Source organism: Arthrobacter zhaoxinii, assembly GCF_025244925.1.
Classification (GTDB): domain Bacteria; phylum Actinomycetota; class Actinomycetes; order Actinomycetales; family Micrococcaceae; genus Arthrobacter_B; species Arthrobacter_B zhaoxinii.
Genome location: NZ_CP104275.1, coordinates 855,924 through 969,194 on the forward strand (window position 1 = coordinate 855,924; position 113,271 = coordinate 969,194).

General features: G+C 66.6%; 108 protein-coding genes, 1 tRNA gene and 1 pseudogene (2 of these 110 running past the window's edge). 67 read left to right on the forward strand and 43 right to left on the reverse strand.

What is annotated here, in order from left to right:
- Window positions 1-126, forward strand: the final stretch of a protein-coding gene (locus N2K95_RS04015) for a DUF6318 family protein (RefSeq protein ID WP_260653031.1). Its footprint begins 420 nt before the window's first position; 126 of the gene's 546 nt are visible here — the last part of the coding sequence; its start codon lies off the left edge, out of view; the stop codon is at window positions 124-126.
- Here the strand turns inward: N2K95_RS04015 and N2K95_RS04020 are convergent.
- From N2K95_RS04020 to N2K95_RS04030, 3 genes are all read right to left on the reverse strand, one after another.
- Entirely contained in the window at window positions 123-917 is a 795-nt protein-coding gene (locus tag N2K95_RS04020) for an MSMEG_6728 family protein (protein ID WP_260653032.1), read from the reverse strand. The two genes, N2K95_RS04015 and N2K95_RS04020, sit on opposite strands and share 4 nt — an antisense overlap.
- A 12-nt stretch (window positions 918-929) precedes the next feature.
- Window positions 930-1,487 (reverse strand): GNAT family N-acetyltransferase, encoded by a 558-nt coding sequence (locus N2K95_RS04025; protein WP_260653033.1) that lies wholly within the window; start codon window positions 1,485-1,487, stop codon window positions 930-932.
- Window positions 1,488-1,555: 68 nt separating this feature from the next.
- Window positions 1,556-2,191 carry a DUF1684 domain-containing protein gene (locus tag N2K95_RS04030; RefSeq protein WP_260653034.1) on the reverse strand — a complete coding sequence of 212 codons (636 nt, stop codon included), beginning with the start codon at window positions 2,189-2,191 and terminating at the stop codon, window positions 1,556-1,558.
- Between the two features lie 22 nt (window positions 2,192-2,213).
- Here N2K95_RS04030 and N2K95_RS04035 point away from each other — a divergent pair, with 22 nt between their 5' ends.
- Window positions 2,214-2,960, forward strand: a complete 747-nt coding sequence (locus tag N2K95_RS04035; RefSeq protein ID WP_260653035.1) for a sulfite exporter TauE/SafE family protein — start codon at window positions 2,214-2,216, stop codon at window positions 2,958-2,960.
- A gap of 71 nt (window positions 2,961-3,031) precedes the next feature.
- A complete protein-coding gene (locus N2K95_RS04040) occupies window positions 3,032-4,324 on the forward strand; it encodes a cell division protein PerM (protein ID WP_260653036.1) in 1,293 nt (430 codons plus the stop codon).
- Here the strand turns inward: N2K95_RS04040 and N2K95_RS04045 are convergent.
- Complete coding sequence (locus tag N2K95_RS04045; protein WP_260653037.1) at window positions 4,321-4,752, reverse strand: hypothetical protein; 432 nt, start codon at window positions 4,750-4,752, stop codon at window positions 4,321-4,323. The two genes, N2K95_RS04040 and N2K95_RS04045, sit on opposite strands and share 4 nt — an antisense overlap.
- Window positions 4,753-4,792: 40 nt before the next feature.
- On the opposite strand from N2K95_RS04045, the gene purN reads away from it, so the two are divergent.
- Window positions 4,793-5,371 (forward strand): phosphoribosylglycinamide formyltransferase, encoded by a 579-nt coding sequence (gene purN, locus N2K95_RS04050; protein WP_260653038.1) that lies wholly within the window; start codon window positions 4,793-4,795, stop codon window positions 5,369-5,371.
- Between the two features lie 6 nt (window positions 5,372-5,377).
- Here purN and N2K95_RS04055 read toward each other — a convergent pair whose 3' ends face one another.
- Window positions 5,378-6,730, reverse strand: a complete 1,353-nt coding sequence (locus N2K95_RS04055; RefSeq protein WP_260653039.1) for an MFS transporter — start codon at window positions 6,728-6,730, stop codon at window positions 5,378-5,380.
- Window positions 6,731-7,451: 721 nt separating this feature from the next.
- Between N2K95_RS04055 and N2K95_RS04060 the strand changes: the two genes are divergently transcribed.
- From N2K95_RS04060 to N2K95_RS04075, 4 genes are all read left to right on the forward strand, one after another.
- On the forward strand, window positions 7,452-7,799 hold the full coding sequence (locus N2K95_RS04060; RefSeq protein WP_260653040.1) for an endonuclease domain-containing protein: 348 nt from the start codon (window positions 7,452-7,454) through the stop codon (window positions 7,797-7,799).
- Window positions 7,800-8,053: 254 nt separating this feature from the next.
- A complete protein-coding gene (purH, locus tag N2K95_RS04065) occupies window positions 8,054-9,679 on the forward strand; it encodes a bifunctional phosphoribosylaminoimidazolecarboxamide formyltransferase/IMP cyclohydrolase (protein ID WP_260653041.1) in 1,626 nt (541 codons plus the stop codon).
- A 216-nt stretch (window positions 9,680-9,895) separates the two neighbouring features.
- Window positions 9,896-11,077, forward strand: a complete 1,182-nt coding sequence (locus N2K95_RS04070) for an NADP-dependent isocitrate dehydrogenase (protein ID WP_229952801.1) — start codon at window positions 9,896-9,898, stop codon at window positions 11,075-11,077.
- Window positions 11,078-11,204: 127 nt separating this feature from the next.
- Complete coding sequence (locus N2K95_RS04075) at window positions 11,205-12,167, forward strand: bile acid:sodium symporter family protein (protein WP_260653042.1); 963 nt, start codon at window positions 11,205-11,207, stop codon at window positions 12,165-12,167.
- Window positions 12,168-12,434: 267 nt separating this feature from the next.
- Here the strand turns inward: N2K95_RS04075 and N2K95_RS04080 are convergent.
- The 3 genes and pseudogenes from N2K95_RS04080 to N2K95_RS04090 all read right to left on the reverse strand — a co-directional run.
- A pseudogene (locus N2K95_RS04080) lies at window positions 12,435-12,863 on the reverse strand (Hsp20/alpha crystallin family protein); the annotation flags it as partial.
- A gap of 184 nt (window positions 12,864-13,047) precedes the next feature.
- Window positions 13,048-14,520, reverse strand: coding sequence for a glutamate--cysteine ligase (locus N2K95_RS04085; RefSeq protein ID WP_260653043.1), 1,473 nt, complete (start codon window positions 14,518-14,520; stop codon window positions 13,048-13,050).
- A 6-nt stretch (window positions 14,521-14,526) separates the two neighbouring features.
- Window positions 14,527-15,066, reverse strand: coding sequence for an ABC transporter permease family protein (locus tag N2K95_RS04090; RefSeq protein ID WP_255793184.1), 540 nt, complete (start codon window positions 15,064-15,066; stop codon window positions 14,527-14,529).
- A 229-nt stretch (window positions 15,067-15,295) separates the two neighbouring features.
- Between N2K95_RS04090 and N2K95_RS04095 the strand changes: the two genes are divergently transcribed.
- From N2K95_RS04095 to N2K95_RS04110, 4 genes are read left to right on the forward strand one after another with little or no spacing between them, the layout of a single operon-like run.
- On the forward strand, window positions 15,296-16,078 hold the full coding sequence (locus N2K95_RS04095) for a hypothetical protein (RefSeq protein ID WP_260653044.1): 783 nt from the start codon (window positions 15,296-15,298) through the stop codon (window positions 16,076-16,078).
- The gene (locus tag N2K95_RS04100; protein WP_255793186.1) at window positions 16,078-16,503 is read left to right on the forward strand and encodes a phage holin family protein; all 426 of its coding nucleotides are present in this window, start codon (window positions 16,078-16,080) and stop codon (window positions 16,501-16,503) included. Before N2K95_RS04095 ends, N2K95_RS04100 begins: the two co-directional genes overlap by 1 nt.
- On the forward strand, window positions 16,500-17,129 hold the full coding sequence (locus N2K95_RS04105) for a DUF3618 domain-containing protein (protein WP_260653045.1): 630 nt from the start codon (window positions 16,500-16,502) through the stop codon (window positions 17,127-17,129). Before N2K95_RS04100 ends, N2K95_RS04105 begins: the two co-directional genes overlap by 4 nt.
- A 44-nt stretch (window positions 17,130-17,173) precedes the next feature.
- Window positions 17,174-17,383 carry a hypothetical protein gene (locus N2K95_RS04110; RefSeq protein WP_255793188.1) on the forward strand — a complete coding sequence of 70 codons (210 nt, stop codon included), beginning with the start codon at window positions 17,174-17,176 and terminating at the stop codon, window positions 17,381-17,383.
- Between the two features lie 96 nt (window positions 17,384-17,479).
- Here the strand turns inward: N2K95_RS04110 and N2K95_RS04115 are convergent, their stop codons facing one another.
- The 3 genes from N2K95_RS04115 to purU form a co-directional block, all read right to left on the reverse strand.
- Complete coding sequence (locus N2K95_RS04115) at window positions 17,480-18,568, reverse strand: Gfo/Idh/MocA family protein (RefSeq protein WP_260653046.1); 1,089 nt, start codon at window positions 18,566-18,568, stop codon at window positions 17,480-17,482.
- A 117-nt stretch (window positions 18,569-18,685) separates the two neighbouring features.
- Window positions 18,686-19,213 carry a gamma carbonic anhydrase family protein gene (locus N2K95_RS04120; protein WP_260653047.1) on the reverse strand — a complete coding sequence of 176 codons (528 nt, stop codon included), beginning with the start codon at window positions 19,211-19,213 and terminating at the stop codon, window positions 18,686-18,688.
- Window positions 19,214-19,244: 31 nt separating this feature from the next.
- Entirely contained in the window at window positions 19,245-20,120 is an 876-nt protein-coding gene (gene purU, locus N2K95_RS04125) for a formyltetrahydrofolate deformylase (RefSeq protein WP_260653048.1), read from the reverse strand.
- Window positions 20,121-20,172: 52 nt separating this feature from the next.
- Between purU and N2K95_RS04130 the strand changes: the two genes are divergently transcribed.
- Window positions 20,173-20,709 (forward strand): GNAT family N-acetyltransferase, encoded by a 537-nt coding sequence (locus N2K95_RS04130; protein ID WP_260653049.1) that lies wholly within the window; start codon window positions 20,173-20,175, stop codon window positions 20,707-20,709.
- On the opposite strand, the gene N2K95_RS04135 is transcribed toward N2K95_RS04130, so the two are convergent.
- Window positions 20,678-21,754: an NAD(P)/FAD-dependent oxidoreductase gene (locus N2K95_RS04135; RefSeq protein WP_260653050.1), complete on the reverse strand. Its 1,077-nt coding sequence runs from the start codon at window positions 21,752-21,754 to the stop codon at window positions 20,678-20,680. The two genes, N2K95_RS04130 and N2K95_RS04135, sit on opposite strands and share 32 nt — an antisense overlap.
- Window positions 21,755-22,022: 268 nt before the next feature.
- Here N2K95_RS04135 and glyA point away from each other — a divergent pair, with 268 nt between their 5' ends.
- The 5 genes from glyA (at window position 22,023) to N2K95_RS04160 (ending at window position 27,092) form a co-directional block, all read left to right on the forward strand.
- Window positions 22,023-23,333: a serine hydroxymethyltransferase gene (gene glyA / locus N2K95_RS04140; protein WP_313771178.1), complete on the forward strand. Its 1,311-nt coding sequence runs from the start codon at window positions 22,023-22,025 to the stop codon at window positions 23,331-23,333.
- A 20-nt stretch (window positions 23,334-23,353) separates the two neighbouring features.
- Window positions 23,354-24,328: a bifunctional methylenetetrahydrofolate dehydrogenase/methenyltetrahydrofolate cyclohydrolase gene (locus N2K95_RS04145; RefSeq protein ID WP_260653051.1), complete on the forward strand. Its 975-nt coding sequence runs from the start codon at window positions 23,354-23,356 to the stop codon at window positions 24,326-24,328.
- Between the two features lie 79 nt (window positions 24,329-24,407).
- Entirely contained in the window at window positions 24,408-25,373 is a 966-nt protein-coding gene (locus tag N2K95_RS04150) for an ABC transporter ATP-binding protein (RefSeq protein WP_260653052.1), read from the forward strand.
- Entirely contained in the window at window positions 25,366-26,262 is an 897-nt protein-coding gene (locus tag N2K95_RS04155) for an ABC transporter permease (protein ID WP_260653053.1), read from the forward strand. The genes N2K95_RS04150 and N2K95_RS04155 overlap by 8 nt, the downstream gene beginning before the upstream one ends.
- A complete protein-coding gene (locus N2K95_RS04160) occupies window positions 26,259-27,092 on the forward strand; it encodes an ABC transporter permease (RefSeq protein WP_260653054.1) in 834 nt (277 codons plus the stop codon). The genes N2K95_RS04155 and N2K95_RS04160 overlap by 4 nt, the downstream gene beginning before the upstream one ends.
- An 8-nt stretch (window positions 27,093-27,100) precedes the next feature.
- Here N2K95_RS04160 and N2K95_RS04165 read toward each other — a convergent pair whose 3' ends face one another.
- Window positions 27,101-27,622 (reverse strand): O-acetyl-ADP-ribose deacetylase, encoded by a 522-nt coding sequence (locus N2K95_RS04165; RefSeq protein ID WP_260653055.1) that lies wholly within the window; start codon window positions 27,620-27,622, stop codon window positions 27,101-27,103.
- A 112-nt stretch (window positions 27,623-27,734) separates the two neighbouring features.
- Between N2K95_RS04165 and N2K95_RS04170 the strand changes: the two genes are divergently transcribed.
- The 4 genes from N2K95_RS04170 (at window position 27,735) to N2K95_RS04185 (ending at window position 30,824) form a co-directional block, all read left to right on the forward strand.
- Window positions 27,735-28,238 (forward strand): hypothetical protein, encoded by a 504-nt coding sequence (locus N2K95_RS04170; protein ID WP_260653056.1) that lies wholly within the window; start codon window positions 27,735-27,737, stop codon window positions 28,236-28,238.
- A 114-nt stretch (window positions 28,239-28,352) separates the two neighbouring features.
- The gene (locus N2K95_RS04175) at window positions 28,353-29,180 is read left to right on the forward strand and encodes an exodeoxyribonuclease III (protein WP_260653057.1); all 828 of its coding nucleotides are present in this window, start codon (window positions 28,353-28,355) and stop codon (window positions 29,178-29,180) included.
- An 11-nt stretch (window positions 29,181-29,191) separates the two neighbouring features.
- Window positions 29,192-30,223, forward strand: coding sequence for a tryptophan--tRNA ligase (trpS, locus tag N2K95_RS04180; RefSeq protein WP_260653058.1), 1,032 nt, complete (start codon window positions 29,192-29,194; stop codon window positions 30,221-30,223).
- Window positions 30,224-30,227: 4 nt separating this feature from the next.
- Window positions 30,228-30,824, forward strand: coding sequence for a 2'-5' RNA ligase family protein (locus N2K95_RS04185; protein ID WP_260653059.1), 597 nt, complete (start codon window positions 30,228-30,230; stop codon window positions 30,822-30,824).
- On the opposite strand, the gene N2K95_RS04190 is transcribed toward N2K95_RS04185, so the two are convergent.
- The 5 genes from N2K95_RS04190 to sdhC all read right to left on the reverse strand — a co-directional run bounded on the left by N2K95_RS04190 (window position 30,821) and on the right by sdhC (window position 35,146).
- Window positions 30,821-31,597: an alpha/beta hydrolase family protein gene (locus N2K95_RS04190; RefSeq protein ID WP_260653060.1), complete on the reverse strand. Its 777-nt coding sequence runs from the start codon at window positions 31,595-31,597 to the stop codon at window positions 30,821-30,823. The two genes, N2K95_RS04185 and N2K95_RS04190, sit on opposite strands and share 4 nt — an antisense overlap.
- Before the next feature lie 80 nt (window positions 31,598-31,677).
- The gene (locus N2K95_RS04195; RefSeq protein WP_227914227.1) at window positions 31,678-32,454 is read right to left on the reverse strand and encodes a succinate dehydrogenase iron-sulfur subunit; all 777 of its coding nucleotides are present in this window, start codon (window positions 32,452-32,454) and stop codon (window positions 31,678-31,680) included.
- Entirely contained in the window at window positions 32,454-34,220 is a 1,767-nt protein-coding gene (gene sdhA, locus N2K95_RS04200; RefSeq protein WP_260653061.1) for a succinate dehydrogenase flavoprotein subunit, read from the reverse strand. Before sdhA ends, N2K95_RS04195 begins: the two co-directional genes overlap by 1 nt.
- Before the next feature lie 62 nt (window positions 34,221-34,282).
- On the reverse strand, window positions 34,283-34,762 hold the full coding sequence (locus tag N2K95_RS04205) for a succinate dehydrogenase hydrophobic membrane anchor subunit (RefSeq protein ID WP_260653062.1): 480 nt from the start codon (window positions 34,760-34,762) through the stop codon (window positions 34,283-34,285).
- A 6-nt stretch (window positions 34,763-34,768) separates the two neighbouring features.
- Window positions 34,769-35,146 (reverse strand): succinate dehydrogenase, cytochrome b556 subunit, encoded by a 378-nt coding sequence (gene sdhC, locus N2K95_RS04210; protein WP_146363726.1) that lies wholly within the window; start codon window positions 35,144-35,146, stop codon window positions 34,769-34,771.
- A gap of 225 nt (window positions 35,147-35,371) precedes the next feature.
- Here sdhC and N2K95_RS04215 point away from each other — a divergent pair, with 225 nt between their 5' ends.
- The 18 genes from N2K95_RS04215 to N2K95_RS04300 all read left to right on the forward strand — a co-directional run bounded on the left by N2K95_RS04215 (window position 35,372) and on the right by N2K95_RS04300 (window position 55,191).
- Window positions 35,372-36,511 carry a mannose-1-phosphate guanylyltransferase gene (locus tag N2K95_RS04215; RefSeq protein WP_260653063.1) on the forward strand — a complete coding sequence of 380 codons (1,140 nt, stop codon included), beginning with the start codon at window positions 35,372-35,374 and terminating at the stop codon, window positions 36,509-36,511.
- Between the two features lie 85 nt (window positions 36,512-36,596).
- Entirely contained in the window at window positions 36,597-37,802 is a 1,206-nt protein-coding gene (locus tag N2K95_RS04220; RefSeq protein ID WP_260653064.1) for an amidohydrolase, read from the forward strand.
- Between the two features lie 275 nt (window positions 37,803-38,077).
- Window positions 38,078-39,160: a BMP family lipoprotein gene (locus tag N2K95_RS04225; protein WP_407079957.1), complete on the forward strand. Its 1,083-nt coding sequence runs from the start codon at window positions 38,078-38,080 to the stop codon at window positions 39,158-39,160.
- Window positions 39,161-39,330: 170 nt separating this feature from the next.
- Window positions 39,331-40,875, forward strand: a complete 1,545-nt coding sequence (locus N2K95_RS04230) for an ABC transporter ATP-binding protein (protein WP_260653065.1) — start codon at window positions 39,331-39,333, stop codon at window positions 40,873-40,875.
- Complete coding sequence (locus tag N2K95_RS04235) at window positions 40,872-42,239, forward strand: ABC transporter permease (protein ID WP_407080114.1); 1,368 nt, start codon at window positions 40,872-40,874, stop codon at window positions 42,237-42,239. The genes N2K95_RS04230 and N2K95_RS04235 overlap by 4 nt, the downstream gene beginning before the upstream one ends.
- Window positions 42,236-43,522, forward strand: coding sequence for an ABC transporter permease (locus N2K95_RS04240; protein WP_260653066.1), 1,287 nt, complete (start codon window positions 42,236-42,238; stop codon window positions 43,520-43,522). Before N2K95_RS04235 ends, N2K95_RS04240 begins: the two co-directional genes overlap by 4 nt.
- A 90-nt stretch (window positions 43,523-43,612) precedes the next feature.
- A complete protein-coding gene (locus tag N2K95_RS04245) occupies window positions 43,613-44,029 on the forward strand; it encodes a cytidine deaminase (RefSeq protein WP_407079959.1) in 417 nt (138 codons plus the stop codon).
- On the forward strand, window positions 44,030-45,319 hold the full coding sequence (locus N2K95_RS04250; RefSeq protein ID WP_260653067.1) for a thymidine phosphorylase: 1,290 nt from the start codon (window positions 44,030-44,032) through the stop codon (window positions 45,317-45,319).
- A gap of 131 nt (window positions 45,320-45,450) precedes the next feature.
- Window positions 45,451-46,119, forward strand: a complete 669-nt coding sequence (locus N2K95_RS04255; protein WP_260653718.1) for a DedA family protein — start codon at window positions 45,451-45,453, stop codon at window positions 46,117-46,119.
- Window positions 46,120-46,138: 19 nt separating this feature from the next.
- A complete protein-coding gene (locus N2K95_RS04260) occupies window positions 46,139-47,278 on the forward strand; it encodes an adenosine deaminase (protein ID WP_260653068.1) in 1,140 nt (379 codons plus the stop codon).
- The gene (locus N2K95_RS04265; protein ID WP_260653069.1) at window positions 47,271-47,960 is read left to right on the forward strand and encodes a MazG nucleotide pyrophosphohydrolase domain-containing protein; all 690 of its coding nucleotides are present in this window, start codon (window positions 47,271-47,273) and stop codon (window positions 47,958-47,960) included. The genes N2K95_RS04260 and N2K95_RS04265 overlap by 8 nt, the downstream gene beginning before the upstream one ends.
- Before the next feature lie 173 nt (window positions 47,961-48,133).
- Window positions 48,134-49,420, forward strand: a complete 1,287-nt coding sequence (gene eno, locus N2K95_RS04270) for a phosphopyruvate hydratase (RefSeq protein WP_260653070.1) — start codon at window positions 48,134-48,136, stop codon at window positions 49,418-49,420.
- 602 nt (window positions 49,421-50,022) lie between these two features.
- Window positions 50,023-50,439 carry an FtsB family cell division protein gene (locus tag N2K95_RS04275; RefSeq protein WP_260653071.1) on the forward strand — a complete coding sequence of 139 codons (417 nt, stop codon included), beginning with the start codon at window positions 50,023-50,025 and terminating at the stop codon, window positions 50,437-50,439.
- A gap of 64 nt (window positions 50,440-50,503) precedes the next feature.
- The gene (locus N2K95_RS04280; RefSeq protein WP_260653072.1) at window positions 50,504-51,169 is read left to right on the forward strand and encodes a DUF501 domain-containing protein; all 666 of its coding nucleotides are present in this window, start codon (window positions 50,504-50,506) and stop codon (window positions 51,167-51,169) included.
- A gap of 29 nt (window positions 51,170-51,198) precedes the next feature.
- Window positions 51,199-52,143 carry a Ppx/GppA phosphatase family protein gene (locus tag N2K95_RS04285; RefSeq protein ID WP_260653719.1) on the forward strand — a complete coding sequence of 315 codons (945 nt, stop codon included), beginning with the start codon at window positions 51,199-51,201 and terminating at the stop codon, window positions 52,141-52,143.
- Window positions 52,140-53,549, forward strand: coding sequence for a S8 family serine peptidase (locus tag N2K95_RS04290; RefSeq protein ID WP_407080115.1), 1,410 nt, complete (start codon window positions 52,140-52,142; stop codon window positions 53,547-53,549). Before N2K95_RS04285 ends, N2K95_RS04290 begins: the two co-directional genes overlap by 4 nt.
- Before the next feature lie 70 nt (window positions 53,550-53,619).
- Window positions 53,620-55,005, forward strand: a complete 1,386-nt coding sequence (locus tag N2K95_RS04295; RefSeq protein WP_260653073.1) for an NAD(P)/FAD-dependent oxidoreductase — start codon at window positions 53,620-53,622, stop codon at window positions 55,003-55,005.
- Between the two features lie 112 nt (window positions 55,006-55,117).
- Window positions 55,118-55,191: transfer RNA gene (locus N2K95_RS04300), tRNA-Leu, on the forward strand.
- Between the two features lie 37 nt (window positions 55,192-55,228).
- Here N2K95_RS04300 and N2K95_RS04305 read toward each other — a convergent pair.
- Window positions 55,229-55,786 (reverse strand): hypothetical protein, encoded by a 558-nt coding sequence (locus N2K95_RS04305; protein WP_260653074.1) that lies wholly within the window; start codon window positions 55,784-55,786, stop codon window positions 55,229-55,231.
- Between the two features lie 211 nt (window positions 55,787-55,997).
- Here N2K95_RS04305 and N2K95_RS04310 point away from each other — a divergent pair, with 211 nt between their 5' ends.
- Window positions 55,998-57,392, forward strand: coding sequence for an ABC transporter substrate-binding protein (locus N2K95_RS04310; RefSeq protein ID WP_260653075.1), 1,395 nt, complete (start codon window positions 55,998-56,000; stop codon window positions 57,390-57,392).
- A gap of 141 nt (window positions 57,393-57,533) precedes the next feature.
- Here N2K95_RS04310 and N2K95_RS04315 read toward each other — a convergent pair whose 3' ends face one another.
- The 4 genes from N2K95_RS04315 to N2K95_RS04330 all read right to left on the reverse strand — a co-directional run bounded on the left by N2K95_RS04315 (window position 57,534) and on the right by N2K95_RS04330 (window position 61,640).
- Window positions 57,534-58,280 carry an ABC transporter ATP-binding protein gene (locus N2K95_RS04315; RefSeq protein WP_255793218.1) on the reverse strand — a complete coding sequence of 249 codons (747 nt, stop codon included), beginning with the start codon at window positions 58,278-58,280 and terminating at the stop codon, window positions 57,534-57,536.
- The gene (locus N2K95_RS04320) at window positions 58,277-59,224 is read right to left on the reverse strand and encodes an ABC transporter ATP-binding protein (protein ID WP_260653721.1); all 948 of its coding nucleotides are present in this window, start codon (window positions 59,222-59,224) and stop codon (window positions 58,277-58,279) included. Before N2K95_RS04320 ends, N2K95_RS04315 begins: the two co-directional genes overlap by 4 nt.
- A 119-nt stretch (window positions 59,225-59,343) precedes the next feature.
- Window positions 59,344-60,324: a branched-chain amino acid ABC transporter permease gene (locus N2K95_RS04325; RefSeq protein WP_260653076.1), complete on the reverse strand. Its 981-nt coding sequence runs from the start codon at window positions 60,322-60,324 to the stop codon at window positions 59,344-59,346.
- 14 nt (window positions 60,325-60,338) lie between these two features.
- A complete protein-coding gene (locus N2K95_RS04330) occupies window positions 60,339-61,640 on the reverse strand; it encodes a branched-chain amino acid ABC transporter permease (RefSeq protein ID WP_255793541.1) in 1,302 nt (433 codons plus the stop codon).
- A 345-nt stretch (window positions 61,641-61,985) separates the two neighbouring features.
- Here N2K95_RS04330 and N2K95_RS04335 point away from each other — a divergent pair, with 345 nt between their 5' ends.
- From N2K95_RS04335 to N2K95_RS04360, 6 genes are all read left to right on the forward strand, one after another.
- Window positions 61,986-62,828 carry a Bax inhibitor-1/YccA family protein gene (locus tag N2K95_RS04335; RefSeq protein WP_260653077.1) on the forward strand — a complete coding sequence of 281 codons (843 nt, stop codon included), beginning with the start codon at window positions 61,986-61,988 and terminating at the stop codon, window positions 62,826-62,828.
- Between the two features lie 206 nt (window positions 62,829-63,034).
- Window positions 63,035-63,751: a GAF and ANTAR domain-containing protein gene (locus N2K95_RS04340; protein ID WP_260653078.1), complete on the forward strand. Its 717-nt coding sequence runs from the start codon at window positions 63,035-63,037 to the stop codon at window positions 63,749-63,751.
- Window positions 63,752-63,782: 31 nt separating this feature from the next.
- Entirely contained in the window at window positions 63,783-64,742 is a 960-nt protein-coding gene (locus tag N2K95_RS04345) for an aldose 1-epimerase family protein (protein ID WP_260653079.1), read from the forward strand.
- Between the two features lie 60 nt (window positions 64,743-64,802).
- Complete coding sequence (locus N2K95_RS04350; RefSeq protein ID WP_260653080.1) at window positions 64,803-66,041, forward strand: AI-2E family transporter; 1,239 nt, start codon at window positions 64,803-64,805, stop codon at window positions 66,039-66,041.
- On the forward strand, window positions 66,038-67,279 hold the full coding sequence (gene ilvA, locus N2K95_RS04355) for a threonine ammonia-lyase (RefSeq protein ID WP_260653081.1): 1,242 nt from the start codon (window positions 66,038-66,040) through the stop codon (window positions 67,277-67,279). Before N2K95_RS04350 ends, ilvA begins: the two co-directional genes overlap by 4 nt.
- Window positions 67,280-67,283: 4 nt before the next feature.
- Window positions 67,284-67,859, forward strand: coding sequence for a rhomboid family intramembrane serine protease (locus N2K95_RS04360; RefSeq protein ID WP_260653082.1), 576 nt, complete (start codon window positions 67,284-67,286; stop codon window positions 67,857-67,859).
- A gap of 32 nt (window positions 67,860-67,891) precedes the next feature.
- Here N2K95_RS04360 and greA read toward each other — a convergent pair whose 3' ends face one another.
- Window positions 67,892-68,383, reverse strand: coding sequence for a transcription elongation factor GreA (greA, locus tag N2K95_RS04365; RefSeq protein ID WP_255793226.1), 492 nt, complete (start codon window positions 68,381-68,383; stop codon window positions 67,892-67,894).
- Window positions 68,384-68,608: 225 nt separating this feature from the next.
- Window positions 68,609-69,067 (reverse strand): DUF4307 domain-containing protein, encoded by a 459-nt coding sequence (locus N2K95_RS04370; protein ID WP_260653083.1) that lies wholly within the window; start codon window positions 69,065-69,067, stop codon window positions 68,609-68,611.
- A gap of 56 nt (window positions 69,068-69,123) precedes the next feature.
- On the opposite strand from N2K95_RS04370, the gene mca reads away from it, so the two are divergent.
- From mca to N2K95_RS04385, 3 genes are read left to right on the forward strand one after another with little or no spacing between them, the layout of a single operon-like run.
- A complete protein-coding gene (gene mca, locus N2K95_RS04375; RefSeq protein ID WP_260653084.1) occupies window positions 69,124-70,041 on the forward strand; it encodes a mycothiol conjugate amidase Mca in 918 nt (305 codons plus the stop codon).
- A gap of 50 nt (window positions 70,042-70,091) precedes the next feature.
- Window positions 70,092-70,430: a hypothetical protein gene (locus N2K95_RS04380; protein WP_260653085.1), complete on the forward strand. Its 339-nt coding sequence runs from the start codon at window positions 70,092-70,094 to the stop codon at window positions 70,428-70,430.
- Between the two features lie 10 nt (window positions 70,431-70,440).
- The gene (locus N2K95_RS04385; RefSeq protein WP_260653086.1) at window positions 70,441-72,558 is read left to right on the forward strand and encodes a thioredoxin domain-containing protein; all 2,118 of its coding nucleotides are present in this window, start codon (window positions 70,441-70,443) and stop codon (window positions 72,556-72,558) included.
- Here N2K95_RS04385 and trhA read toward each other — a convergent pair.
- On the reverse strand, window positions 72,555-73,304 hold the full coding sequence (gene trhA / locus N2K95_RS04390) for a PAQR family membrane homeostasis protein TrhA (protein WP_260653087.1): 750 nt from the start codon (window positions 73,302-73,304) through the stop codon (window positions 72,555-72,557). The two genes, N2K95_RS04385 and trhA, sit on opposite strands and share 4 nt — an antisense overlap.
- Window positions 73,305-73,492: 188 nt before the next feature.
- On the opposite strand from trhA, the gene N2K95_RS04395 reads away from it, so the two are divergent.
- From N2K95_RS04395 to N2K95_RS04410, 4 genes are all read left to right on the forward strand, one after another.
- Window positions 73,493-74,254, forward strand: a complete 762-nt coding sequence (locus tag N2K95_RS04395; RefSeq protein WP_255793232.1) for an isoprenyl transferase — start codon at window positions 73,493-73,495, stop codon at window positions 74,252-74,254.
- 172 nt (window positions 74,255-74,426) lie between these two features.
- On the forward strand, window positions 74,427-75,731 hold the full coding sequence (locus tag N2K95_RS04400; protein WP_255793542.1) for a PhoH family protein: 1,305 nt from the start codon (window positions 74,427-74,429) through the stop codon (window positions 75,729-75,731).
- A 61-nt stretch (window positions 75,732-75,792) separates the two neighbouring features.
- Complete coding sequence (locus tag N2K95_RS04405) at window positions 75,793-76,317, forward strand: prepilin peptidase (protein WP_260653088.1); 525 nt, start codon at window positions 75,793-75,795, stop codon at window positions 76,315-76,317.
- Window positions 76,318-76,321: 4 nt separating this feature from the next.
- Window positions 76,322-76,792, forward strand: a complete 471-nt coding sequence (locus N2K95_RS04410; RefSeq protein ID WP_260653089.1) for an NUDIX hydrolase — start codon at window positions 76,322-76,324, stop codon at window positions 76,790-76,792.
- Window positions 76,793-76,867: 75 nt separating this feature from the next.
- On the opposite strand, the gene N2K95_RS04415 is transcribed toward N2K95_RS04410, so the two are convergent.
- From N2K95_RS04415 to N2K95_RS04435, 5 genes are all read right to left on the reverse strand, one after another.
- Window positions 76,868-78,583 (reverse strand): MDR family MFS transporter, encoded by a 1,716-nt coding sequence (locus N2K95_RS04415; protein WP_260653090.1) that lies wholly within the window; start codon window positions 78,581-78,583, stop codon window positions 76,868-76,870.
- Window positions 78,580-79,305, reverse strand: coding sequence for a TetR/AcrR family transcriptional regulator (locus N2K95_RS04420; RefSeq protein WP_260653091.1), 726 nt, complete (start codon window positions 79,303-79,305; stop codon window positions 78,580-78,582). The genes N2K95_RS04415 and N2K95_RS04420 overlap by 4 nt, the downstream gene beginning before the upstream one ends.
- A 127-nt stretch (window positions 79,306-79,432) precedes the next feature.
- Window positions 79,433-80,854, reverse strand: coding sequence for a class II fumarate hydratase (locus N2K95_RS04425; protein WP_260653092.1), 1,422 nt, complete (start codon window positions 80,852-80,854; stop codon window positions 79,433-79,435).
- 41 nt (window positions 80,855-80,895) lie between these two features.
- Complete coding sequence (locus N2K95_RS04430) at window positions 80,896-81,537, reverse strand: carbonic anhydrase (protein WP_255793543.1); 642 nt, start codon at window positions 81,535-81,537, stop codon at window positions 80,896-80,898.
- 66 nt (window positions 81,538-81,603) lie between these two features.
- Window positions 81,604-82,197: a DUF4245 domain-containing protein gene (locus N2K95_RS04435; protein ID WP_260653093.1), complete on the reverse strand. Its 594-nt coding sequence runs from the start codon at window positions 82,195-82,197 to the stop codon at window positions 81,604-81,606.
- A 150-nt stretch (window positions 82,198-82,347) separates the two neighbouring features.
- Between N2K95_RS04435 and glpX the strand changes: the two genes are divergently transcribed.
- Complete coding sequence (gene glpX, locus N2K95_RS04440; RefSeq protein ID WP_260653094.1) at window positions 82,348-83,388, forward strand: class II fructose-bisphosphatase; 1,041 nt, start codon at window positions 82,348-82,350, stop codon at window positions 83,386-83,388.
- Window positions 83,389-83,521: 133 nt separating this feature from the next.
- The gene (locus N2K95_RS04445; RefSeq protein ID WP_260653096.1) at window positions 83,522-84,550 is read left to right on the forward strand and encodes a lipid II:glycine glycyltransferase FemX; all 1,029 of its coding nucleotides are present in this window, start codon (window positions 83,522-83,524) and stop codon (window positions 84,548-84,550) included.
- Between the two features lie 29 nt (window positions 84,551-84,579).
- On the opposite strand, the gene manA is transcribed toward N2K95_RS04445, so the two are convergent.
- From manA to N2K95_RS04465, 4 genes are read right to left on the reverse strand one after another with little or no spacing between them, the layout of a single operon-like run.
- A complete protein-coding gene (manA, locus tag N2K95_RS04450; protein ID WP_260653097.1) occupies window positions 84,580-85,902 on the reverse strand; it encodes a mannose-6-phosphate isomerase, class I in 1,323 nt (440 codons plus the stop codon).
- Between the two features lie 48 nt (window positions 85,903-85,950).
- Complete coding sequence (locus tag N2K95_RS04455) at window positions 85,951-87,585, reverse strand: LCP family protein (RefSeq protein ID WP_260653098.1); 1,635 nt, start codon at window positions 87,583-87,585, stop codon at window positions 85,951-85,953.
- Window positions 87,586-87,590: 5 nt separating this feature from the next.
- Window positions 87,591-88,121 carry a 5-(carboxyamino)imidazole ribonucleotide mutase gene (gene purE, locus N2K95_RS04460; protein WP_255793243.1) on the reverse strand — a complete coding sequence of 177 codons (531 nt, stop codon included), beginning with the start codon at window positions 88,119-88,121 and terminating at the stop codon, window positions 87,591-87,593.
- A gap of 3 nt (window positions 88,122-88,124) precedes the next feature.
- Window positions 88,125-89,291: a 5-(carboxyamino)imidazole ribonucleotide synthase gene (locus N2K95_RS04465; protein WP_260653099.1), complete on the reverse strand. Its 1,167-nt coding sequence runs from the start codon at window positions 89,289-89,291 to the stop codon at window positions 88,125-88,127.
- 193 nt (window positions 89,292-89,484) lie between these two features.
- Here N2K95_RS04465 and N2K95_RS04470 point away from each other — a divergent pair, with 193 nt between their 5' ends.
- Complete coding sequence (locus N2K95_RS04470) at window positions 89,485-90,033, forward strand: GtrA family protein (RefSeq protein ID WP_260653100.1); 549 nt, start codon at window positions 89,485-89,487, stop codon at window positions 90,031-90,033.
- On the opposite strand, the gene N2K95_RS04475 is transcribed toward N2K95_RS04470, so the two are convergent.
- Complete coding sequence (locus N2K95_RS04475; RefSeq protein WP_260653101.1) at window positions 90,014-90,748, reverse strand: TIGR03089 family protein; 735 nt, start codon at window positions 90,746-90,748, stop codon at window positions 90,014-90,016. The two genes, N2K95_RS04470 and N2K95_RS04475, sit on opposite strands and share 20 nt — an antisense overlap.
- Window positions 90,749-91,085: 337 nt before the next feature.
- Between N2K95_RS04475 and N2K95_RS04480 the strand changes: the two genes are divergently transcribed.
- The 3 genes from N2K95_RS04480 to N2K95_RS04490 all read left to right on the forward strand — a co-directional run bounded on the left by N2K95_RS04480 (window position 91,086) and on the right by N2K95_RS04490 (window position 96,702).
- Window positions 91,086-91,631, forward strand: a complete 546-nt coding sequence (locus N2K95_RS04480) for a WhiB family transcriptional regulator (protein WP_255793247.1) — start codon at window positions 91,086-91,088, stop codon at window positions 91,629-91,631.
- 77 nt (window positions 91,632-91,708) lie between these two features.
- Window positions 91,709-95,059, forward strand: a complete 3,351-nt coding sequence (locus N2K95_RS04485; RefSeq protein ID WP_407080138.1) for a glycosyltransferase — start codon at window positions 91,709-91,711, stop codon at window positions 95,057-95,059.
- Entirely contained in the window at window positions 95,056-96,702 is a 1,647-nt protein-coding gene (locus N2K95_RS04490) for a DUF5719 family protein (protein ID WP_260653102.1), read from the forward strand. Before N2K95_RS04485 ends, N2K95_RS04490 begins: the two co-directional genes overlap by 4 nt.
- A gap of 3 nt (window positions 96,703-96,705) precedes the next feature.
- Here N2K95_RS04490 and N2K95_RS04495 read toward each other — a convergent pair whose 3' ends face one another.
- A complete protein-coding gene (locus N2K95_RS04495; RefSeq protein ID WP_260653103.1) occupies window positions 96,706-97,218 on the reverse strand; it encodes a metallopeptidase family protein in 513 nt (170 codons plus the stop codon).
- A 158-nt stretch (window positions 97,219-97,376) separates the two neighbouring features.
- Here N2K95_RS04495 and N2K95_RS04500 point away from each other — a divergent pair, with 158 nt between their 5' ends.
- The 3 genes from N2K95_RS04500 to ahcY all read left to right on the forward strand — a co-directional run bounded on the left by N2K95_RS04500 (window position 97,377) and on the right by ahcY (window position 99,567).
- Window positions 97,377-97,766, forward strand: a complete 390-nt coding sequence (locus N2K95_RS04500; RefSeq protein WP_260653104.1) for a DUF3499 domain-containing protein — start codon at window positions 97,377-97,379, stop codon at window positions 97,764-97,766.
- Between the two features lie 90 nt (window positions 97,767-97,856).
- A complete protein-coding gene (locus N2K95_RS04505) occupies window positions 97,857-98,042 on the forward strand; it encodes a hypothetical protein (protein ID WP_260653105.1) in 186 nt (61 codons plus the stop codon).
- Window positions 98,043-98,082: 40 nt separating this feature from the next.
- Window positions 98,083-99,567: an adenosylhomocysteinase gene (gene ahcY, locus N2K95_RS04510; protein WP_260653106.1), complete on the forward strand. Its 1,485-nt coding sequence runs from the start codon at window positions 98,083-98,085 to the stop codon at window positions 99,565-99,567.
- Between the two features lie 22 nt (window positions 99,568-99,589).
- Here the strand turns inward: ahcY and N2K95_RS04515 are convergent, their stop codons facing one another.
- The gene (locus tag N2K95_RS04515) at window positions 99,590-100,390 is read right to left on the reverse strand and encodes an RDD family protein (protein ID WP_260653107.1); all 801 of its coding nucleotides are present in this window, start codon (window positions 100,388-100,390) and stop codon (window positions 99,590-99,592) included.
- A gap of 54 nt (window positions 100,391-100,444) precedes the next feature.
- On the opposite strand from N2K95_RS04515, the gene N2K95_RS04520 reads away from it, so the two are divergent.
- Together N2K95_RS04520 and N2K95_RS16245 are read left to right on the forward strand one after the other, a co-directional pair.
- Entirely contained in the window at window positions 100,445-101,437 is a 993-nt protein-coding gene (locus N2K95_RS04520) for a stage II sporulation protein M (protein ID WP_260653108.1), read from the forward strand.
- A gap of 100 nt (window positions 101,438-101,537) precedes the next feature.
- On the forward strand, window positions 101,538-103,235 hold the full coding sequence (locus tag N2K95_RS16245) for a TIGR01906 family membrane protein (protein WP_313771179.1): 1,698 nt from the start codon (window positions 101,538-101,540) through the stop codon (window positions 103,233-103,235).
- 73 nt (window positions 103,236-103,308) lie between these two features.
- On the opposite strand, the gene N2K95_RS04530 is transcribed toward N2K95_RS16245, so the two are convergent.
- Window positions 103,309-105,117 carry an AMP-dependent synthetase/ligase gene (locus tag N2K95_RS04530; RefSeq protein ID WP_260653109.1) on the reverse strand — a complete coding sequence of 603 codons (1,809 nt, stop codon included), beginning with the start codon at window positions 105,115-105,117 and terminating at the stop codon, window positions 103,309-103,311.
- A 42-nt stretch (window positions 105,118-105,159) separates the two neighbouring features.
- On the reverse strand, window positions 105,160-106,641 hold the full coding sequence (locus N2K95_RS04535) for a dolichyl-phosphate-mannose--protein mannosyltransferase (RefSeq protein WP_260653723.1): 1,482 nt from the start codon (window positions 106,639-106,641) through the stop codon (window positions 105,160-105,162).
- Between the two features lie 229 nt (window positions 106,642-106,870).
- On the opposite strand from N2K95_RS04535, the gene rsmI reads away from it, so the two are divergent.
- Window positions 106,871-107,737 (forward strand): 16S rRNA (cytidine(1402)-2'-O)-methyltransferase, encoded by an 867-nt coding sequence (rsmI, locus tag N2K95_RS04540; protein WP_260653110.1) that lies wholly within the window; start codon window positions 106,871-106,873, stop codon window positions 107,735-107,737.
- Between the two features lie 169 nt (window positions 107,738-107,906).
- Window positions 107,907-109,388, forward strand: a complete 1,482-nt coding sequence (locus N2K95_RS04545; RefSeq protein ID WP_260653111.1) for an NAD-dependent succinate-semialdehyde dehydrogenase — start codon at window positions 107,907-107,909, stop codon at window positions 109,386-109,388.
- A 94-nt stretch (window positions 109,389-109,482) separates the two neighbouring features.
- Here the strand turns inward: N2K95_RS04545 and N2K95_RS04550 are convergent, their stop codons facing one another.
- The 3 genes in view from N2K95_RS04550 to N2K95_RS04560 are tightly spaced (at most 44 nt apart) and all read right to left on the reverse strand, a layout consistent with a single transcriptional unit that may run on beyond the window.
- The gene (locus N2K95_RS04550; protein ID WP_260653112.1) at window positions 109,483-111,828 is read right to left on the reverse strand and encodes a transglutaminase family protein; all 2,346 of its coding nucleotides are present in this window, start codon (window positions 111,826-111,828) and stop codon (window positions 109,483-109,485) included.
- Window positions 111,825-113,165, reverse strand: coding sequence for a DUF58 domain-containing protein (locus tag N2K95_RS04555; RefSeq protein ID WP_260653113.1), 1,341 nt, complete (start codon window positions 113,163-113,165; stop codon window positions 111,825-111,827). The genes N2K95_RS04550 and N2K95_RS04555 overlap by 4 nt, the downstream gene beginning before the upstream one ends.
- A 44-nt stretch (window positions 113,166-113,209) precedes the next feature.
- Window positions 113,210-113,271: the 3' portion of an AAA family ATPase gene (locus N2K95_RS04560; protein WP_260653114.1), read on the reverse strand. Its footprint extends 1,003 nt past the window's final position; only the last 62 of its 1,065 coding nucleotides appear in the window; the start codon falls outside the window, past its right edge; it ends in the stop codon at window positions 113,210-113,212.

The window sequence follows — 113,271 nt, forward strand, 5'->3', positions numbered from 1 at the left end:
CCCGTTTCAAGTATGGTGCAGCTTTTCGAAGCAGTATGGATCGAAGACCACTGGGCTGCCGCCAACATCGCGACCATGCAAACACCCGGCATCTGCATGATCGACCCAACAAATCACAGCTGTTAAACCGCGTCAGGCCGCGGCACCGCAAACAGTGTCCGGGGATCCTGCAGCACCGCCGGATACGCGAATGCAGAGCGGGGGATTTCGCCCGTCAGCTTTACCTGCCGCACCGCCGTATCGTTCGTGAGTTCCACGGGACCGGCACGACCCAGCAGCAACCGGGTGCGGTCGGCAGGGGAAAGAACCGCCACCTGGTCCCCGTCGTCCACGTCCTCCAGTAACCGAACCAGCTGCCGGCCCTTCTTACCGGTGATCGGCGTACCCTTCACGGAAAGCATCGGCAGCACAATCGCGGCAGCATCGCCGTCGGGAACGGCCCGCGCCACCCACAGGGCCTGGTCGGGAGCCGGATCCACCGGATCGGGAACGTCGGCAGGGGAGGGCCAGACGTAGGGAAGGCCGCCGTCGGTATCCGGAAACAGGGGGCCGTAAACCTCCGGAGACTTTTCAATCAGGTTTGAGCGGTGGCTGCGGTGCAGGTCCTCGCCTCCGATCCAGGGCGGAAGGTCGACGTCGGCGTCCGCAGCCTCCGGCGCGAACTCCAGGATCTGTTCCCGGACGGTATCGGCATGCCCGCGGGCGATCCACTCGTCCGTCATCGCCAGCCCGTAGGCGGTGAGAGCCGGCACGAAGCCCTTCCACATCAGCAGGGCGGGGTGGCGCTGCCAGCCGTAGTCGGGCACCACCAGCCCGCGCAGCAGCTGCAGGGTTTCCACCCGCTGCTTACCGAGCCGCGCCTGGTCCAGGACGGCGGCGCTGCGGGCGAAACTCGGATACGGAAGGAAGGTCTGCACGGGCCTAGTCTGTCACTGCCGGACGGCGCCGAGCCGCCGGACCATGATCAGGTCCCGGAAGATGTTGGCTCCCACCTGGAAGGACCGGCGTCCGGAAGTCTGGAATCCGGACTTGCGGTAAAAGGACTGGGCCCGCACATTCCGATTGTTCACGCCCAGCCACAGGGACCGCGCACCGGCGGACTCGGCAGCCCCCGCAGCAGCTTCGATCAGCTGCGCTGCCAGGCCGCTCCCATGTGCCTCCGGGTGAAGGTAGAACTTGTTCAGCTCAGCAGAGGGTTGCAGAACCCGGCCCGATTCCAGTGCCTCCAGCACGTCAGGATCCGACGGCGGGGCCAACACCAGCAGGCAGTATCCGATCAGTCGGCCGTCCTGCCTGGCCACCAGCACCCGCCTGGATTCGTCGGAGAGGTAGCCGCGGAAACGCTCGGCGGAAAGATGCGCCGCAACAAACGCAGCGCTGTCCTCCGGGGTAACTTCCGGCGGGCAGGCCAGCGGGAAGGTGACAGCGGCCAGCTCTGCGAGCCCGGGGACATCTTCAAGTGCTGCGGGGGAGATCGTAGCTTGCACCCTTCCAGCATAGGCACCGACGCCGGCAGGAAATGCCCGGCGGGCGTCGGTGCGGGGCGTACCGAAAATCAGTACCGTTCGTACAGCTCGCCTACCTGCAGGGCGGTATCCACTATGTTGTCCGGGCCAGGCAGCGGGCACGCCCAGGACTCGTCATAGGCACAGGACGGGTTGTAGAGGAAGTTGAAATCCAGCACCAGGCTGCCGGGCAGGGAACCCTGGCCGAGGTCCGCACCCTTGATCGTGTCCAGCAGGTACCGGCCGCCGCCGTAACTGCCGCCGTCGACGCCGGAGGTGGCGTCCCGGACGGGAATGAAGATTCCGCCGCCGTAGGAGTCCAGCTGCCAGACCGCGAGGCTGCCTACGCCGTCGGCACGGACCGTGCCGAGCCGGGTGAACGGAACCACGCCGTCCGTGCCGGTGGCGACCTCCATCTTCTGCCCCGCGCCGTCGTCGTCAATCACTGCCTCAAACCGGAACGCAGGATCGTAACGGGCAGTCCGCAGCCCGCGGAAGCGGCGGCGCACGTCCTCGGGAAGGGGCGACGCCGGGTGGGTACCGAAGAGCCGGTCCCGCCCGGTGGCCCACAACGCATGGGAGTGCGACGCCGGGAATCCCTCGGCGGATCGCCTCGCCTGCTCGTAAAGGGCAAACACGTTACGGCGCCAATCGGCGGTGGCCAGGGCTGTGACAGGAGAAACCATTCGTTCAGCGTAATGTGTTCGAGTGACTACCGGACTCCTCATCGTGGTGCTCGTCGCCATCTTCATCGGCGCGATCGCCCAGCGGATCGCCGGCCTGGGCTTCGCGCTCCTGATTTCCCCGTTCCTTGTCATCATCCTGGGCTCCCACGGGGGAGTGCTGATGGTGAACATCTGCGGGCTGGTTTCTTCGCTGCTGATTATGTCCCGCGTCTGGCGGGATGTGGACTGGTCCATGTATCGGTGGCTTGCCGTCCCTGCGGTCATTGCCAGCGTTCCGGCGTCGGCGGCAGCGGTCTTCCTGCCTTCGGCCCCGCTCGCCGTGACGGTGGGCGCCGTCGTCCTCGTGGCGCTGACCATCTCGCTGCTCCTGCAGCGGACTTCGATAGTGCTTACCGGCAATGTGTCCAAGGCAGTGGCCGGCTTCGCCTCCGGGATCACCAATGCGATGGCCGGCGTCGGGGGCCCGGCCGTCAGCGCGTACGCGTTGCTTTCCCGGTGGCCGCAGCGGCCGTTCGCCGCCACCCTGCAGCCGTTCTTCGTTACCATCGCCACCGTCACCCTGACATCCAAGCTGCTGCTGGACCCCGGACAAATGCCGCCGTTCCAGCCCTGGGCATGGGCGCTGATCGGGCTCATGATCGTGGGCGGCATCTACGCCGGCGAGAAACTGCAGCGCTTCATCCGCGACGACCAGGCCCGGCTGGCGGTCATTGTTATTGCGTTTATCGGTGCAGCCACGGCGCTGGTCAAGGGCCTGGTGGACCTCTAGCAGGCGGAAGTTACCCGACTCACGCCGGCGCCTCAACGGGCTGCGCGGAGCAGGATGGCACGATAGAAGCGATGAAAATTTTATTGCGGCCGAAGAAGCCGGGTGTGCCGCCCATGCCGCTCTGGCTGCAGGGAACCTTCGAACTGGGGCAGGCAGCTGTGCTTTCGGCATTGCTGGTCCTGCTGCCGCTCGTGGGCGTGTGGTTTGCCAACGGTTTCACCAGTCTGGATTTCGTCTCCCTGGCCCGCCTCGGCGGCCAGGCCTGGCTGCTGATCCACGGGGTGCCGCTGTCCCTGACGTTCCCTGCAGGCGAACTGGGCGAGGCCGCCGCTACCGGGCTGCTGTCCTTCCTGCCGCTCGGACTGACGCTGATTCCTTTCTTCCTGTCCTGGCGGGCCGGCCGCAGGCTCGCCCGGGCCTCCTACACCGATCAGCTCTGGCAGGCGCTGCTGGGTGCTCTCGGCACATATGCACTGATCGGGGCCGCTGCAGCGTACTTCTGCAGCACCGATGCAGTGCGGATCTCCGTGGCGGCCGGGGCGCTGGTGCCCCTGATCGCCGCCGGCGCCGGTCTCATTGTGGGCGCCAGGATCGAGGCAGGGTCCTGGGTGCGGCTGATCGGCATGGACCTGACCGACTGGATTGCCCGTACCAGCCAGCATTCCCGCTGGGCCGGCTCCTACATGTGGGCCGCGCTGCGGGCCGGTGCCGTGGGCACCGTCGCTGCGCTGGGCCTCTCCGCCCTGCTGCTGGTGGCGGCGCTGGCATTGAACTGGGCCGAGATAACCTCCGTCTACGAACGGCTCGACGCCGGTGCAGTTGGCGGCGCGGTGCTCACCGTGGTGGAACTGGGGCTGATGCCCAACTTCATGGTCTGGACCCTGGGCTGGGCCTCAGGCGCCGGGTTCTCCCTGGGGACCGGCAGCATCATCAGCCCGCTGGAAACCACTGTCGGCCCGTTGCCCGCGGTTCCGGTCCTGGCCGCGCTTCCCGTCGGAACCATGGAATACGGCTATGTGGCGCTGCTGATCCCGGTGATGGCCGGGATCCTGGCCGGCTGGTGGTTCCTCCGGGAAGGGGAAAACCACTTTGACGAGTGGCTCTCCATCAAGATCCGTGCCCGCTGGTTTACCGCCCCCGTATCGACGCTGATCCTCGGAGCGATCGTCGGCCTGGTGTCCGGGCTGCTGGCGGCCGGCACCGCCTGCCTGGCCCGGGGATCCCTGGGCATCGGCCGCTTTGTGGGCCTCGGCCCGGACCCGCTGTGGCTGGGGCTGTGGGTGGCCGCGGAAGTCGGGGTCGGCGTCGTCATCGGTTACGCCGTGGGCCCGTGGCTTGAGCGCGAACCCAAGCTGGACGTTTAGCGGACCTGCTGGAACGGCAGGTATTCCGCCTCGCAGGCATCCACGCCGTCCAGAGTGAGTGCGGACCGCATGCAGGATTCGTAGGTCATGGTTTCATCCCAGAGCAGGACCATTCCGGTTAGCCCCAGGGTGGTGAGCGCGGTAATGACCAGGCCCAGGGAAATCAGGACCGGCATCAGCGGACCCATCCCCCGCCTGGCCACCTTGACCAGGGCGACGACGCCGATCACCAGGGCGGCGATCCCCAGTGCGAGCGGCAGAAGCTTCCACGGCAGGACCAGGCCGCTGCTCAGCAGCGTGGCCGCCAGCAGGAGCCAGAACACCCGCACGTACTGCACCGTGCTGCGTTTCTGCTGCTCCGTGGGTGCGGGGCGGTTCTCGGGAGCGGAAAGGGTGGAGGTCTGGTGCTGGGCGCCGTCGTCATTCATGGGTTTAAGCGTAGGGGACGCGGCCGCCTATGGTGGACGCATGCGCATCGTAGTCCTCGTGTCCGGTACCGGGTCCAACCTTCAGGCAGTGCTGGACGCCGTCCGGGACGGACGGCTTAACGTCGAGATTGCCGCCGTTGGTTCCGACCGTCCGGGAACGGGCGGGGTCCAGCGCGCCGCCGACGCCGGTTACCCGACCTTCGTGGTTCCCTTCCGCGACTATCCGGTGCGGGCGGACTGGAACCGGGACCTCACGGAGAAGGTGGCTTCCTACGAACCGGACCTGGTGCTTTCCTCCGGCTTCATGCGGATTGTGGACGAGCACTTCATCAATAGGTTCGAGGGACGCTACCTGAACACCCACCCGGCCCTGCTGCCGTCCTTCCCCGGAGCCCACGGCGTACGCGACGCGCTTGCCTACGGGGTGAAGGTCACCGGCTGCACGGTCCACCTGGCCGACGCCGGCGTCGACACCGGGCCGATCCTGGCCCAGGCCGCCGTCGAAGTGCTCGACGGCGACACCGAGGAAACCCTGCACGAACGCATCAAGGTCCAGGAACGCCGGCTGCTGATAGAAACGCTGGACCGGATCAGCCGCGACGGCCTGCCCGCGCTGTAACCGCCGCTAGTCCAGGGCTGCGCCCTTGGTCTCGGGGGCAAACTTAGCCATCCACAGGACGGCCGCAAGAACCAGGACCCCCGCCAGCGCGAAGGACAGCGGCAGCCCGAGGTACGGCCACAGCACCGACACGAAGATCAGCGGACCGAAGCCGGCGCCGATCCGGGAAACGGTGGATGCCCAGCCGAAACCGCTGCCGCGCAGGTGGGTGGGGTAGAGCTCCGAGACGTAGGCGTAGAGCACCGGGATGGCCACCTGCACCACAAACCCGTACACCAGCAGCCAGATCGTCGCCGCCAGGGGAACATCCACGACCAGGGCCACCACTACCAGGATGGCGGCGGACAGGGGACCGGTGATCGCCAGGATCCACTTCCGGCCGACTTTTTCCACCAGCAGCGCAGCCGCAATAACACCCAGCAGGCCGACGGCGGCCATCCCCGACGTGGTCAGGAACGCCCGGTGCTCGGCGAATCCTGCGTCCACGAGGATTTTCGGCATCCACTGCAGGGCCAGGTAATAGACCAACAGGATGCTCACGAACAGGGACCAGGCCGCGATGGTCGTTTTGGTGCTGAACCGCCAGAGGTCAGCCAGCTGGCTGCCCATGGTGCCGAGGGACAGCTTCTCGGGCGCCTGCGGTTCGGGGAGCTGCCACTCGGTCTGCGTTCCGCCGGTTCGCCGGACCAGGTCATCGATGACGGCGGAGGCTTCCGCGGTGCGGCCCTTGCGGACCAGGTACAGCGGCGACTCCGGGACCGACCGCCGCACCCAGAAGACCAGGAAGGCGGGGATCACCATGACCAGCATGGTGTACCGCCAGTCCCCGAAAGTGCCGATAATGATCGCTGACGTGACACCGCACAGTGCAGCGCCCACCGGCCACCAGCCGTCCATTCCGGTCAGTACCCGGCCGCGCTGCTTTTTGGGCGTGAACTCACCCACCAGGGCGTAGTCCACGGGAACGCAGCCGCCCAGCCCGAAGCCGGCCATAAAGCGGAAGATGCAGAACCAGACAATGTCAGGGGAGAAGGCGCCCAGCACCGTGAAGATTGAGAACACCAGAAGGGTGGCTGAAAAAGCCCGTTTCCGGCCGATCGCGTCGGCAATGGAACCCCAGACAAAGGCGCCGATCGCCATGCCGAGGAGGTTGGCCGTTCCAATCCAGGCGGCCTGAGCCGGAGCCAGGTCCCATTCCTTGGACAGCAGCGGAATCAGGACACCGTTCAGGGTCACGTCCCAGGCGTCGAACATAAAGCCGAGCCCGCCGATGAGGAAGATTTTGCCCTGGACCTTCCACCGCCAGGGCAGGTTCTGGACCACCTGGTCTCCGGTGGGCAGGGCGTTGGTAACGGACATCTGGTTCGTGGCCTTTCAGAGGGGAGGTGCGTGGGTCCGGGGAAACGATACCTGCTTGACGTGCTGACCTGTGGATAGCGGGCAGATCGGGTTTGGTGTCCAGGAAAATGAGGCCATGGCTGATCCGCCTGCCCCGCCGTTGCCCGGCGCCGTCTTCTCCGTTGCGGAGGGCCGGGCCCTCGGCCTGCCGCCCTCGCGGCTGCGCCGGAAGGAATTCGCTGCCGCCGGGTATGGTCTGCGAATAGTGCGCGGACGGGAATGCTCCCTGGCGGACCAGTTGCGGGCCCTGGCGCCGGAAGCAGGGCACACCGTGGCCAGCCACGTTACCGCCGCCCTTCTCGGGGGAATGTGGTTGCCGCTTCACCTTGATACAGCACCACTGCACCTGACCCGCCCGCTGCGGCTAAGCCAGCCGCGGCGGAGGGGCGTGGTCGGACACAATGCCGCTCTGCAGCAGGGGGATGTGGTCCGTTCGAACGGCTTGCTGGTGACTTCACCCGTTTTTACCTGGACGGACCTGGCTTGCGTTCTGTCGTGTGACGACCTTGTTGCTGTGGGGGATTCGCTTCTCCGTCGTCAGGATGCGCCGCCCCGCGGCGGTTCCCTGCCATGGCCGGACCCCTTGTGCCAGTCAGCGGAAATACAGGAAGTAGTCGAGAGACGGACAGGCATTCGGGGAAGGGCCACCGCCGTTGCGGCCTTGGGATTGCTGAGGGCAGGGGTGGACTCCGCACCGGAATCACACCTCCGGCTCCTGATCCACCATGCCGCTTTGCCGGAGCCGGAAGTAAACCAGTGGATCACCGGACCGGACGGCAGGGTAATCTCCCGCCCGGACCTGCAGTACCGCCGGCTGCGGATTGCCCTGGAATACGAGGGTGAGCACCATCTGCTGGATCCGGCCCAGTGGCACCGCGACATCGAACGGGATGACCGTCTGCGCCAGCTGGGCTGGGTGGTGCTGCGCTTCACCAAACAGCATCTCCGCCCGGAGAACGCACCCGCAACGGAGGAGAAGGTCCGGACGGCCCTTTTGGCCCGAGGCTGGCAGCCCGGACGGCCAACCTGAGAATCGATTCCGCAACATTGACCACTTTTTGCCCGAAAAACGGCAATTCGTGCGGACTCGACTGCTGGAACGGTAATTCGTGCAGACTCGATGACTGGAATGGTAATTCGTGCAGACTCGACGGCGGAAGCGCGCAGTAACGGTCCTGAGACACCTTGTTACCGCGCCCACAGAACCGGCGGAAGGTGAAGGCATAAACTGCTCATGGGCCGCACGGCCTGCGCGCCGATCATCGACTACATGGAGTGTCAGCTGTGACCAATCCCGTCCTCGACCGTGTTCCTATCCGCCGGGCCCTGATCTCGGTCTACAACAAGACGGGTCTGACGGAACTCGCGCAGGGCCTCGCCTCCGCCGGGGTCAGCATCGTCTCCACCGGCTCCACCGCCAAGCAGATTGCCGCGGCGGGCATTGCCGTCACCGAGGTTTCGGAAGTGACCGGTTTCTCCGAATGCCTGGATGGACGCGTCAAGACGCTGCACCCCCGCATCCATGCCGGAATCCTCGCCGACCGCCGCCGCGAAGACCACATTGCCCAGCTGGAGGACATGGAGATTGAACCCTTCGACCTCGTGGTGGTGAACCTGTATCCCTTCGTGGAGACCGTCCGGTCCGGTGCAGGGCAGGACGACGTGGTGGAGCAGATCGACATCGGCGGCCCGTCCATGGTCCGCGCCGCCGCGAAGAACCACCCCTCCGTGGCAGTGGTGGTGGATCCCAGCAAGTACTCCGACGTCGTCACCGCGGCGGCCGAAGGCGGGTTCAACCTGGCGGAACGACGCCGATTGGCAGCCGAAGCGTTCGCCCACACCGCCGCCTATGACACCGCCGTTGCTACCTGGACCGCGGAGCAGTTCGGCGACGGCACCGAAGAAGGCACGAAGTGGCCGGCGTACACCGGGCTCGCCCTGGAACGTGCAGAGGTGCTGCGCTACGGCGAAAACCCGCACCAGGACGCCGCCCTGTATGTGGACAAGAATGCCCGCCCCGGCGTCGCCCAGGCCGATCAGCTCCACGGCAAGGCCATGTCCTACAACAACTACGTGGACGCGGACGCCGCCCTGCGCGCCGCCTTCGATTTCACCGAACCCGCCGTCGCCGTCGTCAAGCACGCCAATCCGTGCGGCATCGCCGTGGCGTCGCCCGGTGCCGCAGACCCGATCGCCGACGCGCATGCCAAGGCCCACGCCTGTGATCCGGTCTCGGCGTTCGGCGGGGTTATTGCCGCCAACCGCACGGTGACCGCGGGCATGGCCCGGACCGTGAAGGACATCTTCACCGAAGTGGTGATCGCCCCCGACTTCGAGCCGGAGGCGGTGGAGATCCTCTCGGCGAAGAAGAACATCCGCCTGCTGACGCTGCCGGACGGCTACGGACGCAGCGAAGCAGAGTTCCGGCAGGTGTCCGGCGGTGTACTGCTCCAGAAGGCGGACCGGCTGCAGGCCGAGGGCGATGACCCGGCAAACTGGACCCTCGCAGCCGGGGAAGCCGCCGACGACGCGACGCTGGCCGACCTGGCCTTCGCCTGGTCCGCCGTGCGCGCGGCTAAGTCCAACGCGATCCTGCTCGCGAAGGACGGCGCCTCCGTGGGTGTGGGGATGGGACAGGTGAACCGGGTGGATTCCTGCCGGCTCGCCGTCGAACGTGCCAACACCCTCGGCGGCGAAGGCGAGGGCGACGGCGGGGAGCGGGCCCGCGGCTCGGTGGCAGCCTCCGACGCCTTCTTCCCGTTCGCGGACGGCCTGCAGATCCTCATCGACGCCGGCGTCCGCGCCGTCGTCCAGCCCGGCGGATCCATCCGGGACAACGAAGTGATCGAGGCGGCAGTCGCCGCCGGAATCACCATGTACTTCACCGGAGCCCGCCACTTCTTCCACTAAAACAGGGCCCGGACCAGGGGCGGCGCAGGTAATGCGCCGCCCCTGCTGTTTAGGGCGCGGATAGTGGGCTGTGGCATAGTTGGACACAAATAAAAGCCAAAAAGACGGGTTCCGTCATGCCACCAGACATGCTCCGGTCCCACCAACACACAAGGAGATCGTGTGGCTGAGAAAATTAAGGTTGTGGGCTCTGTAGTAGAGCTCGACGGCGACGAGATGACGCGCATCATCTGGCAGTTCATCAAGGATCGCCTGATCAACCCGTACCTGGACGTCGACCTGAAGTACTACGACCTCTCCATCCAGAACCGCGATGCGACCGATGACCAGGTCACCATCGACGCCGCCAACGCCATCAAGGAACACGGCGTAGGCGTCAAGTGCGCCACGATCACCCCCGACGAAGCACGCGTCGAGGAATTCGGCCTGAAGAAGATGTGGGTTTCGCCCAACGGAACCATCCGCAACATCCTGGGCGGCGTGGTCTTCCGCGAGCCGATCATCATCTCCAACATCCCGCGCCTGGTCCCGGGCTGGAACAAGCCGATCATCATCGGCCGCCACGCCCACGGCGACCAGTACAAGGCCACGAACTTCAAGGTTCCCGGTGCCGGTACCCTGACGCTGACCTACACGCCGGCCGACGGCAGCGAAGAAATCAAGCAGCAGGTTGTTACGTACAACGAAGATGGCGGCGTCGCCATGGGTATGTACAACTTCAACGATTCCATCAAGGACTTCGCGCGCGCTTCCTTCGCCTACGGCCTGCAGCGCAACTACCCGGTGTACCTCTCCACCAAGAACACGATCCTGAAGGCCTACGACGGCCAGTTCAAGGACCTGTTCCAGGAAGTCTTCGACGCCGAGTTCAAGGACCAGTTCGAAGCAGCCGGCCTCACCTACGAGCACCGCCTGATCGATGACATGGTTGCCTCCGCGATGAAGTGGGAAGGCGGCTACGTCTGGGCCTGCAAGAACTACGACGGCGACGTCCAGTCCGACACGGTGGCCCAGGGCTTCGGCTCGCTCGGCCTGATGACCTCCGTGCTGATGACCCCGGACGGCCAGACCGTCGAGGCCGAAGCAGCCCACGGCACGGTCACGCGGCACTACCGCCAGCACCAGCAGGGCAAGCCCACCTCCACGAACCCGATCGCTTCGATCTTCGCGTGGACCCGCGGCCTGATGCACCGCGGCAAGCTGGACAACACCCCCGAGGTCATTAACTTCGCCGAGACCCTTGAAGACGTTGTCATCAAGACGGTCGAATCCGGCAAGATGACCAAGGACCTGGCACTGCTGGTCGGCCCGGACCAGGCCTACCTGACCACGGAAGAGTTCCTCGCCGCACTGGACGAGAACCTCAAGGCCCGTCTGGGCGCCGAGGTTGCAGCCTAAGCTTTACTGCACGCACGACGACGGCGCGCCGCCCCTTCCCGGGGCGGCGCGCCGTCGTCGTTTTCCACCTTATTAAGCACACGCGTAACAACTAGCGCAGCCGGACCCGCGGTGCCACCATGTGGGGATGTCGAACTCCACCAAAGCGCAGCCCGCCGCGAAGACGGCCGAAGAGCGAAGCGCCCGCATAGCGGTGACCGTATTTCCGCTGCTGATTGTCGCCGGGGGAGCGGTGGCCCTGTTCTTCCCGCAGCCCTTCACCGGCCTGTCCGGATACATCAACCCCGGCCTCATGCTCATCATGTTCGGTATGGGCCTCACCCTGACCCTGCCGGACTTCGCGTTGGTGATCCGGCAGCCGCTGCCCGTCCTGCTGGGGGTCGTGGCGCAGTACATGATCATGCCGCTGCTGGGCTTCGGGATTGCCTGGGCGCTTCAGCTGAGCCCTGAACTCGCAGCCGGCGTGATCCTGGTCGGCTGCGCGCCCGGGGGCACGGCGTCGAACGTAGTCACCTACCTGGCGCGCGGCAACGTGGCCCTCTCGGTCGCGATGACGTCGGTTTCCACGCTCCTGGCGCCCCTGCTGACCCCGCTGCTCGCCCTGTGGCTGGCCGGCCGGTACATGGCAGTCGACGCCGGGTCCATGGCCTGGTCCATTGTGCAGATCGTTCTCATTCCGGTGGTCCTGGGGCTGGTTATCCGCTCCCTGGTGCCGCGGCTGGTGGACCGGGTCCTGCCGGTCCTGCCCTGGATCTCGGTTGTGGCCATCACGTTCGTGGTCATTGCCGTGGTGTCGGGAAGCGCCGAGGCCATCTTCACCGCCGGCTGGCTGATCCTGCTGGCAGTGGTGCTGCACAACGGTCTCGGCTTGGGGCTGGGCTACGGTGCCGCGAAGCTGTTCCGCCAGCCGATAGCCTCACGGCGGACGATGGCGATTGAGGTAGGTATGCAGAACTCCGGACTGGCAGCGGGACTGGCCAAGCAGTACTTTGCCCCGGAAGCGGCCCTGCCAGCAGCGGTCTTTTCGATCTGGCACAACGTCTCGGGCGCTTTGATGGCGGCCATCTGGCAGCGCAGGCCCTCCTCCTGAGAGCAGGTTCTCCCGGTGACGCCCGTCCCTGGAACCACTGCGGGCCCCGGACGATAGCGTCCGGGGCCCGCAGTGGTTCCAGTGTGAGGGGGAGTGCTAGATGCCCGCTCCCTTGTCGCCGGAAGAGGAGGGCCCGCCGGACCCGCCGGACGAACCCGATCCGGATGAACTTGAAACCCCGGAACCCGATGAGCCAGGCGAACCCGATGAGCCCGACGAACCCGAGCTGCCGCTGCTCGAGGAGGAGACGGAGGCAGGCTCCGACGTCGACTGGCCGGAGATGGTGGAGCCGTCCTTGTAAGCAGCGGCAACCTCGATCTTGCGCGGCTTCGAGCGTTCGCTCACCGGGATGAACACGCTCAGCACACCGTTCTCGTACTTGGCGGAAATGGACTCAATATCAATGCCCTGGCCGAGGTTCAGCTGCCGCAGGAAACTTCCGCTTTCCCGTTCGCGGGTCAGCCAGGTTGCGCCCTCGGTCGTGTGGATGGTCCGCTCGGCCCGGATCGTCAGCAGCTGGCCGTCAACGTCCACATCCACCGAGCCCGGGTCGATGCCCGGCAGATCCGCGTTAAGGATGTAGTGGTCGCCTTCCCGGTACAGGTCGATCGGCATCAGGCGCAGCCGCTGCCGGGGATCCAGCAGGGCACCGGCAACCCGGTCGAGCTCTCGGAATGGATCAAACTTCATCGCCATTGTCATCAACTCCTCTTGCGCCGGCGCCCGGCGGGGCACCGGCGATTGGAATACCGTTGTTGGAAAAGGGTCGATAAAGGTTGAGTCGTCTCGACTCAACGATGCATTTCACGCTAGCACTCGCCGGTTTTGAGTGCTAGGCCACAGCTGAGGTTTTTACTCCTCCGCGACGGTTTTTGCCCCGTCAGCCGAGGGGCCAGGAATGCACGGCCGCATTGGTGTGCATGTTCTCCCAATAGAGCCGTGAGAGCTCACCCAGGGCCGCCGGACGCTGCAGTCCGGAGGCTTCCAGCCGGCGCAGTGTGGAGATCTGCCAGGCAGCCCCGTTCTGCTCGGTGCGCGCACGCTCCGCCACGACACCCAGATAGCGGTCAATCAGGGACGAATCCACCTTCAATTCCCTGAGCCCTTCCGCAGCCTGCGGAATGAGGTGGCGCAGGATCAGTTCCGCCACCGGGATCTCGCCGATGCCCGGCCAGTAGACGGAAGCTTCCAGTCCGTGGCGGGCGCAGTTGAGGAAGTTGTCCGATGCTGTCTTGAAGGCAATGCGGCTCCACAGGGGGCGGTCGGAGGTGCGGAGGTACTCCACGAGACCGTAGTAGAACGCTGCGTTGGCGACCACGTCCAGGACGGACGGGCCGGCCGGCAGGACCCGGTTCTCCAGTCGCAGGTTGGGTGTCCCGCCGCTGCCCGGGTCATAGATGGGACGGTTCCAGCGGTAGACCGTGCCGTTGTGGAGGCGCAGCTCAGGCAGCAGCGGAGCGCCGAACGGGGTGGTTTCCGAGCCGTTGCCCGAAAGTTCCGGAAGCAGTGCGGGAAAGTAGCGTACGTTCTCCTCGAAGAGATCAAAGATCGAGGTGATCCAGCGTTCCCCGAACCAGACGCGCGGGCGCACGCCCTGATTGCGCATTTCCGGCGGGCGGGTGTCAATGGCCTGCTTGAAGAGTTCGATCCGGGTCTCGTGCCAGAGCACATGCTCCATGAAAATGGGTGAATTGGCAGCGAGGGCCACCTGCGGTGCGGCGATCATCTGCGCAGCGTTCCAGGCAGGCGCGAACTGATCGGGTGAGACTTCCAGATGCAGCTGGACCGACGTGCACGCGGCCTCCGGCGCGATGTTCTGGGCGTAGAAGGACAGGGGCTCCGGTCCAGACAGATCGAGGAGGACGTCCTCTCCCCGGGCCTGGAGGACGGAAGTATTCAGGGCGGCATAGCGCTGGCCGCTGCTGAGCCAGTCCCAGCCGTCCATGAAGCGGGGGGTCAGGGTGGGGAGGATTCCCACCATCATGATGTCCGCAGCTTCCTGTGCCGCCCGCTCGTCCGCTCTGTTCAGCTGCATCCGCAGGCTGTCCTCGAGTTCCTTCAGCCCGAACTGGCCCACCGACATTGCGGGGTGGTTCATTTCAATGTTGAAGGCACCGATCTCGGTCTGGAAGGCCGGATCGGCGATCCGCTCGAGGACAGCCGTGTTGCGCAGGGCAGGGGAGAAGTCCCGGTTGGTCAGGTTCAGCTCAAGTTCCAGGCCGATGCTGGCCGTGTCCGCAAACTGCGCGGTGGACAGGAAATGAGCGAAGTGATCGAGGTTTTCCAGCAGGCGCTGCCGGTAGGCCGTACGCTGCGCGCGGCTGAAAGTCCGGCTCGTGACTTCTGCACCCATGGCCCGTTACTTCTTTTTCAGTCCCTTGAGGACATTGGCCGGGCGTTGCATTTCACCGTGCTGGGCACCCATCACAATCACGGCACCGGAAAGGGCCGGGATGCTCCACTGCAGGATTTTCAGCTGGCGCTGGGCGGACTTCAGTTCCTTGGAGGCGCCTTCATGGGGCTCCGTGGCCCCCTGGCTGCCCTGCTCTGCCATCGCCCCGACCTTGCCGCCCAGGATGCCGGAATAGAGCGTAACCACGGCAGCAAGCACGGTGACCGCTGTCTTGTAGACGGTGAGGGGGCCGACTCCCTCCTGCTGGGACACCCGTGTCTTGTTGTCGCCGACCAGTGCAAGCCCGGCCAGGAAGTGCAGGCCGATTGCCCCGGCCTGTACGGGGGCCCATTTCTTCCAGCCGAGGGCGGACAACCGCGTCCGCTCGGTCGGATCCTTAGCCGCTGCGGCCGCGCCGTTCAGGCCAACGGCACCCATCAGGGAACCACCGAACCAGGCCGCGGCCGTGAGGTCATGGACAGAACGTGCTATGAGGTTTGCCGCCAAGGTGATGCTCCTGTGGGTTGTGGGCCAGCGGTGCATTTCGAACCGGACATCCGGCAGGGAACGGGTTCCGCGGCGCTTCTGAATCGGTGCAAGAAGAAAACCACGGGCAGGAGCTAATAGCAAGGGCACTTATGATCGTAACACGCTACACATTCGTAACTAAGTGTGCTTATTATCGTCGTACGGAACATCCGATCTTGATCAGCAGTTGCAATGACGAAAGAGAGCGATGATGACAGACAATTTCACTCCGCGTGACGGAAGCCATGCAGCATCCCCGGCCGGAAGCACCAGCGATTCCACGGCCGCTGCCAAGGCCGATGCGGCTAAGCAGCAGGCGGGTGACCTTGCCCAGCAGGCCAAGGGCAATGCGGCTCAGGTAGCAGAGACCGCCAAGTCCGAAGCAGCAGGCGTCGCTTCCGAGGTGAAGACCAATGCCAAGGACCTGTTCACCCAGGCGCGCTCCGATCTCACCGAGCAGGCAGGTACCCAGCAGCAGAAGGTTGCCGAAGGGCTCCGCTCCATGGCAGATGAGCTGCACTCAATGGCACAGTCCGGCCAGTCCGGTGTTGCCACGGACCTGGTAGGCCAGGCAGCCAGCCGTGCGTCCTCCGCCGCCACGTGGCTTGACGGACGAGACCCGGGATCCCTGCTGGATGAAGTCAAGGGCTTTGCCCGCCAGCGTCCCGTTGCCTTCCTCGCTATTGCAGCAGGCGCCGGCTTCCTCGCCGGACGCCTCAACAAGGGCCTGAGCGCCGGTCTTCCGAACCAGGGCGCAGCCGCCGCCGGATCCACCGGCCAGCACGTTGCACCGCCCGTACCGCCCGTGACGCCGGTGCCGCCGGCTCCGGGAACACAGCCCGTCGTCGGAACCAGCGGAACAGCCACCGACCCGTTCGGCTCCGAACCGGTACGCCCGGCCGGAACCGGCCCCGCGTCGGCCCAGACGCTTCCGCCCACCCCTTCCACCGGTGTTCCGGCAGCTGATCCCTACAGCGGTGGTCGGCACTAATGAGTACCGAACTCCCTCCCACCCCCGCGCAGGCTAAGGCGGAGTCCACGTCCCTGGGCGATCTGCTCAGCCAGGTAACGCAGGACATGTCCACCCTGATGCGTCAGGAAGTGGAGCTGGCGAAGGTAGAGCTGAAGCAGTCGGGGACCCGTGCGGGCAAGGGCGCCGGAATGTTCGGCGGAGCAGCCGTCGCAGGGTACTTTGTACTGCTCTTCCTGTCAGTCGCCCTCTGGTATGCACTGGGCACGACGGCGATCGGCTTCGGCTGGTCCGCTGTCATCGTGGCCGTTCTCTGGGCCATTGTTGCCGCCGTGCTGGCCTCCCGCGGGCGCAAGGAAATGAAGAAGATCAAGGGCATGCCGCAGACGGCCGAAACGCTGCAGGAGATCCCCCAGACGATGAAACCAAGCGAGGAAACACGATGAGTGAAAACCCGGATGAGATCCGCGCCGACATCGAAGCAACCCGCCGGCGCCTCGGCACCAATGTGGACGCAGTGGCGGACAAAGTAACTCCCTCCCACATCGTCCAGCGCCAGACGGACAAGATGAAGGACAAGGTATTCGGAGTAAAGGACAAGGTGATGGGTGTGGCCGATTCAATGGGTAACAGCGCAAGCAACACCGGTAGCAACATCAGCGGCAGCGTGTCCGACATGGGCGGCAGCGTCTCCGACGGCATGTCCGCCGCGGGCTCGGCTGTCCAGGGCGCACCGGCCAAGCTGGCCGGCCAGGCACAGGGCAACCCCGTTGCCGCCGGCCTGATTGCCTTCGGCGCCGGTTTGCTCGCAGCAACCCTGATCCCCGCCAGCAACAAGGAACGCGTTGCTGCGGACAACCTCAAGACCGCTGCTCAGCCGATGACGGATGAGCTGGCCGGAGCCGCCAAGGAAATGGCCGAGGGGCTCAAGGAGCCGGCGCAGGAAGCGGTTGAGAACATCAAGGCCACCGCCACCGACGCCGCGCAGAACGTGAAGTCCGAGGGCCAGGCTGCGGCCTCCGACGTCAAGGACTCCGCTTCGGACGCTCCCCAGAACGTGAAGAACGCATAACCCAGCAGCAAACCGCAGCGTCCCCTCTCAGCAAGGAGTACCTGATGCAGATCGACAAGCAGCAGATTATCGAATTCCTGAAGAACCGCGGCGACAGCTCAAAGGCCGGCCAGGCGGAGTCTGACCTGCCGGACAAGGTGGACACCGATAAAGATTCGGGTCTGCTGGAGAAACTGGGTGTGAACCCCAGGGACCTGCTCGGGAAACTACCGGGCGGCCTTGGCGGGAAGCTTCCGGGCGGTTTGGGCGGTTAGCCCGGACAATAACGACGGCGGTGCCGCACCTGCAAAGGTGCGGCACCGCCGTCGTTTGTTCGTTAAACCCGCTGGAAAACCCGCTGGCGGCTCCGGTCAGCGGGGAACGGGTGCTTCGTCATTGGTGTACAACACACCCATCTGCGCCCTTACGGCGTCAAAGAGCCGCATGGTCCGCAGGGAATCCGCCCAGGTCATGGTGGGGCTTTCGACCAGGCCCGCCTGGATGCAGCGGGTTACTTCCCGCAGTTCGTAGGTATAGCCGTTGCCGACCTGCGGGAAGCGCTCCACCCGGGTTTCTCCGGCCTGCGGAACGATGGTCAGTTCCACCGGGTTGTGCAGGGGTGACCCGGTGCGGAGCCATCCCTTGCTGCCGGAAATGACGGCGGTCCGCGGGGAGGAGGAGACCAGGGAAGAGGTCAGCTGCGCCAGGCCGCCGTTGGCGTATCCCAGCGTCAGCGCGTTCTGGGCGTCCACGCCGTCGGGATTGATACTGCCTACCGCGTGCACGGTCTCGGGATAACCGAGTGCGCCGAGGGCAAAGGTCAGCGGGTAGACCGTGAGGTCCAGCAGCGCTCCGCCGCCGGCGGCCGGGTCCCAGAGCCTGTTGGCCGGGTCATAGGCCGCCGGGAAGCCCAGGTCGGCCTGGACCCAGTTGATGTCCCCGAGTTCGCCCGAGGCAATCAGTTCCCAGATGCGGTTGATGCAGGGCAGGAACCGTGTCCAGACCGCTTCCATGAGGAACAGGTTCCGGGACCGGGCCAGTTCGATCAGGTCCTCGGCCTCGCGGGCATTGATGGTGAGCGACTTTTCGCACAGCACGTGCTTGCCGGCCTCCAGTGCGCGCCGGGCAATCCGGTAGTGCTGGGCATGCGGAGAAGCTACGTAGACAATGTCGACGTCGGGGTCGGCAAAGAGGTGGTCGTAGCCCGGAATGTCATCGGCATCGTAGTAGCTGCTGGCAAAACCGAAGCGGGCCGCGAAATCCTCTGCGCTGGCCTGCCGGCGGGAGCTGACGGCCTGCAGAACGGCGTCTTCGAGCCGGGCGATGTCTTCAGTGACACGCTCGGCAATGTTTCCGGTGGCGACTACGCCCCAGCGGAGGGTCCGGCCCGTGGACTGTACGGGGCTCGGCGCCCCCGGCTGTACACAGGGCGGGGTGGGAATGTGTTGAACGGCAGTCATGATCCTCGTCTTCCGCGTCGTTGCAGGGAATAACCCCACTCTATGGTTGGTGCAGGCCGGAGCCTAGTGCTGGTCTCCGAGTCCCTGCGGCGCGTCATACCGGCGCCGGCGGGCATGCTAGGGCCGGGCCGCAACGGCGGCGCGGTGGTCCGCGGCCGTCTGCCGGTAGTTTTCGGCATTGGCGCGCACCCCGGCGACCTCGTCGTCGGTGAGGCTTCGACGGACCTTCGCGGGCACGCCTGCCACCAGGGAACGTGGAGGTACCACCGTGCCTTCAAGGACGAGGGCACCGGCGGCCACCAGGGAACCGGCACCGATCACGGCGCCGTTCATGATGGTGGCGCTCATGCCGATCAGGCAGTCGTCTTCGACGGTGCAGCCGTGCACCACGGCGTTGTGGCCTACGCTGACGCGTTCACCGACCGACGTCGGGAAGCCGGGATCCGCGTGCAGCACCACGTTGTCCTGCAGATTGGTTCCGGCACCCACGCGGATGCTGTTGGAATCGCCGCGCACGCAGACGCCGTAGAAGGCGCTGGAGTCCGCCGCCATGGTGACGTCGCCGATCAGCGAGGCGGTGGGGGCGAGGAAGACGCTGGGATCAACGGCCGGGGCCTTGCCCCGGAGTTCAATAATGTGTGCCATGCCACCCAGCGTAGCGGCGCCGGGCGGAAGATCAGTTGAAGACGATGGTCCGCCGGCCGTCCAGCAGCACCCGGTGCTGGGCATGCCACTGCACCGCCTTGGACAGGGCCCGGCCCTCGACGTCGCTGCCCAGGGCGGCGAGCTGGGCGGCCGAACGGGCGTGGTCCACCCGGATGACCTCCTGCTCGATGATGGGGCCCTCGTCCAGATCGGAGGTGACGTAGTGCGCCGTGGCGCCGATCAGTTTCACGCCGCGGGCATGGGCCTGGTGATAAGGCCGGGCGCCCTTGAAGGACGGCAGGAAGGAGTGGTGGATGTTGATTGCGCGCCCGGCCAGGTCGCGGCAGAGGTCGGTACTCAGGATCTGCATGTACCGGGCCAGGACCACCAGTTCAATGTCCAGCTCCGCCATCAGCTCCCGCAGCCGGTTCTCCGCATCTCCCTTGGTGTCCGGGGTGACCGGAATGTGGTGGAACGGCACGCCGTAGAAGTCCGCGAGGGACTCCAGATCCCGGTGGTTCGAGACGATGGCCGGGACCTCTATCGGCAGCGTTCCGGCACGCTGCTGGAAGAGCAGGTCATTGAGGCAGTGGCCGGACTTCGATGCCATGATCAAGGTTCTGGTCCGCCGGCCGGCAGGGTGCAGTTCCCAGGCCATGCCGAATGCTGCCGCAGTGCCGGCGAGCTCGGCGTGAACCTGTTCATAGGAGTTCGGGGACCTGAAGTCCACCCGCATGAAGAAGGAGCCGGTCTCCGGGCTGCCGAACTGCGCGGACTCGGTGATGTTGCCTTCGGCAGCCACCAGCGAGGCGCTGACCGCGTGGACAATGCCCGGGCGGTCAGGGCAGGACAGTGTCAGGGTGTAGCCGTTGCCGGCCGCGGAGGCCCCGGGAATCGAAAAGGTCACGATGCCTAGGTTACCGGTTTCAGTGCTCCGGACTAGGGCCTAGGGTGGGCATATGGATGTGATGTTCCTGCCGTTCTCCGACAAGGACGAGGGAGAGCTGATCCGTTTCCTCACGACCAACAGCTTCCCGTATCACCGCATCAAGGCCCCGTCCGAGGGTCTGGTGCGGCGCCTGCTGATCGAGGGCCGGTTCGACGGCGACGGCGTGCGTACCTTCTGGGTGTTCGGCGACAACCACCGCATGGGCCTGGCCATCCTGGAGGACCTGGACACCAACACCCCCGTGCTGGACCTGCGGTTGGTGGAGAAGTTCCGCGGGCGGGGCAACGGGGTGCCGGTAACGAAAGCGCTGACGCGGAAGGTGTTTGACGACTACCCGGAGGCGCACCGGTTCGCCGGACGCATGCGGGAGGACAACATCGGCATGCGCAAGACGCTGATCCGTGCGGGTTTCCTGAAGGAAGCCCATCACCGCGAGGACTGGCCGCTGGAGGACGGGCGACGGGTGGCCACCGTGGTTTATGCCATCCTGCGCCGCGACTGGGAGCAGGGTACGGTTACGGCCTTTGAGTGGGAAGAACCCCGGTAGCCACCTGCTGCACGGCCTCGAGCGCTGCGGCCCGGCCGGCGCGGGTTGCCCCCAGCGTGGAGGAGGATTCCCCGTAGCCCACCAGCAGCAGGCGGGGCTCACGCACCACCCGTACGCCGTCCATCCGGATCCCGCCGCCGGGTTCACGCAGGCGAAGCGGCGCCAGATGGTCCAGGGCGGCGCGGAATCCGGTGGCCCACAGGACCGTGTCCACGGATTCATCGGACCCGTCCGCGAAGACAACACCGGTTTCGGTCAGGCGGCCGATCGGTCCGCGGGATACCAGCACCGCGTCCTCAATACCGCGGCGGTACTCCTCGGTCAGCGGCAGCCCCGTGGCTGAGACGACGCTCAGCGGCGGCAGCCCGGCACGGGTCCGTGCGCTGACCTTCGCTTCCACGGCCCGTCCCCACTCGGCGTCGAACGGGCGCAGCGTGAACTCCGGGGGCCGGCGGGTGGACCAGAGCGTTTCGACGCCGGCCCGGTGCAGCTGCAGCAGGAACTGTACGGCCGACGTGCCGCCGCCGACCACCAGGACCTTCTGTCCGGCGAAGTCCGCCACGCTGCGGAAGTCCCGGGTGTGCAGCTGCCGGCCGCGGAAGGATTCCCGCCCGGGGTAATAGGGCCAATAGGGCCGGTCCCACGTGCCGGTGGCGTTGATGACCACCCGGGCCTGCCACTCGCGTCCGTCCGCCGCGCGGACCGCCAGTCGTCCGCCGCTGCCCTCGGCCACGGCGGACACGGCAACGGGGCGGACGACGTCGAGCCCGAACTCGCGTTCATAGCGTCCGTAATACCGGGTGACGACGGCGGAGGCCGGTTCGGCGGGGTCGGGAGTGCCCAGCGGCATGCCGGGGAGGTCGTGCAGGGCATGTGCTGCACCGAAAGTGAGCGAATCCCAGCGGTGCCGCCAGGCCCCGCCCGGGCCGGGGTTAGCGTCCAGCACGGTGAACCCGGGGCCCGGCGGCAGGCTCCGGCGGTGCAGATGGTAGGCGGCGCTGAGGCCGGCCTGGCCGGCTCCGATCACCAGTACGTCCGTTTGCACCGCTTACCTCCTTTGACGAATCCTAACCGCGCCGGTGCGGAGGCTATTCCGGCCGGCCCCTGCATCCGGGGGACAGGGGAGGCTAGGATGGAAGGCGTCGCGACTGGCGTCAGGTGGATCACCACCGGGAAGCGGCACGGCGCCCTCAGCGGGTGCCTTGAAGACCACGGATCGCACGCCTGGGCCGAGGGTTACGAGCGAAACTGTTGTGCCATGCCCGCCGGTCCGCTCCACGGACCGGTGCTGACACAGCAGGTAGCCTGACCTATTGAGAACCTCTGCCCAGGAGATCCATGTGAGAGTATCCACCCAAAGCGTCACCAACGCGCCGCTTATCGATGTTGATCCCGAAATAGCGGCCGTCCTGAGAGATGAACTGTCCCGCCAGCGCGGCACCCTCGAAATGATTGCCTCGGAGAACTTCGCGCCGCGTGCGGTCCTGGAGACCTCCGGGTCGGTGCTCACAAACAAGTACGCCGAGGGTTATCCCGGCCGCCGCTACTACGGCGGCTGCGAACACGTTGATATCGCTGAGAACCTCGCCATCGAGCGGGCACGGACGCTGTTCGGTGCGGAGTTCGCCAACGTGCAGCCGCACTCGGGCGCGCAGGCCAACGCGGCGGCGCTCGCTGCCCTGATGAAACCCGGCGAGAAGCTCATGGGGCTGAACCTCGCCCACGGCGGGCACCTGACCCACGGCATGAAACTGAACTTCTCCGGCAAACTCTATGAGGTTGCCGCGTACGGCGTGGATGAGCAGACCTACCGGGTGGACATGGACCGGGTCCGCGAACAGGCGCTGGCTGAACGCCCGCAGGTTATCGTCGCCGGCTGGTCCGCCTACCCGCGGCAGCTGGACTTTGACGCCTTCCGTTCGATTGCCGACGAAGCGGGTGCCTACCTCTGGACGGACATGGCGCATTTCGCCGGCCTGGTGGCCGCGGGACTGCACCCGAGCCCGGTGCCGATGTCCGACGTCGTCACCTCCACCGTGCACAAGACCCTCGCCGGACCGCGCTCGGGAATGATCCTCGCCAAGCAGGAGTACGCGAAGAAGCTGAACTCTGCCGTCTTCCCCGGCCAGCAGGGCGGCCCGCTGATGCACGTGATTGCCGCGAAGGCCGTGGCGTTCAAGATCGCCGGGACCGAAGAATTCCGGGAACGGCAGGAGCGCGTGCTCGAGGGGGCGCGGATCATTGCCGAGCGCCTGAACGCGCCCGACGTCGCTGAGCACGGCGTTTCGGTGCTCACCGGCGGCACGGACGTGCACCTGATCCTGGTGGACCTGCGGCACTCCGCCCTGGACGGAAAGCAGGCGGAGGACCTGCTCGAGTCCGTGGGCATCACGGTGAACCGCAACTCCGTACCCTTCGACCCGCGGCCGCCCATGGTTACGTCCGGCCTGCGGATCGGCACCCCGGCGCTCGCGACCCGCGGCTTCGGCGCCCCGGAATTCACCGAGGTTGCCGAAATCATCGCCGCCGCACTGAAACCCGCTCCCGACGTCGAGGCCCTGCGGGGCCGCGTACGGGCGCTGGCAGACAATTTCCCGCTTTACCCCGGACAGGAGGAATGGTAACCGTGGAGAAAGGAACCAATATGGAGGGCGCCGTGACCGGTGAGGACACCAGCGTGAACCTCGGCTGGGACGTCAAGGAAAAGACCGATTTCGGCACTCCGGTTGCGGCGAAGATCCTGGACGGCCGTGCCGCCGCCCGGGAAATCAAGGAGGACCTGACCGAACGGGTGCGCGTGCTGAAGGAAGAGCACGGCATTACTCCGGGGCTGGGAACGGTGCTGGTGGGCGACGACCCCGCCAGCCACTCCTACGTCGGCGGCAAGCACAAGGACTGCAAGCAGGTGGGGATTAATTCCATCCGCCGGGACCTCCCCGGCGACATCAGCCAGGCAGACCTGGAAAAGGTCATCGATGAGCTGAACGAGGACCCGGCCACCACCGGCTACATTGTGCAGCTGCCGCTGCCGGCCCACATAGACGCCAACGCCATCCTGGAACGGATCGCCCCGGACAAGGACGCGGACGGACTGCACCCGGTCAACCTCGGCCGCCTGGTGCTCAACGTCAGCGAACCCATGACGTCCCCGCTGCCCTGCACACCGCACGGGATTGTGCAGCTGTTGGTCCGCAACGGGATCTCGCTGAACGGCAAGAAGGTCCTGGTGGTCGGACGCGGCGTCACCGTCGGGCGGCCGCTTGGCCTGCTCCTGACCCGCCGTCCGATCAACGCCACGGTCACCCTGGCGCACACCGGCACCGCGGACCTGTTCGAACATCTGCAGGCCGCCGACGTGGTGGTGGCGGCCGCCGGTTTCCCGGAAATGATCCGGGCCGAGGAGCTCAAGCCCGGAGCCATCGTGCTGGACGTCGGCGTCACCCGGGTCACCGACCCGGACACCGGAAAAACCACCCTGACCGGCGACGTCGACCCCGCGGCGGCCGACGTCGCGGGCTGGATCTCGCCCAACCCCGGCGGTGTGGGACCGATGACCCGGGCCATGCTGCTGGCCAACGTCGTGGAAGCAGCCGAACGGCAGGTCGGAATCCTGGTCTAGGCGCCTTCTTCGGCAGCAACGGAACGGACCGGCGCCGCTTGGTGCGCCGGTCCGGTCCGGGTCCACTACACTGTCGTGAGTGTCGCAGATCACATCAAGCAAAACCGTCCCCGAAACCCGCTCCGATTTCGTCATTTCCGCACGGAACCTGACCAAGTCCTACGGAGATTTCACCGCCGTCAACGGCATCTCCTTCGACGTTCCGCCGGGGGAGTCCTTCGGGCTCCTCGGGCCCAACGGTGCCGGGAAATCCACCACCATGAAGATGATCGGCGGCGTCGCCCAGCGCACCGCCGGAGACCTGAGCATTATGGGCCTGGATCCGAACCGGTACGGCCCCGAAGTCCGCGCCCACTTGGGCGTTGTGCCCCAGCAGGACAACCTGGACGAGGACCTGCGCGTGCGGGACAACCTCGTAGCCTACGGCCGCTACTTCGGCCTGCCCAAGAGCTACCTGCAGCCCAAGGCAGACGAACTGCTGGAATTCGCGCAGCTCACGGATAAGGCCAAGGCCCGTGTGGAGTCCCTCTCCGGGGGGATGAAGCGGCGCCTGACCATCGCCCGTTCCCTGATCAACGATCCCAAGATCCTGCTGCTGGACGAACCGACCACGGGCCTGGATCCCCAGGCCCGGCACATCCTCTGGGATCGGCTGTTCCGGCTCAAGGAAGCGGGCGTCACGCTGATCCTCACCACCCACTACATGGACGAGGCGGAGCAGCTGTGCGACCGGCTGATTGTGGTGGACAAGGGCGCGATCATGGCCGAGGGTTCCCCGGCCGCCCTGATCCGCGAGTACTCCACCCGCGAGGTGGTGGAGCTGCGGTTCGGATCGGAACGGAACACCACGGTGGCAGGCGAGCTTGAGGGAATCGGCGAGAGGCTGGAAACCCTCCCGGACCGGGTCCTGATCTACGCGGACGACGGCGAAGCCGCGCTGGACGCCGTAACGAGCCGGGGGCTGCGGCCCATCACGTCGCTGGTGCGCCGGTCCTCGCTGGAAGACGTGTTTCTCCGCCTGACGGGCAGGAGCCTCGTTGAGTAAGCCCGAAGCCGCCGCCGGCCCCGGCGTCCAACGCCATGAGGTGCTCGGGCTGCGGTCGCCGCTGACCCCGCGCCAAACCGCCGCCCGGGCGCGGCGCTTCGGTTCCTTCTACTACGCAGACATGTGGATCCGCCGGATGCGCGGCTACCAGGGGACCGTGCTGATGACCGCCGTGGGCACTCCGCTGGTCTACCTGCTGGGCATGGGTACGGGCCTGGCCGTGCTGATCGACGGGAACTCGAATGCGGGTTTCCCGGGCGCCGACGGCTCGACTGTGTCCTACCTGATGTTCCTGGGACCGGCCCTCGTGGCAACCGCCGCCCTGATGGTCTCCAGCGAGGAAAACACCTACACCGTCATGGGCGGGTTCAAATGGCACCGCACCTACTACGGACCCAATGCCTCTCCGCTTTCCAGCGGGCAGATTGCCCTCGGACATGTCCTGGGACTGACCGTCCGCATCCTGCTGACCACGGGCATCTACTACCTGTTCCTGGTGCTCTTCGGGGCGGTGGCGCAGCCCGCAACCGGCTGGCTGATGATCTTCACCGCACTGCTGGCCGGACTGGCCTTCGGGATGCCGCTCATGGCCTTCAGCGCCACCCTGAAAGAGGATAAGGGGCAGTTCGCCCTGGTCCAGCGGTTCATTGTGATGCCGCTGTTCCTGTTCTCCGGGACCTTCTTTCCGCTGGAGTCGCTGCCGCTGGCTGTCCGCTGGATCGGCTGGATCTCACCGCTCTGGCATTCGACCGAACTGGGCCGGGTGCTCAGCTACGGGCACCCGGAACCGGCCGCCATGACCGCCGTCCACGTGGTGTACCTGCTGGTCCTGACCTTCGGCGGGCTGCTGCTGGCCCGGCGGAACTTCACGAGGAGGCTCGACGGATGAGCATCGAAAACCGCACGGCGCCCACGGTGCTTGTACCGCAGGACCGGTTCCTCGGCTCGCTGTACGGGCGGAACATCCGTGCCGTGATTGCCCGCGGGCTCAAGGCCACGTGGGGCACTAACTGGAGCATCATGGTCAGCGGGTTCGTCGAACCGGTGCTGTACCTGGTGGCCATGGGTATTGGCCTGGGTGCCCTGGTGGGGGCGGTCACCGGCCCGGGCGGGCAGGAAATGGAGTATGCCAACTTCATCGCACCGGCGCTGCTGGCAGTCTCCGCGATGAACGGCGCGGTGTATGACTCCACCATGAACGTGTTCTTCAAGCTCAACTACGCCCGCCTCTACGAGGGCATGCTCTCGACGCCGCTGGGTCCGCTGGACGTGGCGATGGGGGAGATCTTCCTGGCCCTGCTCCGCGGTGCGCTCTATGCCACCGGCTTTACCGCCGTGATGGGCGCGATGGGACTGATCACCTCGCCCTGGGCGCTGCTGATGATTCCGGCAGCCGTGGTGATCGCGTTCGGCTTCGCCTCCTTCGGGATGGCCGTGACCAGTTACATGAAGACGTTCCAGCAAATGGACTGGATCCAAATGATCATGCTGCCCATGTTCCTGCTCTCTGCCACCTTCTACCCGCTGAGTGTCTACCCCGAGGCGGTGCAGTCGGTGATCCAGGCGCTGCCGCTCTGGCACGGCGTGGAACTGCTCCGGCAGATCAGCGTGGGCATCTTCAGCTGGGGGACGGCAGGGCATCTGCTCTACTTCGTGGTGATGATCGTCCTGGGCCTGACCTTGACCACAAACAGGCTCCGGGTGCTGTTTTTGAAGTAGGCGTCGGGTCAGCCGGCCAGCTGCTCATATTTGCGGGTGAAGATCCCGGCCAGGCGGTCATTGAACAGCACGAACTCCGCGCGCTTCAACGTCCCCGGGGTGTGGTCCAGGACCTCCTGCAGCCCGATGCCGGCCACGGTCTCCGGGTCCCAGCCGTAAATGCCGGCGCTCACGGCCGGGAAGGAAATGCTCTGGGCGCCCAGCTCCTCGGCTGCGGCCAGGGCGGTGCGGAAGCAGGACCTCAGCAGTTCCGGGTCCGTTTCGCCTGCCCCGGCATTGGGCCCCACGGTGTGCACCACCCACCGGGCGGGCAGGTCGAACGCCTCGGTAGCCACGGACAGGCCGGTGGGCAGCCCCTGCGGCAGTGACGTCTTCCGCAGTTCCCTGCAGGCAGCGAGCAGCTTCGGGCCGGCGGCACGGTGGATGGCCCCGTCCACTCCGCCGCCGCCCAGCAGGGATGAGTTGGCCGCGTTGACGATGACGTCGGTATCCCGCCGGGTGATGTCGCCGGTGGCAATGGTGATCTGCATCGAGCCAGTCTGCCACTGCCGCGGGCCTGCTGCCACCGCGTGCGGAAGCAGGCGCAGGCGCGCAGAGCGAACACGGCACCGGGCACCTGTCTGAGTTTGAGAGAATAAAACCATGCAGTCGATCCGAAACGGCAAGACGCCGTCGTCCTCGTCCACGCCCGGCCGCGGCATCAGCCGCAGGATGGGCTCCACGGGCATCGTCGTGATGCTCATTGTCTTCCTGGTGGCGGTGGTTTTCGCCGCCAACCAGAATGACGTCATTGGCTGGCTGGTGGTCATCGTGTCCCTGGGCTGGCTGTTCCTCGCCACGTTCGTGGTCTTCTCCGTTCGGGGCGCCACCCGCAAGGCCACCGCAAAGCTTGCCGGTGCCGCCGCCGGCGCTGCTCCCCGCAGCGGAGTGCAGGTTGTGGATGAAAGCACCACCGTCCGTGACCGGAAACTGGACCACAGCTTCAAGATCATCCAGGTCCAGGCCAAGGTCATTACGGAGAACCTGGACACCGACCGGGAAATGGTCGACCGTGCCCTGGAGACCATCGAAATCACGGCGTCCAACGGCCGTGGCATGATCAAGAAGAACGACGGCGGGCCGGTCGAAGGCACCATCGTCGACTAGTTTCCCTCCACCGCCGGCGGAACCGCAGCACCGCTGCCCGCCGGATCCGCGTTTCGGGATGAACAGCTACTGAGGAGTATGGTTATTCGCGTGAGTTCGGCATCGACAGGGACTATGGACAGTTCCGGGAAAGCACTGCGCATTGCGTCTGTGAATGTCAACGGCATCCGCGCCGCCTACAAGCGGGGAATGGCCGATTGGCTCGCAGCCCGCGATCTGGACATCCTGTGCCTGCAGGAGGTGCGCGCGCCCGACGCCATCCTGAAGGACCTGCTCGGTGATACCTGGCACGTCCAGCACGCCGAATGCCTCGATGCCAAGGGCCGTGCCGGCGTCGCCATCGCTTCCCGCACCGCGCCGGTGGCGGTCCGCGAACACATCGGCGACGAGTACTTCGCACGCTCCGGCCGCTGGGTTGAGGCAGACTTCAAGGTTTCCGTGGAGGGTGAGGAGAAAATCCTCACCGTCGTCAGTGCGTACGTCCATTCAGGCGAGGTGGACACCCCCAAGCAGGTGGACAAGTACCGCTTCCTCGACACCATGGCCGCCCGGCTGCCCGCCCTGGCGCAGTCCAGCGACTTCGTGCTGGTGGTCGGTGACCTGAACGTGGGCCACACGCCCTTGGATATCAAGAACTGGAAGGGCAACGTCAAGCGCGCCGGTTTCCTCCCCGAGGAACGTGCCTACTTTGACCGCTTCTTCGGCGAGGAAATCGGCTACACGGATGTGCACCGTTCCCTGGCCGGCGAGGTCAACGGACCCTACACCTGGTGGTCCTGGCGCGGACAGGCGTTCGACAACGACTCCGGCTGGCGGATCGATTACCACATGGCCACTCCGGAGCTGGCGGCACGGGCTGCCAACGCCGTCGTTGACCGCGCACCTACCTACGACTCCCGCTTCTCAGACCACGCTCCAGTAGTGATCGACTACCAGTTCTAAGGGTTCCTTCCATGACATCTGAGTCTTCCAGCCGCCGGCGCATCCTCTCGGGGATGCAGCCCTCCGCTGATTCCCTGCACCTGGGCAACTACCTCGGAGCGCTCGTGAACTGGGTGCGGCTCCAGAACGAGTACGACGCCTACTTCTTCATCCCGGACCTGCACGCCATCACCGTGCCGCAGGATCCCGAGGACCTGCGCAAGCGCACCCGCGTCACCGCAGCCCAGTACATCGCGGGCGGTGTCGACGTGGACAAGGCCACCCTGTTCGTGCAGTCCCAGGTGCCGGAGCACGCCCAGCTGGCCTGGGTGCTGAACTGCCTCACCGGTTTCGGTGAAGCCTCCCGCATGACGCAGTTCAAGGACAAGCAGCAGCGCTTCGGTGCCGACTCGGCCAGCGTGGGTCTGTTCACGTACCCGATCCTGCAGGTGGCCGACATCCTGCTCTACCAGCCGCACGGTGTACCCGTCGGCGAGGACCAGCGCCAGCATGTAGAGCTCAGCCGGGACCTGGCGAAGCGCTTTAACACGCGCTTCGGTGACACCTTCGTGGTGCCGGAGGTCTTCATCCAGAAGGAAGCGGCGAAGATCTACGACCTGCAGAACCCGACGGCGAAGATGTCCAAGTCGGCTGCCTCGCCGGCCGGGCTGATCAACCTCCTCGACGAGGATAAGGTGATTGCCAAGCGGATCAAGTCGGCAGTGACCGATGACGGCAGCGAAGTCCGGTTTGACCGGGACACCAAGCCGGGAATCACCAACCTGCTGTCCATCTACTCTCTGATTACCGGGCGCAGCGTGGAAACCCTGGAGAAGGAGTACGAGGGGAAGATGTACGGACACCTGAAGGTGGACCTGGCCGACGCGGTCACCGAACACATCCGGCCCATCCGTGAACGCGCCCTGCATCTGCTGGACGATCCGGCCGAGCTGGACCGCCTGCTGGCCGTGGGAGCGGCCAAGGCACGGGAGTCAGCCTCGGCGACCCTCGCGGACGTGTACAACAAGGTCGGCTTCCTGCCGCTGGGCAGCGTCACCGCATAGTCCCATGAGAATCTCCGAATCCCTCGACCAGGACATGGCAGCCGGCGCCCTGAACGGCAGCCACGCTCCTCAATGCGCTGCGCGCTGCGTCGGGATAGTCATTGCGGTTCCGGAGCCGATGGCAAGCGAGCTGAAGGATGCCCGCGCTTCCTTCGGGGATCCCCTGGCGGCGGTGATCCCGGCGCACATCACCCTGGTGACCACCACGGAAACCGACGACTGGGAAGCGACGCTGAACCATGTGCGGGACGTTGCTGCGGCGCAGAAGCCGTTCCGGGTGACCCTGGACGGGACCGCATCCTTCCGCCCCGTTTCGCCGGTGGTCTACCTGAACGTCGGCGAAGGCTTTGACGAGTGCACCGCGCTGCACAAGGAACTCCAGAGCGGCCCGCTGGCACGTGAGCTGGCCTTCCCGTTCCATCCGCACGTCACGGTGGCGCACGACATCAGCGAGCAGGGCATGGACGAAGCCGTCCGCCGGCTGAGCGGTTATTCCGCCGGCTTTACCGTGGACCGCGTGGGTCTTTATGAACACGATGCCACCGGCCTGTGGAAGCTGCACGAGCACGTCCGGCTGGGGGCACGGGACCGGCGGAGCTAGGAATCTCCGTCGAGATCCAGATAGGTCCCGGCCCACGCCGCGATGATGGCTGCCGCCCTGGTGGTCTGTTTGCGCTCCACCATCAGGTGGTCGCTGCCCTCCAGCGAGATGAAGTTCCGCGGATGGCGTGCCGTCCGGAAGATTTCACTCGCGTTCTCGATCCCGACGGTGTTGTCGGTGGGGGAGTGCATCACCAGCAGCGGCAGGTGCAGCTCCCTGATGCTGTCCGTGAGGTTGTGGCTGTGCAGGTCCTCGATGAGGTGCCGGCGGATTTCCAGCTCCCCGCCGCCGAGGTCCACGGACGCTGACCCCTGTTCGGCAATCCGGTCCAGCTCCGATTCGAAGAGATGGACCACGTGGGAGGGCCGGAAGGGCGCGGCGATGGTCACCACGGCGTCCAGCCCGGACACCCGGGACGCCGCCGCCAGGACGGCCGCGCCGCCGAGTGAATGGCCGATCAGCAGGGAAGCGGGGCGGCCGGTGTCCGCCATGAACCCGCACGCACTGAGAACGTCGGCCACTTTGGTGCTGAAGCTGCCGTCTTCCCACTTGCCGGTGGACCCGCCCAGTCCGGCGGCGTCGTAGCGCAGCACGCCGATACCGTGGCCGGCCAGCGCCTTGGAAATCCGGGACGCGGCGGCACTGTTCTTGCCCAGGGTGAAGCCGTGGCAGAAGACGGCCCAGGCACGGGCACCGCCGTCGGGAATGTCCACGGTCCCTGCGAGCGTGGTCCCGTTGACGCCGGGAAAGGAAACGGATTCAAACGAAGGCATGGGTCAACTCTACCCAGAACGCAAAAGGCGCCGGCCGGCGGTAAAAACCGCTGGCCGGCGCCTTTGCAGCGCAGGACTGGCTAGAGCGAGCGGGCCAGGATGGCCTGCTTGACCTCGGAGATGGCCTTGGTGACCTGGATGCCGCGGGGGCAGGCTTCCGAGCAGTTGAAGGTGGTGCGGCAGCGCCACACGCCTTCCTTGTCGTTCAGGATCTCCAGGCGCATGTCGCCGGCGTCGTCACGCGAATCGAAGATGAAGCGGTGCGCATTGACGATTGCCGCCGGGCCGAAGTACTGGCCGTCGGTCCAGAAGACCGGGCAGGAGGACGTGCACGCAGCGCACAGGATGCACTTGGTGGTGTCGTCAAAACGCTCACGGTCCTCGGCGGACTGCAGGCGTTCCTTCGTCGGCTCGTGGCCCTTGGTGACCAGGAACGGCATGATCTCGCGGTAGGACTGGAAGAACGGCTCCATGTCCACGATCAGGTCCTTTTCCACCGGCAGGCCCTTGATGGGCTCGACGAGGATGGGCTTGGAGGTGTCCAGGTCCTTCAGCAGGGTCTTGCAGGCCAGGCGGTTGCGGCCGTTGATGCGCATGGCATCGGAGCCGCAGACACCGTGGGCGCAGGAGCGGCGGAAGGAAACCGAGCCGTCATGCTCCCACTTGACCTTGTGCAGGGCGTCCAGCACGCGGTCCGTGCCGTACATGGTCAGCTTCCACTCGTCCCAGTAGGCTTCGTCGGAAACCTCGGGGTTGTAGCGGCGGACCTTCAGCGTGATCTCGAACGACGGGATCTCTCCGCCGATCGACTCGGGGAGCTCTACCTTCGAGGCCGGCTCGGCGATTTCGGTTGTCATTAGTACTTCCTCACCATCGGCTCGTAGCGCGTGAAAATGACCGGCTTGGTGTCCAGCCGAATGCCGGCGGTGTGCTCGGTGTTTTCGGCTTCGTCAACCTTGTAGGCCATGGAATGCTTCATGAAGTTCTCGTCGTCGCGCTCCGGGAAGTCCTCGCGGAAGTGTCCGCCGCGGGATTCGGTCCGGTGCAGGGCGGCAACGCTCATGACTTTCGCGAGTTCCAGGAGGAAGCCCAGCTCCACGGCCTCAAGGAGGTCGAGGTTGAAGCGCTTGCCCTTGTCCTGGACGCTGATCTTCTGGTACCGCTCCTCGAAGGAGGCGATGTCCGTCAGGACCTTCTGGATGGTGTCCGCCGTGCGGAACACCTGCATGTTCAGGTCCATGGTGTTCTGCAGGTCACGGCGGATTTCGGAGACACGCTCGGTGCCTTCGGAATTGCGCACATGGTCCAGCAGGGTGACCGTGTCCAGTTCGGAATTCTCCGGCAGATCAACAAAGTCTGCGGTCAGCGCGTATTCGGCAGCATAGATGCCGGCCCGCTTGCCGAAGACGTTGATGTCCAGCAGCGAGTTGGTGCCCAGGCGGTTGGAGCCGTGTACGGACACGCAGGCCACTTCGCCGGCCGCGTACAGGCCCGGAATCACGGTGTCGTTGTCCTGGAGGACCTCGGCCTTGATGTTGGTGGGGATGCCGCCCATCACGTAGTGCGCCGTCGGGAACACCGGCACCGGCTCGGTGTAGGGCTCCACACCGAGGTAGGTCCGGGCGAACTCGGTGATGTCCGGAAGCTTCGCATCAATGTGCGCCGGTTCCAGGTGCGTCAGGTCCAGCAGGACGTAGTCCTTGTTCGGGCCGCAGCCGCGTCCCTCACGGACCTCGTTGGCCATGGAACGTGCCACGATGTCACGCGGGGCCAGGTCCTTGATGGTCGGGGCGTAACGCTCCATGAAGCGTTCACCCTCGGAGTTGCGGAGGATGGCACCTTCGCCGCGGGCGGCCTCCGAGAGGAGGATGCCCAGCCCGGCCAGGCCGGTCGGGTGGAACTGGATGAACTCCATGTCCTCCAGGGGGATGCCCCGGCGGAAAGCGATGCCCATGCCGTCACCGGTCAGGGTGTGTGCGTTAGACGTGGTCTTGTAGACCTTGCCGGCACCGCCGGAGGCGAACACCACGGACTTGGCCTGGAAGATGTGCAGCTCGCCGGTGGCCAGGTCGTAGGAAACGACACCTGCAACCCGCTTCTGGCCGTTGAGGTCAACAACGGTAATGAGGTCCAGGACGTAGTACTCGTTGTAGAACTCGACGTTGTGCTTGACGCAGTTTTGGTAGAGCGTCTGCAGGATCATGTGGCCCGTGCGGTCCGCGGCGTAGCAGGCGCGGCGGACCGGTGCCTTGCCGTGGTCGCGGGTGTGTCCGCCGAAGCGGCGCTGGTCAATGCGGCCTTCGGGCGTCCGGTTGAACGGCAGGCCCATCTTCTCCAGGTCCAGCACGGCGTCGATGGCTTCCTTGGCCATGACCTCGGCTGCATCCTGGTCCACCAGGTAGTCACCGCCCTTGACGGTGTCGAAGGTGTGCCATTCCCAGTTGTCTTCTTCGACGTTGGCAAGTGCTGCGCACATGCCGCCCTGCGCGGCGCCGGTGTGGGAGCGGGTGGGGTACAGCTTGGTCAGTACCGCCGTACGCGCACGCTGACCTGATTCGATGGCGGCACGCATACCGGCGCCGCCGGCGCCGACGATGACGACGTCGTACTTATGGACCTGCATAGCAGATGCTCTTTCTGTTGAAACTACTAGAAATTCGTGGGCCCGGAATGACCACGCGGCCCTTAGGCCCCGCAGAACTCCTGGAGGGTCTCCGACGACGCGCCTGCGAGGCAGGGGTCAAAGGTGAAGATGACCAGGGTGCCAAGGACGATGATCACGAAGGTCGCGACATAGAGGACGGTCTTGAGCCACATGCGCGTGGACTTCTTGTCCCCGTAGTCGTTGATGATGGTGCGGACGCCGTTGGTGCCGTGAAGCATGGCCAGCCACAGCATGACCAGGTCCCAGACCTGCCACAGCGGGCTGGCCCACTTGCCGGCAACGAAGCCGAAGTCCACGGCGTGGATGCCGTCGCCCACGACCAGGTTCATAAACAGGTGGGTGAAGATCAGGACCACCAGGATCACGCCGGACACGCGCATGAACAGCCAGGCAAACATTTCAAAGTTGCCGCCGCCCGAGGAATTGCGGGTGTAGCGCGGGGCGATGCGTCCTGAACGGGGTGCTTCGAGGGCGTGGGCTTCGTTAGTAGATGTGCTCATTGGTTATTAACCCCCGAAGACGTTGGGCAGGTGGCGAATAGAGAAGCCGATAACCGTAACGGCCCACAGGGCAACAACGCCCCAGAGCATCTGGCGCTGGTACTTGGGCCCCTTCTTCCAGAAGTCGATCAGGACTACACGCAGGCCGTTGAAGGCGTGGAACACAATCGCCGCAACGAGACCAAGCTCGCCGAGGCCCATAATCGGGTTCTTGTAGGATTCGATCACCACGTTGTAGGCCTCAGGTGAAACTCGCACCAGTGAGGTATCCAGAACGTGGACCAAAAGGAAGAAGAAGATCGCCACGCCGGTGATACGGTGCACAACCCACGACCATTGGCCTTCGCGGCCACGGTAGAGAGTGCCTGCTGGTAACTTCGACACTGAATTTTCCTCCCTGCATCGCAGCGGCGTTAGCGCGTGTTCCACGCAGTGATGACGCCGGTGCGACAGCGATATAAGCTCTACCATAATCTAGGCTCACGTGACCGGGCTTTCAATTTAGGTTCCCCTATGGTGTGACCCTGATTACATTGAATCGGTGCCGCGGACCGTGTAGGGATGCCGGTTCCTGAGGTTCGCCTGCGGGCTGAGCTAATCTAGGCAATGATGAGTAACGAAAAGCTGCATGCCGCTCCCGAGCCCGCTGTTCTTGACCGCTTTTACGGGGTCATCCCGGCAGGCGGTGTTGGGACGCGCCTCTGGCCCCTCTCCCGAGCCGCCGCACCCAAGTTCCTCCACGACCTGACCGGTTCGGGTTCCACCCTGATCCGTGCCACCTATGAGCGCCTGAGCCCGCTCAGCGGTGACCGCGTCATGGTGGTCACCGGGGCGGTGCACCGGCAGGCCGTGCGGCAGCAGCTGCCGGAGATCTCGAGCAAGAACCTGGTCCTGGAACTGGAGCCCAAGGATTCCGCCGCCGCGATCGGGCTTGCCGCTGCCATCCTCTATAAGCGGGATCCGCAGATCATCATGGGGTCCTTTGCCGCGGACCAGGTCATTGCTCCCGTCGAGGTTTTCCAGGCCGCCGTGCGGGAAGCCATCCACACCGCGGCGCAGGGGTATATCGTCACCATCGGCATCGAGCCGACGCACCCCTCCACCGGTTTCGGCTACATCTGCGCGGGTGAGCAGCTCCTGGTGACCGGCGCCCCCAGCGCGCGCTCCGTGGTCGAGTTCGTGGAGAAGCCCTCGGCCGAGGTTGCCCAGGCGTACCTGGACAACGGCAGCTACAGCTGGAATGCGGGCATGTTCGTCGCTCCGGTGGACCTGATGCTCAAGCACCTGGAAGCCAGCGAACCGGTGCTTTACTCCGGCCTGATGGAAATCGCCGAGGCCTGGGACACCACGAGGCGCCGGGAAGTGGTGCGCCGGATCTGGCCCACCCTGCCCAAGATTGCCATCGACTACGCCGTGGCGGAACCGGCGGCGGCGGCGGGCGATGTCGCCATGATTCCCGGTGCGTTCAGCTGGGACGACGTCGGCGACTTTGCCGCGATCGGCCGGCTCAACCCGGCAGCGGAAAACAGTGATCTGACCGTGATGGGGGAGGGCGCCCGCGTTTACTCCGAAAACGCCAGCGGCATAGTTGTCTCCGACACCAAGCGCGTGATTGCGCTGATCGGCATCGAGGATGTCGTCATCGTGGACACACCCGACGCCCTGCTCGTCACCACGAAGGAACACGCGCAGGAAGTCAAGAAGGCCGTTGAACACCTCAAGGCCAGCGGCGACACGGACGTCCTCTAGCCAAGATGCAAAGACCCGTCACGGGGCGTCGTTTCCGGTGCTGCGCATTCCCGCTTTAGTCCCCGAATTGGCTAACCTTGAGGTTGTGCAAACTATCCCGCTGAGCAACTCGCCCATCCCCTCGATACGGGGGAGTGTGGCGCCGCTCCTCGGCGGGTTGATCGAGTTCCGGCGGGACCTGCATTCCCATCCCGAGCTCTCGCACAAGGAATTCCGCACCACGGACCGCATCGTTGAGGCCCTGGAAGACGCCGGTTTGGCGCCCAAGCGCCTGGAAAACACGGGTGTCGTGGTGGACATCGGCGACGGCCCCATCCGGCTTGCCGTGCGCGCCGATATCGATGCCCTTCCCGTGCTGGAAGAGACGGGGCTGCCGTACTCCTCGGAAAACACCGGGATAGCCCATGCCTGCGGCCACGACATCCACACCACGGTCATGCTGGGCGTGGCCATGGTGCTTGCGGGGTTCGACGCCGCCGGCGAGCTGGGCGGCCGGGTGCGGGTGATCTTCCAGCCTGCCGAGGAAGTAATGCCCGGCGGCGCGCTCTCGGTGATTGAACAGGGTGCCCTGGACGGCGTACCGCGCGTCCTGGCCCTGCACTGCGACCCCCGGGTGGACGTAGGGCAGGTGGGCACTCGCATCGGCGCGATCACCTCCGCCTCCGACACCATCCGCATCGAGCTGACCGGCCGCGGCGGGCACACCTCCAGGCCGCACCTGACCGAGGACCTGGTCTTTGCGCTGGCCGAGATCGCAGTCAGCGTCCCGGCCGTGCTGTCGCGACGGATCGACGTGCGCAGCGGCGTCTCCGTGGTGTGGGGGCAGATGCACGCCGGCTCCGCACCCAACGCCATTCCCGGACATGGATTCATGGCCGGCACCATGCGCTGCCTCGACGCAGAGGCCTGGCATGCGGCCGGCGAACTGCTGGACAAGGTGGTCCGGGAGATCGCGGCGCCCTTCGGCGTCGACGTCAATCTGCAGCACACCCGCGGCGTCCCGCCGGTCATTAACGCCGACGCCGAGATCAGCCTGATCGAAGCGGCAGCCCGCGCCGAACTGGGAGAAGACGCCGTGGTGCTGGCACCGCAGTCCATGGGCGGGGAGGACTTTGCGTGGATGACGCAGGCAGTGCCCGGCGCCTTGATGCGGCTCGGCACCCGCTCGCCGGGCGGGGAGACCTTCGACCTGCACCGCGGGGATTACAACCCCGATGAGCGGGCCATCAGCTGCGGCGTCAGCGTGATGGCGGCTGCTGCCCTGCGCGCAGCCAGGGGCCTGCGGCACTAAACCCCGCGGCACCGGGGGACGCGTAACCTCAGGACACACGGACCTTAACAAACGAATCGGGCGGGGCGGGACACTAGCAGTCCCGCCCTGTTTCGTCGTCCCCGTTTGATAACAACATGTAAACAATGTTCCGACCATGCCGGATTTGGATTTGGTGTTGTCTTCGACACACTATGGTTATGTTGCTGCGGTCCAACGATGGACGGAGCGCTGCGCCGGGCGCTGCACCTCACAGGGCACCGTACGGCGAATCCCATTTCTTTTCTGGAGGAACATTGAAGAATTACCCGCGCAGCTTTAAGCGCAATGCAGGCGTTTCCGCCGCCATGCTCGGCGTTTCCGCACTCCTGCTTTCGGGCTGCGGCGCGGCACCGGAAGAAGAAGCCGGCTCCGCTGAAGGTGCCTCCGACTTCCTGGGCTGCATGGTCTCCGACTCCGGCGGATTCAACGACAACTCGTTCAACGAATCCACCTACAACGGCATGAAGAAGGCCGAAGAGGACCTGGGCATCGAGGTCAAGACCGCCGAATCAGCGTCCGAAACCGACTTCGCCCCGAACGTTGACAGCATGGTCCAGGCCGGCTGCGACCTGACGGTCACCGTCGGCTTCCTGCTCGCAGACACCACCCGCGACGCCGCCGAGGCCAACCCGGACACCCACTTCGCGATCGTTGACGACCAGTCGATCGAAGCAGACAACGTCAAGCCGATCATCTACGACACGGCCCAGGCTGCGTTCCTGGCCGGCTACGTTGCGGCCGGCACCTCCCAGACCGGGAAGGTTGCCACCTACGGCGGCCTGGACATCCCCACGGTCACCATCTTCATGGAGGGCTTCGAGCAGGGCGTGAAGTACTTCAACGAAGAGAACGGCGCCGACGTCCAGGTCCTGGGCATGGATTCCTTCACCGGCGGCTTCGATGATGTCTCCGCCGGCAAGACCACCACGCAGAACTTCCTGAACGAGGGCGCCGACGTCATCATGCCGGTCGCCGGCCCCGTTGGTGCCGGTACCATCGACGCCGTGACGGCAGCCAACGCCGCCGGCAAGGACGCCAAGGTCATCTGGGTTGACTCCGACGGCTACGAGACCGTGAGCTCGGGCAAGGAAGTTATCCTCACCTCGGTCATGAAGCTGATGGGCGAAGCCGTTGAGGACGTCGTCAACACCGATGTGGAAGGCAACTTCGACAACAGCCCGTACGTCGGCACCCTCGAAAACGGCGGCGTTGCCCTGGCACCGTTCCACGACCAGGAAGCCAACGTTCCGGACGAGGTCAAGACGGCCGTTGAGGACATCAAGGCCAAGATCATTTCCGGCGAAATCTCGGTTGAATCCGCTTCCAGCCCCAAGTAGCGCCTAACACGTAATACCTGCGTCCGGGGAAAATGCCCGGGTGCAGCGAGCACCGCATGCACTAAAGTGACCGCCGTCTTCCCGGCAGCCTTAGGGCCGGGAAGACGGCGTTTGTCATGCGTCGGAACTTTTCTCTGTTTTGTTTATCTCGAAAAAGATTGGTTGGGGTTTTGAAACTCGAACTCAAGGGCATCACCAAGCGCTTCGGCACTTTGGTGGCCAATGACCATATCGACCTGGTGGTTGAACCGGGGCAGGTGCACAGCCTGCTCGGTGAAAACGGGGCCGGCAAGTCAACCCTGATGAATGTGCTGTACGGATTGTACGAGCCGACCGAAGGCGAAATCCTGGTTGATGACCGGGCAGTCAGCTTCAACGGCCCCAGCGATGCGATGGCGGCAGGAATCGGCATGGTGCACCAGCACTTCATGCTCGTTCCCGTCTTCACCGTGGCCGAAAACGTGGCCCTCGGAAACGAGAACACCAAGTTTGCGGGCATGCTGAACCTGGACCAGACGAGGCGCCGCATCCGCGAGATCTCGGACCAGTACGGTTTCGACGTCGACCCCGACGCCGTGGTCGAAGACCTCCCCGTGGGTGTCCAGCAGCGCGTGGAAATCATCAAGGCCCTGATCCGGGACGCCGAAGTCCTCATCCTTGACGAACCCACCGCCGTGCTGACGCCCCGCGAAACGGACGAACTGCTGGGCATCATGCGCCAGCTCACCGAAGACGGTAAATCGGTGGTCTTCATCTCGCACAAGCTGCGGGAAGTAAAGGCCGTGTCCGACGTCATTACCGTGATCCGCCGCGGAAAGGTCGTAGGTTCCGCCGATCCGACCGCCTCCACCACGGAACTGGCCTCGCTGATGGTCGGCCGGTCCGTGAGCCTGAACCTCAACAAGGCACCGGCCAGCCCCGGGGAGGAGACGTTCGTCGTCGAGAACCTCACCATCGCCTCCGCAACCGGCCCGGCAGTGCTCGACGGCGTGAGCTTCGGCATCCGGCGCGGTGAAATTCTGGCTGTGGCAGGCGTGCAGGGCAACGGCCAGACCGAACTGACCGAGGCCATCCTGGGCCTGCAGGACCACGTCACCGGTTCCATCCGGCTCAACGGTGAGGAACTGGTGGGCCGCAGGACCCGTGACATCATCAACAGCGGCGTGGGCTTCGTCCCCGAAGACCGCAATGTCGACGGCCTCGTGGGCACCTTCTCCGTTGCGGAGAACCTTGTCCTGAACCGTTACGACCAGGCACCCTTTGCCCGCGGCGTATCACTGCGCCCGGCGGTCATTGAAGCCAACGCGGCGGAGAAAATCACCGAATTCGATATCCGCACACAGTCAGCAGCAACTGCGGCAGGCACGCTCTCCGGCGGAAACCAGCAGAAGGTTGTGATGGCCCGCGAACTGTCGCGTCCGCTGCAGCTTTTCATCGCCTCGCAGCCGACCCGCGGCGTGGACGTGGGTTCCATCGAATTCCTGCACCGCCGCATCATCGCCGAGCGCGACGTCGGCACGCCGGTGATGATCGTTTCCACCGAACTCGACGAAGTCCTTGAACTGGCGGACCGGATTGCCGTGCTTTACGGCGGCCGGCTCATGGGCATAGTCCCCGCCGACACATCCCGCGACGTGCTGGGCCAGATGATGGCCGGCATGCCCGCGGACGAAGCTACAGCGCAGCACACAGATTCCAAGGGAGGGGCCAAGTGAGCCCGGAGGATTCCACCACGCAAGACCCGCCGGGGGAGCGCAGCATCGCAGCTGCCGAAGCCACCCGGCTCGAGGCCGCGGCCGAAACCGCCGACGGCACTGTTCCTCCGCCCGCCGTACCCGCGGCGTACCAAAGCGGCAACCTCGACGGGGACCGTTCCCGGCAGCCCGTCCTGCGGCGGGTACTGTCCTCGAACGCCATGGTCTCGGTCCTGTCCGTCCTGCTCGCCCTGATTGTGGGCGGCATCCTGATCGCCGCCACCGATGAGGAAGTCGGAGAAACGGCGTCGTACTTCTTCTCCCGGCCCACGGATATGCTCTCCGCTGCATGGTCAGCCGCCGCGGGTGCCTATGCCGCCCTGTTCCAGGGTGCGTTCTTCAACTTCGGAGCCGACAGCGCGCAGCGGTTCTTCTACCCGCTGACCCAGACCCTGACGGTGGCAACACCGCTGATCCTGGCCGGCCTCGGCGTCGCCGTTGCGTTCCGGACCGGACTGTTCAACATCGGTGCACAGGGCCAGATCATCATCGGCGCGGCCATGGCCGCCTGGGTGGGCTTCGCCGTCCACCTTCCGGTGGGCCTGCACCTGCTCCTGGTGATCATTGCCGGTATGCTCGGCGGCGCCATCTGGGCCGGCATTGCCGGCATCCTGAAGGCCAAGACCGGTGCGCACGAAGTGATCGTCACGATCATGCTCAACTACGTCGCCATCAACCTGGTGCTGTTCCTGCTCAGCACGCCGGCCTTCCAGCGGCCGGGCTCCTCGAACCCGATCAGCCCGCAGCTCGATGCCAACGCCATGTTCCCGCCGCTGCTGGGCAGCGGATTCCGCCTGCACTGGGGCTTTGTCCTCGCCGTGCTGGCCACCGTCTTCATCTGGTGGCTGATGAACCGCTCCACCATCGGCTTTGAACTCAAGGCCGTGGGCGCCAATCCGTCGGCCGCACGCAACGCCGGCATCAGCACCACCAAGGGCTACGTCGTCGTTATGCTCATCGCCGGTGCCCTTTCCGGGCTCGCCGGTGTAGCGCAGGTGGCAGGCACCGAAAAGGTCCTGACATCCGGCGTCGCCGCCAGCTTCGGTTTCGACGCAATCACCGTGGCCCTGCTGGGCCGCTCCAGCCCGTGGGGAACCTTCGCGGCAGGCCTGCTGTTCGGTGCCTTCCGCGCCGGCGGCGTCACCATGCAGACCAACACCGGAACCAGCATCGACATTGTCCTGGTGGTGCAGTCACTGATCGTCCTCTTCATCGCAGCCCCGCCCCTGGTGCGGTCGCTGTTCCGTATCCCCGCGCCGGGAGCGTTCCAGACCTCCGGCAAGCGCTTGTCCAAGACCACGAAAACCGCCGGAGGCGCAGCATGAGCACCGCAACAACGCTTCCCGCTTCCAAGACGGACGCCCCCGGCGGCGTCCGCAGCTGGAAGATCCCGATCATCCTGATTGTCCTGTCCCTGCTGGGACTCGCTGTCTTCGCCCTGGGTGCACCGTCCAATGACGTCACCTTCCGCCTGTCCGACCCCGGTGAGGCCATCGTCCTGCCCGAACTGGTGGTTTCCGCCACCGTGGTCGGCTGGCTTACCGCCGTCCTGATGATTGCGGCCGCGGCCTGGGCACTCATGCTGACCCGCAGCGGCCGCCGGGTGCCCGTCTGGGTCATCGTTATCTTCGGACTGATGTTCGTGATCGGCTTCCTCACCTGGGTGGTGGGCAGCGCCAACACGCCGAACGTTGCCCTTTACGGTCTGCTCTCCGGGTCCTTCGCCCTGGCCATTCCGCTGATCTTCGGTTCGCTCTCGGGCGTGCTGTGCGAACGCTCCGGCGTGGTCAACATCGCCATTGAAGGCCAGCTGCTCTTCGGCGCCTTCGCTGCAGCCGTGGCGGGTTCACTCTCCGGCAACGCGTTCGTGGGTCTGTTCGCCGCGGCCGTCGCCGGTGCGCTGGTCTCCCTGGTCCTGGCCGTGTTCAGCATCAAGTACATCGTCAACCAGGTCATTGTCGGCGTCGTCCTGAACGTCCTCGTGTCCGGCCTGACCGGCTTCCTGTTCTCCACCCTGCTGTCCTCGGATCCGGCGAAGTGGAACTCTCCGCCGTCGCTGCCCCCGATCCGGATCCCGCTGCTGGCGGATATCCCGATCATCGGGCCGATCCTCTTCAACCAGTCGATTGTCGGCTACCTCATGTACATCGCCCTCGCCGCGGTCTACATCGGCCTGTTCCACTCCAAGTGGGGCCTGCGTACCCGGGCCGTGGGCGAACACCCCAAGGCCGCAGACACCCTGGGCGTGAACGTGAACCGCACCCGGTTCATCAACGTCCTGCTCGCCGGCGTGGTTGCCGGCATCGGCGGCGCGTTCTTCACCCTCGTGTCCGTGTCCGCGTTCAACCGTGACATGACCGGCGGGCAGGGCTACATTGCCCTCGCCGCCCTGATCCTGGGGCGCTGGAACCCGCTCGGCGCGCTGCTGGCAGCGCTGCTGTTCGGCTTTGCCACCAACCTGCAGTACGTCCTGAGCCTGTTGGGAACCGCTGTTCCCAACCAGTTCCTGGCCATGCTGCCCTACATCGTGACGATCTTCGCCGTCGCCGGAGTGGTCGGCAAGTCTCGGGCACCCGCGGCCAGCGGCGTTCCGTACGTCAAGGGTTAGCACTTGGAGGGACCTGCTGCCGGGAAGCCGGCGGCAGGTCCCTCGCGGTATCCGGTCCACACGGACCGGACACCGAAATGAAAGGAAAACATGACAGAGATGACCCCCGCCCCCGTGGACTGGGAGCTGCTCCTGGAAACCGCCAAAGCAGCGCTGGCCCACGCCTACGTCCCCTACTCGAAGTATCCGGTGGGCGCCGCGGCACTGACCGACGACGGCCGGATTGTGTCCGGCTGCAACATTGAGAACGCCTCCTACGGGCTGACACTGTGTGCCGAATGTTCCATGATCAGCCAGCTGCGCATGACCGGAGGCGGCCGCATCGCTGCCTTTGCCTGCGTGGACGGATCCGGCAGTGTCCTGATGCCGTGCGGCCGCTGCCGGCAGCTGCTGTACGAATTCCGGGCACCGGGAATGCAGTTGATGACCGTAAGCGGTATCCGGAGCATGGACCAGGTCCTGCCGGATGCCTTTGGACCGCAGCACCTTGAAGGGCAGGACAAGTAAATGAGCGCTGAAAAGTTCGACGCCGTAGACATCATCGGAATCAAGCGGGACCGGGGCACCCTGACCCCGGAACAGATTGACTGGACCATCGACGCCTACACCCGCGGCGCCATTGCAGACGAGCAGATGGCCGCGCTGAACATGGCCATCCTGCTCAACGGCATGACCCGGGCGGAGATCTCCCGCTGGACCACCGCCATGATCAATTCGGGCGAGCGGATGGACTTCTCCGTCCTGGGCAAGCCCACCTCCGACAAGCACTCCACCGGCGGCGTGGGGGACAAGATCACCCTTCCGCTGGCACCCCTGGTCGCCGTCTTCGGTGTAGCCGTTCCGCAGCTCTCGGGCCGCGGACTCGGCCACACGGGCGGCACGCTGGATAAGCTCGAAGCCATTCCGGGCTGGCAGGCGTCCCTGACCAATGACGCCCTGATGGCCCAGCTGCGCGATGTCGGCGCCGTCATCTGCGCCGCCGGTGCAGGGCTGGCCCCGGCCGACAAGAAGCTGTACTCGCTGCGCGACGTCACGGGCACGGTGGAAGCCATTCCGCTGATTGCCTCATCGATCATGAGCAAGAAAATTGCCGAAGGCACCGGCTCGCTGGTGCTGGACGTCAAGGTGGGCAGCGGCGCCTTCATGAAGGACGAGGCCCGGGCCCGCGAACTGGCCGAGACGATGGTGGCCCTGGGCAAGGACGCCGGCGTAAACACGGTGGCACTGCTCACCGACATGTCCACTCCGCTGGGCCTGACCGCCGGCAACGCCATTGAGGTGCAGGAATCCGTGGATGTGCTCGCCGGCGGCGGCCCCGAGGACGTTGTCGAGCTCACGCTGGCACTGGCCCGCGAAATGCTTACGGCCGCGGGACGGCCCGACGCCGACCCGGAGGCTGCTCTGAAGGACGGCCGTGCGATGGACGTCTGGCGCCGGATGATCTCCGCGCAGGGCGGCGATCCCGACGCTGCGCTTCCGGTGGCACGGGAATCCGAAACCATCTACGCACCCGCTGACGGCGTGCTGGTGGAGCTCGATGCCCTCTCCGTCGGTGTCGCAGCCTGGCGCCTCGGTGCCGGCCGCGCCCGCAAGGAAGACGCAGTCCAGGCCGGTGCCGGCGTCGTGATGCACGCCAAGCCGGGCGCCACGGTCCGGGCCGGAGAGCCGCTGATGACGCTGCTCACCGACACCCCCGAGAAGTTCGACCGTGCCCGCGAGGCGCTGGCGGACGCCGTCGTCGTCGCACCCGAGGGATCGCGTCCGGCCCGGAAGCTGATCATCGACCGGATCAGCTAGGCCCTCCGGGTTTCCCGGTGGTGCCCCCGCGGCGCTTCGCTGCGGGGGCACCGCTGTGTCCGTGGCATCCTTGTAAAGGATCGGTTAGCTATTTCAAGGAGCGGCACCAGTTGGACGTTTTCAGTGCCACGGTGGACGGCATAAACAACTTCATCCTCTCCACGGCGGGGTCGCCGTGGGTCTACGTCGGCCTCCTGGCCTGCTGCCTGATCGACGGCTTCTTCCCGCCCGTCCCGAGCGAATCCCTGGTGGTGGCGCTGGCGTCACTGGCGCTCAGCGGCGCCGGCGTGAATATCTGGCTGATCATTCCGGCCGCAGCCCTGGGAGCGTTCCTGGGCGACAACCTGGCCTACCTGCTGGGCCGCTGGATCGGTACCGAACGGTTCGGCTGGATGCGCACCCCGAAGATGCGCCGGTCCGTCGCCTGGGCACGCCACGAACTCGACAAACGGTCGATGTCACTGATTCTCGTGGCCCGGTTCATTCCGGTCGGCCGGGTGGTAGTGAACGTCACCGCCGGTGCCACCGGCTTCCCGCGGCGGCGGTTTGTCTCGCTGACCGCCATCTCCGGGATTGTCTGGGCCGCCTACAGTGTGGCCATCGGCGCGATAGCCGGTGCCTGGTTCGATGACCACCACTTGCTCGGCGTGGTGGTGGGAGTGCTGGGCGCTCTTGTCCTGGGCCTGATCATCGACCGCATCATCACCATGGTCCGGGGCACCGCGCCCGGGTCCAAACTCCCGGAGGCCGGCGACATGCCGAACGCCGACGACGACGCACGCACGCAGAAGGCCGCCTGAAACACCGTAGAGTTGCCGTGTGACTGAGCCTACAAACACTCCAGAAAAACCTTTCCTCGACGTGCGCAGCCTGCCGAAGGTGTCGCTGCACGACCACCTCGACGGCGGCCTCCGACCGGCCACCATTGTCGAGCTGGCCGCCGCCGCCGGCCACACCCTGCCGAGCACCGACCCCGCAGGGCTGGGGGAGTGGTTCCGCGAATCCGCCGACTCCGGTTCGCTGGAGCGCTACCTCGAAACCTTCGACCACACCATCGCCGTCATGCAGACGCGCGGGGGCCTGGTGCGGGTGGCCCGCGAATTCGTTGAAGACCTCGCCGCGGACGGAGTTGTGTACGCCGAAGTCCGCTGGGCACCCGAACAGCACCTGCAGGCAGGACTGAGCCTGGACGAAGCCGTGGAAGCCGTCCAGGCCGGCATCGAAGAAGGCGTCGTGATCGCCGAGGCCGCGGGCCGCTTCATCCAGGTGGGCCAGCTCATCACCGCCATGCGGCATGCAGACCGTGCCATGGAAATTGCCGAACTGGCAGTGCGGCACCGCGATTCCGGCGCCGTCGGCTTCGACATTGCCGGCCCCGAGGACGGTTTCCCGCCCTCCCGGTTCAAGGACGCCTTCACCTACCTCGCAGAACAGCAGTTCCCGGTGACGGTGCATGCCGGCGAGGCCGCCGGAATCGAGAGCATCGTTGACGCCCTGGTGCACGGCCGGGCGCTGCGGCTGGGCCACGGCGTACGGATCGCCGAGGACATCGACGTCGAATTCGAAGAGCCCGGCAGCGCAGACGAGGCCGAAGTGGGCATTGTGAGCATGGGCCGCGTCGCCAACTGGGTCCGGGACCGCGGAATCCCGCTGGAGGTCTGCCCGTCCTCCAACCTGCAGACCGGTGCCGTGGCCTCCTTCGGCGAGGACATTGAGACCCATCCGATCGACCTGCTGTACCAGACCGGCTTCGCCGTCACCATCAACACCGACAACCGCCTGATGAGCTCGGTGACCCTTACCGGTGAATTCGAGCTGCTGATGGACACCTTCGACTATGACCTGGACGACGTCCTGGAGCTCACCATGAACGCCGTCAACGCGGCTTTCCTGCCCCTGGACGAGCGCGCGGCACTGTCCGCCTATGTCACGGAAGGCTTCAACCGCGCCCGTGGCTGAAAACCCCCTTCCCGATGACCTCGGCGAGCGGTTCACCCGCCTCGCCGAGGTCATCGGCGTCCTCCGGGAGCGTTGCCCGTGGACCCGTGCGCTGACCCATGAGTCCCTGCTCGAGTACCTCGTGGAGGAAACCTACGAGCTGGTGGAAGCAGTGGAAGGCGGAACGGCCGGACCGGCACGGGCGGCGGAACTGCGCGGCGAGCTCGGCGACGTGCTGCTGCAGGTCCTGCTCCACGCCCGCCTGCAGCAGGAAGCCGGCAGCTTCTCCGTGGCGGACGTGGTCGATGCCCTCACCGCGAAGATGATCCGCCGCAACCCGCATGTCTTCTCCCCGGACGGCAGCCTCCGGGAGGACGGCGGAGAATCCGGCATTGCGGCCATCGAGCAGGCCTGGGACCAGGCGAAAAAAGCGGAGCGCCCCTCCCGGGTTTCGGCATTCGAAGGAATTCCCGCGGGGCTGCCAGCCCTGCTCCTGGCGGCCAAGACGATCTCCCGCGCCCGCCGGGCGGACCGTCCGCTGCCTCCGCCGCGCCCGGCACCCGACGCGGAGTTCTCCGACGAAACCGAGCTCGGGGACGTGCTGTTCTCCCTGGTCCGCCGCGCGTCGGAACAGGGGCTCGACGCCGAGGCGGCGCTCCGGGCGGCGGTCCGCCGGTACACAGCCGACGACGCCGGGCGCTGACCGTCGCGCACCCCTCCGCTGCAGCCCCGGATCCACCCGATCTCAGTGATTCAGCCCGCCGGACCTTACTCGGAGCCGCGATTCTATTAGGCTAAGAAGCAGACACTGTGACCTGCTGTCCAAGCAGGGGTGCGGTTTTCTCCCCATTCGTTCCAATGAACAGGAGCAATTCAATGGCCATCATCGATGCCATCCATGCCCGCGAGATCCTCGATTCCCGCGGCAACCCCACCGTCGAGGTGGAGGTGCTGCTCGACGACGACACGTTCGGCCGCGCAGCTGTTCCCTCCGGCGCCTCCACGGGCGCCTTCGAAGCGAACGAACGCCGTGACGGCGAGAAGAACCGTTACCAGGGCAAGGGCGTGCTGCAGGCCGTCGAAGCCGTGATCGAACAGATCCAGCCGGCCCTGCTCGGATACGACGCCGCCGACCAGCGTGCCATCGACCAGGCCATGATTGACCTGGACGGCACCGAGAACAAGTCCGGCCTGGGCGCCAACGCCATCCTCGGTGTTTCCCTCGCCGTCGCCCGTGCAGCCGCGGAATCCGCTGCACTGCCGCTGTACCGCTACCTCGGCGGCCCCAACGCGCACATCCTGCCCGTGCCGCTGATGAACATCCTGAACGGCGGCTCGCACGCCGATTCCGACGTCGACATCCAGGAATTCATGATTGTTCCCCTGGGTGCACAGACCTATTCCGAGGGCCTGCGCTGGGGCGTTGAGGTCTACCACAACCTCAAGTCCGTGCTGAAGGAAAAGAACCTCTCCACCGGCCTGGGCGACGAAGGCGGCTTCGCGCCGAACCTGCCCTCCAACCGTGCAGCACTGGACCTGATCATCGAAGCCATCGAACGGGCCGGCTACGTTCCGGGCAACGACATCGCCCTGGCCCTGGACGTGGCAGCCTCCGAGTTCTTCAAGGACGGCTCGTACGTCTTCGAAGGGCAGAACCGGACCGCAGCCGAAATGTCCGCGTACTACGAGGAACTGGTCCGCGACTACCCGCTCGTCTCCATCGAGGATCCGCTGGACGAAGAGGACTGGGACGGCTGGAAGACCCTGACCGCGTCCGTCGGCGACAAGGTGCAGATTGTGGGCGATGACCTCTTCGTCACCAACCCCACCCGCCTGGAAACCGGCATCAAGAACAACGCCGCGAACTCGCTGCTGGTGAAGGTCAACCAGATCGGCACCCTGACCGAAACCCTGGACGCCATCACGATGGCCCAGCGTGCCGGCTACACCACCATCACATCCCACCGTTCGGGCGAAACCGAAGACACCACGATCGCCGATATCTGCGTTGCCACCAACGCAGGGCAGATCAAGACCGGTGCCCCGGCCCGTTCCGAGCGCGTAGCCAAGTACAACCAGTTGCTGCGCATCGAAGAGGAACTGGACGACGCCGCCCGCTACGCCGGGCGCAGCGCCTTCCCGCGCTTCAACAACGCCAACTAGCCGGACCGCCGCAGCACCTGCAGGCCCCATTTGGGACCTGTAGGCGTTGCGGAACAGGATCCCAACACCACGGGTGGGTAACCTCATAGGAGGGGACCCGCCCGCGGTCGTTCCCGGCCGTTTTCAGCATCGCCTTCAGCACCATATTGAGCACAGTTACAGACAGGACCCGCATGCCGACCCGACGCCCCAAGGTTCCCAGGCCAGCGGCCCCCGCGAACGCTGACGGCGCGAATGCAAGCGGAGGAAAACCTGCATCGAAGCCGGCCGCCGGGAAACCGGCAGTAACGAAGCCTTCCGCCGCAGCGAAACCTCCTGCGGCTCGGCAGGCAGCGGCGGCACCGCGGGCAGCAGCCCCGAAAACCGCAGCCTCGAAAACCGCAGCCCCGAAAACGGCAGCACCGAAAACAGCTGCACCGAAAGCCGCCGCTACGAAGGCGACAGCGCCGAGAACCGCAGCTACGAAGGCAACAGCGCCGGCACCCCAGCCGCGTTCGCGGAAGCTGTCCGCGTCGGATGCCCGGGCAGCGGTGCGTTCCCAGCTGTCCGGAGGGATCCGGCGCAAATCCGATCCGGCACCGGAACAAAAGGTTCCCGCAGCGGTGCCTGAGGTCGAAACCCCGGATGAGCTGCGCCCGGTACCGGCCAAGGCGTTCTCCGGACGACTGCTGGTGCTGGCCATGGTGATGGTTGCCATCACCGTTCTGCTCGCCCCGTCGGTGCGGACGTACCTGCAGCAGCGCTCGGACATTGCGGTGGCCAAGGCGGAAATAGCGGAGGCCGAAGCAACGCAGGCGGAACTGGAAGTCCAGCTGGGCCGCTGGGAGGACCCGGCGTACATCAAGCAGCAGGCACGGGACCGGATTTTCCTCGTGATGCCGGGGGAGAAGCGGTACCTGGTCAAGGGCGAAAACGGTGTGGAAGAAGCCGAGCAGCTGGCCGCCGAAGAGGAGCCCGAAGACCTGCGGTGGGTTGATTCGCTCTGGGACTCGGTCAAGAAATCCGCCACGGCACAGTAATCTGGAGGCTGATAGAAGAAGCAGCCCGGGGCCCTCGCCGGCCCCCACGGAAGGAACCTCCTGCATGACCCAGGACCAGCTCGCCCCCACCCAGGAAGACCTGGAAACCCTGAGCCGGCAGCTTGGCCGCCCGGTGCGTGACGTTGTCGAAATCGGTGCCCGGTGCGTCTGCGGCAACCCCTTGGTAGCTACCACCGCCCCCCGGCTCAGCAACGGCATCCCCTTCCCCACCACGTACTACCTGACGCACCCGGTCATCACGGCCGCCGTTTCCCGGCTCGAAGCCGCCGGGATGATGACGGACATGTCCCGGCGGCTGGACGAGGATCCGGAACTGGCGCAGCGGTACCGCAGCGCCCACGAGCACTACCTCAAGGTCCGCGACGAGATCGGGGAACGCACCGGCACCGGTCCCGTCCCGGAAATTGACGGCGTCTCCGCCGGCGGCATGCCCACCCGGGTGAAATGCCTGCACGTGCTGGTCGGCCACTCCCTGGCCGCCGGACCCGGGGTCAACCCGCTGGGCGACGAAGCGCTGGCGGCGATTGAGCAATGGTGGACAACGGACCGCTGTTACTGCGAAGGTGCTTGGGACACCGCTGCTCCCGCTCCGGCCCGCGACCTGAGCCGCCACACCAAGACGCAGGGCCTCAGCCCGGAAGAACTCGAGAGCAAGAAGGCTGCCCGCCGGCAGGCAACGGATGCCGCAACCAGTGAAGGGGAACTGTGACAGGCCAGGAAGACAGCCGTACCGAGGGCATGCGCGTTGCCGCCATTGACTGCGGCACCAACTCCATCCGGCTGCTTATTGCGGACATCACCCGGGACAGCGAGGGAACAGCGCAGCTGACCGACGTCGTACGCCTGATGCGCGTGAACCGGCTGGGGCAGGGAGTGGACGCCACCGGACGGCTGGCACCCGAGGCCCTGGAACGGACCTTCGCCGCGGCGGACGAATACGCCGCGCTGATCCGCGAACACGGAGCGTCGCGGATCCGGTTCGTGGCCACCTCCGCCAGCCGCGACGCGGAAAACCGGCAGGAGTTCGTGGATGGAATCCGCGACCGGCTTGGCGTTGAACCCGAAGTCATCAGCGGGGATGAGGAAGCGGCGCTTTCCTTCGCCGGCGCGGCAAGCGTGTTCGCCGGCGGAAACGGCGCCAAGACCCTCGTAGTGGATCTGGGCGGCGGCAGCACCGAGTTCGTCCTCGGTGACGGTTCGGGCGTCCTGGCGGCCAAGAGCACCAACATGGGCTGTGTACGCTTCACCGAACGGTACCTCCGCTCCGACCCGCCCACCGAGGCGGAAATAGCGGCGGCCCGGGCGGAGATCCTGGACATGATTGCCTCCGCACTGGTCACGGTGCCGCTGGCGGAAACCGACCGGCTGGTGGGGGTGGCCGGGACCATCACGACCGTCACCGCCGCCGCCCTGGACCTGGCGGAATACTCTCCCGACGCCATCCACGGGACCGAGTTGAGCCGCGGGCAGATTGACGCCACGGCGGATGCCCTGCTGGGCCGGGACCGTGCCGCCCGGGCATCGCTGCCGTACATGCACCCAGGCCGGGTGGATGTTATCGGTGCCGGTGCGCTGATCTGGCGGACCATCGTGGACCGCGTCGACGAGCTGACGGACGGCCGCGTGGCCACGGCGTTCGCCAGCGAACACGACATCCTTGACGGCATCGCCCTGAGCGCGTGAGGTCCCCCGGGACCGCCCCCGGCCGCCGCCGGGGAAGCGCGGCACGCCTACGGACCGCCGCCGCAGCCCTCTGCGCAGCCGTGGGGCTGACGCTCCTGGCACCTGTTCCTGCGCACGCCGACGAATGGCGGGACAAGCAGTACTGGCTGGCGGACTACGGTGTCACCGAGGCCTGGAAAACCACCAAGGGCGCGGGGGTGAAGGTTGCCGTCATTGATACCGGTGTCGACGTAAGCCATCCCGACCTCGCCGGCGCCGTCACCGGCGGTTTCGACGCATCCGGAGCCGGCGATCCGCAGGGTGCCAGGGGGCTGGGCGATTCCCCCGGGCACGGCACCCTGGTGGCCACGCTGCTGGCCGGCCGGGGGCATGAGAAGCCCGCGGAAGACAAGGATGCCGAGGGCGGGGATAAAAAGGACGGCAAAGACGAGGGCAAGCCGGCCGACCGCCCCGACGGCATTATCGGCGTGGCCCCGGAAGCCGAGATCCTCGCCGTCTCCACCTGGATCGGCGGAACCAACCCCGGCGGCGTGCCGATCGACATGCAGATCCCCACAGCCGTCCGCTGGGCAGTGGATAACGGTGCCCGGGTCATCAACATGTCCCTGGGCAGTACCTCCACCGCCTGGCCGGAAAGCTGGGACGACGCGTTCCTTTACGCCGAGCAGAACGACGTGGTGGTTGTCGCAGCCGCCGGCAACCGCGGTGTCGGCATGATCCAGGTGGGAGCACCCGCCACCATTCCCGGGGTCCTCACCGTGGCCGGCCTGAACCGGCAGGGCGAGGCCAGCCTGGACTCGTCCTCCGAAGGCATCAGCATCGGTGTTGCCGCCCCCGCCGAAGACCTGATCGGCGGGATGCCCGGGAACACATCCCGGTATGCGAAATGGGAAGGCACCTCCGGGGCGGCGCCGCTGGTGTCCGGTGTTGCTGCACTGATCCGTGCGGCACATCCGGAAATGCGTGCTGCGGACGTCATCAACCGGATCGTCAGTACCGCGCGGGATGCCGGCGTTCCGGGTACGGACACCATCTATGGATACGGGATCCTGGACGCCAATGCGGCGGTGAATGCCGATGTTCCTTCCGTCACCAGCAACCCGCTGGGAACCATTGCCGAGTGGATCCGGGTGCACCGGCGGGTGGCGGACACCTCGCCGGGCGCCGCCGACATTCCCGCCCCCACGGTCCCGGACCTGCCGGAACCCGAAGTCCCGGTGGCACAGGAGCCGGCACCCCTGAACGACGGCCTCTCCGCCGCCGTCGTGCTGGGTTTCGGGGCTCTTCTCGTGGGGGTGCTGGTGTCCGGCACGGTCCATGTAGGCCGTCTGCGGCGCCGCGGTGCGGCAGTATCCGAAACCCAAAACACTGAAGCGGGGACCCTCGACGAGGCCGGGGTCCGGTAGTAAAAAAAGCTCTCGTGCCGTTTGTCAAATGCTTCGTGAAGACTTTCACAAACTCGGGTACGATTGGGGCATGGCATCGAACAAGCAGTTTTCTGATCGTCCCCGCGTTCTGGTGGTCGGCGGTGGTTACGTCGGTCTGTACGTGGCCAAAGACCTCCAGAAGAAGGTAAAGGAGCAGGGCGGAATTGTTACGGTAGTGGACCCGCTGCCGTACATGACCTACCAGCCTTTCCTCCCCGAGGTCGCCGCAGGCACCATTGAAGCCCGCGACGCCGTTGTATCCCACCGCATGCACCTGAAGAACACCGAGCTGATCACCGGCAGGGTTACTTCCATCAACCACGCCGCCCGCACGGCCACCATCGAGCCGGGTGACGGCAGCGAGCCGTTCGAGCTGCCCTACCAAGACGTCGTCCTGGCCGCCGGCTCGATCACCCGCACCTTCCCGATTCCGGGCCTCGCCGAGGCCGGCATTGGCATGAAGAGCATTGAAGAAGCAATGGCCACCCGCAACCACGTGCTCGAACGCATTGAAACCGCGTCGCTTATGCCCGTGGGACCGGAGCGCGAACGCGCCCTGACATTCGTCGTCGTCGGCGGCGGCTTTGCCGGCATCGAAACCCTGACCGAACTTGAAGACATGGCCCGCGACGCGGTCCGGATCAATGACCGGCTCCGCCGCGAAGACCTGCGCTTCGTCCTGGTCGAGGCCATGGGCCGGGTTATGCCCGAGGTCAAGCCCGACCAGGCCGAGTGGGTTGTTGCCAGCATGCGTGAGCGCGGCATCGAGGTTCTGCTGAACACCTCGCTGGCATCCGCCGAAGGCGGCGTCCTGAAGCTGATCAACATGGCGGACAAGTCCCCGGCCGGCGAGTTCGGTGCAGACACCCTGATCTGGACCGCCGGTGTGCAGGCGAACCCGATGGTCCGCGCCACCGACTTCCCGATCGACGAGCGCGGCCGCGTCCGTGCCAACGCCGAACTGCGCATCACCGGTGATGACGGTCCCCTCGACGGCGCCTGGGCTGCCGGCGACGTTTCCGCCGTCCCGGACCTCTCCGGCGGCGGAGTGGGCGGCTTCTGCGTTCCGAACGCACAGCATGCCGTCCGCCAGGCAAAGCTGCTGGCCAAGAACATCATGGCGGCCCGCTACGGCGTCGGCACTGTGGAAGAGTACAACCACAAGAGCCTTGGCGCTGTTGCCGGCCTGGGCCAGTACAAGGGTGTTGCCAACATCATGGGCTTCGGCCTGAAGGGCTTCCCGGCCTGGCTGGCACACCGCGGCTACCACGGCCTGGCCATGCCGATGTTCGAGCGTAAGTTCCGCGTCATCGCGGGCTGGCTCCTGAACGTGAGCTACGGCCGCGACCTGACCTCGCTGCGCAACCTGGAAGACCCGCGCCGCGGCTTCGAGGAAGCAGCAACGCCGGCTAAGAAGCCGGCCGTCAAGGCCTAGTCTTCGGTCAACTCCGGTACACGACGACGGCGGTCCTCCACAGGGAGGGCCGCCGTCGCTGTGTTTCCCGCCCTCCCGGCGTTTCCAGTAGGCTTGGGAAGGCGTCAGCCGCGCCCCAGTAGCCCAATTGGCAGAGGCAACCGACTTAAAATCGGTGTGTTGTCGGTTCGAGTCCGACCTGGGGTACTTCAGTCCCTTACAGGCTCCTGAGGCGCCTTGGACTTCAGCCGCGCGCGGACCGGTTGCGGTGCCGCCGCAGCAGCCCTCCGGCCAGCAGGCCCAGAATGACGACGGCCGCGATCCCGGGAAGAACCAGGTCCGCACCCGTGCGTTCCTCGTCTATGGCCTCCGTGGAGGACGGCGAGGGGGTAGATGTGCGGCTGGGGGACGGCGCGGTGGACGGGGAGCTCACTCCGGTGCTGCCCGAGACGCCGGCGCTGCCGGTGGTCGGTGCAGGCGTGGGATCCACCGGTGCGGGCGTCGTTTCCACAGGTCCGGGCGTTGATTCCGCCGGCGCAGCGGGGACCGGAGCCGGCACCGGGACGGCGGGAACCGCCTCGGAGTAGTTGCCGGTGGAAGGATCGTAGGTGCTTTCGCCCGGGTTGTAGGCCGGTGCGGGCACGGACGGGTTGTAGGTGCCTTCGACGCAGATCTCCACCCCGTCCACGACAGCGGGAAGGGTGCCGGGCGCGCACTCCAGCGCCAACGCGGGAGCCGCGGGACCGAAGAGGAAAAGGGCCGCGATCGGAAGTGCGGCAGTGGACAGGCGTAAAACGTGCATTGTTTCCCCCAAGAGAACGGTTCTACGGCCATCGTATAGGCCTTATCCGCAGTTTCCGGCAAGGGCACCAAAGCAGAAATGTGACGAGTGTTACAAGGCTGTAACCGAAGCCTCTTATATTCGTCACAATGTTCAACTAGCTTTTCTACTAATCAGGAACACCTGGTAATTGCGTCAAAGGCACCCGCCTTTCGATCGGGAGATAACTTTTATGACTGCACTACGCACTGCCGGCGGACTGGGTCAGGGCACGGGATACGCCCGCACCGCCAAAATCGCTGCCCTTGGACTCGGTCTTGCCTTGTTTGCCAGCGGCTGCAGCGGCGGCGGGGAATCATCCGCGGAAGATACTGCGGGGGCGACAGAGGCCGAGACTGCCGCAGCGGCGGGACTGACCTGCCCCGAAAGCCAAGGGGGAACGGGGGAAGACCCGGGTGCCAAGGGTGATCCTGCGGCAGTGCCTGCCTCCACGGGCACCACGGACGTACCGCTCAAGCTCGGTACGCTTCTGCCCACCACCGGTTCGCTTGCCTACCTCGGCCCGCCGGAAATCGCCGGCACCAACCTGGCAGTTAATGAAATCAACGAGTCCGGCGGCGTCCTCGGCAAGGACGTCGAAATTGTCCACCGCGACTCCGGCGACACCACCACGGATATCGCCACGCAGTCGGTAAACGACATGCTGAGCCAGGGCGTCAGTGCCATTGTCGGTGCGGCATCCTCGGGCGTCTCCAAAACGGTGATCGGCAACATCACTGGTGCAGGCGTCATCCAGTTCTCCCCGGCCAACACCTCACCGGACTTCACCACGTGGGACGACAACGGACTGTTCTGGCGGACCGCTCCCTCGGATGTCCTGCAGGGCCGTATCCTGGGCAACTACATCATGTCCTGTGGGGCGCAGACCGTTGGCATGATCGTGCTCAACGACGCCTATGGCACGGGGCTGGAGAGCAACGTGAAGACCTCGGTTGAAGACGCCGGCGGCCAGGTGGTGGTGTCGGAGATGTTCAATGAGGGCGACTCCCAGTTCAGCAGCCAGGTGGACTCGGTTGTGGCCGCGAAGCCCGACGCCATCGTGGTGATCAGCTTTGACCAAGCCAAGAGCATCGTACCGCTGCTGACGGCCAAGGGCGTTGACTCCAGCCAGTTGTTCTTTGTGGACGGCAATACGTCGGACTACAGCAAGGATCTGGATGCCGGAACCCTTGAAGGGGCGCAGGGAACCATTCCCGGAACCTTCGCATCGGAAAACTTCAAGGAATCCCTGCTTGAAGTCGATCCGGCGCTGAAGGACTGGTCCTACGCTGGTGAAAGCTACGACGCCGTCACCCTTTTGGCGCTCGCCGCCGAGGCAGCGGGCAGCACCGATGGCAAGGCCATGGCTGCCCAGCTGGAGAGCGTGTCCGCCGAGGGCGAGAAGTGCTACGACTTTGCCGGCTGTGTGACCATCCTGCGCGGCGGCGGAGACATCGATTACGACGGCTACTCCGGACCGATCACGTTTGATGAGAACGGCGACCCCACGGAAGCCTTCATCGGCATCTACCAGTACGACGCTGACAACGTGCCGCAGCCGAGCCGCTCCGAAGCGGGCCAGCTGTAGCTGAAGCAGAACAGCAAGGAAGAAGCCCCCGCCGGTTCCGGCGGGGGCTTCTTCCTTGCTGCTGGCTGGCCTCTGATGGGGCTTCCTGGAGGAGCGGAGTGTGTTCCGCGGCTCCTGGGCCCTTCCTGAGGCCGGGAGGGGCTAGGCCGTCTCGGCCAAGGTGCCCAGGTAGAGCTGGATGACCTTCGGATCCTTCATGAGTTCGCGCCCGGTACCGGTGTAGGCGTCCCGGCCCTGGTCCAGCACATACGCCCGGTCACAGATCTGCAGGCAGCGGCGGGCATTCTGTTCCACCATGATCACGGAGACGCCTGCCCGGTTGATCTCATGCACCCGCAGGAACGCCTCGTCCTGCTTGACGGGGGAGAGCCCGGCGGAGGGTTCGTCGAGCAGAAGCACGGCGGGGTCCATCATCAGCGCACGGCCCATGGCGACCATCTGGCGTTCGCCGCCGGACAGGGAACCCGCCCTCTGGGCCCGGCGCTTGGCCAGTTCTGGGAACACCCCGGCCACAAAATCGAAGCGTTCCTTAAAGGTCCTGGGCGCCTGGTACACGCCCATCTGCAGGTTCTCCTCGATGGTCAGGGAAGGGAAGACGTTGTTGTTCTGCGGCACGAACCCCACACCCCGGCTGACGAGCTTGTTGGCCTTGAGCCCGGTAAGGTCCTGGCCGCGGACCACAACGGTCCCGGAATGCACCTTGACCAGGCCGAACATCGCCTTGAGCAGGGTGGATTTGCCGGCACCGTTGGGTCCGATGATGCCGATCAGCTCACCGCGGCGTGCCTCGATGCTGCACCCGTTGAGAATGTTGACCCCGGGAATGTAGCCCGCCACGAGATCGGTTACCTTGACGACGGAGTCGCCTTCGAATGCATCGGCAGTCATGCCTGGTCCTTCCGTTCGTCGATCCGCCCGCCGACCACGCCGTCAGGTTCCATACCCACCGATGACTCGGCGTCCTGCTCCAACTCGGCCTCCAGCTTTTCGAAGCCTGCCGAATCGCCGAGGTCCACATCGTGGTGCGCCCCAAGATAGGCGTCGATCACGGCCTGGTCCTTCATGACCTCGCTCGGCGGGCCTTCTGCCACCACCTTGCCTTCGGCCATAACGACCACCCAGTCGGCGATGTGGCGGACCATGTGCATGTCGTGCTCCACGAACAGGACGGTCATGCCCTCGGCCTTGAGGTTCTTGATGTGGTCAAGCAGCGACTGGGTCAGCGCCGGGTTCACGCCTGCCATGGGCTCATCCAGCATCACCAGTTTGGGGCGGACCATCAGGGCCCGGGCCATCTCCAGCAGCTTGCGCTGGCCGCCGGAGAGGGACGCTGCATAGTCGCCCCGCTTGGTGTCCAGCTTGAACTTGGCCAGCAGGACGTCGGCCTGTTCGGTAATCTCCTTTTCCCGCTGGCGCCACAGCGGAGGCAGGAGCGCCCGCCGAAGGGATTCCCCCGGCTGGGCGGTGGCACCCAGGCGCATGTTCTCCAAAACGGTCAGCTTGCCCATGACCTTGGTCAGCTGGAATGTGCGGACCATGCCAAGGCGTGCCACCTTGTAGGCGGAGACCCCGGCCAGGTCTTTGCCCTCGAACTGCCAGCTGCCGGACTGGGGTGTGTCGAAGCCGGTCAGCAGGTTGAAAAGAGTCGTTTTCCCGGCACCGTTGGGGCCGATCAATGCGGTGATCTTATTCCGCGGAATCTCCACGTGCTCCACATCCACGGCGTTGATGCCGCCGTAGGTCCGGGTGACGTTCCTGGCCACCAGGATGGGATCCCGTTTGGCGCAGCCCGGACCGGTCTCGCCCGCAGCAATGGGGCGGGCGTCGTCCATGTAGTCGTTGTCCGCGGCCGCCGGAGGAACGGGACCGTCGAGGGGTGCTTCCGTTTCCGGACCGGCTGCGTGCGCCCCTGAGGCGCGCGCGGCCGCCAGGGGCTCGTCTGCTTGGTGGCTCATGCGAACGACAGCTCCTTCTTGTTGCCCAGGATGCCCTGGGGCCGGAAGATCATCAGCAGCATCAGGGCTACGCCGACAAGGATGTAGCGGATCTGGCCTGCCTGGGAAGTGGTGATGAACGTGATGTACCCGGATTCAATGGCGCCGTAAAGAAGGCCTTGAGTGACGGAGAGGATGGCCCAGAAAATCATGGAGCCGAGCACCGGCCCGAGCACAGTGGACATGCCGCCCAGCAGCAGGGCTGTGTAGAGGTAGAAGGTCAGCTCGGTCCCGTAGTTTGCCGGCTGCACGGCGTCCCGGGGGAGGGTGAAGATGATTCCGGCCAGCGAGCTCAGGACGCCGCCGATGACCAGCGCCTGCATTTTGTAGGCGTAGACGTTCTTGCCCAGTGCACGTACGGCATTCTCGTCCTCCCGGATGCCCTTGAGCACGCGGCCCCAGGGACTGCGGATCAGCATCCACACCAGGAGGCAGGCAAGGGCCACCAGGAGCCAGGCCACCAGACGGATCCAGAGGTCCCGCTCGTTCATGGAGACGGGCCCGAGGCTGTAGGAGCCCGCCGGTAGCGGGTTGAGGGCGTAGAAGCTGCCGGTAAAGGCGGCGAGGCCGTTGGCGGATCCGGTCACCGGTGTCATGGAGTTGGTGGTGACGATGTACCGGATGATCTCGGCGGCGGCAATGGTAACGATGGCAAGGTAGTCCGCCCGGAGGCGAAGCGTGGGTATGCCCAGGATGACGGCAAACACCGCGGATGCCAGCAGAGCGATCACCAGTGCCAGCGGCAGCGGGGCATTGAAGGAGAGGATCGGTATGGCGAAGCCGTAGGCACCGACGGCCATGAATCCGGCCTGGCCGAAGTTCAGCAGGCCGGTGTAGCCGAAGTGCACGGCCAGCCCGAGGGCAGCCAGTGCGTACGCGGCCGTGGTGGGGCTGATGATCTCAGTGAAGGCACCGAGAAGAATGTTGGAGAAATCCATGTGTACCTAAGCCCCTAACCTATGCGCTCGCGGCGGCCGAGGAGTCCCTGCGGCCGGACCAGCAGGACAAGAATCATGATGACCAGGGCGCCCACGTATTTCAGGTCCGCTTCCAGCCAGAGTGTGGAGATTTCCACGAAGAGGCCTACCAGGACGGACCCGACCAGTGCGCCGAAGACCGTGCCGAGACCGCCGAGGGTCACTCCGGCGAAGATCAGCAGCAGGATCTGCTGGCCCATATTGAAGGAAACACCCGGTCGGTAGTACGCCCAGAGGATGCCTCCCATGGCGGCAAGGGCTCCGCCGATGACCCAGACGAGCCGGATGACCCGGTCCACGTCAATGCCCGACGCCGCGGCCAGGGCGGGGTTGTCCGCCACTGCCCGGGTGGCCTTGCCGATCCTGGTGCGCAGCAGCAGGAGCGCGACCACCAGGATGACGGCCAGGCTGACGATCAGGGACACCAGGGTATTCCGGGGAATGGACACGGGTCCGAGTTCCAATATCGGACTCTGGGAGCCCGGCAGCTGCTGTGTCCCGCCGCCGAAGAAGAACAGCACGGTGTAGCGCACTGCCACGGCCAGGCCGATGCTGACGATCATCATGGGCACCAGGCCCGTGCCGCGGCGTCTCAACGGTTTCCAGATCCCGGCGTCCTGCACGTAGCCGAAGGCCCCGCCGGCCAGGACCGCCAACGGGAGGGCTGCCCAGAGCGGCATGCCCATGGCGGCGAAGGCGAAGGCAAGGACGGCACCCAGGGTTACCATTTCCCCGTGCGCGAAGTTGGTCAGGCCGGTGGTGCCGAAGATCAGCGACAGGCCGACGGCGCTCAGGGCGAGCAGGAGGCCGAAGCTCAGGCCCGCCACCGCCCGCTCCAGCAGCAGGGAACCGAAGCTCTCCTCCTGCAGCACAATTCCTTCACCGAGCAGGAACAGCGTGGTGATGTTGGTGGTGTTGGCGAAGGTGACGGTGCGGGGGTTCTGCTGGCCTTCCGCCAGGGCGACACCCTCCGGAAGGGTGGATTCGTCCAGCTCCACTTCATACGCGCCCTGCTGCGGGACGCCGATGGACCAGGATCCGTTTGCCCCGGTCACCGCCTCGGCCTCGTACCCGTTGCCGGTGGCGGTGATGGTGACGCCCTCCAGGGGCGCGCCCGCGTTCTTCAAGACGCCGCTGATCCGGTCGCGGTATTCGGCCGCGTCTGTCGGGCCGGGGCTGGCAGAGGACGCCGGGGCGTCGGGTGTGGCTGTTGTGGCCAAAGCGGCAGGAGCTGCGAGCAGCATGGCAGCAAACAACGCTGCCATGGCCGCCAGCATCCCCAGATACCGGGTCAGCGCCGATGTTCTTACCAAGTTCTGAAACCTCCACGCAGGGCTGCGGAACCGAAGAAGCGGCGCGCAGGCGGGTAGATGTGACACACGTCACCGATTGGGGAACATGCTACCCACTGAATGTTTCAGGCAGTGACGTTTCTCCTCCTGCGCATGTCGCGATCGGATAACAACTGTGCTGCCCTTGGCGCAAGGGAGGCAGGCCCGGGAGGACTCCGGTATGCCGAACCGTTATCCGCAGGTGCGGATTCGCGGGAATCCGCCGTCCTCCGTCTTCGTTGTACTTGGTAGGCTGGGCTGAAACAGCCCCCCAGATGGAGGACAGATTCAATGGCACGTGGCGGAAATCCGGTTTTTAACGGAAAGAACTTCAAAGCCCAGACCCGCGGCGGCACCGCCACGGGTTCACTGGCAACTGACAACAGCTACATGACCCCGCAGCAGCTGCAGGATCTTTACACGGCCCCGTCCGCCAAGCCGTCGGACATGGGCCGCATGACGTATGACGACGTCATCATGAAGACGGTTTTCTGCTTGGCGATGATCCTGGTGGGCGCTGCAATCCCCACTTTCGTGCTGCCGTCGATGGGCAGCGGACTAATGATCCTGGGCGCCCTGGGCGGTTTTGTCCTGGGCCTCGTCAACTCGTTCAAGCGTGAACCCGTTCCCGGGCTGATCCTTGCGTACGCCTTCCTTGAAGGCATGTTCCTCGGCGGCCTCACCGCTGTCCTGGACGGGATGTACCCCGGCGTCGGCCTGCAGGCCGTACTGGGCACGCTGGCAGTCTTCGCCGTCACCCTCGTGCTGTTCCGCAGCGGCAAGGTGCGTGCCACGCCCAAGGCTGTGCGGTTCTTCATGATCGCGATCATCGGTTACGCCGTCTTCTCCCTGATCAACGTCGGCCTGATGATCTTCGGCGGAGTACAGGATCCGTGGGGTCTGCGCGGCAGCGTCGAGATCTTCGGTATCCCGCTGGGCGTCTTCATCGGCATCCTGGCCATCGGCCTGGCAGCGTTCTCGCTCATCATGGATTTCACGTCCATTGAGCAGGGCGTCAAGGCAGGCGCCCCGGAGCGTTACTCCTGGACTGCGGCGTTCGGCCTGACGGTGACGCTGGTGTGGCTGTACGTGGAGATCATCCGTCTCCTGTCGATCCTCCGCGGCAACGACTAATCCGCCGCGGCAGCAACTCAAGCGGTAATACATCCGGAAGGACCGCAGGCGAGTCGCCTGCGGTCCTTCCGCTGTTTAACGGCTCCGGGTGCCCGGTTCGGCCCGGGACTCTGGGCACGGTCCGTCCGCGGACGTAGCATGGCGGCGCAGGGTGGTCCCCGCTGCGGCGGAGCCTCCGCATACCCCGGCAGGAAAAGGAGTTGTCCATGGCCGAACCGCAGCCGCAGTCGGTGGTCGAAGAACTCGTCGCCGTCCTGCTGGCCGGTTCGGACACTGAGGCGTTCCTGACGGAAGCGGCAGGTGTTGCCGCCCGCAGGATGGGCCTCTCCCCGCCGGACGGGTGCTCGATTGCCGTTGAACGCAGCCGCCGGCCCCGGCTTGCCGTCCGGACCGAGGGTCTGGCGGGGATGGCTGCAGATGATGAGTACGGGCCCGGCAGCCCGGGCGGCACGGTGCTGGGCGGCGGACCCGACGTCGTGGTGTCGGACCTGGCTGCAGCACACCGCTGGATTACCCTGTCAGGCGCGGAACATCACGGCGTCCGGGCGGTCGCCGTCGTCGCCCTGCCGCTGCAGGGGGACCGCGGGGTCCTCAGCTGCTATTCGGCCTCCGCATATGCGTTCGGACCGGAGGAAATGGCCGGAGTGCACGCCGTTGCAGCTGAGACAGCCAAGGCCCTCCGGCTGGCACTGCTGCTCGATGCCCAGGCCAACCGGGCGGCGAACCTCCAGGCGGCCTTGGAATCACGGACCGTGGTGGACCTGGCCGCGGGCATCATCATGGGACAGAACGGCTGCGGCCAGCAGGCCGCGATAGACATCCTCCGCAGCGTCTCGAACAGCCGCAACATCAAAATCCGCAACGTCGCAGCCGGAGTGGTGGCTGCGGTGAGCGACCGGGTGAGCACCCATTTCGATGAGTGAGCAGCGGCGGGCACGGGTAGGATAAGGCGGCATGAACGCAACCGGCAGCGAACCCGCGGAGGCCGTCCCGGCCACCGGCACACAGTACGAAATCACCCGCGGCAGCGCTCGTGCCGTCATTGGATCCCTGGGCGGTGCGCTCCGCCGGTACACGGTTGACGGTGTGGACCTGTTCCAGACCTACCCGGACAGCGCCATCCCTCCCTCCGCCAACGGCGTGCTCCTTGCCCCGTGGCCCAACCGTGTGGCGGACGGGCGCTGGACGCTGGACGGACGGACCCAGCAGCTGGACATTACCGAGCCCTCGCGCGGGCATGCCAGCCACGGCCTGCTGCGCAACACCGGCTACACGGTCCGGGAACAGGTTCCCGGTGCCGTGGAACTGGAGGCCGGGATCTTCCCGCAGCACGGATATCCGTTCCACCTGCTGCACCGCGTGCGCTACAGCCTTGACGACGACGGCGGCCTGCACGTGCGCCAGAGCCTGACCAACCAGGGCGGAGCAGAGGCCCCCGTAGCCCTCGGTGCCCATCCCTTCCTTCGGCTCGGCGACGTACCGACCGAAGACCTGGTGCTGACCGTGGCTGCATCAACAGTGCTGACCGTCGATGACCGGCTCATCCCCACCGGCCGGCAGGAGCCCGCCGGAACGGCGGACCTCCGGGCCGGAGCACGGGTGGGCGGCCTGTTGCTGGACAGCGCCTACACGGACCTCGCCCTGGACGACACCGGCCCCGACGGCGCGGCGCACCGGTATGTCCTCGCGGCCCCGGACGGACGCACGGTCAGCCTCTGGGCCGGACCCGAATGCCGTTACGTCCATGTCTTCGTCACCGACACCTTCCCCGGCCAGCCCCGGGCCGTGGCTCTGGAGCCGATGACGGCGCCGGCCAATGCACTCAACTCCGGGGAAGGACTGGTCTGGCTGGCACCCGGTAGGACTTTTTCGGCCCGCTGGGGCATCCGGGGCGAGTTGGCTCCGGCGCGGTAACACCACGGATAGGCACGTAAAGAGGGGTCCGGGCGAAGCCGGATATGGAAAGATGGCCCCATGAAACCCCACGTACGCCGCACGGCGGCGCCCCGCGCGCTGCAGGCGGCGGCGGCGAACTCCAGCCGGAACAATGACGAGGTCCCCTTCGCCCTGCGGGTCAGCGCAGCCTGGGCCTGGCGCCTCGGAATTGTCCTGATTGTCGGCGCCGGCCTCGTCTGGATCCTGAGCCACTTCTCGCTGCTGATTATTCCGCTGATGGTCGCCGCCCTGCTGGCCGGGCTTTTGTCACCGGTCACCAAGTGGCTGCGCCGGAACCGGCTGCCCGGCGGACTGTCCGTGGCAGTGACCATCGTGGCGTTCCTGGGTGTCATCACCGCTGCCCTGGCACTGGTGGGACGGCAGCTCGCCCTCGGCTTCCGCGACCTCTGGGGAGAGACGCTGCAGGGCGTCCGCCAGGTCCAGGACTGGTTGTCCTCCGGGCCGCTGAACATCACGGCAGGCGACCTGGATTCGTTGTTCGACGAGGCCAGCACCACCCTGCAGGACAACTCGGCCAATATCCTTTCCGGTGCCCTGAGCGTGGGCAGCAGTGCCGGCCACTTCGCCGCCGGCCTTCTCCTGACCCTTTTCGCCCTGGTCTTCTTCCTGTTGGACGGGCGCCGGATCTGGGAATTCACTTCCGGGCTGCTGCCCCGCCGCGCGCGGCCGGCCGCCTATGGAGCCGGCATCCACGGCTGGGAATCCATGGTCAACTACGTGCGGGTGCAGGTGATGGTGGCACTGATCGACGCCGTGGGGATCGGCGCCGGTGCGGCCCTGATCGGCGTGCCGCTGGCCCTTCCGCTCGGGGTCCTGGTGTTCCTGGGCTCGTTTGTTCCGCTGGTCGGCGCGTTTGTCACCGGCTTCGTGGCCGTCCTGCTGGCGCTGGTGGCCAACGGCGGCGTCAACGCCCTGATCATGCTGGGCATCGTCCTCCTGGTGCAGCAGCTGGAATCGCACATCCTGCAGCCGCTGGTCATGGGCCGGGCCGTGTCCCTCCACCCGCTGGCCGTGATCCTGGCGGTCACGGGCGGCTCCCTCGCCGCGGGGATCCCCGGTGCCCTGTTCTCCGTGCCGCTGCTGGCCATCCTCAACACGATGATCCGTTACATCGCGGCACGGGGCTGGGAGGATGACCTGGCCATCGAACCGGATGCAGAGAACGACGACGGCGGCCCGGCGGAGGGGGACAGCGGTTCCGGTGCAGGTTCCGGTACAGAGGATGCGCTTCCTACAGGGAAGGAGCGCCGGCCATGACCGATCTGCCTCTGCTGCCGGTGACGCTGGACGACATCCGTGCGGCTGCGAAGCTCCTCGACGGCGTTATTGCCCACACCCCCGTCGAGTCGTCCCGGGCGCTGGCCCGTGAGACCGGATCACCCGTCTACCTCAAATGTGAAAACCTGCAGCGGGCAGGTTCCTTCAAGGTCCGCGGCGCCTACGTCCTGATGGCCAAGCTGTCCCCTGCGGACAAGGCCCGGGGAGTGGTGGCGGCCTCCGCAGGAAACCACGCCCAGGGCGTGGCGGTGGCCGCCGCGCGGCTGGGCATCGCCGCCCGGATCTACATGCCGCTGGGAGTGGCGCTGCCCAAACTGGCTGCCACCCGGGGGCACGGCGCCGAGGTGATCCTCCACGGCCACACCGTGGACGACGCCCTGGCCGAGGCCCAGCGCTACGCGGACCGCACGGGTGCCGTTTTCGTCCACCCGTTCGACAACGTGGACGTGGTGGCGGGGCAGGGGACCATCGGCCTCGAGCTGCTGGACCAGATACCGGACCTGGACACCGTACTGATGGGGGTGGGCGGCGGCGGCCTGCTCGCCGGCGTCGCCGTCGCACTCAAGTCCCGCGCCCGGGAGCTGGGCCGGGAGATCCGGGTCATCGGCGTCCAGGCGGAGAACGCAGCCTCCTATCCGCCGTCGCTGGCAGCTGACGCCCTGGTGCCGCTGACCCGGGTCAGTACCATCGCGGACGGCATCGCCGTCGGGCGTCCCGGACAATTGCCGTTCTCCATCATCCGCGAACTGGTGGACGATGTGGTGACGGTCAGCGAGGACTCCCTGGCCCGCGCACTGATTTTCCTCCTTGAACGTGCCAAGATGGTCGTGGAACCGGCAGGAGCCGTGGGAGTGGCCGCCTTGATGGACGGGAAGATCGACAATCCCGGAAACACGGCAGTGATCCTCTCCGGCGGCAATATCGACCCGATGCTGATGCTGAAGGTCATCCAGCGGGGACTGGCGGCTGCGGGCCGTTATCTGGTGGTCCGCATCCTCCTGGACGACCGTCCCGGGTCCTTGGCCACCATCTCGCGGATCATCGCGGAATCGGATGCCAATGTCACAGGAGTGGACCACACGAGGGTAGGAGGATCCATCAGCATGGGAGATGTCGCCATCACCATCAACATGGAAACGAAGGGCCACGAGCACTGCGAACTGGTGCTGAAGAACCTGCGTGCCGTGGGTTTCCAGCCCGTAGTGCTGGCGGGTTAAGCCGATGGCTTCCTCCCGCGTACGCACCGCCCTGACGGGCTCGCTGCTGTTTGCCGCCGCGCTGTGGGCGGTGTACCTGCTCACCTTCCTCATCAAACCGATCGTCTTTCCGCTGCTGGGCATCCTGCCGCGGCAGCTGGAGGGGCTCGACGGCGTGGTGTTCGCTCCGCTGCTGCATGCCGGCACCTCCCATCTCCTGGGCAACACCCTGCCCCTGATCGTCTTTTCCTTCCTGACCCTGCTGGAAGGGGTCCGCCGGTTCGCCTCGGTGCTGGCCATCTCCTGGCTGTGCTCGGGAATCGGCGTGTGGCTGTTCGGCGCCGGGCTGACCGTGGGTGTTTCGGGCGTGGTCTTCGGGCTCTTCGCGTATCTGATCGTCCGCGGCTTCTATAACCGGAACGTTGCCCAGATCCTGCTCAGCGGCGTGCTGTTCCTGATTTACGGATCAATCCTCTGGGGCCTTTTCCCCACGTCCTGGGGTATCTCGTGGCAGGCGCACCTGTTCGGGGCGGCCGGCGGGGTGCTGGCCGCCGTCGTGCTGCGCCGGGACGCATCAACGCAAAGGCGGGCCCTCCCGTAGGAGAGCCCGCCTGCATTACCGGGTTATAAAGCCTAAGCGATATACGGCTTGGCGGAGATGATTTCCACGGAGATGCTCTTGCCGTTCGGCGCCGTGTAAGTGGTGCTGTCCCCGGCCTTGAGGCCCTGGATGGATGCACCCAGCGGTGACTTTTCGCTGTAGACGTCAATGCTGCTGTCACCGGCAATTTCACGGCTGCCCAGCAGGAAGGTCTCAACGTCGCCTGCAACACGGGCTTCCACCAGCATGCCCGGTTCCACAACTCCGTCATCTGCCGGAGCTTCGCCAACGTGTGCGGTTTCAAGGAGCTGGGTCAGCTGGCGGATGCGGGCCTCGGTCTTGCCCTGCTCTTCCTTCGCTGCGTGGTAGCCGCCGTTTTCCTTGAGGTCGCCCTCAGAGCGTGCCTGCTCGATGCGGGCAACAATCTCCGTCCGTCCGGGGCCGGACAGATGCTCCAGTTCCGCCTTCAGGCGGTCATAAGACTCCTGCGTGAGCCAGGCGACAGATGCGCTGTTGGTGGACACGGGTATCTCCTTATATAAACGTCCGGGCCATCTATTGGTCCGGCATGGCTGAGTGCCCGCCGGCCGGATTGGCCTGACAAGCAAAGACCCCGCCGGGCGGAGACCGTCTGGTTTGGAATCTCTACCAAAGACCAGCCGGAACACCTGGGCGGGGCATGTCGTGCTCTCCATACTAGTTTGCCCGCGGGCTTAACCCAATATGCGGGACGAAGACGTCAGCGGGGGCTAATCCTCATCCAGAATCCAGCAGGTATTCACTCCGCCGGTGACCGCCGGGGAGTCCGTGCGGAGTTCCACCTGCTGGGTGCTGCTTTCCGGTGCCTCCGGGCCCAGGATCACCGTCTTCCAGCCGACGACGGCGTAGCTTTCATTGAGCGCCTGGACGGCGCAGGCGGCAGTGCTCCCGGCCGATTTGTCGACCTTGAAATCCACCACCACACGTCCGTCCTCCGGAAAGGTGAAGCCGACATCCTTGGAGGTCACCGTTCCGGTGGAGGACGGAACGTTCATCCAGGCCGCGGCCCCTACGCCGGCAGCCACCGCAGCAGACACCGCAATGATCCGCGCGCGCCGGGAGAGGCTCCGCTTTGGAGCGCCGTAGCGATTGGCTAATCTGGACTCAGACGTGGAAACGTCCGGCTGCTGGGGTGCCGACATCTCGTGCTGGCCTTCCGAAGTGCTCACACCCCTATTTTAGCCGTCGAATCCGCCGTCATAATCCGCTTACCTCAGGAGTTGCCTTGTCTGCCCGCGAAAGCACTGAATCCCGGAGTACCACCCCGCTGCGCCTGCTCGCGGTGCATGCCCACCCCGATGACGAGGCCAGCAAGGGTGCTGCCATGATGGCTTCCTACGCCGCCGCCGGCGTCGAGGTCATGGTGGCCACCTGCACCGGCGGGGAGCGGGGCTCCATCCTCAACCCCGGCGCCGAAAGCGATCCTGCCGGCAAGCGGGACCTGGCCGGACTGCGCCGCAGGGAAATGGCCGCCGCGCAGGCAGCCCTGGGAATTCAGCACCGCTGGCTGGGATTCGCCGATTCCGGACTGCCCGAAGGGGATCCGCTGCCGGACCTCCCCATCGGGTGCTTTGCCCTGCAGCCGCTGGAACGGGCAGCGGCCCCGCTGGTGAAGCTGGTCCGCGAGTTCCGCCCCCACGTGATCATCAGTTACGACGAAAACGGCGGCTATCCGCACCCGGACCACATCATGGCCCATAAGGTCGCGGTGGAAGCCTTTGCCGCCGCCGGTGACTCTGCACGGTACCCCGGGACGGGAGCCGCCTGGGAGCCCTTGAAGCTCTACTACGACCGGGCGTTCAACCCCGAGCGGTTCCGCGCACTGCACTTCGCGCTGGAAGAGGCCGGTCTGCAGTCCCCGTACGCCGAACGGATCGCCGCCTGGCAGGAAACCGACACGGAAGGCCACCAGCCGCCGGTGCCCGTGCACTCCACCACCACCCAGATCGAATGCGGGGACTATTTCGAAGTCCGGGACGAGGCGCTGCGCAGCCACCGCACGCAGGTTGATCCGGAGGGCTTCTTCTTTGCGGTCAGCCCGGACCTGCAGCGCAAGGTCTGGCCCTGGGAGGATTACTCCCTGATTGAGTCCCGCGTGGAAACCGAACTCCCTGAGACCGACCTGTTCGCTGGCATACGATAGAGCCTTAGGAACCGCAGGTTCCGCCGCAGTATCTACAAGAGAGAAATACCGTGAACTTCCTGTACAGCCTGGCTACGGCCGTCACCCCGGCACCCGAGGAGACCCTCGCGCCGGGAGTTGCCGCAGAAGACGTCACCCCGGGCCTGCTGGGGTTCCTCTTTACGCTCTTCATGGTGATTGCGATCATCTTCCTGATCCGCGACATGACGAAGCGGATCCGCCGGGTCCGTTACCGGGAACAGGTGATTGCCGCTGAGGAGACCGCAGACCGCGACGCCTCCGGCAACGAAGCCCCCGGCAGCCCGGATGCCTCCCGGACGGCGCTTCACCTGGATAAGGCCGTGGATAATCCCGCGGACCGGGACAGCACCTGGGACCACCTGAGGTAACGGGCACCCCATGGCTGAGAGACTTCGGAACCAGGCGTCGGCCTACCTGCGCCAGCATGCGGACAACCCCGTTGACTGGTGGCCGTTCGGCGATGCAGCCTTCGCTGAGGCGCGGCGCCGGAACGTTCCGGTCTTTATCTCGGTGGGCTACGCCGCCTGCCACTGGTGCCACGTCATGGCGCACGAGTCCTTTGAGGACGCAGCCACGGCACAGTACCTGAACGAGAACTTCGTCTCGGTGAAGGTGGACCGCGAGGAACGCCCCGACGTCGACGCCGTGTACATGGCCGCCACCCAGGCCCTCACCGGGCAGGGCGGCTGGCCGATGAGTGTCTTTACCCTTCCGGACGGCCGGACCTTCTACGCCGGCACCTATTTCCCGCCCCGCCAGCTGCAGGGAATGCCCTCCTTCCGACAGGTGCTGGAAGCCGTCTCCTCCGCCTGGCGGGACCGCCCGGAGGAAGTGGAGACCAGCGCCGCGCAGATTGCCGCGCACCTGGCCTCCGCCCAGGCCGGGAACCGTACGCTGGTCGGCACCCTGGGGCTTGCCACCGGCGGGGCCGGGCCGCTCTCCGGCGAGGTGCTGGAAGCCGCCGTCGAGGCGGTGGCAGAACAGGAAGATCCGCGCTTCGGCGGGCTCGGCGGGGCACCGAAGTTCCCGCCGTCGCCCCTGCTGCGGTTCCTGCTGGTGTACGGTGCCGCCGGCCGCCCGGCCTCGGGCACCGCCGCCGCCGTCGCCGGCCGCACCCTGGAAACCATGGCCCGCAGCGGACTGTACGACCAGCTCGAAGGCGGCTTCGCCCGGTACACCGTGGACCGGGCCTGGGCTGTTCCGCACTTCGAGAAGATGCTCTACGACAACGCGCAGCTGCTGCGCCTTTACGCCCACTGGAGCCGTTCCGCGCCCACCGGGGACCAGCGGCGGCTGGCGCTGCAGGTCAGCGCCGACACGGCGGCCTGGCTCGCTCGGCGGCTGCTCGTGGACGGCGGCGGCTTTGCCTCCTCGCTCGACGCCGACACCTTGGTGGACGGAAAGCGGAGGGAAGGTGCCACCTACGTGTGGACTTCCGAGGAACTCCGCACCGTGCTGGCCGGTGCCGGGGCGGACGCCGACGCCGTGCTCTCCCTGCTGGACCTCGAAACCGGCCGGATGGAGGACGGCGGGTCCACCCTGCACTTCGGCCGCAGCCTGGAGCCGGCGGAGGAGCAGCTCTGGCAGCGGAGCCGTCCCGCCCTGCTGGCCGTGCGGGACCGGCGCCCCCAGCCGGACCGCGACGACAAGGTGGTCGCAGGATGGAACGGGCTGGCCGTTGCAGGCCTGGCCGATGCAGCACTTGCCCTCGCCGACGCCGGAGACCCTGACGGGAAGGCCGCCGGCCTGCTGGATCTGGCACGCCGTGCCGCCGGTTACCTGCTGCGCGTCCACTACCGGGACGGCGTCCTCGTCCGGGTCTCCCACGCAGGCACCGCCTCCGGCATCGAGGGCCAGCTGGAGGATTATGCCGGTGCTGCAGAGGGCCTGTTTGCGCTTTTCGCCGCGACAGGCGAGGAACAGTGGTACCGCGCCGCAGAGGAACTGGTGCTGGCCGCAGAGCAGCGGTTCATTGCCGACGGCGTCCTGCAGGACAGCGCCGTGCGTACCGACCAGCTCGCTGCCGCGCAGGGGTCGATCTCCGCCGCGGATCCGATGGACGGACCCGCTCCCAGCGGCACCGCCTTGTTCGCCGGGGTGCTGGTGACCTACGCGGCCTATTCGGGTTCCTCCCGGCACCGCGCCCTCGCCGAAGCACTGCTCGCCCACGTGCAGCTGGTGGCCGCACGGGCACCGCGCGCCGGCGGCTGGGCGATGTCCGTCCTCGCGCAAGCCTTGGACGGACCGCGGGAACTGGCCGTCACGGGCAGCGACCCCGTCCTGATGGGCCGGCTGCTCCGTGCCGGGCGGGCCGCGGGTGGTCCCGCCGTCGTCGTCGCCAGCGGACCCGGCGGCGAAACCGCGGTGCCGCTGCTGCGGAACCGGCCCGCGCCGGACGGGGGAGCCCTGGCCTACCTGTGCCGCGGGATGGTCTGCAGCAGGCCGGTAGCCGATCCGCAGGAGCTGGCGGCACAGTTCCGGGGAACGGGTCCTTAGCCCGCCGCGCGGACAGCCATCAGGATGGCTATGTAGTGCGCGGCAAATCCGGCCAGCGTGAAGGCGTGGAAGATCTCGTGGAAGCCGAACCAGTCCACGGAGGGATTCGGCTTTTTCATCGCGTAGATCACGGCGCCGGCAATGTACATGGCACCCCCCAGGCAAATCAGGATGGCCGCGGTGGGGTTGACGCCGTAGAAATCCGGAATGTAGAACAGCGACGCGCAGCCCAGTGCGATATAGACGGGCGTGTAGAGCCAGCGGGGTGCGTGCAGCCACAGCAGCCGGAACGCAACCCCGACCAGCGCGCCCGCCCAGATGATCCACAGCAGCGTCACTGCGCTTTGCCGGGGCAGGAGCGACCAGGCCAGCGGGGTGTAGGAACCGGCGATCACCAGCATGATGTTGGTGTGGTCCAGGCGTTTAAGGACCAGCTTGACCCGAGGAGACCAGTTGCCGCGGTGATAGACGGCGCTGGTGCCGAACAACAGCACGCCGGTCAAGGCGTAGATTGCCGACGCGATCCGGGTGCCGGCCGTAGGGGCGAGGACCACCAGGATGATCCCTGCCGCCAGTGCAAGAGGAGTGGCGCCGGCGTGCAGCCAGCCGCGCAGCCGGGGCTTGATGTCCAGTTCTTCTGCAACCGCCTCCACGGCGTTTTCGAGGGGACCGGGTGCGGTCCGCGATTCGGGATCGTGCTGGGCGGGAACCTTTGAGGCCGGGGTGGAGAATGGTGACGAATCCATAACGGAATTCTAACCTACGTTCGAGTAACTTACGGTTGGGTAAGCCGCTGGCGCCGTGGATCTGCGCTTCGGCAAGGCGAGCTAGCGGTAGCCTAGGAGAAGATTTTTATACTTTGGGCAGACCCGGGGTATGCGGGACCGGCTGTTTGGCGGTTCCCGCTCCGGATCCCAGGCACGTGAGGCAAACAATGAAATTCCCCGGTGTTGTCTACGCCTACTACGAGCGTAAGCTGCGGCGGTCCCTTATCGGAGACCGCATCCCCGAACACATCGGGGTGATGGTGGATGGAAACCGTCGGTGGGCCAAACTAGCCGGCGCGCCCACCAGCGACGGGCACCAGGCCGGAGCGGACAAGATCCTGGAGTTCCTCGGCTGGTGCCAGGAACTCGGCGTGCGGATGGTGACCCTCTACATGCTGTCCACGGACAACCTGAACCGCGACCCGGACGAGCTTGAACCGCTGCTGGACATCATCGGCAACACCCTGGACCGCCTGGGCGAAGAGGGCAACCTGCGGGTCCAGCCCGTAGGGGCATTGGAGATCCTTCCGTCGCGGCTGGCCAAGCAGCTCACCGAGCTCGGCGAAAGCACCGCCGACGCCGAGGGGCTGCATGTCAACGTGGCGATCGGCTACGGCGGACGCCGGGAAATCGTGGATGCCGTCAAGGAGCTGCTGCGGGACGCCGAAGCCGAGGGCAAGGACATCGCGGACGTGACCGAGGAAATCTGCGACACGAAGATTTCCGAATACCTGTACACCCGCGGACAGCCGGATCCGGAACTGGTCATCAGGACCTCCGGTGAGCAGCGTCTCTCCGGCTTCCTGATGTGGCAGAGCGCGTACAGCGAGTTCTACTTCTGCGAGGCGCTCTGGCCGGACTTCCGGCGGGTGGACTTCCTGCGCGCCCTGCGTGACTACGCCAGCCGGCAGCGGCGCTTCGGGTCCTGACGGACCAGCTCCCTGCCGCTGCCTTAACAGCCTGCCTCGTACCGGCCGTTACCCGCCGTGTCCTGCTGCGGCACTGCAGCCTGCGGGCGTACTTTGGTCCTGTCGGTAGATCCAGCGACCGGGGCCCCCGGGGTGCCCCTGACGGGAGTTCCACGTGGCAGCTGAACAGAAGATGCAGGTACCGGAGCGGGCCAGCTTTGTGCTGGATACCTCGGTGCTGCTGTCCGATCCGCGGGCGATCCTCCGGTTCGCCGAACATGAGGTGATTCTTCCGCTGGTGGTCATCACCGAACTGGAGCGCAAGCGCCAGGATCCGGAGCTGGGCTATTTCGCACGCAATGCACTTCGGCTGCTGGATGACCTGCGGATCCGGCACGGCGGTTTGGGAACGGCTGTTCCCTTGGGCGAGAGCGGCGGGACGCTGCGGGTGGAGTTGAACCACATCTCCACGGATGTGCTGCCCGCGGGGATCCGGGGCAGCGACAATGACAGCCGGATCCTCGCCGTCGCCAAGAATCTCGCCGACGGCGGCCGGAACGTCACCGTGGTATCCAAGGACCTGCCGATGCGGGTCAAGGCCTCGGCCATGGGGCTGGCAGCGGATGAATACCGAAACGAACTGGTCCGGGACAGCGGCTGGACCGGAGTGGCGGAACTGGAAATCTCCGATGCTGACATGGCGATGCTCTATGACCACCAGGCAGTCCTGATCCCCGAGGCGGCGGAGCTGCCGGTCAACACCGGCACGGTGCTGATGGCCGGACGCGCCTCGGCGCTGGGCCGCGTGGGAGCAGACAAGCGGCTGCGGCTGGTGCGCGGGGACCGGGATGTCTTTGGACTGCATGGACGCTCAGCGGAACAGCGGCTGGCCATCGACCTGCTGATGGACCGCGAGGTAGGGATTGTCTCCCTCGGCGGACGGGCGGGAACGGGTAAGTCCGCGCTGGCACTGTGCGCCGGGCTGGAGGCGGTGCTGGAACGCAGGGAACACCGCAAGGTGATGGTCTTCCGGCCGCTTTACGCCGTGGGCGGGCAGGAACTGGGCTACCTGCCGGGCAGCGAGTCGGAGAAAATGGGTCCCTGGGGCCAGGCCGTGTTCGACACCTTGGAGGCACTGGTCTCCAAGGAGGTGGTGGAGGAGGTGCTGGACCGCGGCATGCTCGAGGTCCTGCCGCTCACCCACATCCGCGGCCGCTCCCTGCACGACTCCTTCGTGATCGTGGACGAGGCGCAGTCGCTGGAGAAGAACGTGCTCCTGACCGTGCTGTCCCGGATCGGGCAGAACTCACGCGTGGTGCTCACCCACGACGTCGCGCAGCGCGACAACCTGCGGGTGGGCCGGCACGACGGCGTGGCCGCCGTCGTTGAAACCCTCAAGGGCCATCCGCTGTTCGGACACGTGACGCTGACACGGTCGGAGCGTTCGCCGATTGCCGCACTCGTGACGGAACTGCTGGAGGAAGGGCAGATCGGCTGACTTGTCCACAGCCGCAGGTCCGGCCCCCTGAATCCGCCGGGCCGGGGCTACGGTGGTGCCCATGGTGGACATCCTGGCGGCCTACTGGGGGAACGGAGCAGGCGGCAGCGCGCTCGCCGCTGTACTGCTCAGTCTGGCACTGGCCTGGTTTACGGTCCTGGCCCTGCGGCTGGCCGCGATCGATATCCGCACCCGCCGGCTGCCCAACGCGCTGGTCCTGCCGTCCTATCCGGTGGCCGGGGGACTGCTGGCCGGCGCCGCGCTCGCTGCCGGGGAACCGGACCGCGTCACCGGGACGGTCCTGGGCGCGGCTGCGCTGTGGACCGGGTTTTTCGCGCTGCGGCTGCTGAGCCCGGCGGGACTGGGCTTCGGCGACGTCAAGCTCGCGGGACTGCTGGGCCTCTACCTGGGGTTCCTCGGACCGGCCCAGGTCCTGGCGGGGACGGTCGGGGCGTTTGTGTTCGGCGGACTCTGGGGTCTGGGACTGATCCTCACCAGGCGCGGAACGGCGTCGTCCACCGTGGCCTTCGGCCCGTTCCTGCTCCTGGGTGCCGCCGTGGCCATGCTGGTCCCTGCCCTACAGTAGGACCATGCCTACCCCTGATTTTGTCCTGTCCCTGCGCGAACGGATCGGACACGAGCCGCTCTGGCTGCCCGGCGTCACAGCCGTGGTGTTCAACGCGGAAGGGCAGGTTCTGCTGGGCCGCCGCAGCGACAACGGCAGGTGGGCCCTGATCACCGGAATGCTCGAACCCGGGGAGGAGGCCGGGCCCGGCACGCTGCGGGAAGTGGAAGAGGAAACCGGCATCCACGCTGAACTCGAGCACCTCATCCACGTGGGCGCCCACGGGCCGGTCACCTTTCCCAACGGGGACGTCTGTTCCTTCCTGAACCTGGCCTTCAGCTGCCGTTACGTTTCCGGAACCGCCCGGGTGAACGACGACGAATCCACCGAGGTGGGCTGGTATGCCCTGGACGCCCTGCCGCCGCTGAGTGAGAGGCACCGGATGCTGATTGACCTCGCCCTGACGGCAGACGGCGTGCCGGTCTTCGAACGCTGAGCCGCCGGCCGCCGAACAGGGAAGGGCCGCCCCGCAGCAGCGGGACGGCCCTTCCGGGTTAGTGCAGCGGAGCAGTTACTTCTCCCGGTAGGGATTGTCCGGAGCCTGCTCCGGCACCTCTACCGGAGCCTCTCCGGCATCCGCCGGTGTGCCTGCCGGACCACTGGCCTCCGAACCGGTTCCCTTGAACGCGGCCTGCCGCTCGGCCTCCAGCCGGTCCGCTTCCGGGCCGGCGACGGCTTCACCGCGGGCCACCATGCCGGCCACGTCGGACAGCGGGATCTCCTTCAGGAAGAAGGCCAGCACCAGGGCGATGACCAGGAACGGAATCAGGTACCAGAACACCGGAGCCAGGGAGTCGGCGTAGGCGGTGACAATGCCCTCCCGCAGGGGTTCCGGGAGGGTTTCCAGTACCGACGGCTGCAGGGTCGCTGTCGCCTCACCCGCAGCCGAGGCGTCCAGTCCGGCACCGGCGAAGGTTTCCTGCAGGTTGTCCGCGAGCCGGGACGTGAACATGGCACCGAAGATCGCGACGCCCAGGGAGGCGCCGACCTCGCGGAAGTAGTTGTTGCTGGAGGTCGCGGTGCCGATCTGGTCCACGGGAACGGAGTTCTGCACCACGAGCACCACCACCTGCATGATGTAGCCCAGGCCGGCGCCGAAGACGAAGAGCTGGGCGCAGATGACCCAGACCGGGGTGTCGGCGGACAGCGTGGTCATCCAGAGCATGGCGGCAATGACCAGCGCGGCGCCCATGATCGGGTACTTCTTATACTTTCCGGTCTTGGTGATGGCCAGGCCGGAGTAGATGGAGGTGCCCATCATGCCCACCATCATGGGCAGCATCAGCAGGCCGGAGACGGCTGCGGAGGTGCCGGTGGACATCTGCAGGAAGGTGGGCACGAAAGCCAGCGCCGCAAACATCCCCATGCCCAGGGTGAAGCCGATGGCGGTGCTGTTGACGAAGATCGGGTTCCGGAACAGGCTCAGCGGAATGATCGGATCCTCGACGCGGCGTTCGATCATCACGAAGACCAGGGCGGCCAGGAGCATGCCGGCGCCGAAGAGCAAGGTCATCGGGTCCGTCCAGCCGCGGTCGTCACGGCCGCCGAAGTCGGTGAAGAAGATCAGGCACGTGGTGGCGACGGAGAGGAAGAGCACGCCGCCGAGGTCGATGCGTTTGGATGCCTTCTTGGTGGGCAGGGTCAGCGTAAAGAAGGCGATCAGGAAGGCAATGATGCCGATGGGAATGTTGATGTAGAACGCCCACTGCCACGTCATGTGGTCCACGAAGAAGCCGCCCAGCAGGGGGCCGGCCACGGCGGAGAGGCCGAAGATACCGCCCAGCGGACCGAGGTACTTGCCGCGCTGGTCCGCCGGCACGATGTCGGCGATGATGGCCTGCGACAGGATCATCAGGCCGCCGCCGCCCAGGCCCTGGATGGCGCGGAAGATCACGAAGGCCCAGAAATCGGTGGCAAAGGCGCAGCCGACCGAGGCCGCCGTGAACAGGGCAATGGCGAACAGGAACAGGTTCCGGCGGCCCAGCACATCGCCGAACTTGCCGTAGATCGGCATCACGATGGTGGTCGCCAGCAGATACGCCGTGGTGATCCAGGTCTGGTGCTCGACGCCGCCCAGTTCCCCGACGATGGTGGGCATGGCAGTGGAAACAATGGTCTGGTCCAGGCTGGAAAGCAGCATGCCTGCAATCAGCGCGGAAAAGATGATCCAGATGCGTTTCTGGGTGAGCAGGAGCGGCCCGGAAGTTGGGGCGGCGGTTGTCGTCATTCGTTGTCCTCGGCAGTGTCGGCAGGGTCGGCGGGGGCTGTGTCGGTGAAGGGAGGCGCGGATTCCGCAGGTTCGGCGGGAAGCGGGGCCGCCAGCGAAAACACCTCGATGGCGGCGTTCACTTCCGTGACGAGGATGCTGCGGTAGGACTCGGTGTTGGCAGGGTCGAAGAAGCGCAGCCCGGCGCGCTGGATCAGTGCGCCGAAAACGGCGACCACCGCCCGGACCCGCGCATCGTCGGCCGGCAGGGATTCGCGGTCCGCCACAATCCGGGCAAAGGTCTGCTCCGTCTCCCGCGAGCCGTGCATGGCCTTGGAGATCAGGCGGGGTTCGGCGGTGACGGCTTCCTTCAGCTGGGCCATTTCCGAGCGGGACATGGCCATGCGTTCGGTCATCCCGACGGCGAGGTCCACGAAATCGGCGACCAGGGTGTCGGAGAGCCGTTCCGGCGCGGTGCCGGCACCGCCTTCGACGAAGCGCCGGACCAGGTCCTCCGGAAGGTCGTCGACGGGCGATCCCAGGATGGCGTCTTCCTTGGCCGGAAAGTAGTTGAAAAAGGTCCGTCGGGAAATGCCCACCCGTTCGCACAGCTGCTCAACGGTGAAGCCGTTGACGCCGTTCGCCGCGGTCAGGGTCCGGGCATGCGCCGTGATGGCGGCGCGTGTCGCGGTGCGTTTGCGTTCGCGCAGTCCGCAGTCCTCGCCAGTTGCACTATTCGTCACGGAGCAAAGTTTTGCACTCTGGATCAAGGAGTGCAAATTAGGGCATCGGTGAGGAGGGGCACAGCGAAGGGGCGCCCGTAATCCGGCAGATCAGATTACGGACGCCCCTTCGCTAAGTGGGTGCCTACTAGGCCTGCGGCGGCTTCGTCATGGACAGGACGTCCAGTGCCTTGTCCAGCTGTTCCACGGTGAGCTCGCCGCGTTCCAGGTAACCCAGGTCCTCGACGGCCTGGCGGATGGTCTTGCCTTCCTTGACCGAGTACTTGGCGATCTTCGCCGCGTTTTCGTACCCGATGAACTTGTTCAGCGGGGTCACGATGGACGGGGAGGCCTCGGCCAGGTAACGGGCGCGCTCGACGTTGGCTTCAATGCCGTCGATCATCTTGTCCGCCATCACGCGGGAGGAGTTCGCGAGCAGGCGGATGGACTCGAGCAGGTTCGCGGCAATCACCGGGATGCCCACGTTGAGTTCGAAGTAACCGAAGGTGCCCGCCCAGGCGACGGCGGCGTCGTTGCCCACTACCTGTGCGGCAACCTGCATAACGGCCTCGGAAATGACGGGGTTGACCTTGCCCGGCATGATCGAGGAGCCCGGCTGCAGATCGGGGATGGCAATCTCGCCCAGGCCCGTGTTGGGACCCGAACCCATCCAGCGCAGGTCATTGGCGATCTTGGAGAAGGAAACGGCAATGGTGCGGAGCATGCCCGAAACCTCGACCAGCGCGTCGCGGTTGGCCTGTGCTTCGAAGTGGTCGCGGGCTTCGGTCAGCGGCAGGCCCGTGTCTGCGGCCAGCAGCTCGATGACGCGCTGGGGGAAACCGGCCGGAGTGTTGATGCCGGTGCCCACGGCGGTGCCGCCCAGCGGTACTTCGGCCACGCGGGGGAGGGAAGCCTGCACGCGTTCAATTCCGTAGCGGACCTGGGCGGCGTAGCCGCCGAATTCCTGGCCGAGGGTGACCGGGGTGGCATCCATCAGGTGGGTGCGGCCGGACTTGACCACGTCTTTGAACTCCACGGCCTTGCGTTCCAGCGAGAGGGCCAGGTGTTCGAGGGCGGGGATCAGATGGTTGATCAGCGCGGACGTGGCGGCAACGTGCACCGACGTCGGGAAGACATCGTTGGAGGACTGCGAGGCGTTCACGTGGTCGTTCGGGTGGACGCTGGTCTCGCTGCCGGCTTCCTTCAGCGCACGGGTGGCGAGCTCGGCGAGGACCTCGTTGGTGTTCATGTTCGAGGACGTGCCGGAACCGGTCTGGAAGATATCGATCGGGAACTGGTCGTTGTAGGTACCGCCCGCCACGGCGTCCGCGGCCTTTTCAATGGCCCGGGCGCGCTCGTCGTCGAGCACTCCCAGCTCTGCATTGGCGGTCGCGGCGGCCTTCTTGATCCGGGCCAGCGCTTCGATGTGCGAGGGTTCCAGCGTGGTGCCGGAAATGGGGAAGTTCTCGACCGCGCGCTGTGTCTGGGCGCGGTAGAGGGCGGAGGCCGGAACCCGGACCTCACCCATGGTGTCGTGTTCGATGCGGTATTCGGAGGTGTCAGAAGTCATGTCCCCCAGCCTAATCTCCGAAGGCACCGCAGCGATAACCGCTACTTCGGCACGGCCGAGCGCAGGACAGCCGGGTGTTCCAGGGCGCCGAAACCGGAGACCAGTTCGGCGTTGCCTTCCGCCAACCGGTAGGACAGGCCGATCACGGCCACGCGTCCTTCCTCGACTGCCGCGGAGATAAGCCGGGAGCTTTCCACCAGGCGTTCCGCCGTCTGCTTCGTGTGTTCCACGACCATGTCGTTGACCTCGTGCAGATCCTTGCGCTGTGCCGCCAGCACGGACGGAGTGATCCGTTCCACGAGGGTACGGACGTACCCGGTGGGCATTTCGCCGGTATCCACGGTGGCCTTCGCGGCAGTGACGGCGCCGCAGTTGTCATGGCCCAGCACCACAATAAGGGGGACACCGAGGGTGCCCACGCTGTACTCGAGCGAGCCGAGCACGGCGTCGTCAATGACCTGTCCGGCGGTGCGGACCACAAAAGCGTCGCCGAGGCCAAGATCGAAGATGATCTCGGCAGCAAGCCTGGAGTCCGAGCAGCCGAAAATGACGGCGAACGGGTTCTGCCCCTCCACCAGCGAACTGCGCCTCGGTGCGTCCTGGTTCGGGTGCCTGGCGCTGCCGGCCACAAAACGTTCGTTGCCTTCGCGGAGCTTCTGCCAGGCCCGGGCGGGAGTGATCATGTTTTCGTTCGCTGTTTCCACGCTACCGAGGTTACTCCTTCAGGCGGCCGGCCCGGCAGACGGGGCTCAGTTGCCGCGCAGGTCCCGGACCGCATGTTCGGCCAGGACATCGAACTCCGCCAGATCGGCGGAACCGGACAGCAGGAGGGTCTGGCCCTCGATCTCCGTGACCATGGTTGCCTCCCCGTTGGAGGAATCGCGCAGCTCCCAGGTGACTCCGCCGGCCGGACGTTCACCGGAGACCGTTGAATTGCCGGTGTGCTCGTAGATCCAGGTGGGGTTAGCGGCGTTGGTCTGGGTCAGTGAGATGAACTCGGTCTCCGGGGTGAGATATCCCACCTCCCAGTTCGGCACGCCGTCATTGGTCCCGGCGTTCCAGCGGGCGTAATTGGCGCTCCAGCCGTCCGGAAGGTCCACGGCGAGCGGGCGGTACCCGGCGTCGCCGGCGGCCTGGTTGGCTGCGGCGGCCACGTCCACGTTGCGGGCCTGCATTTTGGGTGCGGGGTTGAGCAGCACCGGCACCAGGCACAGCGCCAGCGTGAGGCCTGTGGCGATCAGCATGCCCATCACGGTGGCATTGGCCCGCTTGGCCTGCTTGGCGGTCAATACCGGTGTTACGGGCTGGTCGGTGTGCTGGGGGTCCGGCTGCGTTTCACTCACCCCTCCATAATCTCTTATGCGGACGCGATGTCCTACTCCGCGAAACAACGGCAGGTGAAATGCTGCGCCGGGGTGGTGAGGCATGACACGCAGACTATGATCGGACAAAGGCCACCGCTTCGGAGCGGCTGGCAGAGCAAAATTTCGAAGATGAGGTTTGACGTGTCCCAAGGTGCCCAGTACTCCACCCTTTCCCCCAACTTGGCAGTCGGGGACTCAGAGCCGGACCGTAACCTGGCCCTGGAACTTGTCCGTGTCACCGAAGCAGCAGCCATCGCCGGCGGCCACTGGGTGGGCTTCGGAGACAAGAACGCGGCCGACGGTGCCGCTGTGGATGCGATGCGTTCACTCATTTCCACTGTCTCCTTCAACGGCGTTGTGGTCATTGGTGAAGGCGAAAAGGACGAAGCGCCGATGCTCTACAACGGCGAGCACGTGGGTGACGGCACCGGCGCACTGTGCGACGTCGCGGTGGATCCGATTGACGGCACCCGCCTGACGGCGCTGGGCATCAACAACGCCCTGGCCGTGCTGGCGGTCGCAGAACGCGGCACCATGTTCGATCCCTCGGCCGTCTTCTACATGGAAAAGCTGGTGACGGGCCCGGAAGCCGCCGACATGGTGGACCTGCGCCTGCCGGTCAAGCAGAACCTGCACCTGATTGCCAAGGCCAAGGGCAAGAAGATCAACCAGCTCAACGTGATGATCCTGGAGCGGGACCGGCACAGGCCCCTGGTGCAGGAAATCCGCGACGCCGGCGCGCGCACCCGGATGCTGATGGACGGCGACGTAGCCGGCGGCATCGCGGCCGCCCGTGAAGGCACCGACGTCGACGCACTGATGGGCATCGGCGGCACGCCCGAGGGCATCATCACCGCCTGCGCGATCAAGACGCTGGGCGGGGTCATCCAGGGCCGGCTGTGGCCGACCTCCGACGACGAGAAGCAGAAGGCGATCGACGCCGGCCATGACCTGGACCGCGTGATGTCCACCAACGACCTGGTGACGAGCGATAACTGCTACTTCGCTGCCACCGGCATCACCGACGGCGACCTGCTGCGGGGCGTGCGCTACAAGAAGGACCAGGTCCTGACCCAGTCGATCGTGATGCGCTCCAAGTCCGGCACCATCCGTGTGGTGGAAGGCGAGCACCAGGCACACAAGTGGGAGTCCTACGCCCGCTCGAACTAGTCCGACACTAAACAGCACGCACGGCCTGCCGCATTGGCAGGCCGTGCGTGCTGTTTTTTTCGGGCGGGGGCCGGCTCGGGGAGCCAGGCGCCGTTTTTCGAGTGCGGCGGCGGAGCCAAGTAGGCTGGAAGACATGACACTGCGCGTTACCCCCTGCTCCGATGCCGCCTCCTGGAACGAAACCGTTAACCGCTTCCGCGGACATCCGCAGCAGTTGTGGGGCTGGGGAAAGACCAAGGCCGACCACGGCTGGAGCGTGGACCGTGTGCTGGTGAGCGACGACTCGGGCACGGTCATCGGATGTGCCCAGGTCCTGCTGCGCTCCCTGCCTTTCCCCTTCCGCGCCCTGGCGTACATCCCCCGCGGACCCCAGGGCGAACCCGGACGGGAACTGAACGTCCTGGACGCCGTTGCGGATTACGTCAAGAGCGCCCATTCCGCGGTGGCGCTGTCCATCGAACCCGATTGGGATGCGGACGGGAAGCTGGTGGCGGGGCTGCCCGGCCTCGGCTTCCGGAGCAGTGACAACACCATCCTCATCGGCCGGACGCTGATCCTGGACCTGCAGCGCAGCCTCGAGGACCTGTCCGGGGACATGAGCAAAAAACACCGCCAGTACATCCGCAAGTCCGGACGCGAGGATCTGGTGTACCGGCGCGTAACGCGGCCGGAAATCGCCAAATGCCTGGCGGTCTACAAGCTGACCGCCCAGCGGGCGAACTTCGGCATTCACGAGGATTCCTACTACCTGGATATCTTCGACAACCTGGGCGAGGATTCACCGGTCTACGCAGCCTTCAAGGGTGAGGATGTGGTTGCGTTCCTGTGGCTTTCCACCAGTGACTACACCTCGTTTGAGCTCTACGGCGGAATGACGGAGGAAGGCGAACGGCTGCGGGCGAACTACGCCCTGAAATGGCACGCCATCTCCGACATGAAGGAGCGTGGAATCACCCGGTATGACTTCAACGGCCTGCTCAATGACGGTGTCTCGAAGTTCAAGATGGGCTGGGCGAAGCACGAGGACCAGCTGGCCGGCACCTGGGACAAGCCCCTTTCGCCGCTCTACCCGGTCTTCTCCACCGCGCTGCCGCTGGCCAAGACGGGGATGCGGAAGGCCCGCGGCGTGCTTGCCGCCGTCAAAGGCCGGCTCGGCCGGTAGAGCCGGGCCCTACCGGTAGGGCCCGGGTCCTACAGATCCAGGCGGGGAGCGTCCAGTTCCCCGTCCGGCACCGTCCCGACGGACACCGCAAAAGCGAGCGCGCCGGCGTCGTGCTGGGCCGAGTCCGCGGCGAGCCGGGCCGTGACGGGGGCGTCGGCCGCCGGAACGAAGGCACTCTGCCCGGCCTCCAGCGCGAGGCTGCCGGCGGGGGAGGACAGGACGACGGTGCCCCGCACCGCGATGACCACAGTCGGCCCGTTCTGCAGCACCGGCACCTCGGACGGGAGGGAATCCCCGGGGGTGCCTGCGGGTCCCTGCGCCAGTTCCAGGCGCTGGAGCGCGAACTCCTCGAAGGGCGGACGGAACACCTGCTGTCCGGGCCCGGCCTCGTCGGCGGACAGGTACGGGACGCCCAGGGGACGGAAATCCACGGTCTTCAACAGCTCGGGCACGTCAATGTGCTTGGGCGTCAGCCCGCCGCGCAGGACATTGTCGGAGGCCGCCATGACTTCCACACCCAGTCCGCTGAGGTAGGCGTGGACGTTGCCGGCCGGCAGGTAGACGGCGTCCCCGGGCTGCAGGGAGACCCGGTTGAGCAGCAGGGAAATCAGGACGCCGGGATCGCCCGGGTAATAGCCGTTCAGCTCGGCCAGGGTGGCCAGTTCGCGGCCGTAAGGGCCGTCGGAGCCCGCCGCCCCTGCCGCAGCAGCGGCGGTTTCGGCAGCCCCGCGCACCGCTTCCCCGTCTCTGATCAGGGTGCTGAACACTGACTCCAGCCGGTCGGGCGCGGGATGCCCGGAGGACAGCTCCGCCACAATCCATTCCAGCAGCTCGGGCACCTCGCGGCCGGAGGCGGCGACCGCTGCCTTCACGGCACGGAAAAGCCCCGCAGCCTCGTCCGGGTTCCGGAACCCGCACAGTGCCTCAAAGGGCGCCAGCGCGAAGATCATCTCCGGCTTATGATGCTCGTCCTTGTAATTGCGTTCCCGTGCTCCGCGGTCAATGCCGGCCTCCTCTTCCGCGGCGTAGCCCGCACGCGCCTGCTCGGGCGTGGGGTGGACCTGCAGCGACAGGGGAGCACCGGCCGCCAGGATCTTGGCCAGGAACGGCAACTCGGGTCCGAACCGGGCGGCGGTGCCGGCACCGAGCATCCGCACGGGATCGGCGGCAATCAGCTCATCGAGCGTCTCGCTGCCGTCCACGGGCGGCACCAGGGCGGAGGGCGCCCCCGGATGCGCACCGATCCACAGTTCCGCCTCGGGCTCTCCGGAGGGTTCGCGGCCGAACAGTTCAGCGATCGCCGTGGTGGAACCCCAGGCGTAGGGGCGAAGGGTGTTCCGAAGCAGGTACACGGGCCTCTTTCGGGTCGGGGAGTCAGGGGAGAGGGAAAACAGTCCGGATTACCCCGCGCTGCATTCGCCGTTGTTGTTCAGGAGCGCGCCGAGGGTCGCGTCGTCGCCGATCTCGGCAAGGTACTGCAGATACTCCACCGTGATCTCGGTTTCCTCCTGCGGAACCTCGCTAATCGCGGTTCCGTCGGCTGCTTCACCGTCCGTGCCCGCATCCGGCGCGGCTTCGGCAGGAGCCGCTTCTTCGGCGGGAGCGGCCTCTTCGACAGGCGCTGCTTCGGGGGCAGCCTCTTCTGCCGGAGCGGGGGCCGGTTCGGCCTCGGTTCCGGCCAGGAACTCCTGTACCCGGGAGCGGATCAGGTCGAAGTCCGGATAGGTAACGAAGTTGTCTGCTGCCGAGCCGAAGTCCGGCGGACCGATGGTCATGCGCTCCATGGGCTGGCCCTTTGCCTTCAGCGCCAGGTCCACGAAGCTGCCCAGCTGGTCCTGCGGCAGGTCGGTTTCCACGATCTCTTCGCCGGCTGAGGCAATTGCCTGGAAGCGGGTGAGGAGGGTCGCCGGGTCCATCTGCTTAATCATGGCCTGCTGGACGCACTGCTGGCGGGCGATCCGATGGTAATCGGTGACGAACTCGCGTGAGCGGGCATACCAAAGCGCGTGATAGCCGTCGAGGGTCTGGGTTCCCGGGGGAATCCAGCCGTCCGGCGGGTAGTGCCGGTTGGTGCCGGGGATCTCCCCGGCGGTGATGGGCACCCAGCCGCCGGAATTCACGGTAACGCCGCCCATGGCATCGACCAGCTGCTCAAAGCCGCGCATGTCCACAATCACGTAGGCCTGCACCTCAAGCCCCAGGGTGCCGCTGACGGCGTCCATCATGGCTTCGGCCCCCGGATCGTCGGACCCGGGGTACAGATCGGCGTAGTTCTCCGTCACCGTCTGGTAAAGGCTGTTGATGATGCATTCGTCGCCGCAGTTGTAGCCGTCGGGGTACACCTCGTGGAGCGGGGAATCGGCGGGGAACTGGGCGTTCTGGAAGTTGCGGGGGATGCTGAAGGTCACCGGTTTGCCGGTCTTGGCGTCGATGCTGATCATGGAGATGCTGTCCGGACGCAGACCGGTGCGGTCTTCGCCGGCGTCGCCGCCCATCAGCAGGAAGTTGTAGCGGCCGCCCACGGGATCCAGGGACGGTCCCGAGGAGAAAATCGAGCCGAAGGTCTGCCGGCTGACGTTCAGCAGATAGGCGCCGTAGGCGAGGCTGCCGCTGGTGGCGATCATCAGCAGGGCAAGGCAGGCGGCCACCAGGGGCCGGACATTGCGCTGGAGCAGGGGAGGGCGGATGATGCGCAGGGTGTTCAGGAACAGCAGCCCCCAGCCTACGGCGAGGACCGCCAGGACAACCATGATGAGGAACGACGCCCAGCCGTGGGTCAGGATGTTGATCAGCAGTGCACGGTTGGTGACCGCCAGCACGATGGCAGCGACAGCCACGGCCCAGACGGTGAACGTGACCATCAGGGCGCGTCTGCCGAGGCGCCGGTCGCCGGCGACCACCTGTGCCGATCCTGGAAGCACCAGCGTGAGCAGCAGGAGGATGAAGGCGCGTTTGGTGCGGACAGCCGGTGCGGCGGTCTGGGGATACCGGACGGGATCCGTGTAGGAGCTGTGGCCGGAGGGTTGCTGGCTCATGGCGGCTAGTCCGTTCCGGCCAGGGAAGTGCGCAGCGCGGCGCCCTTGGCCATGGCGGACTGGCGCAGACCCCCGGCAAATTCGATGAGCTGCTGCTGCAGCCGGGCGGCAAGGGGATCCGTACCTGCGGCCAGCATCCGGACGGCCAGCAGCCCGGCGTTCCGGGCACCTCCGATGGACACGGTCGCCACCGGGACCCCGGCGGGCATCTGGACGATGGAGAGCAGTGAGTCCATGCCGTCCAGGTACTTCAGCGGCACGGGAACTCCGATCACGGGAAGCGGCGTCACAGCCGCCAGCATGCCGGGCAGGTGCGCAGCGCCGCCCGCTCCGGCAATGATGACGCGGAGTCCGCGCCGGTGGGCGTCCCGGCCGTACTCCAGCATGTCAGCGGGCATCCGGTGGGCCGAGACGACGTCGGCCTCATAGGGGATGTCGAATTCGGCCAGCGCCGCTGCGGCTGCGTCCATGACCGGCCAATCGGAGTCTGAACCCATAACGACGCCTACCAGCGGCGTGGTGGCACGGTGGGGCATCGTTCAGTTCTCCTTCAGGGGGTCGCGGCCGTCACGGATGATGGCAGCTGCCCGGCCGGCACTGCGGCGGAGGGCGGGGATGTCGTCGGCGGAGCCCACGGCATTAACATGGCCGATCTTACGTCCCGGCCGTACGGATTTGCCGTAGGTGTGGACCTTGGCGGCGGGTTCGGCAGCCAGGGCCAGGGGATAGGCCGCAAACAGGTCGCTGTTGCCCCCGCCGAGGAAGTTTTTCATCACGGCAGCGCCGCCCAGAAGGGAGGTTGCGCCGAGCGGGAGATCCAGGACCGCCCGCAGATGCTGCTCGAACTGTCCGGTCACGGATCCGTCCATGGTCCAGTGACCGGAGTTGTGCGGCCGCATCGCCAGTTCATTGATCAGGAATCCCGGACCGCGTCCGGGGGTCTCGAAGAGTTCAACCGCCATCACTCCGGTGACGTCCAGTTCCCCGGCCAGACGCAGTGCCGCGGCCGCGGCCGCCTCCGCGACGGCAGGGTCCAGATCAGGGGCGGGGGCAAGGACCTCGTCGCAGACGCCGTCGACCTGGATGGATTCGACAATCGGCCAGGCCCTGCTCTCTCCGCTGGGAGTGCGGGCCACGAGGGCGGACAATTCCCGGCGGAACGGTACTTTCTCCTCGGCCAGCAGCGGGCCGGAACCGAACCAGTCGGCGCAGTCCAAGGCAGCCTCGGCGTCGGCCACAATGCGGACGCCCTTCCCGTCGTAGCCGCCGCGCGGCGTCTTCAGGATCACCGGCCATCCGGTGGAACTGCCGAAGGACACCAGCTCCCCGGGGTCTGACACCTCGGCCCAGCGCGGATTGGGTAGTCCCAGACGCTCCACGGCGGCACGCATAACCAGTTTGTCCTGGGCATGGATCAGCGCGGCAGGGCCGGGCTGGACGTTGATGCCCTTCTCCACGAGGGCCCGCAGGTGCTCGCCGGGCACATGCTCGTGGTCAAACGTGACAACGTCCACTTCGGCGGCGAAGTCCGCCAGATCGGCGAAGTTTCGGTAATCACCCACTGTGGCATTGGCCACGGCCGCCACAGCGGACACATCGGGTCCCTCGGCGAGCACGCGCAGCTCGAATCCGAGGGCTGTGGCCGCCGGGGCCATCATCCGGGCGAGCTGGCCGCCGCCTATCACGCCGATAATTGGGAAATCCACGCCTTAAGCGTACCGAAAAGGGTTTCAATTCCCGTCCGGCGGCCCCGCCTGACTCCGGTGCCCCGGGAAACTCCCATAAAGGGGCGGTAATATCGACAGTTGACCGCCGTGCGTCCGCGCGGCGGGTACGGGCAGTCGTCTACTCTTTCCGGGGTTTTCCGCAAGTGCTGCCGTGGATGGGCCTCGGAGGGTCATGAATACATCGCTGTCAGATCGGCTTCGGGGCCTTGTGTCCCTTTTTTGGCGCGAGGTTGCCAAGTTCGGCACAGTCGGTGCCGTGGCGTTCGTCGTCGACAACGGCCTTACCCTTTACCTGATGCACGGACCGATGTCCGGCAGCGAGGTAAAGGCGCGCTTTGTGGGTGCCGTCGTCGCCACCATGGTGTCCTGGGTTGCCAACCGCTATTGGACCTTCCGCCGCCGCCGCAGTGTGGACAACGTAGGCAGGGAACTGGGACTGTTCGTCCTCATCAACGGCGTGGGCATCGTTATTTCCACCGGGTTCACCTGGGTTGCCCGCTACCCGATGGGTATCGAGGACAAGAACATGCTGTTCCTCGCCGGTGTGCTGGGCATCGCCGTGGCCACCGTTCTTCGGTTCTTTGCGTACCGGTTCTGGGTCTTCAACGCCGAACTGGACCAGGAACCCGGCTTTGAGCAGGACCACGAGCTGCTCGACGAGCCCGCGGTCCAGCCCGGCCGTGCCCACCACTACGGTGCGGCTAAGCCTCCAAGCGCTTAGTAACCCGCTCCGACGCCAGCACGCGCTCGTTGGGCTCAACTCCGGCTGCCGTCAGCACGACGGCGCCGCCCGAAGCCCAGGCGGCCACCGCTCCTTCCAGGATGAGCGGCAGGTCCGTGCCCGCAGCCAGCAGTACTTCAGCGTTGCCGCCTCCGGTTTCGAACAGGCCTCCGAGGTCTCCGTACGAGACGGTTCCGCTGAGCCTGCGCGCGTCCGTTGCGCCCGCGGCCGCCAGGGCGGGCTGGCCGGCGTCGGGCTGGCTGCCCTCCAGATACGTGTCGGCGTAGGAGCGCACCTCTGCGGCATAGTCGACGACGCCGGACGGCAGGTCCGCGCCGAATGCCAGCTCCAGCGCGCCCAGCGCAACCGCGACGACGGTGCCTGCGGCGCCGCTCTCCGGAGCCGCCGTCACAGTGACGTCGGCCGGGCCGCTTTCGTTCGTTGAGCCGAGGATCACGGTGCAGCCGGTCTGCCAGGCGGCCAGGACCCACACCAGTGTCTTCCAGTGGACGGGCAGGTCGAGCCTCAGGCGCAGGCCCGGCTCGGCATCGAGTTCGTCGACGAGGAAGTTCGAGGTCTTGGCCACCCAGTTGTCCAGCACCTTTCCTGAAAGCTCGATGCGCTCGCCGCCTTCGCCGTACCAGATCAGGGCAGGGGAAGTGGCCTGGTGCGTACGCAGCCCGGACAGTAGGGTGCCGACAGCAGACATGGTCATGGAAAAAGCCCTCTTTCGTTGGTTCCTGCGGGCCGCGGGGATGCCCCGGCCTTACGTAACGGAGGGGACGCACAAGGCGCCGGATCATCGGATTTCCGGAACCCGGAACCAATGTGACCTGCGACGCGCCGGGCAAATGAGCAGAATCCCGGGCGTGGCGTTCCCCGCATCCGTCGATTGAACTCTATAGGATGCCTGAACAGCTTGACGGAGCCGTATTACACGCGTGTAATTAGGTATCGGATTTGTTCCAGCCATATGGGAGGACCCGCAGGGCCCAGGCCCTGCCGGCTCCACCACACAGCCGCCGCTGGAGCAGCAACACCGGGAGGACTCCATGGGGCAGGCAGAAGAAACGCAGGACAGTACCGTCATCGCCGAGCAGGCTTCGGCCAGTTACGGCTCAAGGGGTGTCCCCGTCGACTGGTACGTGGATCCTGCAGACCCGGCTGCTGCCGAGCGCTACCGCCGGGAAACGGCCGGTTCCCTCGAGGACCAGGCCACTGTTTTCCTCGCAGCGCATGAGGCCCTGGCGGAGGCTCCCGCCGAAGAGGACCTGGTGCTGGACCCGCCCGTCTCGCTGTTCCAGGCTCCGGCCGAGTCCGACAGCCGGCCCGTCTGGATCGGCCTGCCCGGCCTGGGCCAGGACTACGCCGACGAAGGCGAACTGGGGTGGCAGGCGGACGCCCTCTGTGCGCAGACCGATCCCGAAGCGTTTTTCCCGGAAAAGGGCGGCTCCACCAGGGACGCCAAAAAGGTCTGCGCGGCCTGCAATGTCCGCTCGCAGTGCCTGGAATATGCACTGGCCAATGACGAGCGGTTCGGGATCTGGGGCGGACTGTCCGAGCGCGAACGCCGCCGGCTTCGGAAGCAGGCAGTCTAATTCATTCGCAAGTCCATGTCTGTGCCGTAGTCGTAGCCCACAACGGTGCCGCTTATCTGCCCGAAACCCTCTCCGCGCTGAGAGCCCAGACCCGGCCGGCGGACTTCTACATAGGCGTAGACGCCGGTTCCACTGATGCCAGTGCCTCACTGCTGCAGCTGGGCCTGCCGGTGGGGAGCCCGGTGATCGCCGCGCCCGCGAAAGGCGGATTCGGTGCAGCAGTGAAGGCCGGTCTCGCCGAACTCCCCGCCGGCAGGCGCACCGGTGATGCCCCCAAAGGCGGCGAGGGCGACGGCGGAGGAACCGTACAGGAATGGATCTGGCTGCTGCACGATGATTCGGCTCCGGATCCCGATGCGCTGCACGAGCTGCTCCTCGCTGTTGAACGGGCTCCCTCCGTGACCATTGCCGGTGCCAAGCAGGTGGAATGGACTAACGACCGCCTCCTGGTGGACGTAGGCGTCAGCATCAACAAATGGGCCGAACGGCACACCCTGATCGACGCCGATGAGCTGGATCAGGGCCAGTACGACTCCCGCAGCGACATCTTTGCCGTGAACTCCGCCGGCATGCTGGTCCGCCGCGACGCCTGGGACCTGCTGGGCGGCTTCGACCCCGCCCTGCCCGGAAGCGGAGACGACGTCGACCTCTGCTGGCGGAACCGGCTGGCCGGAAACCGGGTGGTGGTGGTTCCGGCAGCACGCATGCGCCATGCGGGCAGCCGTCCCAACCCGGCCGCCTCCGCGTCTGCCGCTCGACGGGCGGAGATTTTCCTGCGGCTCAAGCACGCCCCTTTATGGCAGGTGCCGTTCCTGGCAGTGGGTGCCGTCCTGGGTGGCATCGGCCGCTTCTTTCTCGGGATGCTGGCCAAGGACCCCGGATATGCGGTGTCCTCGCTGCTCACCAGCACAGCCGCCGTCCTGCGCCCGGTGGACCTGTACCGCTCCCGGCGGCGCGCCGCCGCGAGCAGACGGCGCCCGCGCAGCGCGGTCAATGCCCTGCGCAGCGGCAGCAGGGAGGTCCGGGAGCACCGGCGGACCTCCTTACGGGATGCGTCTCCGTACGCAGCCGAACCGGGCAGCGCCGAAGACGTTCCCAGCGGAGACACCACCGATGACTTCGCCGCTTTGGAAGGGCCGGGCCGTGCCCCGGCGGGGCTTGGCGCCCTTGCCGCTGCCCTGCTGCTGACAGCATTATCGCTCGCCGGCCTGCACCGGCTCTTGGGCGCCTCCGCCGCTGCCGGCGGGGCGCTGCTGCCCCTGGGGCAGCGAATAGGGGACATCTGGGCGGCGGCAACCGGCTGGTGGGCACAGCTCGGCTCCGGTGCGCCCGCCCACGGCGATCCCTTCAACTATGTCCTCTCCCTGCTGGCTGTTGCCGGATTCGGCAACGGCAATGCCGCCGTGCTGGTCCTGCTGCTGCTGGCACTGCCCCTGGCCGGGCTGAGTGCATGGTTTGCGGCCGGTGCCTTCACCGGACACCGCGGGCTGCGCTTCTGGGCCGCCATGTTCTGGGCGGCCGTTCCCGCATTCCAGGTAGCCCTGGGCAGCGGGCGCCTCGGAGCCCTGCTGGTCCATATCCTTCTTCCCCTGACGGTGTTCGCCATGGCCCGCGCCGTGGGTGCGGGTGCTCCCCGGCGCACGTCCCCGTCTGCCGGAACGGCGTCCTGGGCTGCCGCAGCCACCGCAGGGCTTCTCCTGGCCGCCGTCAGCGCCGCCGCGCCGCTGGTATTCGTGCTGGCCGCCGTCGCCGTGATCCTCCTGACCGCGGGGATGCGCCGCCGCGCGAAGACCCTGTGGTGGTCGCTGCTGCCCGCCGCCGTCCTCCTGCTCCCGCAGGTCCTCTCCGCGGCGCCGAACCTCCGTGCTGTCTTGGCGGATCCCGGCATGCCGCTGGCGTTTGTCCGGTCCGAAGCCTGGCAGCAGCTGCTCGGCTATCCGGTGGCGTTTGATCCGTCCGGCACCCTGGGTGGACTGCTTCCGAGCGGTCCGTGGCCCCTGGTCCTGGCCCTGGTCATCGGCGCTCCCGTGGCAGTCCTGGCCGCGCTTGCCCTGTTCCGGCCGCGGTCCGCCGCGCTGGCACGGCTGAGCTGGCTGCTGATCCTGACCGCCCTGGCCCTGAACGCCGCCGCCTCCTACCTGGGAACCGCCGCAGCCCCGGATGCCGTGGTGACCGCGTTCACCGGCCCGCTGGTCTCCGCCACCGTGCTGCTGCTGCTCTGCCCGGCCCTGGCGGCCGCCGGCAACCTCCTTTCCGGGACGCGCCGCCGCGCGGCGGTCCGCAGCAACCGTCTCCTGGCCGTGGCTCTGGGCACGGTGCTGGCCGCAGGTCCCGCCGCCAGCCTGGGTCTCTGGGTGGTCCCGCAGTTCACGGGCACCGGTTTCCCCGGGACGCAGGCACGGGACGCCGCTGCCGCCGTCCTGCCCGGAACCGACTCCGCGGTTCAGGCCGTCGAGGACCGCAGCCTGCCCGCAACAGCAGCCGATGCCGGCAGCGACGGGACACAGTCACGAAGCCTGGTGCTCCGCGTTGACCCCGAGGGCAGGGTCTCCGCCTCACTCATGCGGGGCGGCGGAACAACGCTTGAACAGCTGTCCACCATTTACGCCGCCCGCAGCGTCCAGGGCGCACCCGGCGCTGAACGCCTGGCCGCCGACGACCAGGCGACCGCAGACCTCCGCCGCGCGGTTGCCGTCATAACGGCCGGCACAGGAGTGGATCCGCGGCCGGATCTTGCCCGCCTTGGTGTCGCCTTCGTGGTGCTTCAGGAGTCGGACACGGCCGCTGAGCTGCTGGCCGGACGGATGGATTCCGTCCCCGGGCTGTCCGCAGTCGGGCAGACCGGTTCCGGGTGGCTTTGGCGCGTAAGCGGACCGTTGAGTGCCGCCGGGACGGAAACTCCGTCCGGGGTTGGTGCCAGGGTCCGCATCGTCAATGCGGACGGCAGCACTGCCGCCGCGGTCCCGTCCCGCATCGAAGGCGTCGGCACTTCCATTCCGGCCGGTGCCGAAGGGCGGCGGCTTGTCCTGGCCGAACGTGCCGATGCAGGGTGGCAGGCCACCCTGGACGGCCGGCCGCTGACCGCTGCCGACGAGGAGTGGGCGCAGGCCTTCGAGCTTCCCGCTGAAGGCGGAGAGCTGCACGTGGACTACGTCAGTCCTGCCTCGCCCTGGATTGAGGCCCTGCAGATCCTGGTGTTTGGCCTGACACTGCTGCTGGCACTGCCGACGCCGAACGGCCGCACCGTACGTCTCCCCGGCAAGCGGGAATCGCCCGAACCACAGGTGCCGGTTACCGAACCGCAGCCCGCTGCCGGCCCGGCGCCCCGATCCGCGGAGCATATGGCGCCGGCGCAGAAGCACTTGCCCGTACCCTCCGGTGCAGGCCCGCGCGGGGCAACCCGGTCACCGGAAGGAAGCCAGCCATGAGCAGGAAAACAACGGGCAGCGAACCGGGGGAGGCGCAGCACGGGTCCGAGCCGGCGACTGCTCCTGCCGGCACGGCCGCAGCCCGCCGGGCGAAAACCGGCGGGGTACGGACCGCCGGGCGCTGGGCCGGGGGCATCCTGCTCCTGGCGAGCACAGGAGCCCTGGTGGCGGGCACCACGATCGTGGGCACCGGAACGTCCGGCGGCGCCGTCGACGTCCCCTACGCAGAGGTGCCCGCCGGGCCGCTGACCGGTGTCTGCCCGCAGCCGCCGCGCCTGCTCTCCGGAAACGTGGCCGGCACCGACGCCGAGTTCAGCGCCGAGTCAACCTCGGCCAAGTCCGTTGTGAGCGCCGTCGTCCTGGCCACTGCGGGAAACACGCCTCCGCCTGCCGAACTGTCGTCCGTCACGGACGGTTCCGTCCTGAAGGCCGTCGGCGGCGGTACGGACGTGCCGCTCGCCGGGGCCCGGACCGCCGGCGTCGTGCGCGACCAGCCGGTGTCCGCGGCGTCGCTCCTGAGCGCGGAGCCTGCCGGTGACCTGCAGGTCACCGCCGGTGCCGCCATGACCTATACCGCTGCTGACGGCGACCTGGCCGGCGTAACCGCGGCCAACTGCCAGGCGCCGGCCAATGACCTGTGGCTGGTCGGAGCCCGCACCAATGTCGGTGCCACAGCGGTGCTGCAGTTGACCAACCCGTCACAGACCGCGGCCGACGTCGACCTGGAACTTTACGGCGCGTCCGGCCCCGTGGAAGGCCCGGGCAGCAGGGGCATCGCCGTGGCGCCGGGTGAAACCAGATCCGTGGTCCTGGCCGGCCTGGCAGCCAACCAGGAATCCCTGGCCGTGCGGGTGCGCAGTTCCGGCGGGCCGGTGGCAGCAGTGATTTCGCAGAACCAGCTGCGCGGGCTGACGCCCGGCGGCGTGGAACTGATCCAGCCCACCGCAGCGCCGGGCCCGGCCCAGGTTGTCAGCGGGGTCAGCATCCAGGACCCGGAGGCAACGCGCACGCTGGCGAAGAAGGAAGGGTATGCCTCGGTCACCCCGTCGCTGCAGATAGCCGTTCCGGGAGCCACTGACGCCGTGGTGAATGTCCGTGTCTTCGGCAGCAAGGGCGAAGCCGTCCTGGAAGGCGGGGGAAGCTACAACGCGGCGGCGGGAACGGTGACCCGCCTGCCGCTGGATACGCTGCCGGAAGGTACCTACACGCTGGATATTTCAGCCGACGTCGCCGTCGCCGCCGCAGCGGTGTTCAGCCGCGGCTCCGACGCCAAGGCCGGGACCGACCTCGCCGTCGCCCCTGCGGGCGAACGGCTGGGCAGCGAGCACCTCGCGGTACTGCCGTCGGCAGACACCACGTTGTCCTTTACGGCGCCGGGCGGGCCCGCCGAGGTGCGCCTCGCCGCAGTGTCGGCCGACGGCGCCCTCCTGGCGGAGAAGACAGTGCCGCTGGTCGCCGGCACCACCACTGCCGTCCGGCCGGGCGACCTGGGCGGTTCCGCTGCCGCGGTCCTGGTCAGTGCCACCGGATCCCCGGTCCACGGGGCGCAGGTCATCACCGCGGGAGACAACGGGATCAGCGTTATGGTCCTGCCTCGAGGCACCGTGGGCGGCAGCCGCGTGCAGGTGGGTGTGGGCTACTAGCCCCTACAGCGGCCGGAACCGGCCGTAGGCGGGATCCACGGTTTCCGGATCCATGCCCATCAGCACGGCCAGCTGCTCCACGATGACGTCGTGCACCAGTTCACTGACGGGCACCAGTCCGCGGGCAGCGGTTTCGACAGCGTGCCGGTAGATGGTGATGACAGCCGGCCGGTTCGGAACGGACGCCGTGCCGGCGCCCAGTGGAATGGGCCCCCCGGAGCGGGCCAACTCCTCGAGCCCCGGAGGAATCTCCTCCACCACAAACTGGTAGGTCTGGATCCTCTCGCCCCAGAGCCGTTCCAGCCGCTGGGCGGATTCGAGGACCCACTCGTCGAACCGTTCGGCGCGCGTGCGGGCACCGGCCAGGTGCGGCGGGATGACGTCCCCGCGCAGGCCGCGGCCGTGCCGGTTGCGCCGGCGCTGCCGGAAGGACCGGGCCGGCACACCGGGGGAGGAGGCGGCTGCGGCACTCGATTCATCGTCGAGGCGCACCCGGAACGAGGATCCCTGAGACATGTAAGAACTCTAACCGCTGGCCCCGGCTCCGGGGACCCCTTTTTCCAACCGTCGGCGGCTTTTCCAACCACTGGCGGCGGAGCAGCCGCGCGCACGCCGGCAGCGGTTCCGGCGCGCCTGCACGGGAGCCTGCAGACAAACGGGTAAAGTGAATCTCCGTGGAATCCTTACGCCAGTGCTCCCGGTCAGCCTGCCGCCATCCGGCGGTCGCTACGCTGACCTATGTATATTCCGATTCCACCGCGGTGTTGGGCCCGTTGGCTACCTATGCCGAGCCGCACTGCTACGACTTGTGCGCGGAGCACTCCGCCCGGCTCACTGCACCGCTGGGATGGGAGCTGGTCCGCCTGAACCTTGAAGGCCGGCCCCGGACACCGGGCCGCGACGAGCTCTCCGCCCTGGTGGATGCAGTGCGCGAACAGGCCGCGAAGGCACCGGACGAGGACGGCCCGGAGCCTCAGCGCAACAGCAAACATGCCCTGGAGCGGCCGGCTGAAACCCCCGGGACCCGCAAGGCACACCTTAAAGTCCTGCGCGAGCAGAACTAAGCAGCCCTCCCCGGGCGGTGTCCAGGCGTTAGGCTTGGCTGTGATGTGCCGCTCACCGCGGCACCCGATTTTCAAGGAAGTGCTGTATCAATGGCCAGACTGACAGCCGGACTCCTCGCCGTCCTGCGTTGCCCCGTCACCGGATCCGCCCTCGTCGAGGACGGTGACGATCTCGTGTCGTCCGTTCCCGGCCCGGACGGAACGCCGGTCCGGTACCGCCTGGAGGAAGGAATTCCGGTTCTGCTGAAGGCCGCCGAACCTCGGCAGGTGGGCTAAACCCAGCCCGGTCCCGCCGCGAACCCGTGAGGATTCCAGCGTGAGCATTGACTTCAAAGTAGCCGACCTTTCCCTCGCCGAAGCCGGCCGTCACCAGATCCGCCTGGCTGAACACGAAATGCCCGGATTGATGGCGCTGAGGCGCGAGTACGGGCCAAGCCGGCCGCTCGCCGGCGCGCGGATCGCCGGATCCCTGCACATGACCGTGCAGACGGCCGTGCTGATCGAGACGCTGACGGCTCTGGGCGCGGAAGTCCGCTGGGCGTCCTGCAACATCTTCTCCACCCAGGACGAGGCCGCCGCAGCGGTGGTCGTGGGCAGCGGAACCGTGGACGAGCCTGCCGGTGTCCCCGTTTTCGCCTGGAAGAACGAGTCGCTCGAGGATTACTGGTGGACCGCCGAGCAGATCCTGACCTGGCCCGAGGGCTCCGGCGGCCCGAACATGATCCTGGACGACGGCGGCGACGCCACCCTGCTGCTGCACAAAGGCGTGGAATTCGAAGCCGCCGGGTTTGTTCCGGAAAACCCGCAGGACGACGACGAGGACTACTCCTACGAGTTCACCGTCATCCTCGACCGCCTCCGCCGCAGCCTGGCCGAACATCCCGGGAAGTGGAGCGCAATAGCCGCAGGCATCCGCGGCGTCACGGAGGAAACCACCACCGGCGTCCTGCGCCTGTACCAGCTGGCAGCCGAAGGCAGGCTGCTTTTCCCCGCCATCAACGTCAATGATTCCGTCACCAAATCCAAGTTCGACAACAAGTACGGCATCCGCCATTCCCTTCCGGACGGCCTGAACCGGGCCACCGACACCCTGATCGGCGGCAAGGTGGCCGTGGTCTGCGGCTACGGCGACGTCGGCAAGGGCGCCGCGGAAGCACTCCGGGGGCAGGGCGCCCGGGTGATCGTGACGGAAATCGACCCGATCTGCGCGCTCCAGGCAGCGATGGACGGCTACCAGGTGGCGAAGCTGGAATCCGTGGTGCAGCAGGGCGACATCTTCATCACCACCACCGGCAACAAGGACATCATCATGGCCCGGCACATGGCCGCGATGAAGCACCAGGCGATCGTTGGCAACGTCGGGCACTTCGACAACGAGATCGACATGGCCGGACTGGCCCGGGTTCCCGGTATCCGGAAGGTCGAGATCAAGCCGCAGGTGCATGAATGGGTGTTCGATGAAGGCACCGACGCACAGCGCAGCATCATTGTGCTCTCCGAAGGACGCCTGCTGAACCTGGGCAACGCCACCGGGCACCCGTCCTTCGTGATGAGCAATTCCTTCGCGAACCAGACCATCGCGCAGATTGAACTCTTTACCAAGCATGGCCAGGCCAAGGCGGACGGCAGCCCGGAATACGCGAACCAGGTGTATGTGCTGCCCAAGGTGCTCGATGAGAAGGTGGCGCGCCTGCATCTGGCGGCCCTCGGCGTCGAACTGACCGAGCTGACCAAGGCCCAGGCGGACTACCTCGGCGTCGACGTTGCCGGGCCCTTCAAGCCGGAGCATTATCGGTACTGAATGGATCCGGCAGGTCCGCTGCCTAGTCGCTGAACGGCATGCGGTGCAGCCGCTCGCCCAGCTCCCCGGACTGCTGCCGCTGGCGGTCCAGCCGGACATAGTCGCGGTCCCGGCGTTCGGCGACGACGGCCCGGAGGTAGGCCTCCGGGTGCGTGCCGGGCGGCGGCTGCGGGGATACATGGGCAGTGGTTTCCCCTGCAAGTTCGGCGGCAAGCACCGTCCTCGCCGAACCGGTCATCCGGTCACTCTGTGCCAGGAAGCGGGAGATGCGGCGGGCCAGCCCGTCCGGCAGGCGCCCCATGTCCGCGAGGTCCGCCCAGCCGGCAAGCTCGGGCGGTGCCTCCACCAGCTGCGGCAGGGGTGCAACCACGCGGTCCCGGAGGGCATAGGTGCCCGCCAGGAGGTCACCGAGGCGTTTGGACTTGCTGTTGAACAGAGCCACCATAAAGGCCAGCGAACCGGCCAGCATGTAGATTTCGAGAACCGCGGTGAATGACCGGATGATGGCGTGCCGGAACCGCACCGAACCGCCGTCGTCCCGGACTATCCGCAGCCCCATGGCCAGGCGGCCCAGTGACTTTCCGCGCGTCAGCGTTTCCACCGCGGCCGGGACCACCACAAACATCAGCACCACCAGGCTCAGCGACAGTGCCTGGGCCAGGGCAGGATCCGACGCCTCAACGGCCCTCGCGACCAGCAGCAACAGGCCGACAAACACGAGGACCTGGACAACGACATCTATGAGGGCGCTGACCATCCGTGCGGCGAAGCCGGCCGGACGGAGTTCCAGGACCACTGCTTCGCCGGTAACAATGCTGCTCATTTACGTCCTTCCGAGGTGATGGGCACCACTGTACCGACCCGTTAGGGTGTAACCGTGGACCTCGATGCCTTCACTGCCGTGCACAGCGATGACTGGAAACGCCTCGACGAGCTGGTTGCCCGCCGCCGTCTCGACGGCCCGGAAGCGGACGAACTGCTCCGGCTCTATCAACGCGCCTCCACCCATCTTTCCATCGTGCGGTCCGTGGCTCCCGAGGGGACAGTCTCCGCTTCCCTTTCGATGCGCCTGTCCCGGGCCCGGACCCGGCTCACCGGCAGCCGGTCCAACTTCATGGAGGACCTGGCCAACTTCTTTGTCTATTCCCTGCCCGCCGCCTTCTACCGCGTACGGTGGCTCACCGCGGCGGTGGGTGCCGCGTTCATCCTGGTGGTGTGGCTGACCGGCTTCTGGGCGGTCAATACGCCGGGTGTGCTGGCCGCGGCAGGCTCCGATGAAGAGGTTCGCCGCTACGTGGAAGAAGACTTCGTCAACTACTACTCCGAAAACCCCGCTGCCTCGTTCTCCGGCATGGTCTGGACCAACAACGCCTGGATTGCCGTACAGGCGGTCGTCTTCGGGATCACCGGGGTGTGGGTGCCGTGGATGCTTTACCAGAACGCCGTGAATCTGGGCATAACCGCCGGGATGATGGCAGCACACGACCGCCTTGACGTTTTCTTCATCTACATCCTGCCGCACGGGTTTATGGAGCTGACATCCATTTTCATTGCCGCCGCGGCGGGGCTGCGGATTTTCTGGGCGTTCATTGCACCCGGACGGCGTACCCGGATGACCTCCGTAGCGCAGGAGGGACGCTCGCTCATGACGGTCGGCCTTGGCCTGGTCGTTGTCCTGTTCATTTCGGGGCTGGTCGAGGGCTTCGTCACGCCCAGCCCGCTGCCGGCCTGGCTCCGGCTGGGCATCGGGTTCGCCGTGTTGGCGGCGTACTGGGCCTACACGCTGATCCTCGGCCGCAGGGCCTACCTCGCAGGGCACCGCGGTGACCTGTCGGCGCGCGACGCCGGGGTGGAGCTGCGTACTGCGTAGCCCGGCTGCGCGGGGTGGCGTACACCCGACCCGGTGCTGTCCCGGTAGGGTCGAATGTAAGACCAGCTCAGAGCAGTAAAGGGAAGTGAAAGAGGAAGCAGTGGCTAGCCAGGACGAAACCCCCACGCATCGATCGACGGCCGGAGGGGAACCGCCCAACGGGACCGAGGCTTCAGCGCCGACGCCGGAAGGTGCCCCCGCCGCACACGGCTCCTCCGCGGCCGGCTCACCGGAACCGGCAGGACCGGACGAGCACGCGGACTGGGACGCCGAATTCAACGGCTCCACCGGTCCCGGCCGGACCGAAGCGGAGGCAGCAGCGGACGAAGCGGGCGACGCTCCCGAAGCCGTGGAAGAGCCCGCCGAAGACAGCAACCCGGAGGACCACCCCGCGGACCCCGCGTCTCCGGCCCTGCCCGAATCCACGTCCGAACACCTTGGCACCGATGCTACTGCCGGCGCAGCCGGAACCGTCCCGGGCGGACACCCGTCGGTCGCCCAGCGCAGCCAGCTGCCCATGCGCCCTGCCAGCACCATGCCCGACCTGAGCGGCTATGCCTCCGCCGCGGAGGACCGTGACAACGCCGAGGACCGTGTTAACGCGGAGGACCGCGTCAACGCGGAGGACGGTGACAACGCGGAGGACGGCGGCAACGACGCCGGGACCGCAGACCGTCGCGTGCCGGCCGAGGCGCCCGCGGCCACCGCCGTCAGTGCTTCCCCCGCGGACGCGTCCGCCGCAGAACGGCCGCATGCGGTTCCTGCCGGAGCCCATGAAGCCGGCCGGAACGAATCCGAGACGGACTCCGATGCGGATTCCGACGCGCCGCAGGACGGGGACACGGAAACAGTCCGCACCGCCCACGACGACGACCCTTCGGCGGCGTCTGAGCCCGCCGAGTCCACCCGCACCGCCGTCACGCCGGTCGTCAGCGGCTCCAGCAGGAGCGAGCATGACGCCGCCGCCGACGCCGAGGGCACCGGGAACGACATGGATTCCGACGCCGACCCGGCACTGTCGTCGGCCGAAGCTGAGCGGCGTGCCCGGGAACGGGAAAAGGCCGCGGCCGGAAAACCCGTCCTGGCGCGTGTCCTCCAGGTCATGATTGCCGTGTTCTTCCCGGTGATGGTGCTGGCCGCGGCCATCCGCGCCGTCGCGACGCCGTTGTTCCTCTGGGCCGAGTACCACCGTCCCGGATTCCCGGCAGACAGTTACGGCTTTTCCACTGATGACCGGATGACCTACGGCTCCTATGCCATGGACTACCTGCTGAACTGGAGCGGCTCGCGCTATCTGGGGGATCTGGTCGGAGACGGCGGGGAACCTCTGTACCTGGACAGCGAGGTCAGCCACATGGCAGACGTCAAGACGGTGCTGACAGTAGCCTTCGTCGCTGCCACCGTGATGGCAGTCCTGAGCCTTTTCGCCGCACTGTATCTGGCCCGCCGCAGCCCGGGCGGCATCCGCCGTTCCCTGTTCTCCGGTGCCGTGCTCACGCTGGTGCTGGTGGCTGCCCTGGTGGTCCTCGCAGTCCTGGGCTGGGAGCAGTTCTTCACCCAGGTGCACACGATCTTCTTCGCCAACGGCAACTGGACCTTCCGCCTGGACGACACACTGATCCGGCTCTTCCCGGCCCAGTTCTGGATGGATGCCGGGATCACCATCGCTGCGCTGGTGCTGCTGACCTGCGCCGTCGTGCTCGTCTGCTGCTGGCCCACCCGGGCGCGCCGGGAACGCGTGCGGCAGGCGCGGGAAGATGCCCGCCGCCGTTACGCAGAGTCCCTCGAGGCACTCTAGGCCCCGACCGCAGGTCAGAGACGCAAAAATCCCCCGTACCGGAATCGGTACGGGGGATTTTTGCGTCCGGGGACTACTTCGCGTAAAGCTTGTCGACCACGTCGGAGTAGTCCGCAATCACTGCATTGCGGCGCAGTTTCAGGGTGGCGGTAAGGTGCCCGGATTCCAGGGTGAAGTCCTTGGGCAGCACGCTGAACCTGCGAATCTGCTCGGCCCGGGACACCGTGGCGTTGGCGGCGTCCACGGATTCCTGCAGCAGCTGCTGCACCCGGGGATCATCGGCGGGGACCCCGTCCGGGGCGCCGTTCTCCCGGCTCCACGCAGCAAGGGCCTCATCATCCAGGGTGATCAGGGCGGAAATGAACGGCCGCCCTTCACCCACCACAATGGCCTGCGAGACGAGCCGGTTCTCGCGGATCTTTTCCTCCAGAGGGCCGGGAGCCACGTTCTTGCCGCCGGCTGTCACCAGGAGATCCTTCTTGCGGCCGGTGATCCGCAGGAAACCGTCATCATCGAGGACACCTACGTCGCCGGTCTTGAACCACTCGCCCTCGAAGGCGTCCGCGGTTGCTTCGGGATTGCGGTGGTAGCCCTTGAAGACCACGGCTCCGCGGACCAGGACCTCGCCGTCGTCGGCAATCCGGATGGTGGTGCCCGGCATGGGCAGGCCCACCGAGCCCACCCGTGTGCGGGAAACCTGGTTGACGCTCGCCGGGGCGGTGGTTTCGGTCAGGCCGTAGCCCTCCAGGACCGTAACGCCGCAGCCGCGGAAGAAGTGCGCGAGCATCGGGCTCAGTGCGCTGGCGCCGGAGATGGCGAAGGCGGCGTTTCCGCCGAGGACCGCGCGTACCTTCGGGTAGAAGAGCTGTTCGAAGAGCTTGTGCTTGAGTGCCAGCGCCACCGACGGGCCGCGGCCGCCGCGGGCCGCCGAGTCCTGTGCCACCGAGTAGGCAACGGCCACCTCGGCGGCGGCAGTAAACGCCTTGCCCTTTCCAGCGGCCTCGGCCTGCGCCTGGGCGCCGCTGTAGATCTTCTCGAAGATCCGCGGCACCGCCAGCAGGAAGGTGGGAGAGAAGGTCTTGAGGTCCGCCATCAGGTCGGAGGCGCTGCGTGAATGGCCAACCTTGACGCCGGCGTGCAGGCAGCCGACCTGGACGGCGCGGGCGAGCACATGTGCCAGCGGCAGGAACATCAGCGTGGTGGGGTTCGGCGCCTTGAGCATCTCGGGCAGCACTTCGCGGATATTGACGCCGAAGAGGGCGAAGTTGCCGTGCGTGATCTCGCAGCCCTTGGGCCGTCCGGTGGTGCCGGAGGTGTAGACCATGGAGGCGGTGTCACTGAGGTTTGCGGTGCTGCGGGCTGCCTCCAGCGTGTCGTCGCTGACACTGCTTCCGGCGGCGGCGAGGGCGGTGAACGTGTCGGCGCCGTCGCCGTCGTTCATCATCCAGAGCGAAAACTCCCCGTCGAGGGCGGATGCGGCCGCCAGCACGACGGCAGCTTTGCGTTCGTCCTCCACGAACACGGAACGGGCACCGGAATCCTTGAGGATCCACTCGACCTGGGACGGTGAGGAGGTTTCGTAGATCGGGATGGTGACGGCGCCGGCGAACCAGTTGGCCATGTCCGCCACGGTCCATTCGTAGGAGGTCCGGGACATCACGGCGACGCTGTCTCCCGGGCGGACCCCGGAACCGATCAGGCCCTTGGCCAGCCGGGTGACTTCTCCAAGGAACCGAGCGGCAGTGATGTCTTCCCAACTGCTGCCGTTCTTGACTGCGTACAGGACGCGGGAGGGATCTTTTCGATGCATCTGGAGCAGAAGATCCGTAACATTCGAATCTTCGGGAAGGCTAACCAGGAGGTCAGTGGCGGACTCGCGCACTTATTCCTCTCTTTCTGTGCACTGGGCACATGGGTATTGAGACTAAATCCAGCTGGGCATCCACATACGCAGCCGCCAGTCAGAATACGGGATGGTTTCCGCCGTCCAGACCGGCAGGAAGTATGCGGAGAGTGCCAGGACCCCGGCAGCGAAGCAGCAGACGATCAACAGCCCGGTGCGCCGCCGCTGCAGGCTGTCCGTGGGCCGGCCCAGGACCAGGCCAAGGACATACACCAGGGCGAGAACGAGGAACGGTTCGAAGGACACCGCATAGAAGAAGAAGGTGGTCCGTTCAGGATAGGCGAACCAGGGCAGGTAACCGGCAGCCACTCCGGACAGCACGGCACCGGCACGCCAGTCCCGCCGGCCCGCCCAGTAAAACAGCACCACCAGCAGCGCGAGGGCCGCCGCCCACCAGATGAGGGGATTGCCTACCGAGGTAATCGCCGTTGAACAGCTGTCTGCTGCGCAGCCGTTCTCGCCCTTTTCGGCGCCCTCATAGAAGAACGAGGTGGGCCGGCCCATAAACAGCCAGGTCCACGCGGAGGACGAATAGCTGTGCTCCGCCGTCAGGCCGTTGTGGAACGCATACGCGCTGCGGTGGTATTCGGCCAGGGAACGCAGCGGGGCCGGCACCCAGCCCCATCCTTCGTCCGGATTCTGCGCCGCCCACTGCCGGTTGTACGCGTCCTGGGACAGCAGCCACCCGCTCCAGCTGGCCGTATAGGTGATCAGCGCCGCGGGAATGAGGGTCAGGAACGCCGGAACGCCGTCCCGGAGGAGGGCGGCTTCCCACCGGACGACGCCGGCAACCCGTCTGGCGCTGACGTCCCAGAGGACCGTCATCAGGCCGAAGACGGCGACGAAGGCCAGCGCGGACCACTTGGTACCCACGGCCAGGCCGAGGCAGACGCCCGCTGCGATCCGCCACGGACGCCAGAGCAGCCACGGCCCGTACAGGAGCGGTCCGCTGCCGGGGGAGATCAGCCCCCCGGAGCCTGCGGCGCGGGCGAGCGCACGTGCGAGCCGCAGCCGGCCGTCCCTGCGGTCCAGGAGGAGGGCGCCGAAGGCGGCCACAATCCAGAACGTCATGAAGACATCCAGCAGGGACGTGCGGGAGTGGACCAGATGGTGCCCGTCCACGGCCAGGAACAACCCGGCAAGGCCGCCAAGAGCTGCGGAGGAGAACAGCCGGGCGGCGATGAGCCCCAGCAGCAGGACCGTGACGGAGCCGGTCAGTGCAGCGCCGAAGCGCCAGCCGAAGGAATTGTCCGAGCCGAAGAAGGCCATGCCCAGGGCGATCATCCATTTCCCCACGGGCGGGTGCACTACGTACTCGGGTTCATTCAGCAGCACCTGGGGCCGGCCGGCAGCGAAGGACTCGTTGGCGTCCTCGGGCCAGGACCGTTCATAGCCCGACTGCAGCAGGGAGTAGGCGTCCTTGACGTAGTAGGTCTCATCAAATATCAGGGACTCCGGTTCACCCAGCCGGGTGAAACGCAGCACCCCGCCCAGCACGGCCATCACCAGCGGCAGGATCCAGCCCGCCGCTCCCAGCGGGACCAGGGTGCTGCCCAGCAGGCGCTCGCGCAGGGCTTCAAAGGTGTAGGCATGCTGGGGGGACTTGACCGGGGCCGGTGCCTCGCGGCGGGTCGTCGAGGTACCGGAGAGACTCACGCGCACCACTCTATAGCCTGTCGCGTAGGGTTAGAGGGTGGACTCGAGCAAGGTAACAAGCAGTAAGACAGGCACCATGGCAGGCATCGCAGACAAGGACGCCGCAGGGCCCGGGCAGATTGTCCTGGCGGCAACCCCCATCGGCAACATCGGGGATGCGACCAACCGGCTGATCGGGCTGCTGGAAAGCGCCGACATCATTGCCGCGGAGGACACCCGGCGGCTGCACCGGCTGGTCAGCGCCCTCGGTATCACCACGCGGGGCCGGATCATCAGCTACCACGAACATAACGAGGCCTCCCGCACCGCGGATCTGCTGGAGATGGTCCGCGGCGGCGCCACCCTGCTGATGGTGACCGACGCCGGCATGCCGGCCGTGTCCGATCCGGGTTTCCGCCTGGTGGAGGCTGCGGCCGCGGAAGGGCTGACGGTGACCGCAGCCCCCGGACCGTCCGCGGTGCTGACCGCGCTGGCCCTGTCCGGCCTGCCGACGGACCGGTTCTGCTTTGAGGGGTTCCTGCCGCGGAAGCCGGGCGAGCGCAGCAGCCGGCTGGCAAAGCTGGCCAACGAGCAGCGGACCATGGTGTTCTTCGAAGCCCCGCACCGCCTTGAACCCATGCTGCGGGCCCTCGACGAGGCCTTCGGCCCGGGCCGGCGCGCCGCCGTCGCCCGCGAGCTCACCAAGCTGCATGAACAGGTACTGCGCGGCCCGCTGCGTGAACTGCTGGAGTGGGCCGAAGCCGGCGACGTACGCGGTGAAATCGCCGTGGTGGTCGAAGGTGCACCGGACGCAGCGCCGGAACAGGCTGCAGACCACGTGGGGGCCGTCAATTCCCTGGTGGAGAAGGGCATCCGGCTCAAGGACGCCGTGGCCGCGGTTGCCGAGGACGCCAGGATCAGCAAGCGTGAACTGTATTCGGCGGTGCTGGAAACGCGCAGCTGAGCTGCACCGCCCGGGACCGCCTCCGTCGGTGCTGGGCAGATGCACAGTGTTTTCCGTTGACGGCAGTGCACGACCGCATTTACAGGGACTGCTCCCGAAGCCTACGGTGAAAGGGAAACCGCGGGTACGACGCCCGTGTTGGATCCGCTGAACTTTGGAGGCATTTCCCATGGGTATTCCCGCAGACCGTGAAGCCGAACTCCTGGCCCAGGTCCCCACCGGTCTGTTGATTGACGGCCAGTGGCGGGACGCCTCCGGCGGACGCACGTTCGACGTCGAAGATCCGGCCACCGGCAAGATCCTGCTCAGCATCGCCGATGCCTCCACCGAGGACGGTGCGCTCGCCATGGACGCGGCCGTGGCCGCACAGGAGGACTGGGCCCGGACGGTGCCCCGGGAACGCGGGGAAATCCTGCGCCGCGCCTTTGAGCTCGTGACGGAACGCACCGAGGACTTCGCCCTGCTGATGACCCTGGAAATGGGCAAGCCGCTGGCCGAGGCCCGCGGCGAGGTGGCCTACGGTGCCGAGTTCCTGCGCTGGTTCTCCGAGGAAGCCGTCCGCATCTCCGGCCGTTACAGCACCTCCCCGGACGGCAAGTCGCGCCTGCTGGTGAACAAGAAGCCGGTGGGACCCTGCCTGCTGATCACTCCGTGGAACTTCCCGCTGGCCATGGCTACCCGCAAGATTGCCCCTGCCGTGGCCGCCGGCTGCACCATGGTGCTCAAGCCCGCCAAGCTCACCCCCCTGACGTCCCAGCTGTTCGCCGCCGTCATGATGGAAGCCGGACTGCCGGCCGGGGTGCTCAACGTGGTGTCCACTACCTCTGCCGGTGACGTCACCGGCCCCATCCTCAAGGATTCCCGGCTGCGGAAGGTCTCCTTCACCGGATCCACCCCGGTGGGCCAGGGCCTGATCCGGGACGCTGCCGAAAATGTCCTGCGTACCTCCATGGAGCTCGGCGGCAACGCGCCCTTCATTGTTTTCGAGGATGCAGACCTGGAGAAGGCCGTGGACGGTGCCATGGCCGCGAAGCTGCGGAACATGGGCGAGGCCTGCACCGCAGCCAACCGCTTCATCGTCCAGGACACGGTCGCGGACGAATTCGCCGAGAAGTTCGCGGCCCGCGTCGGTGCCATGACCACCGGACGCGGCACCGAGGAGGACACCAAGGTCGGCCCGCTGATTGACGGCAAGTCCCGGGACAAGGTGCACGCCCTGGTCAGCGAGGCGGTCGACGGCGGCGCCGTGGCCCTGGTGGGCGGGGAACCGGTGGACGGACCCGGCTACTTCTACCGGCCCACCGTCCTGAAGAACGTTGCCGCGGACGCACGGATCCTGAAGGAGGAGATCTTCGGGCCGGTGGCACCGATCGTGACCTTCTCCGCGGAAGATGAAGCAGTGGCCCTGGCCAACAACACCGAATACGGATTGGTCTCCTACGTGTTCACGAAGGACCTGAACCGCGGACTGCGGATCGGTGAAAAGCTCGAATCCGGCATGCTGGGACTCAACGCAGGAGTGGTTTCGAACGCCGCCGCACCGTTCGGCGGAGTCAAACAGTCCGGGCTGGGTCGCGAGGGCGGCGCCGAAGGCATCGAGGAATACCTGTACACCCAGTACATCGGCATCGCCGACCCCTTCGCCGGCTAACTCGGCCCGCAGCAGGAAACCCGGTGACGCTGCGGCTTCACCGGGTTTTTGCTTTCCGCTGCACCCGGTTTTCTGCCCGCTGCACGGGGACGGCTCAGCCGTGCCGGAAGCGCAGGGCCAGCGACGGCGGAAGGAACCGGGCATGGATCCGGCCGAGGAAACCCGTGCCGCGGCGCAGTTCCTCCCGCACCGTTTCCAGGTCCGCCCACACAGGAGCCGGTGCCGGTCCGCCGCGGCCTGCTCCGGCATACGCTTCCACCTCGAAGGAGCTGCGGATACGGTTCAGCGCTTCCTCGGCGCGGGGCGACAGCCCGGCCTCCTGGGCCAGCCGGCCCGCATAGGTCCGTGGAGTGTCGGAGGTCCGGCCGGGATAGCCGTAATCGATGCCAAGATCCGCAAGTTCGTCCCAGACCGGACCCGTCCGGCCGTCTGCGGCGGCGTGCCGCCTTCGCGCGGCCCGCCGGCGGCGCATCGCCCAAGGCGTCAGGACGGCAGCCGCTGCCGCCAGCACGCCCAGCAGCGCACCGAGCCAGGCGGTTCCGCCCGCATCACCCGGTTCGAGCACGGTTTCCGGTTCCAGCGGGGCTTCCTGCGGGAGCGCCGGAACCGCTGCAGGCGTTCCCGGGAGGCGCGGATCCTCATCATCGCGGATGGTGGCATCGGCAGGTGCCAACGGCTCCCGGGCGTAGACCGGCACCGACCCGCGGGACGGAGTGGGCTCGAAGCGGACCCAGCCGGCTCCTTCGAAATACAGCTCAGGCCAGGCATGGGCGTCTGAAGAATCGACCTCGAACTCACGCAGCGGTTCGCCGTTGGGTCCGGTTCCCTCCGGTGTGTCGCCGGTGCTCTGCCCGGGTGCGTATCCGAGTGCCATCCGGCTGGGAATGCCCTCCTGCCGGGCCATCACCGCCATGGCCGCAGCGAAATGCACGCAGTAACCGGCCTTCCGCTCGAGGAACTCGGACAGGACTGACATTCCGTTCCCGTCATACCCGCCCTCCACGGGAGCTTCCAGCGAGTAGGAAAACTCCGGGCCACGAAGATACCCCTGGATCGCCATGGCTTTGGCATACGGGGTGGACGCGTCCTTCACCGCCTCCGCGGCTGCGTCACGGATGTTTCCGGGAAGGTCCGCGGGCAGATCCGTGAAAACGGCGTCAACGCTGCCGTTGTCGACTTCCGGAAGCCGTGCCAGCTCCTCGGGCGTGAGCTCCGGGGAAACGCTCAGGACCTGGTAGTCCTGCGTCGAGGCACTGTCGGAGCTGTCGTCCAGGACAGTCATTGTTTTCGGGTCCCAGGACCAGTTCCCCTCAGCGCCGGTCACTCCGAGCGGGTAATAGGGGGCCAACAACCAGGGACTGGAATAGGTTTTGGAGCTGATCCGCGTCACCACCGGGGTGCTGCGGCCTCCTCCCGGCAGGGTGGAGGCATCCGGCGACATGGTGGAAACGCCTTCCCTGCGTTCTGCCGCCCGGATATCCGGACCCCATCGGCTGCCCGAAAAATCCTCCAAGGTGGTGGACCGAAGATAGACAGGATCCGTCGAAGACGTCGAATAGGTGATCCGCCCTGCCGATTGGGGCTGACGCAGGTCGCTGCCCAGGGAGACGACCGGATTCAGTCCGGTGCTGCCGGAGAAGAAGTTGAACCGGGTGCCTTCCGGGAAGGCGCCGCCGCTGAATCCCGGCAGGACTGCGGGCAGCAGCAGCGCCAGTGCAAGGGACGACGCGGAAACCGCAGTTGCGCGTGCCAGCCAGGGCCGCGGAACGCGGGTGCCGGGTCCGTGCTGTTCCCGGCGGGCGCCGGCCGCGAGCAGCACCAGGTAGCCGGCGCCCGCGAGCAGGAAATACCCCGTGCCCAGGCTCTCGGGTTTCAGCACCGCGGGGAGCATGAGGACGGCGAACAGGCCGAGTCCTGCGGTGGCCGGCATCCGCAGCGTGGCCGCCAGGGTATCGGTCAGCACAGCCACCAGCCCGATCCCGGCGCAGCACAGGAACAGGATGCCCGGCAGCGGCTGCACGGGCGTGACCTCGGTGAGGATCACCGTGCGTGCCTCGGACAGCAGCGCATCGGCACGGGCGAGGGTGCCCGGACCGGGCAGGAAGCCCAGGAATGAGGACGATGAAGCAAACAACCAGGTAAGGGTGCACGCCAGGACGGCCATACCGGATACCGGCACCAGCGGTTGCGGCACCCTGAACCTCCGTGCAGCGGCGGTGGCCGCCAGGGGAACGAGGATGGCGAAAAACAGCGGCGTCAGCCAGGACCAGCCTTCGATGACCCCGTGCACGCTGAGCGAACACAGCAGTACGGCCAGGGCACTTGCCGCGCCTACCGCAACGTTGGCCGCTTCACTGCTTCCCCGGGGAGCCGGATCCGGCTCCTGCGGGCTCCCGGACAGCGGAGAGCCGGCTTCGGGGCGTGTCAGCAGGGCGCTCATATCTGCTCCCCGACGGCGTGGACCGACGGGCGGTCCTGGTCGAGGAGGGACCACGCAGCCGGCACCGGAGTTGCCGGGGTCACCGCAGCGGCAATCCACCCGGCGTCCCGGAGGATTTTCACTACCGGGTGCAGCCCGGCCGGCCGGTCCGTGACCAGCAGAATCAGCGGCTGGCGGGCATACCGGGAGGCCGGGGCCAGGACGAGGGCTTCGTCGGTGGTCATCCGCCCCGCAACAACCAGCAGGGGTCCCGGTGCCTGGCCGGATCCGTCCAGTGCCGCAAACGGCACCGCTGCGGCCGGCGGACGCCCGGCCGACGGCGGCGGAACGGGCTCCAAGCCCAGAGCGGCCAGGCCCTCGGCGAGGTTCAGCACGCCGTCGGACCCGCGGAAACCGGTCTCGCTGCCGTCCAGGGCGGAGGGGGAGCGGGCCAGTCCCGGCCGCGAAAGCTCGTCGATAAAGCGCACGCTGAAGCCGGCCTCCGTGAAGAACACGGCAGATGAGATAACGGCCGACACTGCCCACTCGAACGTTTCCGACGTCAGGAGGTCACCGTTGCCGGGAAGCGGTGCCGCTCCGTCAGCATAGGCGGGCAGGCGCTGGTCCAGCAGGATGGAAGCGGTGGGCGCTGTCACTGGTTCCTCCTGCCGGACCATCAGTTCGCCGTGCCGGGCCGTTGCAGCCCAGTGCACACGGCGCATCGGATCCCCGTACCGGTACTCCCGGGTGGACACATCGTCTTCACTGGGCGTTCCGCGGCGTCTGCTGGCTGCGGTGCCGTCGGTGCCCAGGGACCCGAACAAGGACGACGGCGGGAGCTCAAGCGGTGCAGGAGCCACGGCCAGCCGGTCGGTTCCGCCAAGCGTGTGCACGGTCCTGGCCAGCCCCAGGGGATCGAGAAACTCGGCGGTTACCGGACCAATGCCGTAGAGTCCGCGCCGGCTCGACCGCAGCCGGTACTCGTAGGTGCTGCTTCCGTTCTCCGCCGCGTGGACGGCGGGAAACCGGAACACCGGGCTCGGCCCGAAGCGGAACGGCAGGCCCTCCCGCATCACGGCTCCCGACACCGGCGCTCCCCGGCTCTGCACACGCAGCGTCACGGTGGCCGCCGTCCCGGTCTCCACCAGCGGGGGTGCGAAGGTCCGTTCCACCTCAAAGCCCGGTTTGGACAGGCGCAGCAGTGCCGCAGCCAGGACCGGCAGCCCGAGCAGCAGGACCGCAAGGGCCAGCAGGTCCCGGCGTCCCAGTGCGGCTGCGCCGAGCAGCGCCGCCGCACTGGCGCCCAGCAGGCCCCAGCCGCGGGGAGTGAAAAACCTCGTGACGGAGGCGGCTTCCATGGTGGCCTTTCGCTGGGCGGTGCGGCGGAGACGGGCAGAGGCAATCAGCGGTGCAGGCGCTCCTGAGCTGCAGCGGTACGGGGGACTGCTACGGAGGTAATCACGG

Bases quoted from the DNA above. Each gene is read 5' to 3' on its own strand.
- N2K95_RS04030 (WP_260653034.1), bottom strand. From the start codon at position 2,191: ATGGTTTCTCCTGTCACAGCCCTGGCCACCGCCGATTGGCGCCGTAAC.
- N2K95_RS04040 (WP_260653036.1), top strand. From the start codon at position 3,032: ATGAAAATTTTATTGCGGCCGAAGAAGCCGGGTGTGCCGCCCATGCCG.
- N2K95_RS04045 (WP_260653037.1), bottom strand. From the start codon at position 4,752: ATGAATGACGACGGCGCCCAGCACCAGACCTCCACCCTTTCCGCTCCC.
- purN (WP_260653038.1), top strand. From the start codon at position 4,793: ATGCGCATCGTAGTCCTCGTGTCCGGTACCGGGTCCAACCTTCAGGCA.
- N2K95_RS04055 (WP_260653039.1), bottom strand. From the start codon at position 6,730: ATGTCCGTTACCAACGCCCTGCCCACCGGAGACCAGGTGGTCCAGAAC.
- N2K95_RS04070 (WP_229952801.1), top strand. From the start codon at position 9,896: ATGACGCGCATCATCTGGCAGTTCATCAAGGATCGCCTGATCAACCCG.
- N2K95_RS04075 (WP_260653042.1), top strand. From the start codon at position 11,205: ATGTCGAACTCCACCAAAGCGCAGCCCGCCGCGAAGACGGCCGAAGAG.
- N2K95_RS04085 (WP_260653043.1), bottom strand. From the start codon at position 14,520: ATGGGTGCAGAAGTCACGAGCCGGACTTTCAGCCGCGCGCAGCGTACG.
- N2K95_RS04095 (WP_260653044.1), top strand. From the start codon at position 15,296: ATGATGACAGACAATTTCACTCCGCGTGACGGAAGCCATGCAGCATCC.
- N2K95_RS04100 (WP_255793186.1), top strand. From the start codon at position 16,078: ATGAGTACCGAACTCCCTCCCACCCCCGCGCAGGCTAAGGCGGAGTCC.
- N2K95_RS04105 (WP_260653045.1), top strand. From the start codon at position 16,500: ATGAGTGAAAACCCGGATGAGATCCGCGCCGACATCGAAGCAACCCGC.
- N2K95_RS04110 (WP_255793188.1), top strand. From the start codon at position 17,174: ATGCAGATCGACAAGCAGCAGATTATCGAATTCCTGAAGAACCGCGGC.
- N2K95_RS04115 (WP_260653046.1), bottom strand. From the start codon at position 18,568: ATGACTGCCGTTCAACACATTCCCACCCCGCCCTGTGTACAGCCGGGG.
- N2K95_RS04120 (WP_260653047.1), bottom strand. From the start codon at position 19,213: ATGGCACACATTATTGAACTCCGGGGCAAGGCCCCGGCCGTTGATCCC.
- N2K95_RS04130 (WP_260653049.1), top strand. From the start codon at position 20,173: ATGGATGTGATGTTCCTGCCGTTCTCCGACAAGGACGAGGGAGAGCTG.
- N2K95_RS04145 (WP_260653051.1), top strand. From the start codon at position 23,354: ATGGAGGGCGCCGTGACCGGTGAGGACACCAGCGTGAACCTCGGCTGG.
- N2K95_RS04160 (WP_260653054.1), top strand. From the start codon at position 26,259: ATGAGCATCGAAAACCGCACGGCGCCCACGGTGCTTGTACCGCAGGAC.
- N2K95_RS04165 (WP_260653055.1), bottom strand. From the start codon at position 27,622: ATGCAGATCACCATTGCCACCGGCGACATCACCCGGCGGGATACCGAC.
- N2K95_RS04170 (WP_260653056.1), top strand. From the start codon at position 27,735: ATGCAGTCGATCCGAAACGGCAAGACGCCGTCGTCCTCGTCCACGCCC.
- N2K95_RS04175 (WP_260653057.1), top strand. From the start codon at position 28,353: ATGGACAGTTCCGGGAAAGCACTGCGCATTGCGTCTGTGAATGTCAAC.
- trpS (WP_260653058.1), top strand. From the start codon at position 29,192: ATGACATCTGAGTCTTCCAGCCGCCGGCGCATCCTCTCGGGGATGCAG.
- N2K95_RS04185 (WP_260653059.1), top strand. From the start codon at position 30,228: ATGAGAATCTCCGAATCCCTCGACCAGGACATGGCAGCCGGCGCCCTG.
- N2K95_RS04190 (WP_260653060.1), bottom strand. From the start codon at position 31,597: ATGCCTTCGTTTGAATCCGTTTCCTTTCCCGGCGTCAACGGGACCACG.
- N2K95_RS04195 (WP_227914227.1), bottom strand. From the start codon at position 32,454: ATGACAACCGAAATCGCCGAGCCGGCCTCGAAGGTAGAGCTCCCCGAG.
- sdhA (WP_260653061.1), bottom strand. From the start codon at position 34,220: ATGCAGGTCCATAAGTACGACGTCGTCATCGTCGGCGCCGGCGGCGCC.
- N2K95_RS04205 (WP_260653062.1), bottom strand. From the start codon at position 34,762: ATGAGCACATCTACTAACGAAGCCCACGCCCTCGAAGCACCCCGTTCA.
- N2K95_RS04215 (WP_260653063.1), top strand. From the start codon at position 35,372: ATGAGTAACGAAAAGCTGCATGCCGCTCCCGAGCCCGCTGTTCTTGAC.
- N2K95_RS04240 (WP_260653066.1), top strand. From the start codon at position 42,236: ATGAGCACCGCAACAACGCTTCCCGCTTCCAAGACGGACGCCCCCGGC.
- N2K95_RS04245 (WP_407079959.1), top strand. From the start codon at position 43,613: ATGACAGAGATGACCCCCGCCCCCGTGGACTGGGAGCTGCTCCTGGAA.
- N2K95_RS04250 (WP_260653067.1), top strand. From the start codon at position 44,030: ATGAGCGCTGAAAAGTTCGACGCCGTAGACATCATCGGAATCAAGCGG.
- eno (WP_260653070.1), top strand. From the start codon at position 48,134: ATGGCCATCATCGATGCCATCCATGCCCGCGAGATCCTCGATTCCCGC.
- N2K95_RS04280 (WP_260653072.1), top strand. From the start codon at position 50,504: ATGACCCAGGACCAGCTCGCCCCCACCCAGGAAGACCTGGAAACCCTG.
- N2K95_RS04285 (WP_260653719.1), top strand. From the start codon at position 51,199: ATGCGCGTTGCCGCCATTGACTGCGGCACCAACTCCATCCGGCTGCTT.
- N2K95_RS04295 (WP_260653073.1), top strand. From the start codon at position 53,620: ATGGCATCGAACAAGCAGTTTTCTGATCGTCCCCGCGTTCTGGTGGTC.
- N2K95_RS04305 (WP_260653074.1), bottom strand. From the start codon at position 55,786: ATGCACGTTTTACGCCTGTCCACTGCCGCACTTCCGATCGCGGCCCTT.
- N2K95_RS04310 (WP_260653075.1), top strand. From the start codon at position 55,998: ATGACTGCACTACGCACTGCCGGCGGACTGGGTCAGGGCACGGGATAC.
- N2K95_RS04315 (WP_255793218.1), bottom strand. From the start codon at position 58,280: ATGACTGCCGATGCATTCGAAGGCGACTCCGTCGTCAAGGTAACCGAT.
- N2K95_RS04320 (WP_260653721.1), bottom strand. From the start codon at position 59,224: ATGGACGACGCCCGCCCCATTGCTGCGGGCGAGACCGGTCCGGGCTGC.
- N2K95_RS04325 (WP_260653076.1), bottom strand. From the start codon at position 60,324: ATGGATTTCTCCAACATTCTTCTCGGTGCCTTCACTGAGATCATCAGC.
- N2K95_RS04330 (WP_255793541.1), bottom strand. From the start codon at position 61,640: ATGCTGGCGGCCATGGCAGCGTTGTTTGCTGCCATGCTGCTCGCAGCT.
- N2K95_RS04335 (WP_260653077.1), top strand. From the start codon at position 61,986: ATGGCACGTGGCGGAAATCCGGTTTTTAACGGAAAGAACTTCAAAGCC.
- N2K95_RS04340 (WP_260653078.1), top strand. From the start codon at position 63,035: ATGGCCGAACCGCAGCCGCAGTCGGTGGTCGAAGAACTCGTCGCCGTC.
- N2K95_RS04345 (WP_260653079.1), top strand. From the start codon at position 63,783: ATGAACGCAACCGGCAGCGAACCCGCGGAGGCCGTCCCGGCCACCGGC.
- N2K95_RS04350 (WP_260653080.1), top strand. From the start codon at position 64,803: ATGAAACCCCACGTACGCCGCACGGCGGCGCCCCGCGCGCTGCAGGCG.
- ilvA (WP_260653081.1), top strand. From the start codon at position 66,038: ATGACCGATCTGCCTCTGCTGCCGGTGACGCTGGACGACATCCGTGCG.
- N2K95_RS04360 (WP_260653082.1), top strand. From the start codon at position 67,284: ATGGCTTCCTCCCGCGTACGCACCGCCCTGACGGGCTCGCTGCTGTTT.
- N2K95_RS04385 (WP_260653086.1), top strand. From the start codon at position 70,441: ATGGCTGAGAGACTTCGGAACCAGGCGTCGGCCTACCTGCGCCAGCAT.
- trhA (WP_260653087.1), bottom strand. From the start codon at position 73,304: ATGGATTCGTCACCATTCTCCACCCCGGCCTCAAAGGTTCCCGCCCAG.
- N2K95_RS04395 (WP_255793232.1), top strand. From the start codon at position 73,493: ATGAAATTCCCCGGTGTTGTCTACGCCTACTACGAGCGTAAGCTGCGG.
- N2K95_RS04400 (WP_255793542.1), top strand. From the start codon at position 74,427: ATGCAGGTACCGGAGCGGGCCAGCTTTGTGCTGGATACCTCGGTGCTG.
- N2K95_RS04405 (WP_260653088.1), top strand. From the start codon at position 75,793: ATGGTGGACATCCTGGCGGCCTACTGGGGGAACGGAGCAGGCGGCAGC.
- N2K95_RS04410 (WP_260653089.1), top strand. From the start codon at position 76,322: ATGCCTACCCCTGATTTTGTCCTGTCCCTGCGCGAACGGATCGGACAC.
- N2K95_RS04415 (WP_260653090.1), bottom strand. From the start codon at position 78,583: ATGACGACAACCGCCGCCCCAACTTCCGGGCCGCTCCTGCTCACCCAG.
- N2K95_RS04425 (WP_260653092.1), bottom strand. From the start codon at position 80,854: ATGACTTCTGACACCTCCGAATACCGCATCGAACACGACACCATGGGT.
- N2K95_RS04430 (WP_255793543.1), bottom strand. From the start codon at position 81,537: ATGATCACTCCCGCCCGGGCCTGGCAGAAGCTCCGCGAAGGCAACGAA.
- glpX (WP_260653094.1), top strand. From the start codon at position 82,348: ATGAGGTTTGACGTGTCCCAAGGTGCCCAGTACTCCACCCTTTCCCCC.
- N2K95_RS04445 (WP_260653096.1), top strand. From the start codon at position 83,522: ATGACACTGCGCGTTACCCCCTGCTCCGATGCCGCCTCCTGGAACGAA.
- N2K95_RS04455 (WP_260653098.1), bottom strand. From the start codon at position 87,585: ATGAGCCAGCAACCCTCCGGCCACAGCTCCTACACGGATCCCGTCCGG.
- purE (WP_255793243.1), bottom strand. From the start codon at position 88,121: ATGCCCCACCGTGCCACCACGCCGCTGGTAGGCGTCGTTATGGGTTCA.
- N2K95_RS04470 (WP_260653100.1), top strand. From the start codon at position 89,485: ATGAATACATCGCTGTCAGATCGGCTTCGGGGCCTTGTGTCCCTTTTT.
- N2K95_RS04475 (WP_260653101.1), bottom strand. From the start codon at position 90,748: ATGACCATGTCTGCTGTCGGCACCCTACTGTCCGGGCTGCGTACGCAC.
- N2K95_RS04480 (WP_255793247.1), top strand. From the start codon at position 91,086: ATGGGGCAGGCAGAAGAAACGCAGGACAGTACCGTCATCGCCGAGCAG.
- N2K95_RS04490 (WP_260653102.1), top strand. From the start codon at position 95,056: ATGAGCAGGAAAACAACGGGCAGCGAACCGGGGGAGGCGCAGCACGGG.
- N2K95_RS04495 (WP_260653103.1), bottom strand. From the start codon at position 97,218: ATGTCTCAGGGATCCTCGTTCCGGGTGCGCCTCGACGATGAATCGAGT.
- N2K95_RS04505 (WP_260653105.1), top strand. From the start codon at position 97,857: ATGGCCAGACTGACAGCCGGACTCCTCGCCGTCCTGCGTTGCCCCGTC.
- N2K95_RS04515 (WP_260653107.1), bottom strand. From the start codon at position 100,390: ATGAGCAGCATTGTTACCGGCGAAGCAGTGGTCCTGGAACTCCGTCCG.
- N2K95_RS04535 (WP_260653723.1), bottom strand. From the start codon at position 106,641: ATGGCCGTGCTGGGCGGGGTGCTGCGTTTCACCCGGCTGGGTGAACCG.
- rsmI (WP_260653110.1), top strand. From the start codon at position 106,871: ATGGCAGGCATCGCAGACAAGGACGCCGCAGGGCCCGGGCAGATTGTC.
- N2K95_RS04545 (WP_260653111.1), top strand. From the start codon at position 107,907: ATGGGTATTCCCGCAGACCGTGAAGCCGAACTCCTGGCCCAGGTCCCC.
- N2K95_RS04550 (WP_260653112.1), bottom strand. From the start codon at position 111,828: ATGAGCGCCCTGCTGACACGCCCCGAAGCCGGCTCTCCGCTGTCCGGG.
- N2K95_RS04555 (WP_260653113.1), bottom strand. From the start codon at position 113,165: ATGGAAGCCGCCTCCGTCACGAGGTTTTTCACTCCCCGCGGCTGGGGC.